This is a genomic window from Solirubrum puertoriconensis, assembly GCF_001483135.1.
In the GTDB taxonomy this organism is placed as follows: Bacteria; Bacteroidota; Bacteroidia; order Cytophagales; family Hymenobacteraceae; genus Solirubrum; species Solirubrum puertoriconensis.
Genome location: NZ_LNAL01000006.1, coordinates 1,029,374 through 1,143,527 on the forward strand (window position 1 = coordinate 1,029,374; position 114,154 = coordinate 1,143,527).

General features: G+C 57.9%; 102 protein-coding genes and 1 tRNA gene (1 of these 103 only partly in view). 45 read left to right on the plus strand and 58 right to left on the minus strand.

The features are described from left to right. From paaZ to ASU33_RS09225, 3 genes are all read left to right on the plus strand, one after another. Window positions 1-782, plus strand: the 3' portion of a protein-coding gene (gene paaZ / locus ASU33_RS09215) for a phenylacetic acid degradation bifunctional protein PaaZ (RefSeq protein WP_059070442.1). 1,270 nt of this gene lie to the left of the window's left edge; 782 of the gene's 2,052 nt are visible here — the last part of the coding sequence; its start codon lies off the left edge, out of view; the stop codon is at window positions 780-782. A gap of 108 nt (window positions 783-890) precedes the next feature. Continuing rightward, a complete protein-coding gene (locus ASU33_RS09220) occupies window positions 891-1,664 on the plus strand; it encodes an enoyl-CoA hydratase/isomerase family protein (protein WP_059070444.1) in 774 nt (257 codons plus the stop codon). A gap of 291 nt (window positions 1,665-1,955) precedes the next feature. Then, the gene (locus ASU33_RS09225; RefSeq protein WP_059070446.1) at window positions 1,956-3,200 is read left to right on the plus strand and encodes a hypothetical protein; all 1,245 of its coding nucleotides are present in this window, start codon (window positions 1,956-1,958) and stop codon (window positions 3,198-3,200) included. Between the two features lie 202 nt (window positions 3,201-3,402). On the opposite strand, the gene ASU33_RS09230 is transcribed toward ASU33_RS09225, so the two are convergent. Together ASU33_RS09230 and ASU33_RS09235 are read right to left on the minus strand one after the other, a co-directional pair. Continuing rightward, a complete protein-coding gene (locus ASU33_RS09230) occupies window positions 3,403-3,654 on the minus strand; it encodes a DUF2442 domain-containing protein (protein ID WP_059070449.1) in 252 nt (83 codons plus the stop codon). 356 nt (window positions 3,655-4,010) lie between these two features. Beyond that, window positions 4,011-4,424, minus strand: coding sequence for a hypothetical protein (locus tag ASU33_RS09235; protein WP_059070450.1), 414 nt, complete (start codon window positions 4,422-4,424; stop codon window positions 4,011-4,013). Window positions 4,425-4,745: 321 nt separating this feature from the next. Between ASU33_RS09235 and ASU33_RS09240 the strand changes: the two genes are divergently transcribed. Then, window positions 4,746-5,474, plus strand: coding sequence for an SDR family NAD(P)-dependent oxidoreductase (locus ASU33_RS09240; protein WP_059070452.1), 729 nt, complete (start codon window positions 4,746-4,748; stop codon window positions 5,472-5,474). A gap of 160 nt (window positions 5,475-5,634) precedes the next feature. On the opposite strand, the gene ASU33_RS09245 is transcribed toward ASU33_RS09240, so the two are convergent. From ASU33_RS09245 to ASU33_RS09255, 3 genes are all read right to left on the minus strand, one after another. Further along, window positions 5,635-6,051: a response regulator gene (locus tag ASU33_RS09245; RefSeq protein WP_059070454.1), complete on the minus strand. Its 417-nt coding sequence runs from the start codon at window positions 6,049-6,051 to the stop codon at window positions 5,635-5,637. A 30-nt stretch (window positions 6,052-6,081) separates the two neighbouring features. Continuing rightward, complete coding sequence (locus ASU33_RS09250; protein ID WP_059070456.1) at window positions 6,082-9,315, minus strand: PAS domain-containing sensor histidine kinase; 3,234 nt, start codon at window positions 9,313-9,315, stop codon at window positions 6,082-6,084. 395 nt (window positions 9,316-9,710) lie between these two features. Then, window positions 9,711-10,250 carry a thioesterase family protein gene (locus tag ASU33_RS09255; protein ID WP_059070459.1) on the minus strand — a complete coding sequence of 180 codons (540 nt, stop codon included), beginning with the start codon at window positions 10,248-10,250 and terminating at the stop codon, window positions 9,711-9,713. Window positions 10,251-10,607: 357 nt separating this feature from the next. On the opposite strand from ASU33_RS09255, the gene ASU33_RS09260 reads away from it, so the two are divergent. The 4 genes from ASU33_RS09260 (at window position 10,608) to ASU33_RS09270 (ending at window position 15,211) form a co-directional block, all read left to right on the plus strand. Beyond that, the gene (locus ASU33_RS09260) at window positions 10,608-11,405 is read left to right on the plus strand and encodes an AraC family transcriptional regulator (RefSeq protein ID WP_286130453.1); all 798 of its coding nucleotides are present in this window, start codon (window positions 10,608-10,610) and stop codon (window positions 11,403-11,405) included. A gap of 175 nt (window positions 11,406-11,580) precedes the next feature. Continuing rightward, a complete protein-coding gene (locus ASU33_RS21795) occupies window positions 11,581-11,706 on the plus strand; it encodes a hypothetical protein (RefSeq protein ID WP_286130454.1) in 126 nt (41 codons plus the stop codon). Window positions 11,707-11,864: 158 nt separating this feature from the next. Beyond that, a complete protein-coding gene (locus ASU33_RS09265; RefSeq protein WP_149867125.1) occupies window positions 11,865-14,534 on the plus strand; it encodes a PAS domain-containing protein in 2,670 nt (889 codons plus the stop codon). Window positions 14,535-14,929: 395 nt separating this feature from the next. Beyond that, window positions 14,930-15,211 carry a hypothetical protein gene (locus ASU33_RS09270; protein ID WP_059070465.1) on the plus strand — a complete coding sequence of 94 codons (282 nt, stop codon included), beginning with the start codon at window positions 14,930-14,932 and terminating at the stop codon, window positions 15,209-15,211. Window positions 15,212-15,268: 57 nt separating this feature from the next. Here the strand turns inward: ASU33_RS09270 and ASU33_RS09275 are convergent, their stop codons facing one another. Further along, window positions 15,269-16,351 (minus strand): hypothetical protein, encoded by a 1,083-nt coding sequence (locus ASU33_RS09275; protein WP_149867126.1) that lies wholly within the window; start codon window positions 16,349-16,351, stop codon window positions 15,269-15,271. A gap of 625 nt (window positions 16,352-16,976) precedes the next feature. On the opposite strand from ASU33_RS09275, the gene ASU33_RS09280 reads away from it, so the two are divergent. From ASU33_RS09280 to ASU33_RS09305, 6 genes are all read left to right on the plus strand, one after another. Further along, window positions 16,977-17,048: transfer RNA gene (locus ASU33_RS09280), tRNA-Glu, on the plus strand. A gap of 144 nt (window positions 17,049-17,192) precedes the next feature. Continuing rightward, window positions 17,193-18,197: a type I glyceraldehyde-3-phosphate dehydrogenase gene (gene gap, locus ASU33_RS09285; RefSeq protein ID WP_059070470.1), complete on the plus strand. Its 1,005-nt coding sequence runs from the start codon at window positions 17,193-17,195 to the stop codon at window positions 18,195-18,197. Window positions 18,198-18,279: 82 nt separating this feature from the next. Continuing rightward, window positions 18,280-19,182 carry a diacylglycerol/lipid kinase family protein gene (locus ASU33_RS09290; RefSeq protein WP_059070473.1) on the plus strand — a complete coding sequence of 301 codons (903 nt, stop codon included), beginning with the start codon at window positions 18,280-18,282 and terminating at the stop codon, window positions 19,180-19,182. Window positions 19,183-19,235: 53 nt separating this feature from the next. Then, a complete protein-coding gene (locus tag ASU33_RS09295) occupies window positions 19,236-19,583 on the plus strand; it encodes a translation initiation factor (protein WP_059070475.1) in 348 nt (115 codons plus the stop codon). Between the two features lie 194 nt (window positions 19,584-19,777). Continuing rightward, entirely contained in the window at window positions 19,778-20,176 is a 399-nt protein-coding gene (locus ASU33_RS09300; RefSeq protein ID WP_059070477.1) for a DUF1622 domain-containing protein, read from the plus strand. A 123-nt stretch (window positions 20,177-20,299) separates the two neighbouring features. After that, window positions 20,300-21,295 carry a hypothetical protein gene (locus ASU33_RS09305; RefSeq protein WP_149867127.1) on the plus strand — a complete coding sequence of 332 codons (996 nt, stop codon included), beginning with the start codon at window positions 20,300-20,302 and terminating at the stop codon, window positions 21,293-21,295. A 15-nt stretch (window positions 21,296-21,310) separates the two neighbouring features. Here ASU33_RS09305 and kdsB read toward each other — a convergent pair whose 3' ends face one another. Next, window positions 21,311-22,051: a 3-deoxy-manno-octulosonate cytidylyltransferase gene (kdsB, locus tag ASU33_RS09310; protein ID WP_059070481.1), complete on the minus strand. Its 741-nt coding sequence runs from the start codon at window positions 22,049-22,051 to the stop codon at window positions 21,311-21,313. 205 nt (window positions 22,052-22,256) lie between these two features. Between kdsB and ASU33_RS09315 the strand changes: the two genes are divergently transcribed. Beyond that, window positions 22,257-23,279, plus strand: a complete 1,023-nt coding sequence (locus tag ASU33_RS09315; RefSeq protein ID WP_149867128.1) for a LysM peptidoglycan-binding domain-containing protein — start codon at window positions 22,257-22,259, stop codon at window positions 23,277-23,279. A gap of 86 nt (window positions 23,280-23,365) precedes the next feature. Further along, window positions 23,366-24,124 (plus strand): TIGR02757 family protein, encoded by a 759-nt coding sequence (locus ASU33_RS09320; protein WP_059070777.1) that lies wholly within the window; start codon window positions 23,366-23,368, stop codon window positions 24,122-24,124. Window positions 24,125-24,146: 22 nt separating this feature from the next. Here the strand turns inward: ASU33_RS09320 and ASU33_RS09325 are convergent, their stop codons facing one another. Next, window positions 24,147-24,950, minus strand: coding sequence for an alpha/beta fold hydrolase (locus ASU33_RS09325; protein WP_059070485.1), 804 nt, complete (start codon window positions 24,948-24,950; stop codon window positions 24,147-24,149). A 442-nt stretch (window positions 24,951-25,392) separates the two neighbouring features. Here ASU33_RS09325 and ASU33_RS09330 point away from each other — a divergent pair, with 442 nt between their 5' ends. Beyond that, window positions 25,393-27,810 (plus strand): endonuclease MutS2, encoded by a 2,418-nt coding sequence (locus ASU33_RS09330; protein WP_059070487.1) that lies wholly within the window; start codon window positions 25,393-25,395, stop codon window positions 27,808-27,810. A 72-nt stretch (window positions 27,811-27,882) separates the two neighbouring features. Here ASU33_RS09330 and ASU33_RS09335 read toward each other — a convergent pair whose 3' ends face one another. From ASU33_RS09335 to ASU33_RS09350, 4 genes are all read right to left on the minus strand, one after another. Beyond that, window positions 27,883-28,860: a hypothetical protein gene (locus ASU33_RS09335; RefSeq protein ID WP_059070489.1), complete on the minus strand. Its 978-nt coding sequence runs from the start codon at window positions 28,858-28,860 to the stop codon at window positions 27,883-27,885. Between the two features lie 166 nt (window positions 28,861-29,026). After that, window positions 29,027-30,052, minus strand: a complete 1,026-nt coding sequence (gene murB, locus ASU33_RS09340) for a UDP-N-acetylmuramate dehydrogenase (RefSeq protein ID WP_059070490.1) — start codon at window positions 30,050-30,052, stop codon at window positions 29,027-29,029. A 117-nt stretch (window positions 30,053-30,169) separates the two neighbouring features. Further along, window positions 30,170-31,579, minus strand: a complete 1,410-nt coding sequence (locus tag ASU33_RS09345) for a sugar MFS transporter (RefSeq protein ID WP_078062999.1) — start codon at window positions 31,577-31,579, stop codon at window positions 30,170-30,172. A gap of 79 nt (window positions 31,580-31,658) precedes the next feature. After that, window positions 31,659-32,678, minus strand: coding sequence for a hypothetical protein (locus ASU33_RS09350; RefSeq protein ID WP_059070495.1), 1,020 nt, complete (start codon window positions 32,676-32,678; stop codon window positions 31,659-31,661). A 162-nt stretch (window positions 32,679-32,840) separates the two neighbouring features. Here ASU33_RS09350 and recQ point away from each other — a divergent pair, with 162 nt between their 5' ends. From recQ to ASU33_RS09380, 6 genes are all read left to right on the plus strand, one after another. After that, the gene (gene recQ / locus ASU33_RS09355) at window positions 32,841-35,087 is read left to right on the plus strand and encodes a DNA helicase RecQ (protein WP_059070496.1); all 2,247 of its coding nucleotides are present in this window, start codon (window positions 32,841-32,843) and stop codon (window positions 35,085-35,087) included. 223 nt (window positions 35,088-35,310) lie between these two features. Continuing rightward, window positions 35,311-36,015, plus strand: coding sequence for a DUF2306 domain-containing protein (locus ASU33_RS09360; protein ID WP_059070778.1), 705 nt, complete (start codon window positions 35,311-35,313; stop codon window positions 36,013-36,015). Next, window positions 36,012-36,869, plus strand: a complete 858-nt coding sequence (locus tag ASU33_RS09365) for a hypothetical protein (RefSeq protein WP_059070498.1) — start codon at window positions 36,012-36,014, stop codon at window positions 36,867-36,869. Before ASU33_RS09360 ends, ASU33_RS09365 begins: the two co-directional genes overlap by 4 nt. Before the next feature lie 285 nt (window positions 36,870-37,154). Further along, complete coding sequence (locus ASU33_RS09370) at window positions 37,155-37,994, plus strand: helix-turn-helix domain-containing protein (RefSeq protein WP_059070500.1); 840 nt, start codon at window positions 37,155-37,157, stop codon at window positions 37,992-37,994. Window positions 37,995-38,281: 287 nt separating this feature from the next. Continuing rightward, window positions 38,282-39,001, plus strand: a complete 720-nt coding sequence (locus tag ASU33_RS09375) for a pirin family protein (protein ID WP_059070502.1) — start codon at window positions 38,282-38,284, stop codon at window positions 38,999-39,001. Window positions 39,002-39,253: 252 nt separating this feature from the next. Continuing rightward, window positions 39,254-40,699 carry an erythromycin esterase family protein gene (locus ASU33_RS09380; RefSeq protein WP_078063000.1) on the plus strand — a complete coding sequence of 482 codons (1,446 nt, stop codon included), beginning with the start codon at window positions 39,254-39,256 and terminating at the stop codon, window positions 40,697-40,699. Between the two features lie 507 nt (window positions 40,700-41,206). Here the strand turns inward: ASU33_RS09380 and ASU33_RS09385 are convergent. From ASU33_RS09385 to ASU33_RS09410, 6 genes are all read right to left on the minus strand, one after another. Next, a complete protein-coding gene (locus ASU33_RS09385; protein WP_059070504.1) occupies window positions 41,207-41,605 on the minus strand; it encodes a DUF4288 domain-containing protein in 399 nt (132 codons plus the stop codon). A gap of 103 nt (window positions 41,606-41,708) precedes the next feature. Continuing rightward, the gene (locus ASU33_RS09390) at window positions 41,709-43,559 is read right to left on the minus strand and encodes a M2 family metallopeptidase (protein WP_059070506.1); all 1,851 of its coding nucleotides are present in this window, start codon (window positions 43,557-43,559) and stop codon (window positions 41,709-41,711) included. Between the two features lie 100 nt (window positions 43,560-43,659). After that, entirely contained in the window at window positions 43,660-44,598 is a 939-nt protein-coding gene (locus ASU33_RS09395; protein ID WP_059070509.1) for a zinc-dependent peptidase, read from the minus strand. Window positions 44,599-44,645: 47 nt separating this feature from the next. Further along, a complete protein-coding gene (locus tag ASU33_RS09400) occupies window positions 44,646-45,005 on the minus strand; it encodes a low molecular weight protein tyrosine phosphatase family protein (protein ID WP_149867129.1) in 360 nt (119 codons plus the stop codon). A 133-nt stretch (window positions 45,006-45,138) separates the two neighbouring features. Continuing rightward, on the minus strand, window positions 45,139-46,551 hold the full coding sequence (locus ASU33_RS09405; protein ID WP_059070511.1) for a DEAD/DEAH box helicase: 1,413 nt from the start codon (window positions 46,549-46,551) through the stop codon (window positions 45,139-45,141). An 85-nt stretch (window positions 46,552-46,636) separates the two neighbouring features. Beyond that, window positions 46,637-47,611, minus strand: a complete 975-nt coding sequence (locus tag ASU33_RS09410) for a YihY/virulence factor BrkB family protein (RefSeq protein ID WP_059070513.1) — start codon at window positions 47,609-47,611, stop codon at window positions 46,637-46,639. A 121-nt stretch (window positions 47,612-47,732) separates the two neighbouring features. On the opposite strand from ASU33_RS09410, the gene ASU33_RS09415 reads away from it, so the two are divergent. Beyond that, on the plus strand, window positions 47,733-48,242 hold the full coding sequence (locus ASU33_RS09415) for a DUF2062 domain-containing protein (RefSeq protein WP_078063001.1): 510 nt from the start codon (window positions 47,733-47,735) through the stop codon (window positions 48,240-48,242). Between the two features lie 102 nt (window positions 48,243-48,344). On the opposite strand, the gene ASU33_RS09420 is transcribed toward ASU33_RS09415, so the two are convergent. From ASU33_RS09420 to ASU33_RS09440, 5 genes are all read right to left on the minus strand, one after another. Then, window positions 48,345-49,340 (minus strand): enhanced serine sensitivity protein SseB C-terminal domain-containing protein, encoded by a 996-nt coding sequence (locus tag ASU33_RS09420; protein WP_059070518.1) that lies wholly within the window; start codon window positions 49,338-49,340, stop codon window positions 48,345-48,347. Window positions 49,341-49,468: 128 nt separating this feature from the next. Then, window positions 49,469-49,900 (minus strand): c-type cytochrome, encoded by a 432-nt coding sequence (locus ASU33_RS09425; RefSeq protein ID WP_059070520.1) that lies wholly within the window; start codon window positions 49,898-49,900, stop codon window positions 49,469-49,471. 95 nt (window positions 49,901-49,995) lie between these two features. Further along, the gene (locus ASU33_RS09430) at window positions 49,996-50,670 is read right to left on the minus strand and encodes an SCO family protein (RefSeq protein ID WP_149867130.1); all 675 of its coding nucleotides are present in this window, start codon (window positions 50,668-50,670) and stop codon (window positions 49,996-49,998) included. Then, window positions 50,670-51,104, minus strand: coding sequence for a hypothetical protein (locus ASU33_RS09435; RefSeq protein ID WP_059070524.1), 435 nt, complete (start codon window positions 51,102-51,104; stop codon window positions 50,670-50,672). The genes ASU33_RS09430 and ASU33_RS09435 overlap by 1 nt, the downstream gene beginning before the upstream one ends. A gap of 84 nt (window positions 51,105-51,188) precedes the next feature. Next, complete coding sequence (locus tag ASU33_RS09440) at window positions 51,189-51,719, minus strand: DUF4112 domain-containing protein (RefSeq protein WP_078063002.1); 531 nt, start codon at window positions 51,717-51,719, stop codon at window positions 51,189-51,191. A gap of 163 nt (window positions 51,720-51,882) precedes the next feature. Here ASU33_RS09440 and ASU33_RS09445 point away from each other — a divergent pair, with 163 nt between their 5' ends. After that, window positions 51,883-52,881 (plus strand): aldo/keto reductase, encoded by a 999-nt coding sequence (locus ASU33_RS09445; protein ID WP_059070782.1) that lies wholly within the window; start codon window positions 51,883-51,885, stop codon window positions 52,879-52,881. Window positions 52,882-52,973: 92 nt separating this feature from the next. Here ASU33_RS09445 and ASU33_RS09450 read toward each other — a convergent pair whose 3' ends face one another. Next, window positions 52,974-54,428 carry a diadenylate cyclase gene (locus tag ASU33_RS09450; RefSeq protein WP_059070526.1) on the minus strand — a complete coding sequence of 485 codons (1,455 nt, stop codon included), beginning with the start codon at window positions 54,426-54,428 and terminating at the stop codon, window positions 52,974-52,976. Between the two features lie 250 nt (window positions 54,429-54,678). Here ASU33_RS09450 and ASU33_RS09455 point away from each other — a divergent pair, with 250 nt between their 5' ends. Next, window positions 54,679-54,930: a bacteriorhodopsin gene (locus ASU33_RS09455; protein ID WP_173664828.1), complete on the plus strand. Its 252-nt coding sequence runs from the start codon at window positions 54,679-54,681 to the stop codon at window positions 54,928-54,930. A gap of 37 nt (window positions 54,931-54,967) precedes the next feature. Here ASU33_RS09455 and ASU33_RS09460 read toward each other — a convergent pair whose 3' ends face one another. Next, window positions 54,968-56,203: a TIGR03862 family flavoprotein gene (locus tag ASU33_RS09460; RefSeq protein WP_078063044.1), complete on the minus strand. Its 1,236-nt coding sequence runs from the start codon at window positions 56,201-56,203 to the stop codon at window positions 54,968-54,970. A gap of 78 nt (window positions 56,204-56,281) precedes the next feature. Here ASU33_RS09460 and ASU33_RS09465 point away from each other — a divergent pair, with 78 nt between their 5' ends. Next, window positions 56,282-57,502 carry a cation:proton antiporter domain-containing protein gene (locus ASU33_RS09465; RefSeq protein WP_059070530.1) on the plus strand — a complete coding sequence of 407 codons (1,221 nt, stop codon included), beginning with the start codon at window positions 56,282-56,284 and terminating at the stop codon, window positions 57,500-57,502. Here the strand turns inward: ASU33_RS09465 and ASU33_RS09470 are convergent. The 10 genes from ASU33_RS09470 to ASU33_RS09515 form a co-directional block, all read right to left on the minus strand. Then, complete coding sequence (locus tag ASU33_RS09470) at window positions 57,486-59,264, minus strand: chloride channel protein (RefSeq protein WP_078063004.1); 1,779 nt, start codon at window positions 59,262-59,264, stop codon at window positions 57,486-57,488. The genes ASU33_RS09465 and ASU33_RS09470 overlap by 17 nt on opposite strands. Before the next feature lie 223 nt (window positions 59,265-59,487). Beyond that, window positions 59,488-60,327, minus strand: a complete 840-nt coding sequence (locus ASU33_RS09475) for a mechanosensitive ion channel family protein (protein WP_059070535.1) — start codon at window positions 60,325-60,327, stop codon at window positions 59,488-59,490. A 193-nt stretch (window positions 60,328-60,520) separates the two neighbouring features. Continuing rightward, on the minus strand, window positions 60,521-60,952 hold the full coding sequence (locus ASU33_RS09480) for a nucleoside deaminase (RefSeq protein ID WP_059070537.1): 432 nt from the start codon (window positions 60,950-60,952) through the stop codon (window positions 60,521-60,523). Window positions 60,953-61,070: 118 nt separating this feature from the next. Further along, window positions 61,071-61,439 (minus strand): SpoIIAA family protein, encoded by a 369-nt coding sequence (locus tag ASU33_RS09485; protein ID WP_059070538.1) that lies wholly within the window; start codon window positions 61,437-61,439, stop codon window positions 61,071-61,073. Between the two features lie 390 nt (window positions 61,440-61,829). Beyond that, the gene (locus tag ASU33_RS09490; protein ID WP_059070541.1) at window positions 61,830-64,886 is read right to left on the minus strand and encodes a PD-(D/E)XK nuclease family protein; all 3,057 of its coding nucleotides are present in this window, start codon (window positions 64,884-64,886) and stop codon (window positions 61,830-61,832) included. Between the two features lie 85 nt (window positions 64,887-64,971). After that, on the minus strand, window positions 64,972-65,484 hold the full coding sequence (locus ASU33_RS09495) for a GNAT family N-acetyltransferase (protein ID WP_059070542.1): 513 nt from the start codon (window positions 65,482-65,484) through the stop codon (window positions 64,972-64,974). A 10-nt stretch (window positions 65,485-65,494) separates the two neighbouring features. Continuing rightward, window positions 65,495-65,815 (minus strand): hypothetical protein, encoded by a 321-nt coding sequence (locus ASU33_RS09500; RefSeq protein ID WP_059070544.1) that lies wholly within the window; start codon window positions 65,813-65,815, stop codon window positions 65,495-65,497. Between the two features lie 17 nt (window positions 65,816-65,832). Beyond that, window positions 65,833-66,351 carry a GNAT family N-acetyltransferase gene (locus tag ASU33_RS09505; protein ID WP_059070546.1) on the minus strand — a complete coding sequence of 173 codons (519 nt, stop codon included), beginning with the start codon at window positions 66,349-66,351 and terminating at the stop codon, window positions 65,833-65,835. Window positions 66,352-66,385: 34 nt separating this feature from the next. Continuing rightward, entirely contained in the window at window positions 66,386-66,799 is a 414-nt protein-coding gene (locus ASU33_RS09510; protein WP_059070548.1) for a c-type cytochrome, read from the minus strand. Window positions 66,800-66,836: 37 nt separating this feature from the next. Further along, window positions 66,837-68,264: a PQQ-dependent sugar dehydrogenase gene (locus ASU33_RS09515; RefSeq protein WP_286130458.1), complete on the minus strand. Its 1,428-nt coding sequence runs from the start codon at window positions 68,262-68,264 to the stop codon at window positions 66,837-66,839. A 182-nt stretch (window positions 68,265-68,446) separates the two neighbouring features. Between ASU33_RS09515 and ASU33_RS09520 the strand changes: the two genes are divergently transcribed. From ASU33_RS09520 to ASU33_RS09530, 3 genes are all read left to right on the plus strand, one after another. Then, window positions 68,447-68,827, plus strand: coding sequence for a transmembrane 220 family protein (locus ASU33_RS09520; RefSeq protein ID WP_160328168.1), 381 nt, complete (start codon window positions 68,447-68,449; stop codon window positions 68,825-68,827). Between the two features lie 86 nt (window positions 68,828-68,913). Beyond that, window positions 68,914-69,942, plus strand: coding sequence for a BamA/TamA family outer membrane protein (locus ASU33_RS09525; protein ID WP_059070554.1), 1,029 nt, complete (start codon window positions 68,914-68,916; stop codon window positions 69,940-69,942). 176 nt (window positions 69,943-70,118) lie between these two features. Further along, the gene (locus ASU33_RS09530) at window positions 70,119-70,646 is read left to right on the plus strand and encodes a vitamin K epoxide reductase family protein (RefSeq protein ID WP_059070557.1); all 528 of its coding nucleotides are present in this window, start codon (window positions 70,119-70,121) and stop codon (window positions 70,644-70,646) included. Window positions 70,647-70,739: 93 nt separating this feature from the next. Here ASU33_RS09530 and ASU33_RS09535 read toward each other — a convergent pair whose 3' ends face one another. The 3 genes from ASU33_RS09535 to ASU33_RS09545 are packed head-to-tail and all read right to left on the minus strand — an operon-like array spanning window position 70,740 to window position 75,423. Then, the gene (locus ASU33_RS09535) at window positions 70,740-74,165 is read right to left on the minus strand and encodes a UvrD-helicase domain-containing protein (RefSeq protein ID WP_059070560.1); all 3,426 of its coding nucleotides are present in this window, start codon (window positions 74,163-74,165) and stop codon (window positions 70,740-70,742) included. A gap of 51 nt (window positions 74,166-74,216) precedes the next feature. Beyond that, entirely contained in the window at window positions 74,217-74,954 is a 738-nt protein-coding gene (locus tag ASU33_RS09540) for a hypothetical protein (protein WP_059070562.1), read from the minus strand. A gap of 40 nt (window positions 74,955-74,994) precedes the next feature. Next, window positions 74,995-75,423: an acyl-CoA thioesterase gene (locus ASU33_RS09545; RefSeq protein WP_059070564.1), complete on the minus strand. Its 429-nt coding sequence runs from the start codon at window positions 75,421-75,423 to the stop codon at window positions 74,995-74,997. An 89-nt stretch (window positions 75,424-75,512) separates the two neighbouring features. Here ASU33_RS09545 and ASU33_RS09550 point away from each other — a divergent pair, with 89 nt between their 5' ends. Further along, entirely contained in the window at window positions 75,513-76,253 is a 741-nt protein-coding gene (locus tag ASU33_RS09550) for a hypothetical protein (protein WP_059070566.1), read from the plus strand. Window positions 76,254-76,332: 79 nt separating this feature from the next. Here ASU33_RS09550 and ASU33_RS09555 read toward each other — a convergent pair whose 3' ends face one another. Beyond that, on the minus strand, window positions 76,333-77,028 hold the full coding sequence (locus ASU33_RS09555) for a DNA alkylation repair protein (RefSeq protein WP_078063008.1): 696 nt from the start codon (window positions 77,026-77,028) through the stop codon (window positions 76,333-76,335). 237 nt (window positions 77,029-77,265) lie between these two features. Between ASU33_RS09555 and ASU33_RS09560 the strand changes: the two genes are divergently transcribed. Both ASU33_RS09560 and ASU33_RS09565 read left to right on the plus strand, forming a co-directional pair. Further along, window positions 77,266-77,457, plus strand: a complete 192-nt coding sequence (locus ASU33_RS09560) for a cold-shock protein (protein WP_059070568.1) — start codon at window positions 77,266-77,268, stop codon at window positions 77,455-77,457. 340 nt (window positions 77,458-77,797) lie between these two features. Then, a complete protein-coding gene (locus tag ASU33_RS09565; RefSeq protein ID WP_059070569.1) occupies window positions 77,798-79,687 on the plus strand; it encodes a DEAD/DEAH box helicase in 1,890 nt (629 codons plus the stop codon). Window positions 79,688-79,809: 122 nt separating this feature from the next. Here ASU33_RS09565 and ASU33_RS09570 read toward each other — a convergent pair whose 3' ends face one another. From ASU33_RS09570 to ASU33_RS09580, 3 genes are all read right to left on the minus strand, one after another. Then, window positions 79,810-80,283 (minus strand): ferritin-like domain-containing protein, encoded by a 474-nt coding sequence (locus ASU33_RS09570; protein ID WP_059070570.1) that lies wholly within the window; start codon window positions 80,281-80,283, stop codon window positions 79,810-79,812. Window positions 80,284-80,436: 153 nt separating this feature from the next. Continuing rightward, on the minus strand, window positions 80,437-81,684 hold the full coding sequence (locus tag ASU33_RS09575) for a BaiN/RdsA family NAD(P)/FAD-dependent oxidoreductase (protein WP_059070571.1): 1,248 nt from the start codon (window positions 81,682-81,684) through the stop codon (window positions 80,437-80,439). Between the two features lie 58 nt (window positions 81,685-81,742). Continuing rightward, on the minus strand, window positions 81,743-82,573 hold the full coding sequence (locus tag ASU33_RS09580) for an SDR family oxidoreductase (protein WP_059070572.1): 831 nt from the start codon (window positions 82,571-82,573) through the stop codon (window positions 81,743-81,745). Between the two features lie 133 nt (window positions 82,574-82,706). Here ASU33_RS09580 and ASU33_RS09585 point away from each other — a divergent pair, with 133 nt between their 5' ends. Then, window positions 82,707-83,579 carry an SDR family oxidoreductase gene (locus tag ASU33_RS09585; RefSeq protein ID WP_059070784.1) on the plus strand — a complete coding sequence of 291 codons (873 nt, stop codon included), beginning with the start codon at window positions 82,707-82,709 and terminating at the stop codon, window positions 83,577-83,579. Between the two features lie 257 nt (window positions 83,580-83,836). On the opposite strand, the gene ASU33_RS09590 is transcribed toward ASU33_RS09585, so the two are convergent. Both ASU33_RS09590 and ASU33_RS09595 read right to left on the minus strand, forming a co-directional pair. Beyond that, window positions 83,837-84,712 carry a LysM peptidoglycan-binding domain-containing protein gene (locus ASU33_RS09590; RefSeq protein WP_059070573.1) on the minus strand — a complete coding sequence of 292 codons (876 nt, stop codon included), beginning with the start codon at window positions 84,710-84,712 and terminating at the stop codon, window positions 83,837-83,839. 58 nt (window positions 84,713-84,770) lie between these two features. Next, window positions 84,771-85,070: a YciI family protein gene (locus ASU33_RS09595; protein WP_059070574.1), complete on the minus strand. Its 300-nt coding sequence runs from the start codon at window positions 85,068-85,070 to the stop codon at window positions 84,771-84,773. A gap of 113 nt (window positions 85,071-85,183) precedes the next feature. Between ASU33_RS09595 and ASU33_RS09600 the strand changes: the two genes are divergently transcribed. After that, window positions 85,184-85,951 (plus strand): glycosyltransferase family 2 protein, encoded by a 768-nt coding sequence (locus tag ASU33_RS09600; RefSeq protein WP_160328169.1) that lies wholly within the window; start codon window positions 85,184-85,186, stop codon window positions 85,949-85,951. Between the two features lie 289 nt (window positions 85,952-86,240). Here the strand turns inward: ASU33_RS09600 and ASU33_RS09605 are convergent, their stop codons facing one another. Continuing rightward, window positions 86,241-87,545, minus strand: coding sequence for a metal-dependent hydrolase family protein (locus ASU33_RS09605; protein ID WP_059070576.1), 1,305 nt, complete (start codon window positions 87,543-87,545; stop codon window positions 86,241-86,243). A gap of 232 nt (window positions 87,546-87,777) precedes the next feature. On the opposite strand from ASU33_RS09605, the gene ASU33_RS09610 reads away from it, so the two are divergent. Next, on the plus strand, window positions 87,778-88,239 hold the full coding sequence (locus ASU33_RS09610; protein ID WP_059070577.1) for a metallophosphoesterase family protein: 462 nt from the start codon (window positions 87,778-87,780) through the stop codon (window positions 88,237-88,239). A 6-nt stretch (window positions 88,240-88,245) separates the two neighbouring features. Then, on the plus strand, window positions 88,246-89,127 hold the full coding sequence (locus ASU33_RS09615) for a T9SS type A sorting domain-containing protein (protein WP_059070578.1): 882 nt from the start codon (window positions 88,246-88,248) through the stop codon (window positions 89,125-89,127). 108 nt (window positions 89,128-89,235) lie between these two features. On the opposite strand, the gene ASU33_RS09620 is transcribed toward ASU33_RS09615, so the two are convergent. Beyond that, window positions 89,236-90,081: a hypothetical protein gene (locus tag ASU33_RS09620; protein WP_059070579.1), complete on the minus strand. Its 846-nt coding sequence runs from the start codon at window positions 90,079-90,081 to the stop codon at window positions 89,236-89,238. A gap of 87 nt (window positions 90,082-90,168) precedes the next feature. Then, on the minus strand, window positions 90,169-92,427 hold the full coding sequence (locus tag ASU33_RS09625) for a S46 family peptidase (protein ID WP_059070785.1): 2,259 nt from the start codon (window positions 92,425-92,427) through the stop codon (window positions 90,169-90,171). Window positions 92,428-92,592: 165 nt separating this feature from the next. Between ASU33_RS09625 and ASU33_RS09630 the strand changes: the two genes are divergently transcribed. Next, complete coding sequence (locus tag ASU33_RS09630; RefSeq protein WP_078063009.1) at window positions 92,593-93,435, plus strand: DUF4184 family protein; 843 nt, start codon at window positions 92,593-92,595, stop codon at window positions 93,433-93,435. Here the strand turns inward: ASU33_RS09630 and ASU33_RS21975 are convergent. Then, window positions 93,386-93,898 carry a YkvA family protein gene (locus tag ASU33_RS21975; protein WP_059070581.1) on the minus strand — a complete coding sequence of 171 codons (513 nt, stop codon included), beginning with the start codon at window positions 93,896-93,898 and terminating at the stop codon, window positions 93,386-93,388. The two genes, ASU33_RS09630 and ASU33_RS21975, sit on opposite strands and share 50 nt — an antisense overlap. 120 nt (window positions 93,899-94,018) lie before the next feature. Between ASU33_RS21975 and ASU33_RS09640 the strand changes: the two genes are divergently transcribed. Further along, the gene (locus tag ASU33_RS09640; protein ID WP_059070582.1) at window positions 94,019-94,684 is read left to right on the plus strand and encodes a VOC family protein; all 666 of its coding nucleotides are present in this window, start codon (window positions 94,019-94,021) and stop codon (window positions 94,682-94,684) included. A gap of 78 nt (window positions 94,685-94,762) precedes the next feature. Here ASU33_RS09640 and ASU33_RS09645 read toward each other — a convergent pair whose 3' ends face one another. From ASU33_RS09645 to ASU33_RS09665, 5 genes are all read right to left on the minus strand, one after another. Further along, window positions 94,763-97,798, minus strand: coding sequence for a T9SS-dependent choice-of-anchor J family protein (locus ASU33_RS09645; protein WP_078063010.1), 3,036 nt, complete (start codon window positions 97,796-97,798; stop codon window positions 94,763-94,765). A gap of 185 nt (window positions 97,799-97,983) precedes the next feature. After that, the gene (locus tag ASU33_RS09650; RefSeq protein WP_059070584.1) at window positions 97,984-98,625 is read right to left on the minus strand and encodes an AlbA family DNA-binding domain-containing protein; all 642 of its coding nucleotides are present in this window, start codon (window positions 98,623-98,625) and stop codon (window positions 97,984-97,986) included. A 297-nt stretch (window positions 98,626-98,922) separates the two neighbouring features. Further along, complete coding sequence (locus ASU33_RS09655) at window positions 98,923-99,183, minus strand: hypothetical protein (RefSeq protein ID WP_059070585.1); 261 nt, start codon at window positions 99,181-99,183, stop codon at window positions 98,923-98,925. A 272-nt stretch (window positions 99,184-99,455) separates the two neighbouring features. Further along, window positions 99,456-100,340: an SDR family NAD(P)-dependent oxidoreductase gene (locus ASU33_RS09660; RefSeq protein WP_059070586.1), complete on the minus strand. Its 885-nt coding sequence runs from the start codon at window positions 100,338-100,340 to the stop codon at window positions 99,456-99,458. 107 nt (window positions 100,341-100,447) lie between these two features. Then, complete coding sequence (locus tag ASU33_RS09665; RefSeq protein ID WP_059070587.1) at window positions 100,448-100,864, minus strand: DUF3127 domain-containing protein; 417 nt, start codon at window positions 100,862-100,864, stop codon at window positions 100,448-100,450. A gap of 196 nt (window positions 100,865-101,060) precedes the next feature. Between ASU33_RS09665 and ASU33_RS09670 the strand changes: the two genes are divergently transcribed. Then, window positions 101,061-102,032: an isoaspartyl peptidase/L-asparaginase family protein gene (locus tag ASU33_RS09670; RefSeq protein WP_059070588.1), complete on the plus strand. Its 972-nt coding sequence runs from the start codon at window positions 101,061-101,063 to the stop codon at window positions 102,030-102,032. Between the two features lie 118 nt (window positions 102,033-102,150). Here the strand turns inward: ASU33_RS09670 and ASU33_RS09675 are convergent, their stop codons facing one another. Both ASU33_RS09675 and ASU33_RS09680 read right to left on the minus strand, forming a co-directional pair. Beyond that, window positions 102,151-103,074, minus strand: a complete 924-nt coding sequence (locus ASU33_RS09675; RefSeq protein ID WP_078063012.1) for a cyanophycinase — start codon at window positions 103,072-103,074, stop codon at window positions 102,151-102,153. Window positions 103,075-103,164: 90 nt separating this feature from the next. After that, window positions 103,165-104,967 (minus strand): M1 family metallopeptidase, encoded by a 1,803-nt coding sequence (locus ASU33_RS09680; RefSeq protein WP_059070589.1) that lies wholly within the window; start codon window positions 104,965-104,967, stop codon window positions 103,165-103,167. 344 nt (window positions 104,968-105,311) lie between these two features. On the opposite strand from ASU33_RS09680, the gene ASU33_RS09685 reads away from it, so the two are divergent. The 3 genes from ASU33_RS09685 to ASU33_RS21465 all read left to right on the plus strand — a co-directional run bounded on the left by ASU33_RS09685 (window position 105,312) and on the right by ASU33_RS21465 (window position 108,942). Next, window positions 105,312-107,093 carry a L,D-transpeptidase family protein gene (locus ASU33_RS09685; protein ID WP_059070590.1) on the plus strand — a complete coding sequence of 594 codons (1,782 nt, stop codon included), beginning with the start codon at window positions 105,312-105,314 and terminating at the stop codon, window positions 107,091-107,093. A gap of 391 nt (window positions 107,094-107,484) precedes the next feature. Further along, complete coding sequence (locus ASU33_RS21925) at window positions 107,485-108,081, plus strand: helix-turn-helix domain-containing protein (RefSeq protein WP_078063013.1); 597 nt, start codon at window positions 107,485-107,487, stop codon at window positions 108,079-108,081. Window positions 108,082-108,765: 684 nt separating this feature from the next. Continuing rightward, window positions 108,766-108,942, plus strand: a complete 177-nt coding sequence (locus tag ASU33_RS21465) for a hypothetical protein (protein ID WP_160328170.1) — start codon at window positions 108,766-108,768, stop codon at window positions 108,940-108,942. 96 nt (window positions 108,943-109,038) lie between these two features. Here ASU33_RS21465 and ASU33_RS09690 read toward each other — a convergent pair whose 3' ends face one another. Both ASU33_RS09690 and ASU33_RS09695 read right to left on the minus strand, forming a co-directional pair. After that, window positions 109,039-109,515: a hypothetical protein gene (locus tag ASU33_RS09690; RefSeq protein ID WP_059070591.1), complete on the minus strand. Its 477-nt coding sequence runs from the start codon at window positions 109,513-109,515 to the stop codon at window positions 109,039-109,041. A gap of 244 nt (window positions 109,516-109,759) precedes the next feature. After that, on the minus strand, window positions 109,760-111,166 hold the full coding sequence (locus ASU33_RS09695) for a DEAD/DEAH box helicase (RefSeq protein ID WP_059070592.1): 1,407 nt from the start codon (window positions 111,164-111,166) through the stop codon (window positions 109,760-109,762). 99 nt (window positions 111,167-111,265) lie between these two features. Here ASU33_RS09695 and ASU33_RS09700 point away from each other — a divergent pair, with 99 nt between their 5' ends. Continuing rightward, window positions 111,266-111,787, plus strand: coding sequence for an NUDIX domain-containing protein (locus tag ASU33_RS09700; RefSeq protein WP_059070593.1), 522 nt, complete (start codon window positions 111,266-111,268; stop codon window positions 111,785-111,787). A gap of 88 nt (window positions 111,788-111,875) precedes the next feature. Here ASU33_RS09700 and ASU33_RS09705 read toward each other — a convergent pair whose 3' ends face one another. Continuing rightward, window positions 111,876-112,436 (minus strand): hypothetical protein, encoded by a 561-nt coding sequence (locus ASU33_RS09705; protein WP_059070594.1) that lies wholly within the window; start codon window positions 112,434-112,436, stop codon window positions 111,876-111,878. Between the two features lie 193 nt (window positions 112,437-112,629). Between ASU33_RS09705 and ASU33_RS09710 the strand changes: the two genes are divergently transcribed. Then, complete coding sequence (locus ASU33_RS09710; protein WP_059070595.1) at window positions 112,630-114,099, plus strand: 3' terminal RNA ribose 2'-O-methyltransferase Hen1; 1,470 nt, start codon at window positions 112,630-112,632, stop codon at window positions 114,097-114,099. Window positions 114,100-114,154 lie beyond the last annotated feature (55 nt).

Sequence of the window (114,154 nt, forward strand, 5' to 3'; positions counted from 1 at the left end):
GCAAAGGCTCGCTGGTGTGCTCGGTAGCCACCAACGACCCGCACGTGGCCCAGGAGTTTGTGCTTGGGGCGGCTACGCACCACGGCCGCATTTTGGTGCTGAACAACGAGGTAGCCAAGGAAAGCACCGGCCACGGCTCGCCCATGCCGCTGCTGATTCATGGCGGCCCGGGCCGCGCCGGCGGCGGGCAGGAGATGGGCGGCACGCGCGGGGTAGAGCACTTTATGCAGCGGGTAGCCGTGCAAGGCTCGCCCACCATGCTGACGGCCATTACCGACGTGTACCAGCAGGGCGCCAAGCAGTTTGAGCGCGACAAGCACCCCTTCCAGCACTACTTCGAAGAGTTGGAAATCGGGCAGACCTACACCACGCACCGCCACACCGTAACCGAGGCCGATATCACGAATTTCGCGCAGGTATCCGGCGACAATTTCTACGCCCACGTAGACGCTACCTCGCTCGAGGGTACGCTGTTCACCGGCCGCGTGGCCCACGGCTACTACATCCTGAGCAAGGCCGCCGGCATGTTCGTGGACCCGCGCAAAGGACCCGTGCTGCTCAACTACGGCCTGGACGAATGCCGCTTCACCAAGCCCGTATACCCCGGCATGACCATTGGCGTGCAGCTGACGGTGAAGGAGAAGATTGGCCAGGAAAAACGCTCGGAGGACGACGTAGCGAAGGGCATTGTGCGCTGGCTTGTGCAAGTGTCCGACGAAACCGGCGAGACCGTAGCCGTGGCTACCATCCTAACGATGGTTAAGAAGAAAAATCAAGAATAGTTTAGCCCGCAGAGGAGGCAGAGGTTTGGCGCAGAACGGCGCTGAGCTCTGCCTCCTCTAAGCTTCCCTCAGCGCCCACTGCGGGCCAGAAACACCAGAACAAACCGCATGAACGATACCCTCACCGCCGGCAAAGTCGAAACCAGCACCGACGCGCTCGGCGTAGCCACCATTTCTTTTTTCCACCCCTCGCACAACTCCTTGCCCGGCGCCCTGCTCACCGAGTTGGCCCAAACCATTACCCTGGTAGGAGCGGATCCGCGCACCAAGGTTATCATCCTGCGCAGCGAAGGCGAGAAAACCTTTTGCGCCGGTGCATCCTTCGACGAGCTGATTGCCATTGAAGACGAGGCACAGGGGCTGGAGTTCTTTTCCGGTTTTGCCAAGGTCATCAACGCCTGCCGCCGCTGCCCGAAAATTATCATCGGCCGGGTGCAGGGCAAGGCCATTGGTGGCGGGGTGGGCGTAGCCGCCTCCACCGACTACTGCTTTGCCACCACCCAAGCGGCGGTAAAGCTCAGCGAGCTGGTTGTGGGCATTGGGCCGTTCGTGGTAGGGCCGGCCGTGGAGCGCAAAATCGGAGCTGCGGCTTACGCCCAGCTTGCCCTGGACGCAGGCGAGTTCCGCTCGGCTGCCTGGGCCCGCGACCGGGGCCTGTACGCCGACGTGCTGGAAACCGCCGAGCAACTCGATCTGGCCGTGGCCGCCTTTGCCGCCAAGCTAGCCGCTTACAACCCCGAGGCCCTTACGGAGCTCAAGCAGGTATTTTGGCAGGGCACCGAGCACTGGGACCAGCTGCTGGTTGAGCGCGCCGGTATCAGCGGCCGGCTGGTGCTGTCCGACTTCACCCGCGAAGCCATTAAGCGGTTTAAGAGCAAATAGTGGCATGATTGCCGCTTTCCCTAAATAGAGATTGATAAGGCAAAAGGCGCCTAATCCGACCGGGTATGCATTACTCAACGGGCAGCAGCCAACCGCAGCGGTTGGTTGCTGCCCGTTGTTGTAAGCAGCCACAACCGGAATGGTTGAATGCACTGACGGCAGGGCGAAAGCAAACTGCTGCTTCAGCCTAAAAATTACTTTCAGCAACCTAGAGAAGCGAAACAAAGTTTGTTAGCTTTGATTCGCAAAGTACTTTAGTTAGCTGCGCAGTAGCGCGTACTTCCCGGCCGTATGAAAAACGCCATTCTTGCCAACCTTGACAACCCCGGGCAGCTGGAACGCTTGTACCGGGAAGACAAACCGGGCTTTAAGAGGGCCTTTCAGGCGGCTTACCCCGAGCAGCCGGACAACCCTCTGCTCGGCTTCTGGCACGCTCGCCTCACCTACGCCAGCGAGGAGGTTTCCGGGGGCAGCCGGCAGGAGTTGGTGTTTGTAATCATCGCCTCGCTGCTGGCGGGGCTCATTGCCAAGCTGCCCGCCATCTTCGCGCTAAACGAAGAGTTCTTTTACCCACGCAACGTGGGCTTCATTGTTTTCCCTCTGCTCTCGGCCTACTTCGCCTGGAAAAACCGGCTAAGCCCTGGCAAGTCGGCGTTTGTGGTGGGAGCCAGCCTGGCCGGCCTGGTCTACATCAACCTGCTGCCGGATGTGAAAACCAGCGATACACTGCTGCTATCCTGCGTGCACCTGTTGCTGTTCCTTTGGTCGGTATTGGGCTTTACTTACGCCGGCGGCATCAGCCGAAGCCCCGAGCCGCGGCTGCGCTTTCTGAAGTACAACGGCGACCTAGTCGTAATTACCACGCTGATTCTGATTGCAGGCGTGCTGATGACCGGGATAACCATTGGCTTGTTTTCGCTGATCGGCATTAACATCGAGCAGTTCTACGTGCAGTACGTGGTGGTTTTCGGACTGGCGGCCGCACCCATCGTCGGTACCTATCTAACGCAAGCCAATCCCCAACTGGTGGGGCGGGTGTCGCCGGTTATTGCCCGCATTTTCTCCCCGCTGGTGCTGGTAATGCTGGTGATTTACCTGGTAGCCATGGTGTACTCCGGTAAGGACCCCTACAACGACCGGGAGTTTCTGCTGATCTTCAACGCGCTGCTGATTGGCGTGATGGCCATCATCTTCTTTTCGGTTTCGGAAAGCTCCCGGTCCTCCAAAACCCGTCCCGAGGTGTGGGTGCTGGCCTTGCTTTCGGCCGTCACCATCGTTGTCAACGGCGTGGCACTTTCTGCCATTTTGTTCCGTATCTCCACTTGGGGCATCACTCCGAACCGGGCCGCAGTGCTGGGCGGCAACGTGTTGATTCTTATTAATCTGCTGCTCGTGACAACCCAGCTTTTTCGGGCCGCCTCCCAAAAGCGCAGCTTAGGCGGGGTAGGTGAGGTTATTGCCCGCTACCTGCCGGTATACTTTGTCTGGACGGTAATCGTCACCTTTCTTTTCCCTCTCTTCTTCAACCTCAAATAGCGCCTAGCTGCACACTAATGCAGTTTGCACCCGTTACTCGGCTGTGTTTGATTTAGTGTAGTAGTTGTTGGATGCAGTGAGGATGGACTTGCTAAGCCAATCGCCCCGCTAGGCAATAAGCCAGGCGGGGCGATTGTTCTTAATGTGGATAGTTGTGCGCGCTTCAGTGGTGAAACTGAGCCCCTAGGTCGCTCACCAGCGCCTAGCCCACGGCGGCTTCGGTCAGCACGTGTTGCTTTATTTCCCAGCCATCCACGGTAAGCGCAACGCCTAGGTCGGGCCAACTGATTACGCTGTCACGTTTTTCCAGCGTCCAGTTGGCGCGCTGTTGCGGGGTAGCGTGGTAAAGAAAGGCGGCGCAGGCTTGGGTAAACAGGCAGCTGCGAAAGGTACCATCCGACAAGTGCAGGTAGATGGCCGTGGCGGTGAACTCGACGCGGTTGATGTTGGGCATGCTGCAAAAATAGCGGCGCTTACCTGTCCGCCGCGCTTATTATTTCCTCCGGTTTTTCTTTGGCCACAATCCTCAACCTCATTGGTTGAGCAAGTAAGGGCAGAAATAGCAGAGTGGCTTGATCTGCTATTCCGTTGGAGTTAAGCAAGGGAACGTAGCCCAAACCGAGGGGCACTACCGGTGGTACTCCACTGGCGCCAACGCGGGGATGCGCAGGCGGCTGCAACCGCGACTACGACATGTCTGTGACCTGTGAAATGTGTCGCGTGCAGGCCAACCTAGGGGCCGCAACGACATCCTGCACGCGACTACTACTTGCTCGAGGCGGCCCGCTAGCCCGGGCGGTACCTAGGCGGTTAGCTGACTTGCGCGCAACTCGTTTCCAGCAGCCAGCCTAGGGCCTTGGCTTCGTCTTCGAAAGACTTGTTGATTAACGCAATGGTACTGGCCATGGCGAGCAGATTTGCGGAAGCCAGCCGCGCCAGGCTCGACAACGGCATTAGGGTAGCCCGGTACAGCGGCGGGCGGTTTTCGGCCAAATGACGCCAGTACTCAGCAATCCAAGTGCATTCGCGGGGCGTAAACTCGCGCATCTGCCGTTGGTCAACCAGAATTTTGTGGTAACCGGAATGCTCAAAGAGGTTGCGCAAGTGCCGCACCAAGGCTTTTAGTTCTTCCAGCTCGCGGAGGCCGGGCTTGTATTCGAGACGTAGGAAGCCTTCGGAGTAGGAGTATATGCGTCCGACGGGGTTTTCGAAGTACAAGCGCATTCAGGTGTGGCGGTAGGCTATGGGCAAAGTGCTCCTCTTACGCACTTAAAGGAACGAGGATGCATTGTCTCGGCAAAACGGCGTCCGCCTAGCCTCCGGATTGGCAATCAATAGCAGCGAAGCTCGCTTGAAATATTGGGGCTGCAGCCAGCAACAATTTCTGTGCATCGGGGCCTGCTTAAACCAACAACCGTTGGCCGGATTCGCTGTTTTCGCTGCGCTTACCGATGGTTCGCAGCGTTTGAGGTGGCACCGACATCTACCAAGCAAACCCATCTGCGTACAGGCCTGTTACGCACCTACGTAAATGTGCGCCCTAGCATGCGATTCAAAAACAAGGTTTGCCTGGTAACGGGCGGCAGCTCCGGTATCGGAAAAGCAACGGCCCTGCAGCTAGCCGCCGAGGGCGGCCGGGTGGCCATATTGAGTCGGACAGAAAAGGACGGCAACGCCGTGGTGGCCGAAATTACCAACGCGGGTGGCGAGGCCGTGTTCATCGAAACCGACCTAGGCCAACCCAAGGACATTGAGGCCGCGGTAGACGAGGTGCTTCGCCGGTGGAAGCGCGTGGATGTGCTGGTGAACGACGCGGCCATGATGACCTACAAACCGCTGGCAGAACTCTCGCTTGAAGAGTGGAACCAGCTGATGCAGGTGAACTTGCAGGCCGTATTTCTTCTGTGCCAGCGCTGCATTCCGCACATGCAAGGCGGGGCCATCGTGAACGTGAGTTCGGTGCACGCCTTCGAAACGACGCCCAACCTGATTCCTTACGCAACCAGCAAAGGGGCTTTGGAGGCCTTTACACGCGGAGTAAGCCGGGAGTACGACCGCCAACAAGTGCGCATCAACAACGTGGCCCCGGGAGCAGTGGATACGCCCATGCTGTGGGACAACCCCAACGTAAAAAACGGGCAGGAAAAAGTGGAAGGGGCCGTGGGCCAGCCCGCCGAAATTGCCGCCGTTATTTGCTTTCTGGCCTCGCCCGAGGCGTCGTTCGTGCACGGCACCACCGTGGTGGCCGATGGCGGCCGCCTGAACATCCTTTAACCTCGCCTTGAGCAAGCGGAGCGGCCAGGGCTTTTGCTCCCCACTTTGAGTAGGTACTTGGACACCTAGGACCCTGGCCTGCTACAAAGCAGTAATTGGTGCTGGGGGTACTTGGTTGCGGGTACCCGCATGCGTTTGGGCATCAGCCAAGCAGCACAGTTCAGGATGCATACGAATAGCCGAAATGAGTTTGTATCACGCCAGCCAACTTTTCACGAGTCAGGGGCTTGGTGAGATACCCCGCAATCGGAAGGTTTTGCAGGCGGGCTAGGTCATCGGGGTTGTGCGAGGTGCTGAGCACAATGATAACGGGAGCAGGATGGATGGGCGGCCTTTGCAGGTAAGCATGCAGAAACTGTACGCCATCCATAACGGGCATCTTCAAATCCAGCAGAATCAAGGCTGGGCATTCGGAAGCGCGGGATTGGTCGCAAACGGTTTGCAGCAAGTCCAGGGCATCCTGCCCATTGAGGGCAACCTGCGTATCGGTGATGCCCATCTGTTGGAAGAGCCGCTGGTTGAGAAAATTGGTGATGCCGTCGTCGTCAACGAGCAGGGTACGGGGAAAGTCCGGCATGAAGCAAACGGAAAAGGAGTAGGAACCAACCTAAGCGGTGGGTCCGGGCATGTTCGGCAGCGATACGGTAAACGTTGTACCAGCCCCGAGTTGGCTGCGTACGTTAATTTGACCGCCCGCGTTTTCAACAATGCGCTTCACCATGAACAGCCCCACGCCCGTGCCCTCTACGTGGTCGTGGAAACGTTGGAACATGGTGAACAGCTTGGACTGAAAGGCCGGATCGATACCTAGGCCGTTGTCTGTTACCTCGAGCACGGTAAATTCATCCTGTACGCGGGCCCGCACCCGAATGTCTGGTTCGCGCTCCGGGGCCCGGTACTTAAGCGCGTTGCTGAGCAGGTTGAACACCACCGAGCGTAGGTTCTTTTCTGAAATCAGCACGGCCGGCACTCCGGCTACATCGATCTGCAAGCGGGCCCGGCTTTCCTGCAGCAGCGGGCCTAAGTCAAGGCGTACTTCCTCCACCACTGGCGCCAGCTGAACCGCGGTAGCGGCTTGCGAATGCTCTTTCTGCAGTTTCGAAACGTCCGTTAGGTTTTCAATGGTGCGTTTAAAGCGCTCCACCGATTCCATCATGCGCGTCAGGGTTACTTCTACGTATTCGTTCCGGAGCGCTTCAACGGGCAGCTCGTCGCGCAGCAAGTACAGCAGCCCTTCGATATTGGTGATGGGCGCTTTGAGGTCGTGGGAGGCCGTGTAAATGAAGTTGTCGAGGTCGATGTTCGTGCGCCGGAGCTGTTCGTTGGTGGCCTGCAGGTGCTGCTCGGCTTGTTTGCGAACGGTAATGTCGGCCGTAATTGTCACCAGGCCATCGCCCAAGCGCACCGCCGATTGCTCAAACCACCCGTTGAACTGCTCGTGCCGGTACTCCAATTCGTAGCGCTGCGGCTCACCGGTTTCCATCACCTGCACAAACCGCTCGAAAACACCGGATTCTTTCACCCCCGGGTGGTACTCGCACAACCGGCGCCCCACCATGTCGCCTCCCAAGGAGCTGGTAGCCACGGCATTCAAGAGGCGCCAGCGGAAATCAATAATGCGGCCGTTGGCATCGCGTACCGCATCCAAAACCTGAATCATGTCGGCCGAACTATCGAGGGTGGCGCGCACCAGCTCCCCAGCCCGCGCCAGTTCTTGTTCCTGGTGCCGTCGCTCGTCGATGTCGGTGTTGGTGCCAAACCAGCGCAAAATGCGTCCGCTGGCATCGCGCAGGGGTTGGGCCCGAATCAGAAACCAGCGGTACGTGCCCTCGGCGTCGCGCAAGCGGGCTTCTAGGTGATAAGCCGTGCCATTCTGCTGAGACTCTTTCCAGAGCTGCTGCAGCAGGGGCAAGTCGCTGGGGTGATAATAAAGAGTCCAGCCAGTACCGCGGCTTTGCTCCCAGGAGCTGCCGGTGTAACGATACCATTGTGCGTTAAAGAACTCCAATTCACCGGCGGGGCTGGCCGTCCATACCAGCTGATCAATGGCGTCGGTGAGCGTGCGTAGCTCCTGTTCGTTACGCTCTACGCGGCGGCGCGCAGCTACTTGCTCACTAACATCCACGGCCACGGCCGCTACCCCGTTTACCAAGCCCTGCAGGTCGCGGAGCGGTTGGTACACAAAGTTGAGGTACACGGTTTTCATTTCCCCATCGCGGGGCAATACGGCCGTTACCTCCTGGGCAACAAATGCTTCGCCGGTTGCTGCCACCCGATCGAGCAGCTCCTTAAATCCTTGGTCGCGCACTTCGGGCAGCGCTTCCAGCAAGGGCTTGCCCAGTACTTCCTCCTGGGTATGTCCCCAAATCTGGGCCGCCGGCGGGTTCACCACTTCAATGCGGTGCTCCGGGCCTTGCATCACAACAATGGCAACGGGTGCCTGCTCGAAGAGCTCGGCCAATTGGGCTTGCTGAGCCTCGCGCTGTCGTTTGGCCAGTACTTGCTCGGTTACGTCGTAGGCAAAAATGGATATGCCAACGGTAACGCCGTTTTCCTGGTAAGCCTGGTAGGTAAAGGTGAAGTATACATCCTTGGCGGGCCCGCCATCGAGCTGCTCCACGGTAAGCAGCACCTCATTGCCAAAGAAGGTTTCTCCGGTTTGGTACACGTTGTTCATCCAGGCTACAAAGCCCTGCGCGGCGGTTTCGGGCAGTGCTTCGGCCAGCGGCAGCCCCACCAATTGCCGGCCCGGAAACAGCTGTTGGTACGCAGCGTTTACATACTCGAAGCGGTGCTCCGGACCCCGCAGCAGCGCAATTGAAGCCGGCGTTTGCTCGAAAATCTGGAAGAATGTTTCTCGCTGTTGTACCTGGCGCTGAGCAGCGGCAAGCAGGTCGGCTTGCAGGGCCAGCGCGGCCTGGGTACGCTCCTGCACCTTGCCTTCCAGCTCTTGGTTCAGCTCCTGAACCTGCTGACGCGCCAGCACCTGGCTGGTAACGTCGGTGGCTACTACCAGAATGCCTACCGTTTCGCCGCCCTGGTTGTACTGAGGTTGGTAAACGAAGTTGAAGTACACCGTTTCCAGGCTACCGTGGCGCAGCAGCTGAATGGGCAGTTCGGTGCCCACATACGGTTGACCGGTGCGCAGCACGCCTTCCAGCAGCTCCTCTAGGCCTTGACCCCGCACTTCGGGCAGCGCATCGAACAGGGGCAAGCCGACTACCTGCGCCTGCGGACGGGCCCAGATTTCGCACACCGATGGATTGGCCAAGGCAATGCGGTACTCCGGGCCGTCGAGCAAGGCAATGGCTACGGGCGCTTGGTTGAAAATTCCTTGTAGCTGCTGACGCTGCGCCTCAATCTCGGCCCGTGCCGCCTGCTCCCGAGCCTGGCTTTCGCGCAGGGCAATTTCAACCGGGGAGCGGGGCTGATCGGCCGTGTCGGTAAAGCTCACCAGCAGGCCTTCGCCCGCGCGCCGGGCCGTTAGGCGGTAGTAGTTGTCGTAGCCGTCGGCTTGGTAATTGATGTTGTAGCTCCGCGGCTCGCCCGTGAGGTAGGCATCTACGTGGAAATCGAAAGTGCCGTGCTCTTTGCTGTGGGGCCATTGCTCCATGTGCGTCAGCGTAGGCCGGGCCGGCATGCGCATCATCCGCTGGGCAGTTGGATTCAGGTAAACAAAAGTGAAATCCACAATCGTACCTGAGCCCGCCGGATCATATATGGGCAAGTAAAAAATCAGCCCGGTCATCGATACGTTGAGCACCTCACACAACAGCTCGTCGTAGGGCAGCCAGGTAGGCAAATCAGCGGGCTGGGTAGCCTGGACAGCAGAAAACGACATTGAGGCGGGGTGGAGCAAAAAGAAAGGTGGCAGAGCAAGCTACAACGTAGAGTCAATGGTACGCATTTCTGTGGTCGGGGGCCACGCTCTGCCTCCGGCCAGGCCACCTGCCAAAAAGCACCTAGGGCATAAAGGCAACAGGCCAACGGCAATGCTCATCGATTCAGTCAGCATTTGCCTGCCTGTACCGGATCAAAATGTGCTGTTAGTGCAGCCCGCTTAGCTAATACCTGATGTGCAGGATCATTTCCTAATCGAATCGTTACATAAGCCCCATTTGGGTTGCGCCTGTGCCTAAGCAGGGCACTTCGCTCAACTGCTAAACGAGCATTTTCACGCACGTGGTTGCGGATGCCGCGTTACGGTTGGGCAGACCTTCCAGAACCGCCTAGGTATTATCTCTGCGGCTCCGTTGCTTGGCGGAGCTCCCGCATGCTCGCGCTCCAGTCGGCAATCCAAGCTGGCAGCTCGGGTGAATGCTGCGGTTCGCCGGCGGTTTTCAGGACCTCGTGCGGATCAACCGTGCCGCCCGTTCGGCGCAGAAACCGCAATGCCACCACCGAAGTGGCCACGGCCTGCTCGCCCCGCAGAAAGCGTTGTTGTAAGTAAAACAGCCGGTCGTCCCAGCCCAATACGGTAGTTTCGATGCGAAACCGCTGGAACAGATTCAGCGACTTGCCAAACTGTATGGTCTCGGCTGCTACTACTGCAAATGGCATGTCTCGCTTAAGCCGTGCCCACAGGCCCGAGCGTAAAAGCAAATCCATGCGCCCCACATCGCCCATTGACAAGTACACCCCGTTATTGACGTGGCGCAGCACATCCAAATCGGTTAGCCCCACCCGCATGCTGGTGTAGCAGGGGCCAAGCACGGGGCAAGCAGGCCGAAAGCGGGCCGTGAAAAACACCCAAAGCAGGCGGAGGTACTGGTTCAAAATGAAATTGTCGTTACGGATGAACTACCGGGCGGCCATAAGCAGCCAACTTCGAGCTTCTTTCAACGGCCCGAAGCTACGGCTGATGCGCTTAATGCCGGGTTTGGCGAGGCACTTCCGTGAACGTACTAACCATGGTTCCCAAACCCTGACGGACGCTAATTATGAGGAGCGAACAAAAACCTGCTGAGCAATCGAATAAGGATTAAGCATCCACCGGCTTATTTTGGATCTTAAGGCACCGCCATTAATTAGGAGCTTAAGCTGAGCCAACGCGCAACGTGCATTGCTTATAGACTGACGGACGTGAAACTTGAGTTTGAAGCCATAGCGCCTCCGGTAGGTAGCTCCTTTACCTTGCTCCACCACACGGATGTGGAAAGCACCCGCGTGCTCTGGCATTACCACCCCGAATATGAGCTAGTTTACTTACCCCACGGCCGCGGCCGCCGCCATATTGGTCAGCACGTTTCCCGTTATCAAGGCGGGGAGCTGGTGTTTATCGGACCCAACCTGCCCCACCTGAGCTTCAGCTATGGCCGGCAAGATGATTTTGAGCAAATTGTTGTGCAGCTGCGCGCCGATTTTCTGGGCGAAGCCTTCCTGCAACGACCGGAGCTGGCGGCCATTCAGCAGCTGTTTTTGCGCGCCCACCAAGGCCTAGGCTTTGGCCCCACTACTCGCCGGGTGGCGGGCGAGAAATTGCAACTACTACCAGAGGCGTTGCCGTTTGAGCGCCTGCTGCTGTTACTGGAGGTGCTGCAGCAACTAGCTTTGGCTGAAGATGCATTTACGCTGCACGCCGGCAGCCCAGGACAGGGCTTGCGTGGGCAGGAGCACGAACGCCTGAGTCGGGTTTACCAATTTGTGCAGGAACATTACCAGGCAGAGGTGGCTGTGGAGGAGGTTGCCGGCTTGGTGCACTTGTCGGTGCCGGCCTTTTGCCGGTTTTTTAAGCGGGCTACCGGCCAAACGCTAACGGAGTTTGTGCAGGAATACCGCGTCAGCCAAGCCTGTTTGTTACTGCTCGAAGACAAGCCCATCACGGAGGTAAGCTACGCCAGTGGGTTCCACAACCTCTCGCACTTCAACAAAACCTTCCGCAAGCTCACGGGGCAAAGCCCATCTGAGTATCGCCGGCAGCAGCCTGGGTAAGGTTAAGTAAGCTAGCCCTAGGTCAATACAGCATCGGCAATGGCTAATAGGGTAGTAGTGCACGGAGGGCGCTGGCTGTAATTTTGCAACAGATAATCCAGAAATGCTGGATGATAGTTTTCGAAACGGACGCCTTCGTGGAGGGCGGCCTGGTATTCATTTAACCATACCTTACATGATGTACATTCCTTATGTATGGCAGCTTGGCGGCGACGACACGCAACGCTGGCTGCGCCACATTCGAGTCATGGTGCTGCGCCGCCTACCGGTGCTGCACATTCCAAGGAAAGCCTGGTCCTAACTGACCAGGCTTTTTTGTTGCTACAGCCCGTCCTGGGTGCGTTAACGGCACTAGGTAGGTTATCAAATATTAACAAAGAGTTATTGTGTTTATTCGCGAAATTGCCTGCTGCTTGCCCGCGACGAGGAATAACCCTCGTATCTTCTTCCTGATTCGTTGTGCTTGGTTCTTTCGTCGATTTTCAACTAGCATTCGAAGCCCAACCCGGTCGCGCCTTATTGCTGGCCGCCGACGCGCCTCATTATACCATCCTGGCCGTTAGCGACGAACTACTGCGCATTACCGGGCGCACCCGCGTAGAAGTAGTAAACCGCAGCCTCTTCGACTTTTACCCGGAAACCATTTGGGCCGCTGCACACGGAGCCGTGGCCTTGCGTGCTTCTCTGGATGAAGGCTTGCGAAGCAAGCAAAGCAACCGGATGCCGGTGGTTCGCTACGAGGTACAAAACGCGGCGGGCGAGTTGGAGCCACGCTGCTGGGCGGCATGCACCAAGCCTCTGCTGAATGCGGCTGGGCAAGTGCAGTACCTGTTGCACACCGGTGAGGATATAACGGCGCAGGTACTAGCGGAGGAGCAGCAAAAACGCGTAGCTGCCGAGCCCCACTATCGAACTTTGTTGGAAGAATCGCCGGTGGCAACGGCCTTATACCTAGGTCCGGAGCTGCGGATTCAGTACGCCAACGCTTTAATGCTCAGCTACTGGGGTAAAGACGCTGCCATTATCGGGTTGCCCTTCCGCCAGGCCTTACCGGAGTTGCAACACCTGCCGCTGCCCATTCTGCTCGAGCAAGTGTACGCCAGCGGAGAAGCGCATGCCGGCGTGCGCGAACGGGTGATACGAAATGTGGATGGCCAACCGCGGGCGAGCTACTTTAGCTATACTTACAAACCCTTGCGCGACGCGGCCGGGCGGGTGTACGGGGTGCACCACACCGCCGTCGACGTTAGCGCCGAAGCGCAGGCCCTGCTGCAGATCGAAGAAAGTGAGCAGCGCTTCCGCACAATGGTAGAGCAGGCCCCGGTAGCAATTACGCTAACCGAGGGTCCGGATTTGGTGATTCAGAGCGTCAACGGCCCGATGTTGCGCATGATGAACAAAACCGCGGAGGCGGAGGTGCTCGGCCTGCCCATTGCCGAGGTGTTGCCCCGGGTGGCTGCGCACGGTATTCTGCAGGTTGCCCGGCAAGTGCTGGAAACTGGGCAACCCTTCCGTGGCGATGCCGTGCCGGCGCAAACTATTGGAAGCTCCGGCGCGCTGGAGTGGCGTTACTACAACGTATCCTACACTCCTCTGCGGCAGGGTGGTCGGGTAACCGGGCTGATTCACGTGGCTATTGATGTGACCGAGCAGGTATTGGCCCGCCAGAAAGTGGAGGCGGAAAGAGAGCGGGCGCGGTTGGCTATTGAGGTAGGAGGGTTGGGGGTGTTCGAGACCAACCTGCTCTCCGGGGCCATGCTCACCGACGCACGCTGCAACGAGATATTCGGCTTTGCCACTCCCCAGACTTGGGCCTGCTACGTGGAAGCCATTCTCCCCGACGACCGGCCTATTCGGGACAAAGCCCTGCAGCAAGGCCTTGCGAGCGGTTCCTTTGCCTACGAGGTGCGCATTTGCCGGCCCGATGGCCAAGTGCGTTGGGTGCGTGCGCGAGGCCGGGTGTACCACGATGCACAAGAACGCCCCGCATCGGTACTGGGAGTCATTCAGGATAACACGGAGCAGCGCACCATAACCGAGGCACTGCGGGAAGGCGAGCAGCGCTTCCGCATTATGGCCGACGCCGCACCTAACATGGTGTGGGCCGTGTATCCCGATTCCACCATCCGTTACCTCAACCAAGCGTTCCTGGAATTTGTCGGCGTAAACTTCGACGAGTACCTGCGTACGGGTTGGGGCCCATACATGCACCCCGACGAGCTGACCGGAGCCCAACTCACGCTGGAGCAAGCCATTGCCGAGCGCCGCATGTACGTGCTGGAGCATCGGATGCGCCGCCGCGATGGGCAGTACCGCTGGCTGTTGGCGCAGGGGGCACCAAGTTACTACCCCAACGGAGAACTGTACGGATACGTGGGCTCGGCCATCGACATCACGGAGCTCAAGCATACCAATGAGCAATTGCGGCGCACGAACCAGGATCTGGATAATTTCGTGTACGCTGCCTCGCACGACTTAAAGCAACCGGTAAGCAACCTTACCCGCTTATTGGAAGAACTCCGTTTCGCTGTACGGTTTGACGATCCGGCCGAAGAAAAGCTGCTGCTGCCGTTAATCCAGAACACGCTGCACCACCTTACCGTCACCATCGACGACCTAGCCGCGCTGGGGCAAGCCCAACGTCCGCTGGCTGTCGAAGCCGAGGAAGTGCGCCTTGCCGATTTGGCCTCCGAAGTCCTGTCTACTTTGTCGCCGCAAGTGCAAGCTGCCCAGGCATTGGTATACCTTGACTTCAGCAGCTGCCCAACCATTTCGTTTGCCCGCGCCAATCTGCGCACCGTGCTGCTTAACCTGGTAGGCAACGCCCTAAAGTACGCCGACCCTCAAAGGCCGGCTCGGGTACACTTAACCGCTTGGGCAGAGCGCGGCCAAGTGGTGTTGGAAGTGCAGGACAACGGCCTGGGTTTTGATGCAGATAAGTACGGCCCCACGCTATTCCGGCTGTTTCAGCGCTTTCACCAGCATATTCCTGGTACTGGGGTGGGTCTGTACCTAGTGAACCGCATCGTACAAGCCAATGGTGGCCGCATCGAAGTGAGCAGCCGGGTGGGGGAAGGCGCCACGTTCCGCATCTGGCTAGGGGCAGCGCAGCCGAGTGGTTTAGGCTGATGTTTAGGTTGAAAGCACTTACCCGTGGATGCTCAGCGCTGTGAGGCTACTACCGAGAAACGTAAGTGCCCACAAAGGCGAAACACTCATCCACCGCAGGCAAATTTTCTAGGTGATTATTATAAACGCATTGGCTTAGCTTCGGCCATTTTAAGCCCGGATGGCATCAGGCGTGCTGCAGGCTGACCAGACGAAACTGCCCGCTCTTGGCAGAAAAACGCCTGTAATAGCCAGAGAGCAGGTGTCGGCAGAGGCAAGCACAGTTTGTAAGTGAGGGGCGCTGCTACCTTCTAACCGAAACGAGATGTCATCTGATTAAGGGCAGTAGCGGCAACAAGCCGGCACGCTGTTTGGGGTTAGGTATGGGTCTTGTTCGCACACCTCTTCCTTTCGCCATGATTGTCTCCGCCACAAATTCCATCAACCGGCTGCACCAACTGCAGGCTGAGCTTCAGACCACTCCCGAGTTAACTCTCAACGAACTGCAGCCCGTACTACGGGAAATGTCTTCGTTGCTGCAGCAACTGCCCGGTGCCAGAGCGCAGGTGGGCTTGGCTGTACTCTACGACCTACAAGCCGAGTACGCCGCTGCCTACAGCCGCACGCCCGGTGAGCAAGGGCGGCGCTGGCTAAACCGCGGCATGCAGGCGGTGCTGACGCAGGTACTTAAAAAGTAGAGTGCTAAGCGTGAGAAGAACTGACGCGTGGTGAGTGTATCTGACTCGATTGGCCAGCTACTGACCTAGTAGCCCGGCTGCTACACGTCGGGAGCGTGGCGCTCGGTTAGCCCCGGCCAGCCAGTTCATCATGTCGGCCCAGGCTACGTTGCCGTACCAGCGGGGCGGATCCTGCGGGGAGCGGCCAGTAAGCAGAAAACGCTCATCCAAACCGGGGTAAGGGCGCAACGTTAGGTTGCGTTGTCCGCGTCGGGCAAACTCCAGCGGCAACTGATCGAGCAGCCACGCACTGGGCTCGGCCGTGCCATAGGCAATGAGCATGGGCACGCGCACCTTGGGTAGCTCATCTACAGCTGGGTACCGAACCAGCGAAACGGTATTGCGCCATGCTGCACCCGATACGGCAGCAGGGTCGCGCAGTTCCATCAGGCTTTGGTAAGCGGCGTATACCGAATCGATGCGTCGTTGCGCGTCGGTAGGAGTAAGCCGGTGCTGCAGCTGGGCAGTGCGCAAATCGTGAACAAGCTGCGGCAACGGGCCCGATGGAATGGCTCCGTAGAAAGCCAAGTGGGTTACGTGGCGGTCAGCGGTAGCAAGGCGGGTAGCTACATGGCAGCCCTGTCCGCCGCCAACTACTGCCATCAGCCGGTCGTCAACCCACGACTGACGGCGCAGAAAGCGCAATACCTGCCGGGCTGCTTGCACGTGGTAGCCTCGGGTATCGTTCTCCAGATACGTTGTTGGGGGCGTATCGGAGCCTGTTTCCAAATATTCCTGTTCTTGGCTAAGGCGCCGGCGCTCTGCAACCAGCGGCACACCGGGCCGGGCCAAAATAACAAAGTGGTACCGACCTTGATAGGCCTTTAGGTCGAAAGGCCAGCCCACGAAGGCAGCGCCTGAGTTGCCAGTTGTTATCAGTGGCCTTGCTCCGCCGCCCTGGCATAGCAGCACCACGGGCTTGCGCGGCTTTTGCGCCAGGTCCACGCCGCTTACCAGAAAAGTCAGCGTAGAGTCCTGAAAGGGTATGCGAAAAAGGGTAAAGCCCAGCTCCCGCGCCAAGGCAGTGTCGTGTTGTTGTCCCCGTGATGTAAAAGCCCCCAGCACCAAGCCCCCCAGCAACAGTAAGCGTACGAAAAGCATAATAGATAGCGTCCCTGCCAAGATATTCTAAATGCCTAAGCACAACAATAGGCAGGGGTGCTTCGGTCGAATTATTTGCAATTATTTAACAAAGAAGGAGTCGGCTGTGATAGTCAAATGGCTGATCTGATGAAGAATTTTTAAAGTTCACATGCTAGGCTCTTGTCACTACCTATTCAATTCGAAAGCTCTGCATAACTTCTATATACCATTCATTGTTATAAACGCAGCCATAAAATCAGTATTTCACACCAGTAAAAATCCGTATCAGCCCTGCCCAACCCGACTTTTGGCCGCCGTTACTTTGTGAGAGTGGGCTGCCTGTCAAATGCGGCAACTGGTACGACTTCAGGTGTGGTGTCGTGCCATGACAGGCGGCCCGCTTTTTTTGCCCTAATAGTTCGTTGCTGAAATGGGGATCTGCACCCTAGGTTGTGCACTTTGACCCCAGCCGGAAGAGGAAGAAACAATCCGTAAAGGCTGTGCAAGGGCAAAAATTTTGCTTTGATTATCAGTTTAATCAGCCTGCTGACGAGTTTTTTTTGAGTCGAGGTATTGCCTTAAAAACTCGGTCAGCTATCTTTGCATCATCAAACGACAACGGCGCTGCGCAAGCAGTCAATTCGCTCCGTTCGTCTAGGGGTTAGGACTGCAGATTTTCATTCTGCCAACAGGGGTTCGATTCCCCTACGGAGTACACCGCTTGTCGTTTGAAGCTTACAAAACCCGCTCGGAACTGCTCCGAGCGGGTTTTTTGCTTTTCCCCCGCAGGCGCGTACCTTCGCCGCGCATTCTCACTCTGGCCCGGAGCGCGGGCCACTAACCCGTTTTTCTTCCCCTTATGGCTAAAATTAAAGTTGCCATCAACGGCTTCGGCCGCATCGGCCGCCTGACGTTCAAGTCGCTGCTGGGCCGCCCGGACGTGGAGGTAGTCGCCATCAACGACCTGACGGATAACAAGACGCTGGCTCACCTGCTGAAGTTTGACTCGGTACACGGCCGCTTCGATGGAACCGTTGAGTACGACGAAACTAGCCTGACCGTAAATGGCCAGCGCATCGCGGCTCTGGCTGAGCGCGACCCGAAGCAACTGCCCTGGGGCGAAATGGGCGTTGATGTAGTGCTGGAATCGACTGGCCGCTTCACCGATGAAGCTGGCGCTGGCCAACACATCACCGCTGGCTGCAAAACGGTTGTTATCTCGGCTCCGGCTACCGGCAACATCCCGACGGTAGTACTGGGCGTGAACGAAGACATCCTGACCGGCTCGGAAACCATCCTGTCGAACGCTTCGTGCACCACCAACTGCTTGGCCCCGATGGCCAAGGTGCTCGACGACGCTTTCGGCCTGGAGAAAGGCTACATCACCACGGTGCACGCCTACACTTCCGACCAGAACCTGCAAGACGCACCGCACAAAGATCTGCGCCGCGCCCGCGCCGCTGCTTACAGCATCATCCCAACCAGCACCGGCGCTGCTAAAGCCGTAGGTCTGGTACTGCCCCACCTGAAGGGCAAGCTGGATGGTGTGGCCATGCGCGTACCCGTGCCGGATGGCTCGTCGACCGACTTCGTAGCTATTTTGAAGCGCGAGGTTACCAAAGAAGAAATCAACGCGGCCATGAAGGCTGCTGCCGAAGGCCCCATGAAAGGCATTCTGGAATACAGCACCGATCCGCTGGTAAGCATCGACATCGTGGGCAACACGCACTCGTGCATCTTCGACTCGGAGCTGACTTCGGCCAACGGTACGCTGGTGAAAGTTGTTGGCTGGTACGACAACGAGGCTGGCTACAGCACCCGCGCTGCCGACCTGATCGAGAAGCTGGGCAACTTCAACAAGTAATTTGCCATTGCTAGCGCCCAACGCCCGCTCCGCCGCCCGGCGGAGCGGGCGTTGTTGCGTGTAGCTCGTACCTTGCCCTGCCATGACGCCCAACTACTCGCGCCTGTGCTTCATTTTTAACCCCATTTCGGGCACCAACCGGCGCTTCGATTTGCGAGGCCTGCTGCACCGGCAGCTTGGTAGTATTTCTGGGCTTCACTACGAGGTGCGGCCTACCGAGTACGCCGGCCATGCCGAAGAATTGGCCCGCTCGGCAGCTACAGAGGGCTTTGGTGTGGTAGTGGCTGTGGGCGGCGATGGCACCGTGAACGAAGTTGGCCGGGGCCTACTAGGTACCGGGGCTGCCATGGGCGTGCTGCCCAGGGGCTCGGGCAACGGGCTGGCTCGCCACCTAGGCATACCGCTTACGCCTGCCGCCGCTGTTGATTTGCTGCGCAAGCCGCGGGTGCTGCCCATTGATGTGGGGCGCCTGAATGGCAAACCGTTTTTTTGCACAGCTGGCCTGGGGTTTGATGCGCACGTGAGCCGCTGCTTTGCTGAGGCGGGCACGCGTGGGCTGGCAACCTACGTGCGGGTAGCGCTGCGCGAATACGGGCGTTACCAAGCAACACCAATCGACATCGAAGTAAACAACCAACACATCAGCACCGACTGCTACGTGCTGGCCTTTGCCAACGCAGCGCAGTACGGCAACAATGCCTACATCGCCCCGCTGGCTAACATCCGCGACGGGCTGCTCGATTTGTGCCTGATTGATCAGATGCCGCTTAGTCGGGCCATGCGCGTGGCCTACGGGCTGGCCGCTGGCGACCTACCCACCTCCGGTGCGGCCACTTACCACACGGCGCAAACCGTGCGCGTGAGCAGCAAGCAGCCACTGGGCTTTCACCTCGATGGTGATTTCGCAGGCGAGGCTACCAACATAGCTGTGGTGATCGAACCGTTGGCTTTGCCGGTGGTTGTCGGCACTTCGTTTAAGCAATAACAACGAAGGGATTCAGCTGTAGCTGCTTGTTTAACCTGGAATTAACTACTGATATGGCCAAAAACCACCGCAACCGCGATGGGGTGGTGTACTCCACCAACCCCGATTTTGAATACCAAAACCAAGAAGACTCGGCCGATCAGCAAACCTTGCCGCCGCAGCAACAGCAGTTACGAGTACAACTCGACCGCAAACAACGCGGTGGTAAGCAGGTGACGCTGATTACGGGCTTTGTAGGACGCGACGAGGATTTGCAAACCCTAGGTAAGCTCTTGAAAACTAAGTGCGGCGTGGGTGGCAACGCGAAGGATGGCGAAATCTTGATTCAGGGCGACTTCCGCGACAAAGTATTGGCCGAGCTGATTAACCAAGGCTACAAGGCCAAAAAGGTGGGTGGCTAACTCCTAGGTGCCACCCAACGCAGCAGGCCAGCCGTATACGGGGCACCTCAGACATCCCGTATGAACCTAAGCATTACCCTATTTAACTGGTTATCTGCCCATCCTCCGCAAAGGCTAACCAAGTTGCCGCGCTTTCAGCGCCCCGAACTGAGTGCACTGGCCCTAGGTTCTGTCAACCGTAAGCAACCGTGGATATGAGCAAGGGGTTCGAGCTCGTTGAAGGCCACGTGCGCATATTGGCGCAGTGGCTCAAGCTTGGGGTAGAGGCGGTAGGGGCGGCTGTAATCGGCATCGGGGTGGCGGTAGCATTGGTGCGCTTGGTGCCGATGTTGTTCCGGCAGCAACCGGCCAACTTCACGGCTGTACGCTTGTTGCTGGCCCGCTACTTGGCGTTGGCCCTGGAGTTTCAGCTAGGTGCCGATATTTTGTCGACGGCTATTGCGCCTACTTGGGAGCAAATTGGGCAGCTGGGTGCCATAGCTGTTATTCGTACGCTCCTGAACTACTTTCTTTCGAAAGAGATGCGCGAAGAACAAGCCTCGGTGGCCGAAGAAGCCGTCGACCGCAAAAGCCAAGCAGGGTTGAAGCCTTAATTGTGGATATAGGAAAGCACTTAATAGGCAGAAAACAGGCCCATACGACGTGCATCTAGCTTAGGTATAAGCTAATTTGCATACTTAAATCAGGCTTATTCAGCACCTCTACTTTTCTTTTTCATGTTTAGGGTTAACCGCACTGCCCGGGTAGTGCTGCGGCTTTGTGTAGCCATATTAGGAGTATTGCCCTGGCTTGCTGGCTGCGGCGGGCCCGATGTCAAAGTGCCCCAGTACATTGTTACTAATGCAACGGCTAAGCACAAGCGCATACCTGGCACGCACGTGTATTTGGCGTTGCCGCAGGGTTATCAGCCTCAATTGCAACAGCACATGCTCTGGAAATCGGAGCGGGAGTTTGTGCAAGTTGTAGAGCTGCCCGATAGCAGCTTTGCCGACTACGTTGCCAACATCAAGCAGGAGTTAAGCAAAGCCGAGGGGCTGTCGTTGCAGGATCTGCAGCAAACAACCTTCAACGGCCTGCCCGCCATATTTCTGAAGCAACCGTACCGTGGAGGCCTAGGGCTCGAATCGGTACTGCTGGCCTACGGCGATTCGTCGCACGTGACATTGGTGCTTGGGGTTTACTCTAGGCTGGATGGCAAAGCCCGGGAGCGGGTGCAGCAGGCCTTGCTGACGGCCTATGCCAACCCGCAGGTCCCGGTAAGCCCTTTCGAGGACCTAGGGTTTAAAGTAAACCAACTAGATACCAACTACCAGTTGTTGGCGCGCGATGGTATTTGGGCCGTTTACTCGCCCAAGGGCCAGCCGCTGGCCGACAGCTATGCGCCACTGTTTCGGGTGGCGCTGTTGCCGCCCATGCCTAACCAAACGGCGGTGCAGGATGCCGGCTTAGCCCTGATTCGTGTGTACCGGCAGGAAGCCGATGTACAGAACGTGCAGGAAGCCAACACCGAAATGAACGGCTTCTTCGCCTACGAAAACGTGCTTACCTACGGCTACGGCGGCCGCGAGGGCAAAGCCTTGGTGCTGTTGATCAGCACCCCACAAGGCCTGTTAGCATTCGACGGCCGGGCGTATGCCGACCCCTACGATCGGCTAAAGGAGTTTGTGCGCATCGCCAAGGCCATTCGCATTACTGCTCAGCCCTCAGTATAATTTTGTGCTCAGCACTTAGGCTTGCAGGTAGGCCAGTGCGCGTTGCACGTCTTCGGAAGTGTCAATGCCAATGGTTTCCAGCTCGGTTTCTGCCGTGTGGATGCTATAGCCGTGCGTAAGCCACCGCAGTTGCTCCAGCGACTCGGCCAGTTCTAAGGGGGCGGGCTGAAGCTGGGTTAGTTGCTGCAGCACGGCCGGGCGGTAAGCGTACAGGCCAATGTGCCGCAGGTAACGGTGATGCTGCAGCCAATCCTGCTGCGGATACTGGCGCAAATAAGGCACAGGGTGGCGGCTGAAATACAACGCTTGCCCATGCGCACCTAGTACCACCTTGGGCAAGTGCGGGCTCAGCAGTTCCTCCTGCGTTAGCACGGGTTTAACCAGGGTAGCAATTTGAGTGTTGGCATCGGCAAAGAGTTCGAGCAACGCATTTATTTGCGCAGGATGCACAAAGGGCTCATCACCTTGGATGTTGACCACGCAATCGGCAGGGGTTCCTAGGTGCTCGTAAGCCTCCCACACCCGATCGGTGCCGCTGGGGTGGTGGGGGTGGGTGAGCACGGCCTCGCCGCCAAATGTCAACACGTGCTCCAGAATGCGTTCGTCGTCGGTTGCCACCACCACGCGGCTTAGGTTGGCCTGGCTAGCCTGCTCCACCACCCGCCGAATCATCGATTTGCCGCCTAGGTCCACAAGCGGTTTGCCTGGCAAACGGGTAGAGGCGTAACGAGCCGGAATAATGCCAATGTTGTGCATGAGTAAGCCGAGAGGTGATGAATTGAAACCCTGATTGCCCCGGCGGCAGTAGCCGAGCTTGCCGAGAGCGGTAAAATTGGCACGATCATAGACAAAATCCCGCTCAGCAGGCATAATTCCGTATCTTTCGCCGGCGTAGTCACTCGCGGGCAGCGCCTTACCCCGTCGACTTAGGCTGTGCTTGGCGCAGTACGACACCCTCCTTATGAGCCGAATTTCGCATACTCTCTCCGCCTTCTTTTTATTCTGCCTACCCGTTGCCGCGCTAGCCAACCCCGTACTACCACCCGACTCGGTAGGCGTAGTTACGCGCCAGAATAAGACTTACGTACGCCACCGGGTAGCCGCCGGCGAAACTCTCTACGGGTTGTCGCGCCGTTACCATGTAAGTGTGGAAAACATTATGGAAGCCAACCCGAGCATAAAGGGGGCGCTGGTTTCGGGGCAGGAGGTGCTGGTGCCCCGCGTTCGGGCCGTGCTTCCGGCGGCAACGCCAAAGGCTACGGCCGCGGCTAATGCCGAGGCTCCTACGGCTGCCGCCCGCAGCTTACCCACCGACGCCAAGGGCAACCGCGTGTACAAAGTGCAGCCTGGCCAAACGCTGTTTGCTATTTCGCGCAAGTTTGGCGTGGCACCGGCTACGCTGCAGCGCTACAACAAGCTGCCCGCTAGCGGCGGCGTAAACGTGGGTCAATCCCTGATTATCGTTCCGGCGGGCGGGGCCGCAGCCCCGGCTGCTGAGCCAGTAGTAGCTGCCAAGCCCGTGCCCACGCCGCCCACTGCTCGCCCCGAGCGCGACGACGAAGCAGAGAAGGAGCGTGCAAAAGAGCGCGAACGGGAAGCAGAACGCGAAGCCGCCAAAGCCAAGGAGGCCGAAGCCACCCGCGAGAAGGACGTAGCCCCGCCTAGCCCCACCGCAACACCCGCCGACGAACCTACCCGCGCCAGCGAAGTGGTGCGCAAGGTTACCGAAAGCGGCTTGGCTGCAGTGATTGAAGGCGGCAACTCCGAGAAGTACCTGGCTTTGCACAAAACCGCCCCGGTAGGCACTATCATGATGGTGCGCAACATCATGAACGGCCAGGTGGTGTACGTGCGCGTAATTGGCAAGCTGCCCGACACCGGCGACAACTCCACGGTGCTCATTCGCCTCTCGAAGAAGGCCGTGGCCAAACTGAATACGCCCGACCAGCGCTTCCGCGTCGAAACCTCGTATTTGCCCGATTAACGCCGGCGGCTTACCAGCTTTGCCCAAATTCGTATGATGTGTAAGCCCGGCTTTTGTCGGGCTTACTGCTTTTCAACCGCCGCCCCGTGACGCACGCTCAACTTTATGCACTTCTCAACGACCGATACGACCGGTACGATCAGCCGTCGTTCATCGCGCCCGATCCGATAAGCCTGCCGCACCGCTTCAGTCAGCTGCAAGATATTGAAATCAGCGGACTGTTTGCGGCACTTTTGGCTTGGGGCAAACGCAGCATCATCCTCAAAAAAGGCCACGAGCTGCTGGAGCGCATGGATAATGCGCCTTACGATTTCATTCGGAACCACCAGGATGATGACTTGCGCGGACTGGAGCGGTTTTGCCACCGCACCTTCTGCGACACCGACCTGCTGTACTTTGTGCACTGGCTAGGCTGGTATTATCAGCGCAATGAGTCGTTGGAGGATGCTTTTTTGCACGGAAGCTCGCAGCGCGAGCGGCTCATCAACTTCCACAACTTGTTTTTTAGCCTGCCCGATGCCCCGGACCGTACGCGAAAGCACGTGGCTACGCCGGCGCGCAACTCGGCCTGCAAGCGGGTGAATATGTACTTGCGCTGGATGGTACGCCGCGACGACCGGGGAGTCGATTTTGGCTTGTGGCAGCGCCTTTCGCCCGCCGATTTGGTGTGCCCCTGCGATGTGCACGTAGAGCGCGTAGCCCGGCGCCTCGGGTTGCTACAACGCAAGCAGCTCGATTGGCAGGCCGCCTCGGAGCTTACCGACAACCTGCGCCAGTTCGACCCCACCGACCCCGTGAAGTACGACTTTGCCCTTTTTGGCCTAGGTATCGAGGAGAAGTACTAACTGTGGCACCTAGGCGCACGAATTAGTTCTGAGCCGATTTTAGAAACCGCTCAATTGCTGATATGGTGGCAACCGGGGCGCTCAGGTGCGGGTAATGACCGGCCGTATTCAGCACCGATAATTGACTTAACAGCAAGTGCTGGTGCAGGTATTCGCCTACGGCCACCGGTACCACAAAGTCGTTGGCCGATTGCACAATCAAGGAAGGAACTTGCAGCTTAGGCAATTCTGCGCGCGTGTCGCTCAGGAAGGTAACGCGCCCAAACTGACGGGCTACATCCGGCTTGAGGCATAAAAAACTGCTGATTAACTCTTCGGTTAGTTCGGGCCGATCGAGGTTGCCCATTACCTGCGGGGCCATCGAGCTGGTCCAGGCCCGGTAATCACTATCCAGAAAAGAGAGAAGGTCTTCGACTTCGTCGCGCTCAAAGCCTCCTATGTAATCGGCATCGTTGATGTACCTAGGCGAGGCCCCAATCAGCACCAGCTTCGAAAAAAGTTCGGGGTTCTGAATGGCTGCCAGCATGGCAATCATGCCGCCAACGGAGTGCCCAACGCCTACTACTTCGGTTAAATGCAAGGCATGCAATACCTCTGCCAAGTCGGATGCGTACCCTTGCAGATTGGCGTAACGGTCGGGGTTATAGGCCGAAAGATCGGATTGACCAGCACCAACGTGGTCGAAAAGAACCAGCCGATAGTCACTGGAAAATGCCGGCGCCACAAAGCGCCATGCTTGCGTGTCGCACCCAAAGCCGTGGGCAAACACCATGGCGCGGCTGCCGCTGCCAAACGTCACTACATTGTTGCGCTTAAGGATATCCATAGTGTAACGAGTATAGTTGAGTAATGAGCACTTAAAGTACAAGAATCTGGCAATATTTCAAGGTTGTGCTTGTGTTCGCTCAACACAAACCAAGCCAGTAACCGACACTGATTGTGGTAGAGGTTATTGGTTGCTGACAGCCAACTTGTTATTCTAGGTGGTAGTGAGCTTCGCAACTTCAGCTTTGGATGCAGCCGCGAGTACTTATTGGTGAAGCAGGCAGGGCTTCGCCGGAGTCGCTCAGGATGAAATTACCTCAGCCCTAGGTCCTGAACCTGTGGGAGCAGGACAACAGGAGTGCTAATACCCGATTACACTTTCCTTTTACTATCGTATAGCTTTGTCTGAATCTTTCGGGCCGCTGGCCTGTTAAGGAAGGCTGTCGGTGCCGAGCGCCATGGCCTTTACATCTGACTACGGACTACTCAGTACCCAATACCATTTGATTTACCCGCAAACATTCGAGCAGAAGATTGGCTTTCAGCAAGTGCGCGAGCTACTTGCCGAGCTGTGCCTCAGCGCCCTAGGTCGGAACTACGTGCAGAAAATGCAGTTTCAGCCAAGAGCCGACGAGCTGAAGAAGCTGTTGCTGCAAACCGACGAGTTTCGGCAGCTGCTGCACAGCGGCGCCGACTTCCCTAGCCAATTTTACCACGATGTAACCCCGCACCTGCTGCGGGCGCAGCTGCCCGGCGCGTTTCTAGAGGTTTCGGCTTTTTACGAGCTGAAAATGTCGCTGCGTACCATTCGGCAGGCGCTGACATTCTTTACGCAGGCTCCGGAGGGAGCGTACCCCACGCTGCGCTTGCTCGGTATTGGCGTACAAGCCGACCGCAACCTGCTCGCCGCCATGGATAAAGTGGTGGACGACGAAGGCCACGTGCGCGACGATGCCTCGCCCTTGCTGCGCCAGCTGCGGCAGGAGCTCATCAACCGCCAAGGCATTTTGCGCCGCCAAATTGCCGACGTGCTGCGCAAGGCCCGCTCCGAAGGCTGGACGCCCGAAGGCGCCGAACCCACCATTCGGGGTGGCCGCTTGGTGCTGCCCATAGTGGCCGAGCACAAGCGCCGCATCAAGGGCCTGATCCACGACGAATCGGCCACGGGCCAGACTGTGTACATCGAGCCCGAGTCGGTGTTCGAGCTGAACAACGATATCAAGGACCTAGAGAATGCCTGGCACCGCGAACTGGTGCGCATTCTCACGGCCCTTACCGATCAGCTGCGCCCGCACATTCCGGACCTGCGCCGCGCGTACCATTTCCTAGGTCTGCTCGACTTCATTCGGGCCAAGGCCCGCTTTGCGCAGCAGCTCGAAGCCACGCTACCCAAGCTCAGCTCGCGCCCCTTGCTGAACTGGAAAGCCGCGCGGCATCCGTTGCTGTACCTCAATTTTAAGGAGCAGGGCCGCGAGGTGGTGCCCTTAGATCTGGAGCTCAACCCCGAGCAGCGCATCCTGGTAATTTCAGGCCCGAACGCCGGCGGTAAGTCGGTGGCCATGAAAACGGTAGGCTTGGTGCAGTACATGCTGCAGTGCGGCCTGCTAATTCCGGTAGAAGACGGCTCCGAAGCCGGCGTATTCGACGACATTTTCCTGGACATCGGCGATGAGCAAAGCCTAGAAAACGACTTGAGCACGTACTCCTCGCACCTCACGCACATGAAGCAGTTCTTGTTGCTGGCCAACAAGCGCAGCCTGGTGCTCATCGACGAGTTTGGTACCGGCACCGAGCCCGTGCTGGGCGGCGCCATTGCCGAAGCGGTGCTGAGCGAGCTGAACCGCGTGCGTGCGTTTGGCGTCATCACCACGCACTACACCAACCTGAAGAACCTGGCCGAGCGCACGCCGGGCCTCGTGAACGGTGCCATGCGCTACGACCCCAAGCACCTGCAGCCGCTCTACCGTTTGGAAATTGGCAAGCCGGGCTCGTCGTTCGCCTTGGAAATTGCCCGCAAAATTGGCTTGCCCAAGAACATTGTAGAGCGGGCTTCGCAGCTGGTGGGCAAAGAGAAAGTGCGCTACGACCGCCTGCTCGAAGAGCTCGAAGCCGAAAAAGCCCAGCTTGAAAAGCGCAGCGCGGAGGCCGAGAAAAACGAGCGCCGCATGAAAAAGGCCGCGCAGGAGTATCAGGACCTGAAGAACCACCTCGAGGAAACCAAGCAGGAGGTAATTCGCGAAGCCAAGCAAAAGGCCAAGCTGTTGCTGAAGGATACCAACGCGCAAATCGAAGCTACCATCAGCGAAATCCGGACGGCGCAAGCCGAAAAAGAGCAAACCAAGGCGGCTCGCCAGAAGCTCGATGCCTTTGTGCAGACGGAGCTGAAGGTGGAAGCACCCAAGCCCCGCGCCCACCGCGAAGCAGCCGACCCCAACGGCCTCAAGCCCGGCGACAAGGTAGCCCTGATAGGGCAGGAGGGCCACGGCGAGTTGGTGAGCGTGAAGGGAAAAACCGCTGAGGTGCTGTTTGGAGGACTGAAAACCTTGGTGAAGGTGAATCAGCTGGAAAAACTGACGCGCTCCGAAATTCGGGAACGGGAGAAAGAAGCTGCGCGCAAAGCACCAGCCACCGAAGCCCGAGCTACGGGCGGAATGGACGTTACGGGCCGCATGGCTGGCTTTAGCACCACCCTCGACCTACGTGGCGAGCGGGCTGAAGACGCGCTACAGCGCATCATGAACTACGTTGACGATGCCGTGATGCTGGGCGTGCCCGAGCTTAAGTTTATCCACGGACGGGGCAACGGCGTGCTGCGCCAAGTGGTGCGCGACTACCTGCGCTCGGTACGAGCCGTTGCCAGCGTGGCCGATGAGCACGCCGACCGCGGCGGCGACGGGGTAACCGTGGCGGTACTGAAATAGCGTACCCCGCAACAAGCAAAAGAGGCTGCTCCGGTACCGGAGCAGCCTCTTTTGCTTGTGCTTACCTAGGGTTTACTTCTTGGCCTTAGGAGCTACCCGGTTTTTGGAGTCGGTAATCATCGGAACAGCTTCCGATACCGACGTGCCTTTGGCGTTGGTAGAGGAAACGCGCACGTAGTACACCGTAGCGGGCTCCAGGTTGCTGAGCGTGATAACGTGGTCGGTGGTGATGTCGGCGTTGGTAATTACGCTGCCTAGGTTGGAACTAGTGCCGTACTCCACTTTGGTGCTGCCAGGATTGATGGTGTTGAAGTGCACCGTAAAGCCTGTTTTGCCAATCTCCGTCGGAACGGGCGTGCCAACAATGCTGGGCATGCCGCCGTCAACCTCCATGTCCGATTTCAGACGGGGCAGCAGCTGGTAGCCTGTGGGCGTGCCGCTGGGCGAGTGCTGCCCGATGATGCCGATCAGATCAAATTTGCCAGAGGGCAACGCTTTTCCTACAATGCCATCGGGGCCAACCGATGCGCTGTTGATGCGCACAATGGCACCTGCCTGGCCGTTGATGAGGTAGTTCATGTTGCCAGCTATTTCGCTGGTGAGCGGGTTGCCGCCGGTAGTGGTAAGCGTGTTCACGCCCACGATCTTTACCAAACGCCCCTCGTTGGCTTCGTTGTATACCGAAGTCAGCGACGCTGCCGGCACCTCAATAGTGCGCAGCCGGCGCTTCGAAGCCAACTTTGTTACAGCCGTAACGGGGTCTACCTCGAGCAAGCCGTTGTAGTTTTTGAGGGTGCCCGAGAGCTGTACACTGTCGCCAGCAACAAGCGTAGCAAACTCCGGAATCTTATTGGTAAAGGCCGCAATGCCCGCGTCTTTATCCTGGATATAGCGTAACGAGCCCAACTCTGCGCCGTTGACTACGACGCCGCGAATGGTAACCGAAGCCCCTGGGCCAGCCGCACGGGCTGCCGAAATGGAGACTACCGATTGAGCAGCGGCGAAAGTGCTGCTCCCAAGCAGCAATGCCAAAAGCGTAAACGTTTTCATGTGCGGTTGCAATAGGACTATTGAGAGTTTGGCAAAATGAGGGTTAAATATCCACACTTTCTCTTACAGTTGCATCTATATGCCCCTCAGAACATTCAAATTACGTGTTGCTGAAGCGGTATTTGGCCTTCGCCTAAGCTTCACCCGAACCCCAAGACTATTCGATCTAGAGAATGTTCACTTCGGGGTGCAGCTCGATGCCGAACTTTTCGCGCACCGATGCAATGATTTGCTGGGCTAGGGCATGCACCTCGGATCCGTTGGCGCCGCCTAGGTTCACGAGTACCAAGGCTTGTTTATCATGCACGCCATAGGTGCCGGCGCGGTGCCCTTTCCAGCCGCACTGCTCAATCAGCCAGCCCGCAGGTACCTTTACGCCGCCGGGCACGGGGTAACCGGGCATATTGGGGTTGTCGGCCTTCAGGCTCTCGTACTTCTGTTGCGAAACCTCGGGGTTTTTGAAGAAGGAACCGGCGTTGCCGATTTCCTTGGGGTCGGGCAGTTTGCTGCGACGGATGCTGATGACGGCCTGGCTAACCTGCTGCGGCGTAGGCTCGTCGGTTACGCCCATGTCTTCGAGCGTCGAGCGAATGGCGCCGTACGACACGTTGGGCTGGTAGCGGCGGTGCAGGCGCAGCGCCACGCTCGTTACGACGTACTGGTTTTTGAGCGGGCCTTTAAACACCGATTCGCGGTAGCCAAAACCGCATTCTTCGCGGGTAAAGCGGCGTAGTTGGCCGGTAGCAATTTCCATGGCTTCGAGGTGGTCGAAGGCATCTTTCAGCTCCACACCGTAGGCACCAATGTTTTGCAGCGGGGCCGCGCCCACGGTACCGGGTATCAACGATAGATTCTCGATGCCGGCCAAGCCTTCGCCCAGGGCAAACTCCACCAAGCCGTGCCACGATTCGCCAGCACCGGCGTGCACCAAGGCCGTTTCGCCATCGGCCTCAATCGTGCTTTCGAGCCCCCGAATTTCGTTTTTTAACACAACGCCGTCGAAGTCGCGGGTAAACAGCAGGTTGGAGCCACCGCCCAGCACCAGTTTATCGGCCTGCTGCACTTCGGGTAGTTGCAACAGTTCGCGGAGTTCCTCTACGTTGCCAAACGCCGCAAAGTAGCGGGCCTTCACATCGATACCGAAAGTGTTGTAGGGAAGAAGCGAAACGTGGTGCTGTAACTGAGCCGACATACGGAGTAAGAGTAATGCGGCGCAAAGGTAGTGTACACCGCTTGGCAACTGGCGAAAACAGCAGCGCCCGCAACCAAATTGGTGCGGGCGCTGCCCCAAGAACGTGCTGCTAGGTGCTTAGCGTACGCGGTAGCCGCTGAGCGAGTAGTACAGCAGGTATGCGTAGCACAACGCCGGCAGCAGGAAAGCCACGCGCAAGCCGCCGCCGTAGGTAGCAAGCAGGCCCATCAACAGAGGCACGATAGCACCGCCTACAATGGCCATAATCAGGTACGACGAGCCCTGCTTAGTGAACGGACCTAGGCCTTTGATGGCCAGAGGGAAAATAACCGGCCACATAATTGAGTTCATCAACCCGCACAGCACGATCAGCCACAGGGCCGTTTCGCCCTGGGTGGCAATGGAGGCCAGCACGAAGGCTACCGCAGCGGCGCACACAGCAACCAAAGCCTTCCGGTCGTTGATGCGGGTGAGCAGCGGAATGCCAACTACCCGGCCAACCAACGAGCCAAACCAGTACGATGCCACCATTACGGCCCCTACAGCTTTGGTGAAACCGGCTGTGGTGTCGATGGGTGCAGGCGGCTGCCCCAGTAGTACGGCAATGAAGTTGGTGGCCACATTGAGGCCGCGTACCAAGCTTTGGGTAAAGGCACTTAGCTGCGTAATGCCTTGCGCCTCGCCGTAACGGATGAGGAAGGAGCCAAGACCCACCTCAACGCCTACGTACAAGAAAATAGCAACGACACCTAGGACGAGGTGCCGGAAATCAAGGGCCGAACGCCGGCCACTTGCCGCTGCCAAATCATTCGTGCCGCTTTCTTCATCAGCTTGCATGCCTTCGATCTCGGGCAGCTTAAGCATGAAGAACACGCCGGCTAGTACCGCTAGAAAGATAGCCAGGCCCACGTACGGAGCCTTTACCAGTGTAGCTTCTTCCGCTAGGCGTTGCGCCTCGGGCAGCGAGGCCAAGCGGGCTTTCAGTGCTACCGAGCCACCAAACAGCAGCATGCCACCCAACAGCGGCGAAAGTGTACCCCCAAAGTTGTTGGCCACGCCTACGATGCTTACGCGGCTGGCGGCGCGACTAGCCGGGCCCAGTACCGAAACGTAGGGGTTAGCCGCTACTTGCAGCAGCGTTACGCCGGCGCCCAGTACGCTCAGGCCAAGCAAAAACACGCCAAAAGTGCGCGTATTGGCAGCTGGCACAAACAGGAGCGCACCAGCGGCCATCACCAGCAAGCCAACTACAATGCCACGTTTGTAGCCCAGGCGCTCAAGCACTCGGCCCGCTGGCAACGACATAAGAAAATAAGCCCCAAAAAACGCGAACTGTACCAGCGACGACTGTAAATCAGTTAGCTGGCATACGTCCTTGAGGTAGGGCATCAGCACGTCGTTGAAGTTCGTGACGGCCCCAAACAGGAAGAACAGCGAAGTCATGGCCGCCATGGGCAGCGCGTAGCTACGCGCGGTGGCTGGGCCAGTAGTGGTAGTTGAAGTAGCCTGCGAAACGGGTGTCGCCATGGATGATTGGGAGCTGACGGGAAAAGGAGGCTTTAAAGATAGGAAAAGGAGCACGCGGCGCCGCGCCCCTCGAGCTGGGTTACAGCGGATACTTTTGGCGTAGCTGCTTGTAGCCGGGGTACTCCGTCAGGTCGGTTATTGATTCGAACATGCTGATGAGCGTGCGAACCAACTCGGGGTCCGTGCTGCGCATGGCCCTGGGCTCCGTAACGCTCTCGAGGTTGTACTGACCTAGGAACGTGACCATTGCACGGTATGGGTTGGCGGCTTTGCTATCGACGCACAAAAACAGCTGCAGCGGCAAAGAAAGCAGGGTAAGGCAAGGCGGCACCTTGGCCTGCTTCTGTTCCTCGTGTTCCGCGAACAACTCAAACGATTCCCTAATCTGCCGCAGGGTGGTGAGGTGCAGGTTTACATGCTCCAGCCAAATGGCTTCAGTAAGCGGTTCGTTGCTTCTGAACTGCATCCACAGCCCCAAAATGTAGTGATAGTAAAGCATGTTGGAGGAAGGAGGCGGGTAGTGTGTTTGCGTCTCATCGACAGCCAACGTAGCCAGATAGAACTCGCGCGTATCGTGCGAGCGAAGCAGTAATTGCTCGTGAATTTGCCCGGTGATGCCACGCATCTCGCCTTGGTTGAGCGGAGGCACGTGGTACTTGGCGTAAAAGGTGCCAATGGAAGCGGTAGGCACCATTACACCCAGGAACTCGGCTCCGGCGGCCTCGGCCAAGAAGTCGCGGATTTCCTTTTGAATATTGGCGAAGCCCTTGTACAACTCGCGCGTCGAGTCAGAAATGGTGGTTACGGCCGTGCGTATTTGCTCTTCTACTTGGTTGCTAGTGGCCACTAGGCGGCGCGTTTCGTCGGCCATTTGATGCATTTGCACCAAGGTTTCGTCGGTTTTGCGTGAGGCCGCATCGGCCGCCAGCCAGCTCTGAAAAGCCACAAACAAACCCAAGAACGAAGCTACGCTGCCAATGATGGAGTACTGCACACCGAGGCTATGCGCGTACAAAACACCCGCCAAGGCAAGCGCCGCAAAAATGACGAGGTAGAACAGCCTACTCTTATTAGGGTCGAAGAAGAAGGGTTTCTGCATAGCTCCGATAAGATAGAGCAGAAGAGGCAAAGTGACACTTGGTTGGGCTCGCGCGAGCTGCCTAGGTACTGAGTATTGATTGCCACCGGATGCCGCACCATTTTAGCATTTTGGTAGTTTCATTAGCCTAGAACTCCCGCCAAACAGCCGTATTTTTACCGAATGTTATTTGCTACCGAACCCCTCGCACCTTCGCTCGAATCGGCCCGCCGCGTACTCAAGCAGTACTATGGCTACGACACGTTCCGGCCCATGCAGCAGGACATCATCCAGAGCATCTTGGGTGGGCGCGATACGGTGGTGCTGATGCCGACGGGCGGTGGCAAATCGGTTTGCTTTCAGGTGCCGGCTATGGTGCTCGAGGGCGTATGCGTGGTCGTATCACCGCTGATTGCGCTGATGAAAGACCAGGTTGAAGCCCTAAAAGCAAACGGCATTCCGGCTGCGTGCATCAACAGCAGCATTGGGCAGGCCGAGCAAAACAGCATTGGCCGCGCTTGCCAGGCCAGCGCCCTCAAGCTGTTGTACGTATCGCCCGAAAAGCTGCTGTCGGAGGGCTTTCTGAGCTTTTTGAAGCGGATTCGGGTAAGCATGTTTGCCATCGACGAAGCGCACTGCATCTCGTCGTGGGGCCACGATTTCCGGCCCGAATACACGCAGCTGCGGGTGTTGCGCGAGCAGTTTGCGGAGGTGCCGATCATTGCCCTCACCGCCACGGCCGACCGCCTTACGCAGCGCGACATTCAGCAACAGCTGCGCCTCAACGACCCGCAGGTGTTCCTGTCGTCGTTCGATCGGCCCAACCTCTCGCTCAACGTACGACCGGGGCAAGACCGCGTCAACAACATCATCAGCTACGTTAAACAGCGCCCCACCGAGCCGGGCATTGTGTATTGCCTTTCGCGCAAGCAGTGCGAAACCCTGGCCGGTAAGCTCAAAGAGAAAGGCTTCAGGGCAGGCTTTTACCACGCCGGCATGACGGACCGCGCCCGCTCCGAGGTGCAGGAGCAGTTCTTGCGCGACGATCTGCAGGTAATCTGTGCCACGGTGGCCTTCGGCATGGGCATCGATAAGAGCAACGTGCGCTGGGTTATTCACTACAACCTGCCCAAGAACATCGAAGGGTACTACCAGGAAATTGGCCGCGGCGGCCGCGACGGAGCCGCCGCCGAAGCCGTGTTGTTCTACAGCTACGCCGATGTGGCCCAGCTGCGCGACATGATTACCAAGGATGCCGACCCGCGTTTGGCGCAGCTGAACACCACCAAGCTCGAGCGCATGCAGCAGTTTGCGGAGGCTGCCTCGTGCCGCCGGCGCATTTTGCTGGCGTACTTCGGCGAGGTGCTCGATAAAGATTGCGGCAACTGCGACATCTGCCGCAATCCGCCCGTAACCTTCGATGGTACTGAGTTGGCTCAGAAAGCGTTATCTGCCGTGGCACGCACGCGCGAGCAGGCACCGCTCACGCTCATTGCCGACGTGCTCCTGGGGCGGCGTAACCAAGCCGTTATCAGCCGCGGCTACGACCAGATTAAAACCTTTGGTGCGGGCGCCAACCTCTCGTTTCTGGACTGGCAAAGCTACCTGCACCAGCTCCTCAACGACGGCCTGCTGTACATTGCCTACGAGCAAGGCTACGCCTTGAAGCTTACTGACCTAGGGTGGCAAGTGTTGAAAGGGGAGCGGAAGCAGCAGCTGAAGCAGTTCCAGGTACCGGCCAAGGCCGAAAAGGCACCGAAGGGCCGTGCCGCCAAAGCCGCAGCTGGGCCGCGACTCGTGTCGGTTACCGACGACCTGTTCGACCGCCTGCGCCAGCTGCGAAAGCGCATTGCCGATCAGCAAGGTGTGCCGCCTTACGTGGTGTTTTCGGATACTACGCTGCAGGAAATGGCTATTGAACGGCCGCGCACGCGCACGGCCATGCTGGCTATTTCGGGTGTGGGCATGAAGAAGTTCGAAACATACGGCGAGCAGTTTATTCAGCTGATCAACGAACAAGCCGGTGCCCCATCGCCCGACGACGTGCCCGACCTAGGCGAAGACGAAGTGCCTGCTTCGCCGAAAAAGCGACCCGCTGCGGGCAGCACTTTCCTCGATTCGTGGAAGCTGCACCGCCAAGGCCTTTCGGTTGAGCAGGTTGCCGAGCAGCGCGGCTTGTCGCCCAGTACCGTAAAGTCGCACCTCGAAACCCTGTACGAGAAAGGCTACCAGTTGCGTACCGAAGAATTCCTGACCATGGATGACTTCGCCCAGATTAAGATGGCGGCGCAGGAGCTCGGCCCCGAACTGCGCCTGCGCGACTTGTTCGACCACCTACGCGAACGGTACGACTACTTCCAGCTGCGCATTGCCCTGATTTACGACAAGCGCATGCGCGGCGAACTGCCTGCCCAACCCGTTGAGGCTTAGTTCGCCACCTTCCGCAGGTGTGCACCTTAGCAATAACTAAGGTCTGCAGGTTGTCAGCTGCACCACCTGTTGCCTAGGCTTAAAGCAAGCTGGGTAGCAGGTGGTGCAGCTTTTTATCACACACATTGTTTAGCCAAAATAGCCTGCCTTAAATATCTTCTCTCAGTGCATATTTGAGCTTAGCAAATTGCTACTTTGTAGAGTCAAGCAATTGCTGTTCTTCATGCCTAGGTTTTCGCCCGTTCTCCGTACCCTGCAGGTGCTCATTGGCCTTGCGGTGTTGCTGTTTGCGGGGCGCATGTTGGTGCTTATTGTGCCGTACTTAAGCTTTGAGCCAGGTATCGAATTTCTTACCACCAAAACGGCCGCAACCAACAGCAACCTGCTGTTTAGGGTGGGGTTTTACGTGCACATCACCAGCAGTTTGGTGGCTTTGCTGGTAGGGCTGCCGCAGTTCTTTCCGCAGCTGATGCGGCACCGGCGGGTGTTGCATCGGCAGTTAGGCAAGGTGTACGTAGCCACTATTCTGGCCTTGGCAGCACCCTCGGGACTCGTTTTGGCCTTGTATGCCAACGGTGGGCTGGTAGCCAAAGTAGGCTTTACCATGCAGTGCCTGGTGTGGTGGCTGGCCACTTGGCAGGCCTACCAATTGGCGCGCGGCAGGCAATGGCAAGCCCATACCGAGTGGATGGTGCGCGGCTTTGCCATCACTTTAGCGGCTATGAGCCTGCGCCTCGAAAGCTATTTTATGTACTATTTCTTGGGCACCAAGCCTATGGAAACTTACCTCACCGTAACGTGGCTCTCCTGGACGGGTAATTTGCTGTTGGCCGAAGTGCTGTTGCAAGTCGGCTTGGCCAAACGCCTGTTGCGCGATTTTGCTGCTCCCAAACCTTCTCTCAAAGCTCAGCCTGCTGTACCCGCATGAAAAAATCTGTGTACCTCCTTGCCGTGGCCGCTTTATGCCTGGGTGCATGCCAGCGCCAGCCCGAAGCCAGCCGCCCCGTTGCAGCTGCCAAGCGTACGCAGCCCGCGCAAGCTCCGGTGGCTGTAGCAACCAGCAACAAAAAAGCAGCCCCCGCGAAAGCGGCCGAACTGCCTGCAAGCCAGCTAACGCCCGAGATGAAAGACTTTCTGCGGGAACACGACTTAACCAAAGTGTGGTGCGTGGCCACTGCCGAGGGCCCCGTGGCGTACCCAAACAACGGCTTCTTCGGTGCCGAGCGCTACCGCATTGAGATGGTGTTTCTGGAAATGCACCGCGACGAGCAACGGCCCGAAGTAATGTACGTGCGCGGCAAAAGCCGCTACAAGAAAATTATCACGCCGTTTGAGGGCACGCTTACCGTCAGCGAAATTCATAACCTTAAGGCCGACCCCGAAATCCTCATTCGCGAGGGCAACCCCGCCTACTCGGTGGTGGGGCGCTTTGAGCTGCGCGAAGACCCAACCACCAAAGGCGCCGGCGTGTACCGCGGCCACTTCGGACTCGATTTTCAGCTCGATACCGACGAAAGCTTGCTGCTCGTGGATTCGGGCGAGCAACTGGCGGCGCGGGCGGCAGGGACGCTGTTCGAGGGCGAGTGGATCAGCAACAAAACCGGCAGCCGCAAACCCATTTTGTGGGGGCAGGATTTTACGGCTATCGGCAATGAAATTCTGGAAGAGTTTAGCGTGGGTATGCGCGAGGTACAGATCAACCCTAGATACGCCAAGCTCGGCTGGGACAGCTACTGGGAAAACGACGAGTGGTGGGTTGATGCCAAAGTGGCTCGCCTTTAGTGCCTGATGCCTATACCCAAATTGTGTTCGGTTACTGATTAACAGCGACTACGTAGGCCTTATTGGTAACTCGATACGCATTAGCTAATTCGGAAGTAGCTTGATTGCCAATGTCATGAGCGTCAGATCAACAGCCTTGCTCGCGTGGCGCGACTACCGATGATTATTCCTGAATTTTTAGAAAAACTTTCTGCTAATTGAATTAGTAAATAACATTGGCTGTTGCTACCTTCACGAGCCGGTAAGCCACTGAGGGCGAATTCCGTTAGCCGGCCACCCCGCCCCATGATCAATACGAACCTCAAATTCTGGCGCCGCGAATTGGGCCTCACCCAAGCGCAGCTTGCTGATAAACTGAGCATCAAACGCTCCCTCATCGGAGCTTACGAAGAAGGCCGCGCCGAGCCCAAGCTCACCACTTTGGTGAAGATGGCTCGTCTGTTTGGTATTTCGCTTGATGCGCTGGTAACCACCGATTTCTCGAAGAAACGCCAAGCTGCTGCCGTAATGCGCCAGCTGCAAAACGTGCCTGCCCTAGGTGCTACCGGTACCGATGGCGCCGATGTAACGAGTGTGGCCGAAAAAGCCAAAGGCGACAACCTGCGCGTGCTGGCCTTTACCGTTGACCAGAACCAGAACGAAAATATTGAGCTGGTTCCGCTGAAGGCCTCGGCCGGTTACCTGAATGGCTACGCCGATCAGGAGTTTATCGAGGAGTTGCCTAAGTTCCGCTTGCCCATGCTGGGCCAGAACGGCACGTTCCGCGCGTTCGAAATTTCGGGCGACTCGATGTTGCCCATTGCCTCAGGTACCGTGATTGTGGGCCGCTACGTGGCCGACTGGAACGAGGTGAAAGACGGTACGCCTTGCATCGTAGTGAGCAAGAAAGAGGGCATCGTATTCAAGCGCGTTTACAACCGCCTGAAAGAAGCCGCTTCGCTCACGCTTCATTCTGACAACCCCGTGTACTCGCCCTACGAGATTGACGTGGAGGACGTGCTCGAAATCTGGGAAGCCAAAAGCTACATCAGCAGCACCTTCCCGATTGCCGACCTTTCGCTTAACCGTTTGGCCAGCATCGTGCTCGACTTGCAGAAGCAGGTAACCACCATGAAGAAAGCGTAAGTGAGGCCTTAGCCGACACCGTACAGCGCCACAACCTTAGCGGGTTGTGGCGCTTTTGTTTTGGGCCTAGGTCGGTTATGCACGCTGTAAGCCAAGGGTTGGCAAGCACATGCAAACACCACTGGTCGAGGTACAAATACCTAGTGACACAGGCCGCAAAGCAGAAAATTGGTGAAATACCACGCGCCGCCTGCTAAGCGGGCTCTAACTTAACGCCGCCGAGCCGCGTATGCGGGGCAGCTTATATTGTATCCTTACCGCACAGGAACCCAAGCCCGACCACGACCATGCTCACTTACATTCCGGCTACCGAACGCTACCACGCCCAGCCCGTTGCCTGGCTCAGCAGCTTCCACTTGTTCAGCTTTGCCGAGTACTACGACGCCAAGAACATGCACTTTGGGCCGCTGCGCGTGTTCAACGACGATACGGTAGCCCCGAACGCGGGCTTTCCGCAGCACCCACACCACGAAATGGAGATTGTGAGCATCGTGCTCGACGGCGAAATCATGCACGAGGATACGATGGGCAACAAAACCACCATTAAAGCCGGCGAGGTGCAGCGCATGACGGCCGGCACTGGCTTGGCGCACTCCGAGTACAACCGTACCGATAAGCCGTTGCACTTCTACCAGCTGTGGTTTATCCCAAACATGAAGGGCCTGTCGCCGAGCTACGAGCAAAAGGATATTGACTTCTTGGACAGCAAAAACGAGCTGATTCCATTGGTTTCGGGCCAAAAAGTGCTGGAAGACGTGGTGTATATCAACTCGAACAGCACTATTTACTGGAGCAACCTGCGCGCCGAGAAGGAAATTGAGTTCAAGACTTTCCCTATCCGCAACACGTTTATTTACCTGAAGGAGGGCAGCATCTTCGTGAACGGCACCGAAATGGGCCCCGGCGACCAGGTGCGCTCTACCGACGAGCACGTCATTCATATCCGGGCCGAGCGCGACGCGCAGTTCATCCTCATCGACCTGCCCGCGGCCGAAGCCAACTACTAGGCGGGTACACCACCTAGGGACTGATAAGAGTGTACAAAAGCCGGCCCTAGGTCGGCTTTTGTATTGTAGGTAACCGGTGCCTCGGTACACCTACTTTGCCAGAACTACTTAGCCCTAAGCTGAGGTTAACGCTTGATTTATTACGGGTTTATCGGGCCTTAATTACGTGTGGCGCAGCGCAACAGTAGGTAGAGCGGCCGAGTACCAACTAGCAGGTGCCCACCCTAGGGCATTTGCTTACGCTCCGAGCTGATGCTGACAATAAACTACGTGGCTAAATGGTTGACGGTGTTGCTTTTTGGGGTACACGCACTGGCTTGTAATACCCGCGAATCAACTGTATTGGAGCACCGCGCCAGCCAAGCTTTGGGCTCGGGCTTGCCAGTTCGCCTAACCAGCCAAACACCGCAAAAGCCAGTGCGGGTGCAGATACCGCACTACCCGCTCCGCCACGAAAAAGACCTCGACCGGCTGCTGCAAGAAATTGACGATGCGCGCGTGGTGCTGTTGGGGGAGGCTTCGCACGGCACCCACGAGTATTACACCTGGCGCGCGGCCTTGAGCAAGCGCCTGATTCAGGAGAAAGGCTTCGACTTTATTGCCGTGGAAGGGGAGTGGGCCGATTCCTACCGCGTCAACAACTTCGTGAAAGGACCTAGGCGCGACAGCATGGCGGCGGTGCAGGTGCTGCGGCACTTCAACCGGTGGCCCACCTGGATGTGGGGCAACTACGAAGTGGCCTCGCTGGTAACCTGGCTTAACCAGCAAAACCAACAACGCCCCGCCCCCAACCGCACCGGCTTTTACGGCCTCGATGTGTATTGCTTGTGGGAAGCACTGGCCGACATGCAACCGCACTTGCAACGCACTAATCCCGAGCTGTTGCTGGCAGCCCGTACAGCCCATAAATGCTTTCAGCCCTTCAGCCGCGATGCGCAGGAGTACGCTATGGCCGTAGCCCGCGCCGACAAAACTTGCTACTCCGAAATCAACCGCCTCTGGAGAGGCATGGAGCGGCTAACCGGCGGGGCCGTGCCGAAAGATGAAAACCTGTTTGTGGCCCAGCAACACGCCTTGGTTGCTTACAACGGCGAGCGGTACTACCAAGCCATGACGCGCAGCAGCTCTGAGTCGTGGAACATTCGAGACCGACACATGATGGAAACCCTGCGCCGCTTGCTCGAGCTACACGGCCCCAGTAGCAAAGCCATTGTGTGGGAGCACAACACGCACGTAGGCGATGCACGCTACACAGACATGGCCAGCAGCGCCGAGGTAAACGTGGGCCAACTGGCCCGCCAACAGCTCGGCCGCGAAAACGTGTTCATCGTGGGGTTTGGCTCGTACCAGGGCTCCGTAATTGCCGCCGATGCCTGGGGCTCACCCATAAAGCACTTGCTGGTACCCGAAGCCAAAGAGGGCAGCTGGGAACAGCTACTGCACGCCGCCGGCCCTACGGATAAGCTGCTGCTTTCGAAAGACCTGCGCGATATCAGCTTTTTCAAAAAGCGCCTAGGTCACCGAGCCATCGGGGTGGTGTACAACCCTCGCTTGGAGCGGTTCGGCAACTACGTGCCGTCGGTAATTCCGCAGCGCTACGATGCCTTTATCTACCTGGACAAAACCACTGCACTGCACCCAATCGAAACGCCTGTAAAAGGCAACGAACCGCCTGATTTGTATCCCTCAGGCACTTAGGCTCAGATGATGCGTAAGGTGTAGAGCCAAAACGAAGCCCACGCAACTCCTAACGAATTCAGAATTAATAAGCCCAGGCTGTGACGGTACCTACTTCTGAAGACAAGAAATGAGCTTACCAATAATAAATTAATTGGTACAGAGATAGGTAACGCGAGTAGTCCATACCCCATAGGACCACCTCCTGATTGTAACACAACGAAGGTGAGCTTAACAAACCATAGGGCATTTTCAAGCAAAATAATCGCCGCTACAAGTGGGTTTGCATATTTCATAAGAAATTCTTCAAGGCACTGCAGAGCGGCTCACCTTAAACTGCGGAAATACACTTATTCGAAAGCAAAATAGCGCCGCCCGATCTAAGGGGATGGGGCGACGCTACTCACATTAAGTTCAAATGTTCCAGATCTACATTGCGTATTTCTGCTTTTATTATGCTGCTTGAGGCAGGTAGTCAGTATTCGTAAGTAGTTGCGTTACATGCAGACTGCTGCCTATTTCTACTACCTAGCAACGTTTCCTACTGCCTTCTTTCGCAAGCCAATATTCTTTAGCTTTTACTAAACTTTTTGCCTTTCTAGCGCTAATGGAGCCGTAGTCCGTCCAAAGTATTTCGGTGCCATCCTCAATGTCCTCGTAAACCGGTAAAAGGTCGCCATTACCAATGAAGAAGTTGGTTAACTCAACCCCTTCTTCGTTTCTGAATGTATAGTTGTATTTCTCACCAAGGCTTGCAGCTTTATCGTATGCTTCGGCCAAAGTGCCGGCTTTAATCAGGATGTAATTTCCCCAGACAGTACAAGAGCTTTTTTCTTTAAAGTCGTCCGCTCTGCTCGGTTCCGTCCGTTCGATTATTTCGGCGATGAACCAGTTTCCATTATTGGTAATTTTTTCTACTAGTTCCATAGCTGTACTCTGGCAACCTAATGGCTGATGTGGTAAAGTGATTTATCTATTGGCTGCCCATCCGCTGTCGAGAAGCAGATTGGGCAGCCAATAGGTCGGGAAATTACATCGTGTATTTCCGGCCTTTGTTCTGCTGCTTCAGGTAGGTCATCAGCGGCTCGAAATAGGCTACCATGGCGCGGGCGGATAGGTCTTCGCCGGTTTTCTCGCGCAGGAGCTGGCGCCAATCGGCGGAGGCGCCGGGGTACATGATGTCGTGCAGGAACTTGCCTACCTCCTTGTTACCGTAGTAGTTGGTGGCGTGCGGGTCCTGCTTCAGGATGTTGCGCGAAATGTGGTCGTGCAGTTGAAACAGGATGACGTAGGAAAGGGCGTAGTCGTAGTACTGCGCCGGGTCGTCGTTGATGTGGGTTTTGGTAGCGGGGTCGAGGAAGTTCTCGCCGCGCGTGCTGGGCGGCACAATGCCTTGGTATTGCTTGGCCAGTTCCCACCAGCGGGCGTTCAATTGGTCTTGCGACAGGTTATCGGCATAGAAGCTGTTTTCCCACTCGCTCATCACGCCCGAAGCAAACGGAATGAATACTACGTAGTTGAGGGCCTCCTTTAGCAGCGTCTGCGTTTCGTTGGTCTGCGTTTTGGCATCAACCAGACCTAGACCAGCCAGGAAGGGCTTCTGCGTAGCAGCCAGGCCCATCAGGGAGCCCATGGCCTCGTGGTAGCCGCGGTTGGCACCGCCGCGCAGCAACACCGGCACATCGGGGTTGGTGTAGGTGAGGTAGTAATAAATGTGACCTAGTTCGTGGTGCGTGGTTTCGTACCACTCGGTGTTGGGCTCCACGCTCATCAGGCTGCGCACGTCCTGGTTTAGGTCCATGTGCCAGGCCGAGGCGTGGTTGTTCTTCTTGTAGTTGGCACCGGCGGGCAGTGGATACAGGCTGCTCTTCTCGTAGAAGCTCTTGGGCAAGGCCGGAAAACCCAGGCTTTGGTAAAAGCGCTCTGCCTGTTGCACCTGCCACTCGGCGCCTTTCTTCTGCAGGGTCGCGTCGAGGTTCAGGCCTTTCACATCAACCATGGCGCTCCAATCCTGGCCCCAGCGGTTGGGCAGCCAGTGCGCGGGCAGGTAATCGGGCACCTGTTTCTGGCCGTATTTTTTGGCCAGCTCGTAGCGGGCGTAGGTGTGCAGCTCGCGGTAGAGGGGGCGCAGCTCCTGGTTTACTTTGCGCACCAGCTCCATCATCTCCTCCCGCGTCATGCCGTAATCGGATGCCTGGTAGGTGAAGTAGTCGGGGTAACCTAGGGCTTTTACTACTTGGTTGCGCAGGGTGCGCAGGTTCAGCAGGCCTTCCTTCAGGGTGGGGCCAACGGCTTTCGATGCCTCCCAAGCCGCAAGCCGGCGCTGCGGGTTTTTCTCGTCGCGCAGCACACGGTCGAGGTCGTTGGTAGTTACCGATTTGCCGTTGTACTTGTAGTCGTAGCCGTAGAGTTTTTCGGTTTGCTGCGTTTCAGCCTTGATGCGGCGCTTTACAACCTCGGATACGGTTTGCGGCGAGCCAGCTGCGTTGTACAAGGCGGTTTGCAGTTGCTTTACCTGAATGGGCGTCAGCTCCGATTTGTGCTCGAGCAGCTCACGCAGGCGGTTGATGTTTTCGACCGAGCCGGTGAAGGCAGCCAGCGCTTCGTTGGCGCGGGCCGTGGCCGCGGCGTTGGTGGTGTCGCCGGCTACAATGCGCGTGTTGGAACGCCACTCGGCCTCGGCCGATTGGGTGTATAGCTGCTGGTACTTAGCCGAGTAGGCTTGCAAGAACTGATCGGCTTGTTCGCGCCAGTTAACCGGGGCGGGAGCAGGCGTGGCAGGGGCTGCTTCGGTAGCCGAAGTAGTAGCCGGGGCCGACGCTTTTTGCGCGCAGCCCGCCAGCAGCGTGGCCGCAAACAGCGGAAGAAGGTGCTTTTTCATAGGTACAAGTGCGTGGGAGTGCCAGCCAGTGTACTACTGACTGCGGAGTGCGCCCAAAATAATCATCCGGCAGCGAACGTGCCCTGACGATGTGGTCGCGCTACTGCGCTTCGGCAACCTCCTCCAGCTGGCAGCACTGCTTAAACTTCTTGCCCGAGCCGCAGGGGCAAGGGTCGTTACGACCTAGGCGCTTGGGCTGCTTGCGCAGTAGGCGGCGCGGGTCGAAGCGCGAAAAGCGCAGGCCCGGGTCTTGGCGAAAGGTGCGGGTAAGTAGCTGGTATAGTTCGGGGTGGTGACTTTCCAGCTGCTCAGGCTTCTCGAAAAAGTACTCCAGCACTACGGCAAAGAACTCGGCCGGCGAAGTGCCGGCGTAGTCGCCGATGCTCGATTTGCCAGCATGGATCTGCTCCATTTCGGCTTGCATCAGCTGTTTCCACTGCGGCACCAGCTCGCGCGGCAGCATCAGCAAGGGCACCCCGTCGATTTGCCCATCAGCCTCGTCGAGCAGGTGCGCAAACTCATGAATGCCCACGTTTTGCTTGTCCTTGGCGTCGCGGAAACCCTGCTCCAGCGCGGCTTTCGACAGGCGCATGTAATGGTCGGTTTGGAAGTTTTGCACCGAACCCAGGAGCGTGCCTTCAAGCGGAGCTACTTCCTTGTCCTTATCGGACGGCAGCTGCCAGGCATCCGGAAACACCAGCACCTCGCCTAGGTTGTCGTACTCCCAACCGCCCCGAAAACCGAAAATTGGAATGATGGCTGAGGCAGCAACCAACAACCGGGTAGCATCATCGATGCGGGTTTTGATGCCCGTAATGCGCGTTTGCGCCAGAAACAGCTGCACCTGCTTTTCGAAGCGCACCTTTTCGGTATCCGTCAGGGCGATGTAAAAGGCTACTCGCTCAGCTAGGATGTCGCGCCAAGCTTCAGGGAAAGGCTGCGCCAACGCGCGGGCCCGCTCGCGCGTGCCGCTTGTGAGGTAGCGGTAAATCAGGAAGAAAATGCCGGCCAATACGGCTAGGCCAATCAAGTAATTCATCGGGCGCACAAACGGCAGCGCCGCACTTTGGTTGCGCCCAGGTATACCTAGCTATTGGGGGTAGTTGCGGGTAAGTCTAAATCCGGAAAATGCGCCTGTATGCGCTCCTGCAGCAACGCCACCAGCTTGGCATCTTGATACTGATACTTATCGGGTATGCGGAGGCAAACCACGGGCTTGCCCACCAGCGCATCGGCAAACTTCTGGCGCAAACGGTCGGCGTGGCGTTTTTCCATCACCACTACCACATCGGCCCACCCTAGGTGCCCGGCCGTAACGCGCACACGGGCACCTGCCTCGGTACCCGCCGAGCGAGCCTCTACTTGCGGAGAATTCTGAAACAGATGCTCGGCCGTGAGGCTGCGCCAACGGTTTTGGCTGCAGATGAAGAGCAGGTGTTTGAGCAAAGCAGTGCTAATGGTGAAGATTGGAAAGAGCCTTAAGCTGAAGGCAAAAGAGAAGCGCTGCGAGTGGTTGGGGTTCTTAATTCCACAGCAACCATCCGCAGCGCTTCTGTTCAGGTACAGTAGAGCCCTACTACTAGCGCACCTCCGTAACACGCACTTTTTGCCCCTTGATGCGGGCGCCGCTCATGCTTTGCTGCACGGCTTTGCCGGCCTCGCGCGGCACAGTGATGTAGCTATAATGGTCGAACACCTCGATGCGGCCTACATCTTCGCGCTGCAGCCCGGCTACGTTTACCAAGGCGCCAACCAAGTCGTGGGCTGATACCTTTTCCTTGCGGCCAGCCGATACGTGCAGCGTAACGGTAGTAGGGCGAATGGTCTTCTCGGCGGGCGGCAGCGAGGGCGCATGCAGCGGCTGCCAGCTCACGGCTTTCGGCATCTGCCAGCGCAGCACCTGTTGCTGCTCGGCCGGGGTGGCCAACACGTGGGCGGTACCCGTTGCACCTGCACGGGCGGTACGGCCGGCCCGGTGCTGGAAAGTGTCGGCTTTGTCGGGTACTTCAAACTGAACAACCGTGTCGAGGTCTTGCACATCGATGCCGCGGGCCGCTACATCGGTGGCTACCAAGGCCAGGGCCGAGCCGTTGCGCAACTTTAGCAGGGCTTTGTCGCGCTCGGGCTGCGGCATTTTGCCGTGTAGCGCTTCGGCGGCCACGCCGCGGCTGCTCAGAAAGCGCGCCAGCTCTTCGCAGCGCTGGCGCGTGTTGCAGAAAATGAGCGCACGGCCGGTTTCGGGCTTTTGCAGCAAATGAAACAGCGCGGCCGGTTTTTTCTCGGCTGGCCCAAATTGCCCCAGCAAGGTAAGCGACTCGGGCAGCGACTCGCCTTCGGAGCCAGCCTGCACGTGGCGCGGGCGGGTGAGGTTGCGGCGTACCAGCTCCAGCACTTTATCGGGCATGGTAGCCGAGAACAACAGCGTTTGGCGCCGGCGCGGCAGGCGCTGCACGATGTTGGCCAACGCCTCCTGAAATTTCAAATCGAGCAGCTTGTCGGTTTCGTCGATAACGAGCAGCTGCAGCTTGTTGGGAATGAAAGTGCGGCGGTCGAGGTGGTCGAACAGGCGGCCGGGCGTGGCTACCAGTACGTGCGGCGCCTGGCGCAGGCTTTTGGTTTCTTCCTGAAAGCCGTGGCCGCCGTAGAACGCCGCCACGCGTAAGCCCGGCAGGTATTTGCCCAGGCGCTTGAGCTCGTCGCGGCCTTGCAGGGCCAGCTCGCGCGCGGGCACCAGCACGATGACTTGCACCGCATCGAGTTGCAAATCGAGCTTTTGTAGCAAGGGTAGGCCGTAGGCAGCCGTTTTGCCCGAGCCGGTAGGCGCCTGGCCGGCAATGTCTTGCCCTTCGAGCACCAGCGGTATCACTAGCTGCTGAATGGCAGTGGGTTGGGTGTAGCCAAGCTCTTGCAAGGCTTGCCGCAACGGCTCGGCCAAACCTAGGGTAGCAAAGTCGGGAGCGGCGGGGGCAGGCGTATTCGGAGCGTCGGACATCGGCTAAAATTCAAAAGCGGGCCACGAAGGTACAAAACGTTACTGCGGCGGGCAGGTTGAGCTGCACTTAGTGCCTTGCGCAGGTTTACTCGGTAGCAGGGCTTGGCAGTGGAGCAGGCGCTGGTTCGGGGTCAGGCACATTCACCAAGCGGTAACTCACGCCCGAGGGCTTGGGTCGCAGTGGGTGGCCGGTATACTGGGCGTACACCTTGGTAAAGCTGGCGCCGAAGTAAAAAATCATGGCCGAGTAAAACACGAACAGCAGCAACAGCACCACCGACGAGGCCGGCCCGTAGATGGGCCCTAGGTTGCGCGGGCGAAGCAACAAGTGCAGCACCTGCTCGCCGATTTCGAACAGCACGCCCGTGAGCAAAGCGCCTCGCCATAGGGCAGGCCAGGGTACATGTGCATGGCTGAGGTTGCGAAACACCAAGCCAAACCACGCCGCAAGTATCAGCAACGAAACGAGGCTGTTTAGGCCTTGCACCAGTATCAGCAGCAGGTTTTGCCCGAGGCCGGCTACCATTTCGCCAAACAAGTGCAGGCCCGAATCGGCCATTACGGCCACTACCGACAGCAGGGCAGTTGCGGCCAAGGCGCCGCCCGAACGGCTTCGCTCGCGCAAAACTCGCCCGAACCGGCCTTTTTGCGGGCGCGGTCGCACCTGCCACAAATCGTTGAGCGAGTTCTGGATGACCACAAACAACGTGGTTGCCACGAACATCAGAAACACGAAACCCAGAGCCGTGACAATCAGGTTGCGCTCGATGTTGACTACGTTCGTCACGATTTGCGCGAGCAACTCGGCGCCGGTGGTGCCCACCAAGTCGGCAATTTTGGCCAGCAACAGCGTGCGTATCTGCGAGGCCGGATACAAAGCTCCGAGTACGCTAATAAATAATATCAGAATGGGCGGCAGCGCAAACGTGGTGAAAAAAGCCGTTGCTGCCGCTAGCCGCAGCGGATCGTGGGCCGACAACTCGCGGCCCGCGCGGCGCAGCAGAACGAGTACATCGGGCCAACGTTGGTGAAGCCGACCGGTAGGGCGTATTTTTGTCATAAATAGGAAGCCGCGCTGCAACCCTGGCCGGCCACGGCGCGAAAGTTGTTAGAACGCGGCGGCAGGGTTGGCTGTTACCTACCAGCTCATCCTAGGTATTCGCGCTGCTTTACTGCTCGGCATGTCATCAGTTGTTACGCCCACTCGTTCCGGTTTCTTTCGTCGTCGTGTAATTGAGCCGTTGCTGAGCCAATTGCGCCAAGGACTTTCGCCCACGCAGCTAGCCCTTACCATTGCCCTAGGTACCGCCTTTGGCTTGGTGCCTCTGCTGGGGATTACCAGCGTGCTTGGCACTGCTGTGGCCGTGTGGCTGCGTCTTAATGTTGGCGCTATGCTGCTGATTAGCCACTTGCTGAGCCCAGTGCAACTGCTGTTGTTGCTGCCTCTGTTGCGGCAGGGCGCCAGCTTGCTCGGCGGGCCCAGCGGTTCGCAAATAACCTTGGCCCGGGTACAATACCTACTTAGTCACGACTGGGCAGCTGCCCTGCAACTGTTCTGGCGCGCCGAGCTGGGGGCCCTGATTCTGTGGCTGCTTGGCTCGATACCGGTGACGCTGGCGCTTTACGCAGGCTTGCTGCCGATTCTGCGGCGCGTAGCACGCCGCCAGGCAGCTGCACAGGTGGCAGAGTAAGCCTAGTTCTGTACTTCAACAAAAAGCCCCGCAGCCGTTTTGGCGCGGGGCTTTTTGTTGAAGTAAGCTCGGTAGCAAGCTCAGAGGCCTGAGCCCCTAGGGCTACACTAGGGTGCGTTGGTACACCGGCTCTTGCTGGTTAAAGTACTGCGTGAGCGGTTCGTTGGGGTCGGGGCTCAGGCGGGCAACATCCATGGTATCCTGGCCGGGCAGGTGGGCTTGCAAAATCGGGCCTAGCTCCTGCAAAAACTCCATGTCTTCGCCATCAACCTTGAAGGCCAGCAGCATTCGGGTTGGAGCTTCTTCGCCTTCGATCAGTACGTCGGAAAGGTAAACCGCTTCGATGTGGGGGTGCTGGGCGCAGAAATCTTCCAGGGCAGCTTTCAGCTCGGCGGGGTGTTCGGCCATGGGCACCAGCTGGGCCTGCGGGCCTTGCTGCTCTTCGGCGGGCGGCGAGAAGATGCGGCCGCTCAACAGGTCTTCGATTTCGGGCAGAACCAGCAGCTTGCCGTAGGGCGAAAAGGGGTTGAGCACACACTCGGCACCGTGTGTCATGTGCAAGAAACCTTCGCCGCGTACGCGCAGGAACGCTACCTGCTCGGGTTGGGCACCGCCTTCGTAAATGCGCTCTTCTGAGGAGAACATGGGAATGCGGCCGTCGTGCAGCACCTGCAGCTGTACTTCGGTACCTTCTTCAACCGTCATTTCGCCGGGTTGGCCACCCTCCGGAATAGCCGTGAGCACCAATACTTCGGCGTTCAGCAGCTCGTGGTAAAAGGCTAGGCGGTACTGCGGATCCTGCGAGGCCATCAGCAACGCACTCTCCAGGTTGTTTTTGGGGTCGAACGGCGGCATGGGCGGCAGTTCGGGCATCGGCGGAATCTCCGGCATCGACGACATGGCCGGAGCGGCCGGCTGCATTTCGGCTGCCGATTTGGCTGCGAAAGCGGGGCGCTGGTAGCGCGGCCCGCCCGCCGTTTTGGAAGCCTCCGGTTCGGGAGTGGAGGTAGCAGGAGAGGTAGTAGCAGGTTGCGACGGGGCCGGCGTTTCGGCGGCTTCGTCGGCAGGCTTTTTCTTTAGAAAGTCAAACAGACCCATATTTCGGTATGCGGATGAAGATGCAAACTAATGAGGATTGGCCGAAGAACCAGCTGCCGAGCCACTAATCGGCCGAAAAGCTTGTAGCCCTTGTCCTAGGTAGCTAAAGCGAATTGTGGTGGCAGGAGCTACTGCCCATCGGAACCCTGGCAGCGGTCGAGCAGCTCGCTTACTTCGCGAATGGTGTATTTCTCGCCCTTGTTGCCCCACGCCGACTGCACGTAGTTCAGCAGGTTGGTAATCTGCGAATCGGTGAGGTCTTCGTGGCCGGGCATCACTTGGTTGTAGTGCACGCCGTTTACGATGATGGGTCCCTGCTGCCCACGCCGTATGAGGCAGGGCAAATCGTCGCGGTATTTGGTCAGGTAATCGGCGCCGGCCACGGGCGGAATCAGGCGGCGCAAGCCCTGGCCCTGGTCGCCGTGGCAGCTGGCGCAGTGGTTGGCGTACAGCTTCTGCCCCTCGTTCTGGCGGTCGGTAAAGCAGCTAGGCAAAGCCAAGGCGGCAGCGGCCAGCAACACCGCCGAGCGCAGCAAAGCAGAAGTGGGGCGAAGTGCCATCGGGTTCGGGTAAGTGAGAAGAAGGCCAATACTTCGCAGCCAACCCTAGGCAACGATTTACCTAGGGCTGGCTGCAAAACCACTAAATGAGGCGGTTACTTAGCGGCCGTGGCTTTGGTGGGAGCTACCTCATCGAGCAGCACCGGCAAGTCCTTCAGCAGGCGGTCGACTTCTTGCGGGTTGATGCCGTCGTAGAGGCCGCGCACGTGGCCTTGTGGGTCGACGAGGGCGAAGGCGCCGTTGTGCACCGCACCGCCGGGCGCGGTTTTATCGCGCTGCACGGCCGCCATGTACTTACGCGCCAGATTGTAGATGGTATCGCGCGGGGCGGTTACAAAGTGCCACTGCTGCGCGTTTTGCACACCTAGGCGCTGGGCGTAGTCGCGCAGCACCGGCAGGGTGTCGTGCTCCGGGTCGATGGTGTGCGACACGAAGCTCACGCGCGGATCGTTCTTGTACTTCTCGTACACGCGCAGCATCTCGCTCGACATTTTGGGGCAGATGCTGGGGCAAGTAGTGAAGAAGAAATCGGCCACGTACACCTTGCCGGCCAGCGTGGCCGGCGTAACGGTTACGCTGTCCTGGTTGAGGAGCGTGAAGCTCGGAATGCGCGGGTAAACCGTGTCGCCGGGGGCTGCTACCTCTGGTTCGCCTAGGTAGGGCAGGCGGGCGGCAGTTTGCTTGTTGGTGGCCGATTGGCAGGCGGGCAGTAGCAGGGCGGCCGTAGCCAAGCCCAGCAGCGAGCGGAAAAACGAGAAACGAGACATCATTAGCGGGAAGAAGTAGCCGGCTTAGCGGCCGAGCCCAACAGGGCTTGGGCCGAGTCGATACTCTGTTGCATTAAAACACCCACGGAGTCGATCTGGTGCTGCTGACGCTGAAAATATACCATTACGCGTTCGTGCCGCACGGTGTCGGCAGGTTTGCGGTACTGGTGCATCCAACTCATCATGGCATTGTCGGCGGCCAAGAGGGAGCGGCGTTGCCGGCCGGCAGCCACGGTATCGGGTACCTTGGTTAGCTGCTGCCGCAGCTGGTACAGCTCGTCCATGCGGGCCATTAGGGCATCGTGGCGGGCCATGAGCTGCTGCTCGGCGTACGCCTGTTTTTCTTCGTCGCTCTGGAGCTGCAAGCAGCTCGAAGCTGCAATGGCCAGCAGCGGCAATGCCCGCAGCCAGCCCGGGATGCTACGTCGGGTGTTCACGGGTGCAAAGGTAGTCTGCAGTCGTGTATGGAATGCGCTGCAAACAAAGCGGGGCTGAGCAGTGCTCAGCCCCGCCAATGGGTGTTACAACGTCCAGTGTTGCTCGCCGTATTGCCACAGCCACAGCAGCACTTTCCAGAGGCCCCAAGCCACCAGCCCGAACATCAGCAGCAAGCCTACAGCCACGGCTACGATGATGCCCGTGCCGCGGCCTTGGTGCCGGCCCTCGGCGTAGTGGCGGCGCAAGAGGCGCACGTTGCGTTCGTTGCTCTTGTAGGCGAAGTCGAACAGGTTGCCGATGATGGGAATGCTGCCGATAATGGTATCGAGCAACACGTTCAGCACCATCAGTACGATAACCTTGCGCGAGGCGCCGTGGCGTACCATCGTCATGATGAGCGTGGCCGAAACGGCAAACGTGCCTAGGTCGCCTACCACGGGGATAAGGCCCAGCAGCGGATCGAGGCCGAAGCGGAAATTGGTGCCGGGCAGCCGAAACTGGCTGTCCATGAGGTGCGCCACGTGGTCGACCCAGCGCAGGCGGGCGTCGGTGTCGGCGGGCGAGCCGGCCCGCACGTTGGAGTAGCGGTGTGGTATGGAAGCAGAAGAAGCCATAGGGTTTGCAGTGAGCCAAGTAGCTCATCTGTTTACTTGTACGCAAACCCTAGGTGCTCGGATAAACTTATACCAAGGCAGGCCGTAGCGGAGTAGCTGCGTACATCCTCCGTTGCGGTCGGCGCGTTACCATCTGTTCAACCAACACCTAAACTTGCTGCTGATGAGTACACTACCAACCCGCGAGCTGGGCCGCCAAGGCCTGCGCGTTTCGGCCCTGGGCTTGGGCTGCATGGGCATGTCGGATTTTTACGCCGGCCGCGACGACGAGGAGAGCATCCGCACCTTGCACCGGGCCGTGGAGCTGGGCGTTACGTTTTTCGATACGGCCGACATGTACGGCCCATTCAAGAACGAAGAGCTGTTGGGCCGCGCCTTGCGCGAGCACCGGCAGCAGCTCATCATCGCTACCAAATTTGGCATTCAGCGCGACCCCAACGACCCGAGCAAGCGGGGTGTAAACGGCCGGCCCGAGTACGTTCGTCAGGCCTGCGAAGGCTCGCTCAAGCGCCTGGACGTCGAGCACATCGATTTGTACTACCAGCACCGCGTCGACCCGAACACGCCCATCGAGGAAACCGTGGGGGCCATGGCCGAGCTGGTGCAGCAAGGCAAGGTGCGCTACCTAGGGCTGAGCGAGGCCTCGGCCGATACCATTCGGCGGGCGCATGCCGTGCACCCCATTACGGCGTTGCAGTCGGAGTACTCGCTCTGGAGCCGCGACCCCGAAGACGGCGTGCTGCAAACCTGCCGCGAGCTGGGCATTGGCTTTGTGCCGTACTCGCCGTTGGGCCGCGGATTCCTGACGGGCCAGATTCAGAAGTTTGAGGACCTGGCCGAAGACGATTACCGCCGCTTCACGCCCCGCTTTCAGGGCGAGAATTTCCAGAAGAACCTCGACTTGGTGGCGCGCATCCGGCAACTAGCCGAGCAGAAAGGCTGCACGCCCGGGCAGCTGGCCCTGGCGTGGGTGCTGGCCCAAGGCAACGACATTGTGCCCATACCCGGCACCAAGCGCGTGAAGTACCTCGAGGAAAATGTAGGAGCGCTTAATGTGCAGCTCACCCCCGACGACCTACGCCAGATAGAGGAAATAGCGCCCAAGGATGTGGCCGCCGGCCAGCGCTACCCCGCCGAGATGATGCAGGCCGTAAACCGCTAACGCTTTCTGCCCCTAGGCTCGCCGCCCGGCATGGGTAGTGGGCCTAGGTGCATTGTGGTTTTGGCGGCCGAGGGGCAGCAAAAGTTGCGGGGCTATTTTTTCGACGAGAGCAGATCAATCCAGCCGTCTTCGCTTACCACCACGGCCAGCGTGGGGTACCGGGAGCTTTCAACGTAGCGCACGGCCGAGTTGTAGCGCGAGCCGCGCGAGGAGTCACCTTTTTCGGTGGCCAGGCCATCCAGAATAGCCCCGATGGCAAAGCAAGTGCCTAGGGGGTCGATGAGCACGGCGCCGTCGATGTTGGTGACCAGGCACAGCACCGAAGGCGTGATAAACCTAGGCGCCACCCGAAAGCTTTGCCGAGTGAGGCGTTTGGCCTCGGCGGCTGCGTTTTCCGAAATCACCAGGATGGTACCCGTGCGCTGGGTAGTGGCTTTCATGGTAAGCTCCCACAAATTCTCGACGGCGCTGCCATCGAGGGTGGGCCACAGGCGCTGAATGGTGGCGGCAAAAAACTGCTCGTTGATGCGGGCCTGCGGGAGCCTCGGCGTGCCCGATATCACGCGCATCATCAGCTGCTTATCGTGGCTGAGCTCCCAGTTGTGGTGGGTGGTAAAGCGCACCATAAACAACGGCTCGTACTGCTCGTCGGGGGATTCGGCCAAATGACCTAGGCCAAATACCTGCGTACCATCGGATATAAGCGAGGTGCGGCCTTCGCTCATTTCAAGCAGCTTGCGCACGGAGCGGTGGTCGCGCAGGGGCACCGGTGCCTCAAGCATCAACACAGGCACTACGGCCGCATGATTGCGGCGGGCAATGAGCATGGTGCCTTTGCCCTCGATGCCCTCGTGGCGCAAGCCGGCAATGCCGTTGCAGGCATCGTAGAGGCCGTGGTTGCCACTCGAGGGGGCGTGCATAAAGCGGCGGCCGGCCGCGCGCAGCAGCTCGTTGTAGTCGCGGTCGAGGATGGGGCGGTCTTCTTCCTGGTCGAGGTCGGTGCCGCGCAGGGCCTTGCTGCAGTCGAGCAGAAACTCGCGCACCACCGCGTGCAGCAGCGACACCGGGCGGGCGTCGGGGGCTTTGGGGTTGGCCGGCAGGGCGTAGTAGCTGGCAAAGGGCTCGGCCGATAGCTGCAGCACGGCCATAATCAGGTAGCCGTTGAGGAGCACGGGCATCGAGCAAAATACCCGGCGGCCGAGGCTGGTGGCTTTGCTATCGAGCTCCAGCTCTAGGGCCCGGCGCAGCAGCAAATACCAGCGTTGTTTTTCGAGGCGGTCCTGCTCTTCGTGGTAGAGGTGGTACACAGGTTCGTAGGTGCCTTCGCGCTCGAGCGAGTTTGCGCGTTCCTTTACGCGGGCAAAATCGGCGGTCGAGTAATCGTGCGAGGCCGCTTCGAGGCGCACCGCATCCGGCGACTCGGCACCGCGCGATACGGCCAAGCCAACCAAAAATACCTCGGGGCGCAGCGTACGATCGAGCAGGTTAAAAATGCCCTCGGCGAACAGCTGCGCCGAGACCCGGAACAAACTTTGGTATTCCCACATCAGGAGTAAACAAGCAGGTAGCGGCGGTGCAGCCGCCAACATGAGGCAACGTACGTGCAAACCGCCAGCGGGTATACGCAAGCATAGGGCGCAGGCCATGGAAACACGCTCCCGCACGGCGCAACAATTTGGCATTGCGGGGGTTGAAGCACTATGCCGGGAACGTGTATGTATTGCGTGCCCAGCAGAATTGGCTTAACTTGGGTAACAGGCACGAGCCTTCATTTTTTGGCCTTGCGTTGGTATGCTGGTGGATCTACTCTTAGGTGGCATTTGTGCGTTGATGTGGCTGCCGCTGGTTACGGGCTATTGCGCCCAAAGCTATGGTCGCTCGTTTTGGTTGTGGTTTGCCCTGGGCTGCTGTTTCCCTATTGTGTCCTTCTTTGTGCTCTTCGGCTTGATTTACCGTGACGAGCGCAACCCAGGCAACCAGTTGCTGGAAGAAGCGCGCCGCATATTGGCCGAAGCTGAAACCCACGAGGTGGAGCCCTTCGGCGAATAACCACACCCACTGCGCACTGTCGGGCTGCAAATGCGGCCTAGGGAGCCGTGTGTTGTAGCCACTGCGCAATACCCTTGGCTGCCCACGCGCCGGTGCTGAAGCAGCCCTGCAGCAAGTAGCCGCCGGTGGGTGCTTCCCAATCAAGCATTTCGCCGGCCACAAATACGCCGGGCCGGCGCAGCAGCATCAGGTGCTCGTCTACTTCCTCAAACGGTACACCCCCAGCCGTGCTGATGGCTTCCTCCAAAGGCCGCAGCGCCACAACAGGCAGCGGCAGGGCTTGTATGAGCGAAGCCAACTGGGCCGTTTCAGCCAGAGTAACCGTAGGCGCTACTTCGCGCAGCAGGGTGGGTAGGGGCGCGCCCAGCTTTAGGGTTTGGCGCAGTACATCAGGCAAGGAGCGGCCGCGGCGGGCTTGCTGCAACCGCTTTAGCACCTCGGCAGGCCCTAGGTCGGGTTTGAGGATGAGCAGCAGTGGGGCTGGTGATTGAATATCCAGGGCCTGCCGGATGGCCGGTGTGAGGGCGTATACCGGTGTGCCTTCGAGGCCATACTCCGTCAGCATTACTTCGCCGCGGGCCTCCTGATTGCCGCAACTCAGCGCCACGTTCTTTAGCGGTGCCCGCCCAACTTTCTCCCGGAAAAACGCCGACCAAGCCACCTCCACGCCGCAGTTACTGGGCCTGAAGGGTACGCTCTGCAAACCTAAAGACTGTTCCAACACAGGCAGCCACTGGCCATCGGAGCCGGTTTTGGACCAGCTGGCACCCCCAAGGGCCAGCAATGTTGCCCGCGGCGCTACCGAAAACTCGGTGCCGGTGCGCTCGTCGCGGAGCAGCAGCCCATCGGGGCCGAAGCCCAGCCAGCGGTGGCGGATGTACAGCTGCACCCCTAGGTGTTCGAGGCGCTGCAGCCAAGCCCGCAGCAGGTGGGCGGGTTTGTGCTCGTCGGTAGGAAACACGCGGCCGCTGCTACCCACGTAGGTGGCAATGCCTAGGTCGGAGGCCCAGCGGCGGAGCGCGTCGGGCCCGAAATGCCCTAGGTACTGCTCGAAAGCCTGCTGCCGGTGGCCGTATCGGGGGCCAAAAGCCGCCACCGCTTCGCCGTTGGTGAGGTTGAACCCGCCGTGGCCTGCCACCAGAAACTTGCGCCCGGCTGTGGCCTGTGCCTCAAACACGGCCACGCCCTGCACCCCGGCTTCGGCCAGGCGTTGGGCGGCCAGCAACCCGGCTGGGCCACCGCCAATGATAGCTACTGAAGGATGCTGTTGCATGGGCATGTAAGGTGCAAACTTAACCATGCTACGGCAGCCAAACCCGCCAAATCCGGGTCGGCTGCGTATGTTGAGCGCATGGGGCCGTATTCCATTCTGATATATCTGAGCATTGCCATCATCCTGTCGTACCTCTTCGACATCATTGCGCGAGCCACCAAAATCCCGTCGGTGCTGATGCTATTGCTCACGGGCATAGCTATTAAGCAGGCCGTCGACTACAGCGGTGCTGCCGTGGTGTTGCCGCAGGTTACGCTCCAACTGCTTGGTATTGTGGGGCTGATCATGATTGTGCTCGAAGAGTCGTTCAACCTGAAAGTAAACCCCGAAAAGGGGCCGCTGATCAGGCGGGCATTTATTGCTGCGGCCGTAATGCTGCTGGTGCAGGCCCTGGCCATTGGCTGGTTGCTGCAACTATACCTAGGCATGCCTTTTCAAACGTGCCTGCTCAATGCCGTGCCGCTGGCCGTTATCAGCAGTGCGGTGGCCATACCCAGCGTAGCGGGGCTAGGAGGCGAAAAGCAGGAGTTCATCGTGTACGAAAGCACGTTCTCCGACATCCTGGGCATCATGTTCTTCAACTTCGTAGCCCAAGACAACTTTGCGCAGGGCATTTCGGTGCTCACGTTCGGCCGCGACCTGATTTCCATCGTGCTGGTGTCGGTGCTGAGTACGGTGATACTGGCCTTTTTGCTTGATCGGATTCGCCTGCACGTCAAGTTCTTCCTCATTCTGGCTTTTCTGATTCTGATTTACTCGCTAGCCAAAAAGCTGCACTTGTCGTCGTTGCTGGTGGTGCTGGTTTTCGGCCTCACGGTAAGCAATGCCGAGCTGTTTTTGCGTGGCCCCGTGCGCCGTTGGCTACGCCTCGAGCGCCTGCAGGAAGAGTTGCACCAGCTGCAAAGCATCACGGCCGAATCGGCTTTTCTGATTCGCACGTTCTTTTTTCTGCTGTTCGGCTTTTCCATCACGCTCAGCAACGTGCTCGATATTCGGCTGCTGCTACAAGGGGCGCTGATTGTGGCCGTACTCACAGTGATTCGCTACTTCTACCTGCGCTACGTGTCGCGCTCGAGCCTAGTGCCAGAGGTTTTCATCGCTCCCAAAGGCCTCATTACCATTCTGCTGTTCTACAGTATTCCGCAGAAGCACCTCATCGGCGAAGTCAGCGAAAACATTCTGTTTGTCGTAATTCTGCTCACGGGCGTGCTCATGCTCATTGGGCTGCAGCTACCCAGCAAAGAACCTGCGCAAATAGGAGAGTACAGATGCAGCTTCCGGGCTACTCGCTTTCTTTAATGAGCTGCTTGCGGTAGCCAGCGAGAATTGCCGATTTCAGCAAGAAACCCACGTAGCGGCCGTTTTTCAGTACGGGCAAGGCCCATACGTTGAGCTGCTCCATGCACCGCAAAATGTCGAGTAATGTGTCGTCGACGTTGACAGTGGCGGGCGGCTCGGTCATCAGGTCGCTTACGCGGGTAGTATTGTAGTGCTGCTCGTCGAACAGGGCATCGCGCACTTGATCGAGCGAGATGATGCCCACCAAGGCGCCGTCGTTATCGACCACCGGGAAGAGGTTGCGGGTGGCATGCCGGAAGATATCGACCAGCTCACCTAGGGTGGCATCGGGCTGCACGGGCTCGAAGTCGGTTTCGACGAGGCGCGGCAAATCGAGCTGCGCGAGCAGGCCCCGGTCGCGGTCTTGGTGCACGTACACGCCGCGCTGCACCAGCTTGCGCGTGTATACCGAGTAAGGCTCGAAATAACGCGTGATGATGTAGGAGCAGCTGGTTACAAACATCAGTGGCACGAAAAGCGCGTACCCACCCGTGATTTCGGCAATCAAGAAGATAGCTGTGAGCGGCGCGTGCACCACGCCGGCCAGCGTGCCGGCCATGCCTAGCACCACAAAGTGTACTTCGGGCACCACAAACAAGCCGCTGAGGTTAATCAGCCGGGCAATAACAAAGCCCAGCAGTGCTCCCGAAAACAACGACGAGCCAAACATGCCGCCGTTGCCGCCGGCACCAATGGTAACGCAGGTGGCAAACACTTTCAGGAGCATGGAGCAGCCGGCTACCAGCAGCAAAATCCACACATTTTCGTCGCGGTACACTGAGAAGATGCTGGCATCGAGCAGGTGGCTCGGCTCGCCGCTCAGCAACGACTGCACAATGTTGTAGCCCTCGCCGTAGAGCGTCGGAAAAATGAACACCAGCACGCCAAGGGCAGTACCACCCAACGCCACTTTGCGGTAGGTGCCGCGCCACCGCTCAAACAGCTTTTCGGCCGCAAAGTAGATGCGGATCATGTACACCGAAAGCAGGGCGGCACCTAGGCCCAGCAGCAAGTAAAAGGGTACCGTATCAACCGACCAGCTGGTAGTAATCAGCACGAAGGGCTGGCCCGAAAACAGCAGCTTTGAGACCAGCGTGGCCGTGGCCGAAGAAATGAGCAGGGGAATGAAAAAAGGCGCCGATAACTCGCTCAGTACTACTTCAACGGCAAACAGCACCCCCGCAATGGGCGAGTTGAAGATGGCCGCCACGCCGGCCGCCGCACCGCACCCTACCAACAGGCGCCGCTCGCGGCGGCTCACGCGCAGCACGCGCGCCAGGTTGGAGCCAATGGCCGAGCCCGTAACCGAAATAGGAGCCTCCAAACCCGCCGAGCCGCCAAACGTTACCGTCAGAAAGGAGCTAACCCACTGCGAATACATGCGCGAGCGGGGCACCACGCTGCCTTGCCGCGCCACCGAGTAGATGATGGGGCCAATGCCGCGCCCAAGTTGCCCTTGCAACACGTAACGCGTGAACAGCACCGTAAGGCCGATGCCAATAATGGGGTACAAAAACAAGGCAAACACCCGTTTTTGCTCAGGTATCCATCCGTAAAGCAGCTCTTGGCCCCAGTGCACACTGTTTTTGAGCAGCACAGCAGCCAAACCCGCCAACGCGCCCACCAAAATGCTCACCACAATTAGGTACAGCCGGTCGCTGACGTGGCGCAGGCGCCAGAGCAGCAAAGGGCTAAGCAAACGGTGAACTACGTTTCTGGGCATGCAGGAGGCGGTACTTGGCAGCGGGGTGGGTGCGCCGCAAACATCCGGCCGTTTTGGCTATTCGCATGATACGCAGAAAGGATTATTTGGCAATGCTCCGGTAGTACAATTGGCTGAATTGGCTATGACCCCTTTGCATAAAGCTGCAAACCCACCCCCGAATAAGGCTGTAGCTAGTGCCTTATACCCGGGGGTGGGTTTGTACCTAGGGCGGCGAATGTACTTACTGCACAGCGGCCGGCTCGGGGTAGTTTTGTTGCAGCAAGGTGTTTCTGATCGACTGCATCAGCTCGCTCTTGAGCTCTTGGGTGCCGCGTCGGTAATCCTCAGAGTACGTCCAGAAATACACGTGAAAAGTAGCCACCATACCCTCGGTTTTTTCGAGGATGATGTACGGCGTGTGCGGCTCTTCATTCTCAACATCTTTATAACCGCGCACAAAGGTTAGCAGCATTTCGCGCACGCGCTCGGGGCCGTGGTCCTGGCCTACATCCACGGCAACCTGAAAATCCTGCCGGATGTGCCCGTCGCGGGTGTAGTTGATCAGAGGCTCGCGCAGCACCATGGCATTGGGCAGATAGATGTGCTTGCCATCGAAGGTTTTGATGAGCGTAGTACGCAGGTTAAGTGCCTCAACGCGCCCCATAAGGGCTTGATTGTCGCGAATCTGAATGGTATCGTGGATGCGAAACGGCCGATTGAAAGCCAATACTACGCCAGCCAAAAAATTCTCCGCAATGTCTTTCAGGGCAAAGCCAACCACAAACGCCGTAAGGCCAGCACCGGCAATCATGCCACCCACTAAGCCCGTCATGCCCAATACTTGCAGCACCACAGTGAGGCCAAGGAGAATCAGCGCCCACCTGGTCAGGCGGGTCAGAAAAGCCGCTAAAAGTGGGTCGTGCGAGCGGGCGTGCAGGCGGCCTCCTACCAGGTTGCTGATGCGGTTGGATAGGAAAATCGCAATTACCAAGAGCACAATGGCCACTGCTACCTTGGGCAGTAGCTCGAGCAGGTGCGCCCAGTAATGGGCAAAGACGCGGTTGATGTCGTCTAGAATCATAAGCAGGAAAGTCGGTGGAAGAAGTGGGCAAGCAAGATTACAAGCCAGCCCAAACTTAGATTACGCACCAATCTGCCCGCAGGATTTTTCACGCCATACTGAAACTGTGGATTACAGGACACAAAAGCAGCGCCCACGCCGACTTACAGTTAGTAAGTCGGCGTGGGCGCTGCTTTTGCCGGCTTGCTCCTAGCTACTCTGCGATATCCTCGTTCCAGAGGGTGGGTTCAGCTTCGATAAACTCCTCCATCATCTGCACACATTCAGGCAGGTCCAGGTCGATTACTTCCACGCCATGGCTTTCCATGAATTCGCGGGCGCCATCGAAAGTGCGCGATTCGCCCACAATCACCTTCGGAATTTTGAACTGCACAATGGTGCCGGCACACATGTAGCAGGGCATCAGCGTGCTGTAGATAACGGTATCGCGGTAAGTGCTTTGGCGGCCGGCGTTAGTGAGGCAGTCCATTTCGCCGTGCTTGATGGCGGAGCCCTCCTGCACGCGCTTGTTGTGCCCGCGGCCTACAATTTGGCCGTTGCGCACCAGTACCGAGCCAATAGGAATACCACCTTCCGAACGACCTAGGCGGGCTTCGTCGATGGCGGCTTGCATGAATTCGTCCATGAAAATGAAATAGGGTTGTGGGCGCAAAGGTAGCGGGAAGCCAAGCTCGTGCGGTCAAATGCCCTAGGTGGGCAAGCAATATCGGGCAGGCAGCAGCCCACTAACCAGACGAGCCACGCTAAACAGCTTGCCCGCGGGCCCAATCCTCGGCTGATTGCTTTTGCTGCGGGGTAAAGTGTTTGATGAGTGCAGGCGAGAGGCTAGTGCCCAGACCAACGGCGGCGTTTACCAGCGCGCTTTCCTGGCTAATCACGGCTACGCGGTTGAAATCTTTGTAGTGCTTAATGTCTTGCCTGATTTCCTCCCAAAGGGCCCGCAGCGAAATGCCATCGAAATGGCGCACCTCCACGCACACGTTTACTTTGTTCCAACGGGCAATTTTCTGCTCCATTACAGGCACCACCTGGTCGTAATCGGCCCGGCTGATAGGGCCATCGATGATGAAGGTGAGCAGATTGTGGTCGGGATGATCAACGGCTCGGAGCACTGGCGCAGACAATTAGGTTTACGGCATTTGTTACGCGTCTCTGGCAGCAGGGTTGATAACAAGCTACGAGGTAAAATAAAGCGACCAGAACACCCAGTCCCAGAAGGGAGGTAACACAAACGGGCTTATGATTAAGCAACCGTATAGTATGGCTGATTGCTCATCGTGTTGCGAAGCGAAAAAGAAGCACATACCGAAATAAAGGACAGCCTGGCTAGCCAAACTTGCGCTACACGTCACCGCGAAAAAAGACGAATATGGACGCTTGCGCTTGGCAGGTGTATTACTTAGCCTTATGCAACCGACTAAGCAGGCCGCTACCAAAACGCCAGCCAACGCCGGGTACAAGTAGAGCAAAGCGTATTGCTGAAGGGCGATTTGCATTCTTGCCTACCGTGCGCAAATGCCTTTGTAGGGGCACCACTGACACACATTCAGGTCGTCGGTTTTGCGGATGGGCTCCTTGGGGTCGAGCATGCGGTCGACGAGGCGGGTAAGCACCTGCTGGCTAGTTTCCTCGAATAACTGGCCTTCGGCCGTAAGAAACCCTAGGTCGGCAGAAAGCGGGGTAGGGTCAGGGCTGCGCAGGGGCACAATGGCGGCATCGGCAGCGGCGTAGCCGCGCTGGGCCAGCATCAGCCGGTAAAGCCAGAGCTGCCGCACCTTGTCGGCGCCGCCACCAGCTTCGGTTACCATGCGCTCCATAGCCTCTTGGGGGGTGCGCTTGCTGCGGCTGCCGCCCATCAGGTTGAGCGAGGCCGCGTGCACCGAGCCGGTTTTGTAGTCGATGATGCGCCGGCGGCCGTCGGGCAGCTCGTCGATGCGGTCGGCAAAACCGATTAAGCGCACGGCCACCCGGTCGCCGGCTTTGGTTTCCACGAACACGGTGCCGTGCAGCTGCTCCTCCAGGCCCACTACTTTCAGCGGACCGTCAGTGTGAATTTGTGCAATCAGCGAATCCAGGTAACGCTGTACCAAGTGCCGGCCCACGCCGCGCAGCACATGGTTGAGGCCTTCGTCGGGGAGTTGCTGGCGCGGTGTGGTGGTTTCGCTGCCGTCGTCGAGGGCTAGGCCGCGTTCTAGCAAATCGGCTACGCGCGGCTTCCACGATTCTACGTCGTCGGCCCCAATGGCGCGGCCGGCCGTCACATAAGGCCGCATCAACTCCTCCAGCACGTAGTGCACAGCGGTGCCGAACACGTCGGCGCCTAAGTCCTCGGCAACGGTTTCCTGCTCCTGAAACTTGGCCACCCGCGAAAAGTAAAACTGCAGCGAGCAGGTGAGAAACTGGTTGAGGCCCGAAGCCGACAGGCCCCGCTCGAGCAAGCCCCGGATGGCCCCCAGCATCTCCCAGTCTTTCTCCAGCACTAGGTCGCCTTCGTACTTCTGGTTGCCTTCGGAGCCGCGGGCTATTTCGCCGCCAACTTCAAAGCCCTCGGGTGTAACCGTGGCCGAAGCGGTCAGGTCGAGCACTTCGAGGTTGGGGTTCTGAATCTTGAGGTCGTTCTCAATCTGCAGCAAAAAACGGCTCCGCTCGCCCGCCTGCACGCCCTCCGAACCCGGCAGAATATGCACCAGATCGACGCGCTTGGCCCGCTGCAACAAGCGCCAGAATTGATGCGAAGTGGCAGCTTCGTGCTCGGCGTAGGTGGGCATGCCGTACTTGGTGAGCACGTCATAGGGGAACAACGAGGTGTTGCGCTTGGGCGCGGGCAGGATGTTCTCGTTGCAACTCAGGATGATGATGTGGTCGAAATCCAGGGCGCGGGTTTCAAGCAAACCCATCACCTGCACCTGCGCAATCGGCTCGCCCGAAAAGGGCAGGCGCGTGCGGCCCATCTGCTCGTACAAAAAGCGGCGGAACGAGCGTACCGAAGGGCGCTGCTCGCGGCAATCGAAAGCCGAATCGAGCTGGCGTACGAGCGTGTAGAACAGGTAAAGGTACTCGGCCTCGATGGCGGTGTGCTCCTGGCGGTACACATCGCGCAGCAAATCAATTACTTCGTAGCAGGCGCGCACCACGTCGTCGCAGTTGCGCCAGGGACGGAACAAGGCCTCCACCAGCGGGTGGTGCCGCCCTAGGTCGCGCAGCTCGTCTTCGGAGAGCAGCACGGCGTTGCGCTTCACAATCTGGCGGCAAATGTCGTCGAGCACGCCGTGGAACTGCTGCAGCTCGGGCTGGTGGTCGAGCCACTGCTCGTAACGGCGCAAAAAGGGGTGCGCCAGCAGCTTGGTTACCGTGAGGTGGTGGTAGCGCCGCACGCCGTAGTCGGGGCCGGTTTCGCCCTCGCGCACGCCCGTGAGGTGCACCTCAAACAGCAAGTCGATGAGGTTGAACAGCGGGGTGCTGCGGAAGCTCAGGCCCATGGTTACGTTGAACTGCGGCACCTGCTCGGGGGGCAAGCCGTGCAGCACGGGCAGCAGCAAGGTTTCGTCGGGCAGTACCACGGCCACCGAGGCGTTGGGCGCGGTGTGCAGTCCTTCGGCCACCAGTTGGCCAGCTACTTTGCCTTGCATGGAGTTGTTGGCCACGCCAATCATGCGAATCTGGCGGGGCAACGTGCGCAGCAAATCCTCGGAGCCGGTTTCGGCAAAGCCAAATGCCGCGGGCCCTAGGTCGAGGTAATCGGCAATGCGGCGGAAGGGCAGGCCCGCCCGGTTCGGCGACTCGCCATCGAGGTAAAACCGGTCGGTATCGAAACGTACTTCGGCCTTGGCTTGCTTGAGCAGCAAACGAATCAGGTACTGCTCGGCACGCGACAACGTGCCCAGACCTAGGAAGATGTGTTGCGGTACCTGCGTGGGGTCGTCCTGCAGGCGCTTCTGCATGTGGTCGACAGCCAGGCGATACGCCAAGCCGGGGTAGGCGAGGGCCTGGTCTTTGAGGCGCCGGCGCAAACGACGGTACACCTTTTCGAGGTCGTCCCAAAAACGAAACCACGCCGCCGTGGCCGAAGCCGGGGTGGGCGTGTCGGTAAGGTCCCAACGCTCCAAGGCTTTGGCTTCGGAGAGGTACTCGAACAAACCGGCCGGGTCGGCCAGGTTCTGGTCGAGGGCCGAGAAGTCGTCGAGCAACAACCGCGACCAGCCCGTGAACAGGTCAAAATCCAGCTTGGGGTCGAGCTCCCGCAGAATGTCGAAGAGCATGAGCTGCAAAGCAATGGGCTCTTCTACCTGCACGCCGGCCAGCTCCACCATGTAGTCTTCCATGGAGGCTACCCTAGGGCTCCAGATGGCCTCGCCCTTGGGGGCCGCCAGTGCCAGCTCGTTTTTCAGGTACACCACCGCGCGGCGAGTAGGCACCACCACCACTAGGTCCGAGAGTTCGTTACCCGAAAATCGGCCAAGCAAATCCTGAGCGGCCTGGCGCAGAAAAGGTTGAAGCGCAGTGGCGTGGGGGGCGGAAGCGGAAAAAGGCAGCGTAGCGGCAGAAGCAGAAGAACTCATTAAGCGTAAAAATAACCCAAAGAATAAGGTTCTGAGCCGGCAGCGGCATTAATAATGTGCCCGCGCCAAGGGCCTGGCCTGCGGCCTAAAGTTGATTTTCAATGGTGTAAAACCTCACGGGCCCGCCGTAGAACTCCGCCATGTGCCGATAGCGCATGCCGCACTTTTCGAGCACGTGCTGCGAGGCCACGTTTTCGGGGTTGGTGACACCTACGATTTGCTGCAGGCCTAGGTCCTCGAAACCATAGCGCAGCAGGGCTTTGGTCATTTCGGTGGCATAGCCCCGGCCCCAGTATTGCCGAAAGAAGCGGTAACCCACCTCGATGTGCCCCGATGCCTCTAAGTGTTTCAATACGTGCACGCCCACAAACGCGCCGGTGCTTTTCTCGATTACGGCCCAGCGCCCCAGGCCTGGAAACTTCTCGTAGTTGGCAATCAACTCCTCTAGGTACTCGCGGGTGCCGTCGTAGGTGCGGGGCGGAATAATGTAGCGCATCACCTCGGGGTCGGAGTCGAGGCGGTACAGGGTATCGAGGTCGGTAAGAGTAAGTTGGCGCAAGGCCAGACGCTCGGTTTCGGGTAGCGCGGAGGGTTGCAACGTGAAACGGCTATAGATTGTAGATGTCGGCCCAGGTTTGGCTTAACCACACCGCAGTACCAATGGGCAGTTCGCCGACGCTGTCCGATTCGATGAGCAGGACGTAGTCAGCCTGCTGATCCGTTTCTGCGTCGTCGGCGGGGCGCTGTAGTTCTTCTACCGATGCGGGTACCGTCAGGGCTTCGTCGTTGCTGAAGCGGATTTCTACCTCTAGATTGGCGTGGATGGGAAAGCGCCGCAGGCTTTGTTGGTGCCGCCGCGACATAGCCAGCATGCCCAGCCCTGGCAAATGCAGACTGTTCTCAATAATCATAAGGAGCTGGCTGGGCATAGGCTGGCGGCAAATGGTTATTGGGCGGTAAGGTTGGGGTTGTCGGCGGAGTAGAAGCGCTGCTCAGCGCCGTAGTAGAAGGCTTTGCCCTGAAAGCGCAAGCCGCACTTTTCGAGCACGTGCTGCGAGGCCACGTTCGCATCCGTTGTGATGCCTACTACTTGGGGTAGGTTCAGTTGCTCAAAGCCATACTGCACCAGGGCTTTGGCCATTTCGGTAGCGTAGCCGCGGCCCCAATAAGCCGGCAACAAGCGGTACCCTACCTCAATCATATGCGTCTGATCGAGCGGCTTGAGCAGGTGCAAGCCAACCACATTGCCCGAGGCTTTTTCTATCGTCAGAAACCGGCCCATGTTTGGCCAACGCTGGTAGTCGGCCTCCATGTTATCCAGGTATTGCCTAACCACCTCGGCGCTTTTGGGCGGGCCGATGGTAGCCATGATCTGGGGCTCGGTATTGAGCAGGTAGTAAATATCGAAATCGTCGGGGGTGATGCGACGCAAACGCAGGTTCTGGGTTTCGGGCAGTGTATGCATGGCGGCAAGTTAGCCCCGCGGCACCATAAGCCGACTACTTGCTCTTGGGCGCACGCACCGGGCCGCTGGTAAGGGCCTTATCGGGGTTGGTGCGGCGCAGGGCCTTCATGTACACCACGAGGTCGTCGAGCTGCTCGGGCGAAATTTCGTGTTTCTTGAAGGATGGCATGCGCCCAACACCTGCGAAAAATGCGCGACTACGAACCCGAAAACGGAGGGCGACGCCCGGCAAAGGCACGTTGTTGACGGCCGGGCCTGCACCCGCCTCGCCGCCGGGGTGGCACTTTTGGCAATTCTGCATGTATACCAAGTGGCCTCGTTGCACCCGGGCATTGCCGGCCACATCGAGCGAGCCACCTAGGGGTTCACTGCGGCGGGCAGTGCTGCAAGCGGCCAACACCAAGCCGAGCATGGCCGGCGCCCACAATTTGTTCAACACTCGTTTCATGGCTTGGGTGCAGGTTAGGTGCGCTTCAGGGTTCGACTTACTGCTTGGTAATCTTCCAGACCACACCGGTTTGCTTGCGCGGGCTGGGGCCTTGTTCCGTCATGGGCATCACGCCAAAATCAACGACGTACAGGGCTTTGCCGCTAGGGTCGAAGCGGGCCGTAACGGGGCGCTCCAAGCCCGCGCTGCTGATTTCGGAAGCCGGCCCGTTGGTGCGCCCTTTGTTTACCACAAAATCTTCCACAGCGCCGGTTGCCGGGTTAACGCGCACCACCTTGTAGCCCACCGGCCCATACACGCGGCCTACCTCGGGAGCCATGTCGCCGAACTGGGCAATAAACGCTTCGCCTACGTGGCCGAAAGCCTCGGCACGCGAAAAATCGAAGCCGTTGGAGGATGAATGCACGCCCAAGATGGCAGCGGGCTTCGGGGGCTTTTGGGGGTGCGAGGCCAGCAGAAATTTTGGGTCGTTTTTAGGTGTTTCGTAGTCGGAGGTGTTCATGGGCTGGCCCGCCGAGTAATCGGGGAAGCCGTACCACGCGCCGGGCTTTATCTCCCACAGCACGTCGCCGCAGCCGTAGCCCGGCCGCGAGCCGCGGGTATCGTAAGCGTTTTCGGTAGTAAACAGGCGCCCGTCGGGCGAGTAGGCCAAGCCAAACGGGTTGCGCAGGCCCCAAGCCACGAGCTCGGGCTGCCCGCCGCGCAACGACACGCGCATAATGGCTCCGGTACACGGCAACTGGCCTTTTACCACTTGCCCTTTGCTGGTAGTGGTGCCAAACGGCACGAAGGCGCCGGTAGTAATCTTGTCATCCTTGGCTTCGGTCAGGGGGTTGTCGGACTGAAAGTTCTCCCCGCTGAGCGTAATGTCTTGGCACGGAATGTCGTGAAACTCGCGGCGGCGCGTCAGCCAGCCGTAATCGGCATTGTCGGGGCCTACTACGCCCGAGTTGGTGGCCGTACCCTGGCCGAAGTAGATGTAGCCATCGGGGCCCACTACGGGCATGTTGGTGTGGTGGTCGCCGTAGCTCGGCAGCTTGTCGATGACGACACTCATCTGGCCTTGCGGCGATACGCGCAGGATGCGGCCGCCTTCGAGCTGACCGCCCTCCGAGATGTAAAAAGCGCCGCCGTGGTAGGTTACGCCCGTCCAGGGGCCGTTTTTGCCCCCCACGTATACCTCGCTGCTGCGCCCGCCGGCCTCAATGCGTAGCAAGCGCGGGGCCGTCCATACCTCGCCGTATGAGTAACCGGCCTCCAGCACGTAGGGTGTGCCGCGCTCGTCGAACGCAATGCCGGTAGGGTAGGTAAGGCCTTGCGCAACTACCTCCACGCGGTAACCGCTCGGTACGGCTACATCCGTAGCTTCTACGCGCCGGGCCAAGGGCTCAAACGTTTGGGCACCGCCATAATGGCCGCGCAGCTTGTAACAACCGCTAAGCGAGCTTGCAAGTAAGAGCGCCAAAGGCCCAAAAACGAGTTTGGCAGGAGTAAAAAGCTTCATAAACAGCGCTTCACAAGGTTAAGGTAACGGAGCAATTACTGGGATATACTCCTTGTACACAGCCGATGTTGTGCCCAACCGGTGCGGGCTGCATCCTTGCTTCGGCGGCGAGCGTACTGCCGCTGTACCAACCTCGCCTTGCTATGCGCCACCGCTACATATTTGGCACCCTGTGCTTGCTGCTTGTGGCCTTTGCTGGCCTGCAGCTGAACGACCCCGACCCGCTGCTCTGGGTTACCCTATACTTGCTACCGGCTGCCACACTTGCCTGGGCTGCTGCGCGCCCGCTGCCGCGCTGGGTGCCGGCAGTGTTGGCCTTGGCCTACCTAGGGCTGAGTGCTTGGTGGTGGCCAACCAGGTTCGATGGCGTAACCGGACCAATGAACCCCGGCACCACCATCGAAGACGCCCGCGAAGCCCTGGGCTTGCTTATCTGTGCCAGCTGCTTAGGCTTGGCGGCGTGGCTGGGGCAACACCGGCGGAGCAGCTATTCATCCATGCTAAAGCCACAGCCAAACGCCTGATGCAGTCATCAGTACGTTATGCTGCGGTTGTAGCCCTGGGGCTAACCGGGTTGTTGCAGGCTGGCTTTGCCCATGCTTCAAGTCGGATGGCGCCAGATTCGGCAAAGGTTCGGCGTGTGGGTGTGTTGCCGGTGCCGGCCATTGGCTACTCGCCCGAAACGCGTGGGTACCTAGGCGCGGTGGCTTTGTTCACCCTGCGCTTGTACCCCCAAGACACCCTTACGCGTACCTCCAACGCCAAACTCGAAATCAATTTTACCCAGAACCGGCAGCGCATTTTTAGCGGTGAGTGGACGGTGCTGTTGCGGCGCGAGCAGTACCTAAGCCAGGGTGCGGTGTCGTACCTGCGCTTTCCGGAGTACTTCTGGGGGGTAGGCAACGATGCGCCCGAATCGGCCAAAGAGTTGGTAGATAGCCGCCGGGTAGAAGTGCGCGCCACCTTGCTCCGAAAGCTGCGGCCTTACGTGTTTGTAGGACCGCGGGCGCAAGTGCAGCACTTGTATGGCGTGCGGCCCGCTGCCGGAGGCTTGCTCGAGCATGGCCAGGCCGTAGGGAGCCGCGGGGGTACCTCCAGTGGGGCGGGCTATGAGGTGGTATACGATGGCCGCGACAACCTGCTAAACCCGCAGCGGCGCGGCTACGCGCGCTTGGCTCAAACGTTCTTTGGCGGTTGGCTTGGCAGCGACTTCCGCTTTACTCGTTACGAGCTCGATTTGCGCCGGTACCTGCCTTTGGGCAAGCGAGTAGTGTTGGCCGGGCAATTGGTGGGCGTGCTCCACTCCGGCGAGCCTCCCTTTCGGATGTTGGCCCTGCTGGGCTCGGAGGCTGATATGCGCGGCTACTACCGGGGCCGTTTTCGCGACCGGCAGTACACCGCCGCGCAGGCCGAGCTGCGGTTTCCGGTATACAAGCGTTTGGGCGCCGTAGCCTTTGCCGGCGGGGGGCAAGTGGCCCGTACCCTAGGTGACTTTGGGTTAAGCGAGCTGAAGCCAACCGTGGGCGGAGGACTGCGCTTCCTGATGGACCGGAAAGAGAACATCAACCTGCGCCTCGATTACGCCATTGGGCAGGATGGCAACAGCGGCTTTTACATTGCCTTCGGTGAAGCATTCTGATGGGCTGACCTAACCCTGTAAGCTTACCGCTTATGAGCTGCCGCCCCATCAAGTCAGCGTTAGTTGACTTCCGCTTCAGTGGCAGCTACAAATGCTTGAGCGCCACTGAACCTAGAGAGGGTTGGTGCGTACCGCATTCAGGCACGCTATTGTTTTCACCTCAATCTTTTAACTCAATGGACCCGCACCAACTAAGCAAGGAACTACGCCTCGAGAAAACCCCCGACCTTACGCGCCGCCGCTGGATTATCGGTTTGTCGTTGTTGGGTGCTGCCCTAGGTCAGATCGTAACGTTGTACCAAACCGGTATCATCAAGCACCTGCCCGATCCGCCCCTCGATGTGTTCGATTCCGATAAAGTTGATGCCTCCAATTACGCCTACAAGCGCCTCGATACGCCCGATGCCGCCGGCATGATCGTAACCTACGGCATCACCACCGCACTGGCCTCGGCCGGTGGCAAAAGCCGCGCCCTCAACAAACCTTGGCTGCCGCTGATGATGGGCACCAAAATCCTGAGCGACGTGCTGACGAACATGAAATTGGCGCAAGAGGAGTGGGCCGAAAACAAGAAGCTGTGCTTCTACTGCCAACTGGCCAACGTGGTGTCAGTGGCATCGTTGGCTTTGGCTGTGCCCGAGATAATTCGGGCCGTAAAGAACCTGCAGCAAGGCACCGGCCCAAACAGCGTGGCACAGGTGTGAGCGGAAGATGAGCTCAAACGCAAAGCGGCGGCGCGGTTTTAAACCGCGCCGCCGCTTTGCGTTTGTACACACATTTTGAGGATCAGCTGAGTATTAGCACGCAAACTCCACGGCCTCTTCCGTTTCGAAGTAGTATATCAGCCCACGCACATCGGTGTAGCCAAGGCGCTTAAACAACTGGCCGTACTGCTTCACGAGGTACTGATGGCGGTCTTCGGGTGGGGGTAGCCGAAAGTCGATAAGCGTAACGCGGCCGGGTGCGGGGCCTATTTCGGGCTGAAATACTACGCGGTCGGGTTTGTAGTCTTCGCGTGGGGCGCCCCCAACCAGTATTTCGCGCTCGGTTTCGGCCGCTACGCCCGCTCGGAAGTACTGCACCAGTTCGGGGCGTTGAACCAAGCGGTGCAGGCGCTGCAAGAGCTCAGGCTGTTCGCGGCGGCTTACCAGGCCTTCGGCCGTGAGCTGGCCGGCCACGCGCTCCACATCTTGCGCCGAGAGCACGCGACGCAACGCAAAGTGCAGCTTGCGGTTCCAGTCGCGCTGCTTTTCTTGCTCCGAAAAGTCGAATACCGTGGTGGCATGGCGGCGCAGGCGCAGGCGCTGCTCCCAATCGGCCGTATCGAGGTTGAGCAGCGGCAGCAAGGCATGCTCTGGGTTGTTCGGCTGTTTGGCAGCAGGGGCAGGGGCCGGAGCACCTTGGCTAAGCACGTAGGTAAGCTGCTCCTCGTTCCACTGACCTAGGTCGAGCAGGTAGCGGTGCAGCAACTGGGCTATATTGGTAGCAGGCCCTAGGTCGGCCTTGGCAGCTTTGGCGCCATCGGGCCGGCGGCTGATGATGTAGAGCCGGTTGCGGGGGCGGGTGAAGGCGACGTACAACAGGTTCAGGGCCTCAACAAACGTTTTTTCGCGCTCCACGGAGTACTGCGCCCCCAGCGTGGTTTGGTACAGTGCTTCGCGCTGCGTTACTACCGCCACGGGCGGCATATCGGCAATGGGGCGGTCGTCAACGTCGGGGAGGCGACCCCACAGGTATTCGCCGCGGCGGGGCTCTAGGCTCCAATCGGCAAACGGTACAATTACCACACCGTAGGCCAAGCCTTTGGCCTTGTGCACGGTGGTTATGGTAATGGCGTCGCGGCCGGCTGGCGCATTGATGCTCAGGTTGCTCTTGCGCTGATCCCAGTAGGCCAAGAAATTGCCTAGGTTGTTGCCAAAGCGCAGCGAGTACTCCAGCGTGAGGTCGAGGAAACGGAACAGGTACTCGCTTTCCTCGCGGCGGTGCAGCAGGCCAAACAAGCCCATGAGCTTTTCGCTGAGCTCGTACAAATCGAGGTTGCCGGTTTGGCGCTCCTGCACATCGTACCCCAGGCGGCGCAGCTCGTCGAAAAAGGGCAACGAGCGTTTCTGGTGCGCTATGTCGGCAATCATGCGGGCGCGGTCGGGGGTGGGCGGCAGGCCGCGCACCACCTTATCCACGAGCAGCAGTGCCTCCACGCGCGACAAGGAGTCGGCGGGTTGGTGCAGCACCCGCAAAATGGCCACGAGTAGGTTTACTACCTCGGCAAATTCCAGCGAAAGCGAATCGGCCGAAATAATGTCGTAACCACGTTCCTTCAGGAACTTTGCCACGCGGCGCGATTGGTCGCGGCGGCGGCACAGCACGGCAATGTCCTTGGGCCGGAAGCCATCAACCAGCGCCTGCTCTATCAGGGCCAGCGCTAGGTACAGCGTGCTTTCTTCGTAGTCAAGTGCATCGGCAGGGGAGTGGCCGGGCAAGGGCTCCTCGGCGTACACTCCGGCCCTAGGGTTGTAAATGCGCGCTGGGGCATCGGGTTGGGTAAACAGCAGCTCCACATGGCTCGGAGGGGCGGCATCGGTAGGTGCGGGCGAGTTCTGGCCGAAATGCTCGTCGTAAATCGACTGCACCAGCGGTAGTTGCGGGTGGCCCTGGCTGACGTGCGCGAAGAAGTCGTTGTTGAACTGGATGATTTGGGGGCCTGAGCGGTAGTTGGTTTGCAGCGAAGCTGGCTCCAGCGCGTGCTCCAGGGTAAAGTAGCGCCCGGCCAGCAAGTCGCGGGTTTCTTCGTCTTGGGCTTTATCAACTAGGGCACCAGTTTGGCCTTGGTACAAGCGCAGAATCTGCTCCATTTCGCCGCCACGCCAGCGGTAAATAGCTTGTTTGGCATCGCCCACGGCCAGCGACAAAAAACCGTTGGCCACGGCGTTTTCTACCAAGGGCAGCAGGTTGTTCCACTGCAGCTCCGAGGTATCCTGAAACTCATCGATCAGCAAATGTTGGTACCGCTCACCTAGGCGCTCATACAAAAACGGCACCGGCTCGCGCAGCACAATACTAGCCAACCGGCGGTTGAACTCGCTAATGAGCACTACGTTGCGCTCCTGGCTTACTTGCTGCACGGCCTTGCTCAGCTCGCTCAGCAACGACACGTGGAAGAGGTGCGGCAACAAGCCCTCGATCAGTAGAAACTGACTTAGGTAGCGCAGCCTGATAAGCGTCAGCTCCTCAAACACTTCCTGCAGCACAGGTTGCACGGCTTCCACCCGGCTTTTGCCCGGTTCCTTTTTGCCCGTGGCGCTGCCCCACACGCCGCTTTCGGCTACTTTCTGCGCAGTAGCGGTGGGCGTATCGCCGTCTTCGAGCCAGCGGCGCCAGTTTTTGAAGTGCGTGTACACGCCTCGCTCGCCACCGGCCAGCAAATCGGGCGTTACGCCGTGCTGCTCCATGGCCTCCAGGGCACGCTCAGCAGTGGTTTTTACCAGGTTCTCGAGTTCGTCGCGGCGTTGGCGCAGGGTTTTGTGCAGCGTCCGGAATTCCTTCAGCTCCATTTTCTGCAGCTGCGCTACGGCCTCGTGCACCGATTCGTTCAGCAAAAACTTGCCGAAGCGCATCAGCTCGTCGGGGAGGGTGTTCCAGCTGCGGCCGTCTTCGGCTTTGCTCAGGGCATAGTCCTGCAGGGTGCGCGTAAGCAGCTCGTGGCCCGAGCCACGGTTTACTTTATCGAGCAGCAGTGCCACCGCTGCGTGCAGCACCGATTCATCGTCCATCTCCACCTCGAACGCGGCGGGCAGGCCCAGCTCGCGCGTAAACGACTGCACTACCCGCTGCACAAACGAGTCGATGGTGCTCACGGCGAAATCGGCGTAGTGGTAGAGCACCAGCTTAAAGGTGCGCTGGGCCCGGCTACGCAGCAGGGTTTGGCGCTGCTCGGGCGTTTCGAGCACGCGCGGCAGCAGGCCATCAGCGGCTAGTTCTTCGGCCAATTCGGCCAGCATGCCGTCGGCTTTGGCATCGGTGCCGGGGTAGGCAAAGCCGCGCAGTGCGCCCACAATGCGCTCCTTCATTTCGGCCGCGGCGGCGTTAGTGAAGGTGATGGCCAGGATAGTTTTGTAGTAGCCCGGGTCTTCCGAACCTAGGGCCAACCGCAGGTATTCTTTGGTAAGCTGATACGTTTTACCAGAACCGGCAGAAGCGGAATAAATGCGGAAGGTGGCGGGCATTGCGGGAATTAAAGGGGCGCTACGGGAGTAGTAGTGGAGGCAAAGGAGCGGTTATTCCTCCTGGGCTTCAGTCGTGGTCGATGAAGTTGCTTTGGGCTGCTCTACCACAATACGCGAAGCCCCGGCGCGCTCCACCATCACTTGCTTGCCTAGCTCCGTGAGGTTGCGGCTTTCGTAAATCTTCATGGCCGTCGATACGTCGATGGCTTGGCGCGTCTGCTCGTCGAGGTCGAAGGTGAGCGTGATAAAATTGAGCTGCACACCTAGGGGCAGCAAGGCTTTGTTCGACAGCAGAAGCAGTTGGCTTTCTAGTTCGGCTTGATCCAGCTCTACAATGTCTTCGCTGAGAAACAAAGCCTTACTAACGTCGCGAATGCGCTTATCAATTACCATGTTTTCGGCCCCCTCGAAAGCCGAGGGGTGTAGCGCCTCCTGGCTATCGGCATGGGCGTTTGCTTTGCCTAGGTACTTAGCCTGACGGATAAACGCCAGCGGATCGACAATGGTGTAATCGTAATCAATCTGCACGGAGGCGCGCACCCGGTCTTTCAGATTGGTGATGAAGCGGCTGTCGCCCTGCATCGGAAAGTTCGGAATGACCACTTTCATGTGGCAGGGGTTCATGGTGCCTTTGGGAACTGCTTCACCAGCGGGCACCCGTTCCCAGTTCATGCCGCAATCGGAAGATATGAGCACTTGCTGGTTGGATTTAGCATAGCTGCATCCCGAAAGAATAGCAGCGGCTGACAGAACGTGGGCAAGGTTGCGTACGCGGCGAGAAGTAAACATAGAGCTACCGAAAGGCCGAAAGTTAAGGCCTAAAACGGGTTCATTCCACTGGTCCTTGCATCCGTTCAACCACGCTCTGCTCGATGCGTTTGGGCCGCTGCGTCTGCGGATCGAGCATTACCCACTTGGTTTCGGCTTCGCAGAGCAGGGCGCCATCGGCTACGCGTTCGATGCGGGTAAAGCGCTGCGAGGTAGCACCTTTCATCTCGCCTACCCAGGTAGTCAACAGAAGTTCATCGCCTAGGAGCGCGGGTTTGTGGTAGCGCACGTGGTGCTCCATTACTACCCAAATGTACTGCTCCCGCTCGCCCACGGGGTAGGCCGTTAGCCAGTGCCAGCCCGCAATATCCTGTATCCACTGCACGTACTGCACGTTGTTCACGTGGTTGAGCGCATCTATGTGCGATTCGACAACCGTGACGGGCCGGGTGAAGCGGAAAGCTGAGGCAGTAGGAGGAGTTGGTTGCATAGCTGAAAGTAACGGAAGAACACTCTACGCAGAAACCTTCGCTTTGGCAGGCCAGTACACCTAGGCACCAACCATTGCACCACACGTTCATGCCTTACGAACAGAACTTCGATTACCGGCCGACGCGCGGCGAGCGTGATCAGCACCGCAACGAAAACCGGAACAACAACGACCACCGCAACCAGGATAACCGCCGCAACGACAACGACCGTTGGGACGGTTACGAGCCGCGCGAACACCGCGGCCCCGATGGCAGCCGCTACGACCACGACAACCAAAACCGCGGCGACCGGCACAACGACTACGACCGCAGCCAACCGCGCGGCGACTACGGCCGCGACCAAGGCAGCTTCAGCTACGGGCGTCAATCGGAATACTACGATGGCCGTTCCGACCGGTCTTCCTTTAGCACCTCGCGCGAGCGGCAGAACCCCAGCGCGTTTCAGGGTGGTCTAGGGCCGGGCTCGAACCGCTACGAAGGCGACTACCGCGGCGGCCGTGGCTACTACTCCGACGAAGACCAGCGCTGGCGCCGCGGGCACGATGCCGACCGCCCCGACAACCGGAACTTCCGTGACCCCTACGACCGCGACGACCGCCCCGCCCGCGAGCGGCCCTCGGGCTACGGTGCCCCCGGCGAACGAGTACGCCAAATCAACGACCAATACGGCCACGATAGTTATGACGGTAGCAGCCAGAGCGGCCGCTACCGCGACGATGAGCGCCGGTACAACGACGACTACCCCGGCCGCGACCGGGCCCGCGACGACCGCGACGGCCGCTACCATTACGATGACGACAACGACCGGCGCAACAACCGCCGGCGCTAAACCCCACAACTCACAAGCGGCGCAGAGGTATACCTCTGCGCCGCTTGTGTTTTAGAAGCCCTAGTTAATGGTAGCCAACTTATATTTTGGAAGCTTTACGGGCCCACACCTTTTCGAGGTAGGGCCGAATAACAAAGGTTTGGCAAGCGGTGTCGCCGTGGTCGATGACAACGGGCCCGAGGCGGTCGGCTGCAGCTTCAACCATGTGCCGTAAAGTTTCGCTGCGGCAACCAATAGCAATGAGCGCATTGTTCATGCCCTCCTTGGCCCGGTTGGCAGCCTTGGGAATGTGGTTCTCTATTTGGCTGATATAAGCTTCGAGACACGCATCGGATAAGGCTGATTGCTGAGCTTGCTTAGCTAGTAGGGCGTAGCCTGTGCGCTGCACGAACTCGGCCGATTGGCTAGTCCATTCACCGGCTTTTTGCTCCGCGAAGGGAGTAGCAGCAACCAAGCCGGCAAGCGTATCCGCCAGTGCATGATTGCGTACATCGGCAACCCAAGCTTCTGCCTCGGCAGGGGAGAACTGCTTCGGATCGGCAATCATGGTAGCCAAGGTACGCGCTTCAAAATTGCCGCTTTGCCAGAGTGCCAAGGCAACTTGGTGAGCTAAGTCTTTGTCTTTGCCGCGTCCCACAAAGGCTTTCTTCAACTGCCCTAGGTGGGCATAGCTCACCCCGAATACATTGGGGCCTAGGCCATGGCGCAGGTAGGTGTTGCGGGTTTGCTCGGTGCCTAAGCTGCGCAATTGGTCCAATGTTTCAGAAACCATCATGAGTGGCTGGGTTAAATGTAAATAGTTGATTAACCGAATGTAAGCTACGGTGGCTGATGCCTAAGCCTGCACCAACGCGTTATAGCCCAAGCATCTTTCGCTTTGTCGGCAAATAAATAAGCATATCTTTACCAGCGTTTAAGAATAATTGCTTCCGTTTCTCTGTGTAGCATCTAGGTGTTTTCACAGGCTGCTGTTGCCGTTCAGCTTAAATAATTTATTCATCACCTCTTTACCATGCAGACAGGAACGGTAAAATTCTTCAACGAGACCAAAGGATTTGGTTTCATCAAAAACGATGCAACCGGCCAGGACATTTTCGTCCACGTAACTGGTCTCATCGACGAAATCCGCGAAAACGACAAAGTGCAGTTCGAAGTGGCCGAAGGCCGCAAAGGGCTGAATGCCGTGCAGGTGCGTCGCGCCTAGTTAGCCGACGTATCCTACAAGGATATAGCGTGATCAAAGCGGCCTGCTCCCTTGGGGCAGGTCGCTTTGTTTTTATGCTCAAAGCAAAAGATAGGCACAGTAATTCAAGAATAAAGCGTTTCGTATTTGCTGATGACTCGCTATTATGCTATAATTTAAGTATCTTTGCACCCGCAATTGTAAATCGGTCCGCGTCCCGGCCGTGGCGGTTAGTGTTGTCTGCCGCTTTCATTTAAGAATAAGAAGTTCGTCTGCTGTCGTCGTCCGTTGTCCTCTCGTGTTGCGTAGGGAAAGGAACGCGCTGGTTTCGATTGCCGTTTCTATCACTCCCTACTAAGACATGGAGAAAGTAAAATTTGAAGAGCTACAGCTCTCGGAAGAGCTGCAGCGTGCTATTACCGAAATGGGCTTTGAGGAAGCCTCGCCCATTCAAACCGCCGCAATTCCTGTACTGCTCGAAGGCAAAGACGTGATTGGCCAGGCCCAAACGGGTACCGGCAAAACGGCTGCGTTCAGCATTCCGGCCATCGAAAGCCTCGATCTGAACTCGCGCGAAGTGCAGGTACTCGTTCTGTGCCCCACGCGCGAACTAGCCGTACAGGTATCGGGCGAAATCCAGAAGCTGGGCAAATTCAAGCGTGGCCTCTCGGTAGTGCCGATCTACGGCGGCTCGTCGTACGACCGTCAGTTTAAGGCGCTGGAGCGTGGCGTACAGATTGTAATTGGTACCCCTGGCCGCGTGATGGACCACCTTGAGCGTGGCACCCTGAAGCTGGACAACTGCAAAATGATCATCCTCGATGAGGCCGACGAAATGCTCGATATGGGCTTCCGCGACGACATCGAGACGGTTTTGAGCCAGATGCCCGAGGAGCGCCAGACGGTGTTCTTCTCGGCCACGATGAGCAAGCCCATCATGGATCTGACGCGCAAGTACCAGCGCGAGCCGCAGATCGTGAAGGTGAACCACCAGGAGATGACTGTTTCGAACATCGAACAGGCATACTACGAGGTGCGTGGCCCGCAAAAGAAGGACGTTCTGTCGCGCGTAATCGACATGTACAGTTTGAAGTCGGTAATTGTGTTTGCTAACACCAAGCGCATGGTCGACGACATCGTGAGCGACCTGCAAGCCCGCGGCTACTTTGCCGATGGCCTGCACGGCGACATGAGCCAGCAAGCCCGCCAGAACACCCTCGACAAGTTTCGCAAGGGTACACTTGAGATTCTGGTAGCTACCGACGTTGCTGCCCGTGGCATCGACGTTGACAACGTGGAGGCTGTAGTAAACTACGACCTGCCCACCGACGAAGAATACTACGTGCACCGCATCGGCCGCACGGGCCGCGCTGGTAAGTCCGGTAAGGCCTTCACCTTCGTGAGCGGACGCGACATCTACAAGCTGCGCGACATCATGCGCTTCACCAAGGCGCAGATTAAGCAGGAGCGTATTCCGTCGTTCGAGGATGTATCGGAGGTGAAAACCACTGTGCTCCTAGGTCAGATCAAAGAGGTTATCGAAAAGGGCAACCTCGAGAAGTACATCGGCCGCGTGCAACGCTTGATTGATCAGGAGGAAGAGGTAACGTCGCTCGACATTGCCGCTGCTCTGCTGAAAATGGTGATGAAGGAAAGCAAGCAGGCCGAGAAAGGCCTGGAGGCCGACCGCCAGAAAGGCACGCCGCGCGAGGGTTATACCCGCCTGTTCGTGACGATGGGTAAGAAGGACCGCTTGCACCCGCGCGACCTCGTCGATCTGATTGTATCGTCGTCGAACATTGCTCCCGGCCGCGTTGGCGACATCGAGCTGTACGACAAGTTCAGCTTTGTGGAAGTACCCACTGAAGATGCCAACGACGTAATCGAGCAGCTGGGCCGTACCTCGCTGTATGGCCGTCCGGTATCGTTTAGCCTGGCTACCCAGCGCGACGGTGCTGCCGAAGGTGGCGAAGAGCGTCGTCCGCGCCGCTCGGGTGGCGTAGGTGGCTTTGGCGGTGGCAACCGCGAAGGCGGCTTCCAGCGCCGTGAAGGTGGTTTCGGCGGTGGCAACCGCGAAGGTGGCTACGGCGGTAACCGTGGTGGTTACGGCGGTGGTCGTCGGGAAGGTGGCTACGGCGGAGGCCAGCGCCGCGAGGGCGGTTTCGGCGGTGGCGGTGGCTACCGCGGCCGCCGCGACAACGAGGGCGGCTACCGTCCGCGTCGCGACCGTAGCGAAGGCTTCGACGATTAATTCAGCCCTAGGCTTATAAACAGAAAGGCCGCCTCAGTTGAGGCGGCCTTTCTGTTTATTGGGCTTCTCTGTTGCTAGGGGCAGATTCGAGCTGCCAAAAAGCCCAATGAAGCTATGCGGCACTACTTAGAGGTTTCGCGCAGGCTGCGAATCTGCTGCTGGGCTTCCTTGATGCCGTTGTATTGCTTTTCAACAATCGACTTGATTTCGTTCGGCAATCCTTCCGACTGAATCGCCTTCTGGAATGCTTTTACGGCATAGTCTTCGCCACGCTCGCATTCGTCCAGGATGGCTTTGCGGTCGTTGCCGGTCACTACCGATTTGATGTTGATCCAAGCACGGTGCGCAGTGCCAACTACCGAGTCAAGCTTGTCTTCCTTGGCTTCGGCGGGGCGCATATTCAGGTTATGCATCGCGTTTTCCAGCTCGGTGAGGTAGCCGTCGCGCTGCACAGCATATTCCTTGAATACCTGTTTAAGGTCCTGATCTTTCACATCGGTAAGCGCCTCGGAGTAGCCACGCTCACCGTCTTTCAGGGTCTCTACCAGTTCGTTCAGAACGCCGCGGAGGGCGCTGTTGTGGTTGTCAGTAGCCATGATGTTTTGGATGTAAGGGTTAGAGCAGATGCAGGAGTATCTCTCTACTGACCGCAAGCGCGTAAGGTTGCGCTACAACCCTAGGTGGCAGCTACTGCTAGCTGCCAAACACCCAGTAAATCATTAAGCTAAGTATCCTTTTCCCAATAGCTGTTACTCTTGAGCAGAGGCGGCGATGGCGCGGCCAGCAAGGTAGCCGGTAGTCCAGGCCGCCTGGAAGTTGAACCCGCCGGTGATGCCATCAATATCAAGCACTTCGCCGGCGAAGTGCAGGCCCGGTACGCGCCGGCTCTCCATGGTTTTCAGGTCGACTTCACCTAGGGGCACGCCGCCGCACGTTACAAACTCTTCCTTGAAAGTGGTCTTGCCGCGCACCTGCAGAGGGGTGCGCAACAGCAACTCAATCAGGCGGTTTTGCAGCTTGCCCGCTAGCTCGCTCCAGCGTACCTCGCTGCCTATGCCGACCTGCTCTACCATGTTGCGCCAGAGGCGTTGCGGCAACCCAAACAGCGGGTTAGCTGCCACGATCTTCTTGCCGTTTTCGGTACGGAAGGTTTGCAGCCACTGGCGCATGCTTTCCTCGGTGTAGGTTGGCACCCAACTAATCAGGGCTGTGCCGGTGTATTGCAGCTCGTGCAAACGGCGCGCCCCCCAAGCCGACAGCTTGAGCACCGATGGGCCACTAACCCCCCAGTGCGTTACAAGTAGTGGCCCTTCGTATTCAAGCTTTTCGCCGGCCAGCACCACGCGGGCATGCGGAACGCTAACGCCCATCAGCTCCTTAAGGGGCGAATTAGGCACGTTGAAGGTAAACAACGAAGGTACCGGCTCGCAGATGCTGTGCCCTAGGTGGCGCAGCCAATCATAGCCCGCCGACTTAGGGTTGCCACCGGTAGCTACCAGCAGCTTCTGCACGCGCAGCTCTTGGTTGCCGCTCAGGTGTAAGCAAAAACCACCGCCCGAAAGCGGCTCAATGCGCTCGGCTGCGGTGCTTGTGAGCACCCGCACGCCAGCGCGTTGGGCCGCCTGCTCGAGGCACCGCGCAACGGTTTCCGACGAATCGGTGGTCGGGAACATACGGCCGTCGGCTTCGGTTTTTAGGCGCACGCCGCGCCGCTCAAACCACTGTACTGTGTCCTGCGCACCGAATTGCTTGAACGGCTCCTTCAAGTGCTTGCCGCCTCGGGGGTAAAACTGTACCAGTTGGGCTGGCGAAAAGCAGTTGTGCGTAACGTTGCAGCGCCCGCCACCCGAAACGCGCACCTTGCTCAGCAGCTTGGTGGTTTTTTCGAGCAGCACTACGTTGAGAGCAGGGTTGGCTTCGGCGCAGGCAATAGCTCCGAAAAAGCCCGCCGCACCGCCGCCCAGTACGGCTACATTGGCAGCAAAAGAGTTTTTCACAAGTGCAAAGGTACAGCTGCTCCTCGGTTGAGGGCGCTGGCCAGTTAAGCCTGCGGCGCTAGCAAAAGTTCAGCGCCGCAATGGGCTCGGGGTGTAGGAACTGGTAGGAGAGAGTTTGCTGCAGCTTGGCCGTGTCAATGAGTTTGCCACTGCGCTCATCACGTGCGTTGAAGCTGGGTGGCTGCAGCCCTAGGTGCGTAGCAGCCGCGGTGTAGAACACCATACGTGAAGGGTGCTCAGGAGCACAAACATTCAGCGTTTGACCCCACGTATTTAGCTCGATGACGGCTTTAATCACGCCCACGGCATCATCGAGGTGCAGCATGTTGACGGGGGCGTTAGGTTGGGGCACATCGGTACGGCCCGCTAGAAAGCGGCCGGGCGCACGGCCGGGGCCCATCAGGCCACCCAGGCGAAGCACAGTGGTTTGACACGCTTGGCCAGCTTGCCGAAACAGGGCCTCGGCCTGTAGCAAGTGGCTTTCGGCGTCAGCGGTTGCCGCAGCATCGGCTTCCCTCATGGTGCGGGACTCGTCGGGGTACACGCCGGTTGAGCTTACGAACACTACGTGCTGCACGGGCGAACTACCTAGGGCGACTACTACCGGAGCCAGGGCCGCCGTGTAAGCTGCGCGGTCGGTGGCAGTGCGCGAAGGCGGCACATTGAGCACTAGCACTTGCGCACCGGCTAGCAGCGGAGCTACCTCGGCAGGCTGGGTGGCAGTGCTGAGCTGCAACAGATGAGGGCGAATGCCAGCTGCTTCAAGCCGAGGTAGTTTTTCGGGAGTGGTGGTGCTACCGGCAACCTGGTAGTCTGCTTGGGCGAGGGCACTACCTAAGGGCAGGCCCAGCCAGCCGCAACCGAGCACGGCAATGGAGGTGGTGTTCATAAGTAGCGGCAAGTAACAACCTAGGTCGTCAGCAGCCTAGCAAGTTTTTTGGGTTAAAAATACGCGGCATGCATACAAAAGCGGGCAATTGCCTTTCTTGCAGCATTGCATTTGCCACCCCAACTTTTTTACCATGCCATCACCCTACGCCCAACCCATGCTGCGCGACGGCGCCCTCGAAGGAAAAACCATCATTGTAACCGGCGGCGGCACTGGCCTGGGCCGGGCCATGACGACGTATTTCCTCCAGCTCGGGGCCAACGTCGTTATCAGCTCGCGCAAACTCGATGTGCTGGAAACCACCGCCAACGAACTGCGCGAGAAAACCCACGGCAAAGTGCTGGCTGTGCAGTGCGATGTGCGCAAGTACGATGAGGTAGAAGCCATGATTGCGCGCACGGTGCAGGAGTTCGGGCGCGTGGATGTGCTGGTAAACAACGCCGCCGGCAACTTCATCAGCCCCACCGAACGCCTCACCCACAAAGCCTTCGACGTAATCGTTGACATTGTGTTGAAGGGTACTTACAACTGCACCCTGGCAATTGGCAAGCATTGGATTGAGCAGCAGCAAACGGGCACCATCCTGAACATCGTAACCACTTATGCCTCGGTAGGCTCGGCCTACGTTGTACCCTCGGCGGCGGCCAAAGCAGGCGTGCTGGCTATTACCCGTTCGCTGGCGGTGGAATGGGCCAAGTACGGCATCCGTTCGGTAGCTATTGCGCCAGGCCCGTTCCCGACGGAAGGTGCCTGGAGCCGCCTGTTCCCCGAGCCGTTGGCTTCCAAGCTCGATCCGGCCGCGTCGGTGCCGCTCAAGCGCGTAGGCGAGCACCAGGAACTGGCCAACTTGGCGGCTTACCTGGTGTCTGATTTTGCGGCTTACGTCAACGGTGAAGTCATTACCATCGACGGGGGCGAGTGGCTCAACGGCGCTGGCGAGTTCAACAAGCTGGAGCTGCTGACCCCGCAGATGTGGGACCAGATCGAGAAGACCATGCGCCGCTAAGCAGCAACGGTTCCCCCAGTTGTCATTGCGAGCAAAGCGAAGCAATCGGTCCTGGGCAGAGTACCGCCGTTCAGCTAGCACTAACCGAAAACCGCACCGCCCGAGCCCCGGAAGCAGGATTCGGGCGGTGCGGTTTTGAACCTACTAGGTTCTCGCTAAGTGCTAGGTGAAAAGTCGTGTTTTGCGCAGGACTGCTTGACGGCGCTTAATCTGCGGAATGTCGTGCCTCCTCGCAATGACAGCTAGGGGAACGGTAGTTAAAACTTGTAGTCCTTATAGTCTTTCGTGAATTCGGCAGCGGCGATGGGCTGGTTGGCCACTACCTGCGAAAACTCGAACGACTCGAACAGGCCTTTGTCATCCCACACGGCCACGGCCAGTGGGAGCATGCTTTTTTGCTCCACGCACAAAATGGTGCGGCGGCCGTAGGCATTGGGTAGCTGAAGCACGCGTCCCGCGGGTAGCGGCGTGGTGTAATCTACTTTGTTGCGCTCCACAATGCGATACTCGCCGCAGCCGTAGCGCTCAGCAATTTTGCCCACGGTTTCGCCGGCCGAGGTTTTGTGGCTTATGTAGCGGAACTGCGGAAAGTCGGAGCGAAGCAGGTAGCACGGGCGCCCCTGAATGGTGGTGTCGCCGGCGTAGCGGAACGAGCGGCGGTAGGCATCGGAGCGTTGCGGAGCGGTGCGAATGAGGTCGGCAATGGTACCGTAACCGGCATCGGTTACCGCGTGGTGCTGCGTGCGGCGCATCAGCGTGCCGTTTGGATCGAGGCTGAGCGTGACGTACGGAAACCGGTTGGGGTACACCCACGCGTCGCCGTCGTTCTGGCCCTGCACCCACAGCACCTCTATGCCGTTATTGTTGCGCACATACACCCGCAGCGGCGAGCTGGCCACTTTCATTTGCGACTGCACTTGCTGGTATTTGCCGCCGTGCCGCTCGCTGGCTTTTACGTTGCAGCGCAACGTTTGCAAGCGGCTGATTGCTGCCGAAAGCCGGGTGAGCAGATTATCGATGGAAGGAGCATCGGCGCTGATGCCAGCCCTAGGTGGTACGGCAGGCGCTGGTGAAGGAGCAACGGGTGCCAGAAGCGAAACCACAACCGGCAACCAGTTTAACGAAAACAACATGTGAGCAACGGTAAGGTGGAAACCGGATACAGCACGGGTGCGCAGTAGCAATTAAGCGTTAGTTGAGGCTGATTTTGGGCAAGCGCGAAGCCGAGCTGTCGAACACAAACAGTTCATCGATTTCAATTTGCTTCAGAAATCGGTAAAGCGGAAACTGTTCTACCACAGCCCGCACGGTTTCGGCGTTGGGCCCCTGCATGGTAACCCACCCACGCGAACGGTCGGCGCTAATGGCGTACGATACCACGATGTTCTCCTCGATGAGGTTGTTGATGAAGGCCCGGTGGCGCGGGATGAGTGCCACAAATTCTTCGTCGAAGAAATCGGGTAAGCGCAACGACACTACGTAAATGCCCATGGATAAATCGGCAACTGAGCCTTGCCGCGTAAACGCCGCTCTGAAATGGAAAGTTGGGCTAAACCGGCCTCGGGTAGCAACTTTTTTCGATGGCAGCCGAACAAGCGGGCACTATGCATTTTGCTGTAATCACTCCTACGCACAACCGCGCCGCCTACCTGCCCGAAGCCGTGCAGAGCGTACGCGCCAGCGTGCTGGCCCCGTTACCTGAGGCCAGCTACGAGCACCTAATTCTCGACAACGCCTGTTCCGACGATACAGCTCGCTTTCTGCGCGAGGCTACCGGCTGGGAGGGCCCAGCCATCCGGAGCTGGCAGCACTCCGGTACCAACGCCATGGCTCCGGGTGCCGCGCGGCACTTGCTTATTGGCCACGCCCAGCCCGAAAGCTGGCTCGTTCCGCTCGACGACGACGACCTAATGCTGCAGCGCACGCTCTACCATTACGGCGCTCAAATTGAGGCTAATGCAGGCAAGCAGTGGTTTGTAACTGACTTTCTGCGGGTAGATGAAGAGCGGCGCTACCTACCCGGCGAGGATTACTACACCTGGCGGTTCGACACCCCCGCCGACATGCTGCGCGCCATTTTCAAGGCCGAGCACTTCATCCAGGGCAACGTGTGTTTCAGCCACGCGCTCTACCGCGAAGTGGGTGGCTACGATGAGCAGCTGCGCATGGCCGAAGACCTTGATTTGTACGTGCGCTTTCTGCTGGCCAACCACTTACCCGTGCTTTGCCCGCACATCAGCCATTTGCACCGCTTCCACAGCTCCAACGTGAGCATTGGGGTAGATGCCGCGCGCCACGGCGCCGACTTGCAGGTGATTTACCGCAAATACGCCAATCAGTTGCAAGCCCTAGGTGTTCCGGAGCCGGAGTAGTACCTAGGGAGCTACCGCTTTCCCAAATTCCTGCCTGGGCAATATGCCCAACGCTTGGGTTGTCAAGTCGAATACCGAGGCCACATCGGCACCCAGTACTAGGTGCTGTGCGTGCCCGGATAATAGGTCATTGAGGTAAAGCAATAAGGTTCAGATGTCGGGGGCAGTAATGAGTGCACCAGAGCCCATACGTGCGTGAGCATACTGGCATGCACCGCAGCGTCTTCGGATGATGGCGTTATGACCTAGTGTATGGTATGCGCTCTGGCGCGAGCCCGCTTTGCTTGTGCTACTGCTGTTGCGCCTGACGGTAAATGGTACCACCTTTCATCACCCATTGCACCTGCCGCAGCGCCTGCACGTCCTGTGTCGGGTCGCCGGCTACGGCTACAAGGTCGGCAAGCAGCGTGGGAGCTACGCGGCCTCGGTCGGGGAGGTGAAACAGCTTGGCGTTGCCGCTGGTAGCACCCCGCAGCACCTCTAGCGGGGTAAAGCCGTGCTCGCGCACCAGCAACTCTAGCTCGCGCACGTTATCGCCGTGGGCAAACACGCCTACGTCGCCGCCAATGGCCAGCGCCACTCCGGCTTTGCGCGCTGCTTGCATGCTCTGGCGTTTGTGGGCAATGCGCTCGGGCTCGGGGGTTTGGCCTTTGCGCCAGCCGCGGTATTGCGAAATGGCGTCGCCGGCGGCCACGGTGGGGCACAGCGCAACGCCGCGCTGGCGCATCAGCTTAAACACTTCGGCCGTACCATCGTCACCGTGCTCTATGGTTTCGACGCCGGCCAATGTTGCCCTGCGCATGCCTTCGGGGGTTGAGGCGTGCGCCACTACCGGCTTACCTAGGGAGCGGGCAGTGACTACCAGCAGGTTAAGCTCGTCTTGCGAAAACGTGGGTACCGAAGGGCTGGTGGCCGAGAGGCGGTAATCGGCGTACACTTTAACGATGTCGGCGCCTTTGCCAATTTGCTCGCGCACGGCCCGCACAATTTCATCGGGGCCGCTTACCTCTTGTGCGCCTTGGGGTACCTCCACATCAACCGAAAGCTTGGGGCCATAACAGCCCGTAGCTACTATGGCTCGGGTGGCAATCAGCAACCTAGGGCCCGGTATCAGGCCCTGCTCAATGGCTTGCTTCAGGCCAACATCGGCGTAGTCGGCGCCTTCGGTGCCTAGGTCGCGGGCGGTGGTAAAGCCCGCTTGCAGCGTACGGGCTGCGTGTGCGGTGGCCCGTGCCACGCGCAATGCCTGCGACTCAAGCAGTACCTGATCGTTCCAGGTAGTTTCGTTGTAAGGGTGCAGCAACATGTGCGAGTGCCCTTCGATAAGTCCTGGTAGCAACGTGAGGCCCGGCAACGCCACGGTGCGCGCCCCGGCCGGCGTTGGCAACTGATTGGCCGGCCCCACAGCCCTGATTCGTTCTCCCTCTACCAACACCGCCCACCCGGGGTGCAACGCTTCGCCATCGAACACTGCCGCCGGTTGCAACACAATAAGCTGCGGAGTAGAAGTGGGCGTTTGGGCCTTGGCGTGCCCGAAGTGCAGCAGCAAAGCCGCTCCGACAACCAGCTTGCCTACGTGCGAACAAAGAATCATTAGAGGTATGAAATGGAATATTCAGCAGCAGATGAGCTGCAAGAGATAATAGCTCAAGTAAGCTAGGGATGTTAATGCTATTCAAATGATCATTAGATAAATTTAAAATATTATAAAAATTATGTAAATTATATGATAAGCACCTTGCTTGGTTGGTATGAGGTATTTCGGTGTATTCGAGCGGCTTTGCAGGAATGTTGGGCTTGCGCTTTTGTTGTTTGGTAGTAGCATAATGTGCTGTGCCCAGCGTTTTGCCTGCATCGGCGACTACGGCTTCGAAGGACAACCCCTGCGCGATGTTTCCAACATGATCAAAAGCTGGAATCCTGAATTCATCATCACCACCGGGGACAACAACTACGAATCAGGCGAAGCCGCCACCATCGACCGCAACATCGGGCAATACTTTCACGACTATATCTTTCCTTATGCGGGAGCCTACGGTACGGCCTCTCCCAAGGCCGAGAACCGATTCTTTCCGAGCATCGGCAACCACGATGTATACACTGAAAACGGCAAACCCTATCGCGACTTTTTTACGCTGCCCGGAAACGAGCGGTATTACGAGTTCACGCGTGGAAACCTGCACTTCTTCGTTCTGAACAGCGACCCAAGCGAACCTGACGGCACCAGCAGTACTTCGGTGCAGGGGCAGTGGCTAAAGCAAAAGATGGCCGAATCGAAGAAACCCTGAAAGATAGTGTACTTCCACCACGCGCCATTTTCGTCGGGCCATTACGGCGACATTGCCTACATGCACTGGCCGTTTAAGGAATGGGGAGCATCGTTGGTGATGGCCGGGCACAACCACCACTACGAGCGGATTATTGTAGATGGCCTGACGTACATTGTGAACGGCTTGGGAGGCAAAAATATCTACGGCATAGGGCCGAAGAAAGCCTATTCGCAGTCTTTGTACGCCGGAGACTACGGAGCAATGCTGCTGGAAGCGTCGGCAAACACCCTGAGCCTAAAGTTTATAACCCGGTCCGGCGTCGAAGTTGATGCTACAACGCTTATCCGGACCGTATTGCCCGTAACGCTGAGCAGCTTTCAGGCCACGCGGCGCGGCAATGAGGCTGTGCTGCAATGGGCCACTGCCAACGAACTGCGCAACCGTGGGTTTGGCATTGAGGTTTCCATGGATGGCAGTGCTTACCGCACCCTCGCCTTTTTGCCGGCCTCGGGAGGCACCACCCAGCAGCCACAACACTACCAATACCGCGATGCTGAGCTCAACAAGAGCGGTATGCGCTACTATCGCTTGCGACAGGAAGATGAAGATGGCAAGCACACATACTATGGCCCGGTACCGGTGCGCTTCGACGCGGTTGCGGTGGCTCTTAGTACTTACCCCAACCCGTTTGAGGAAGAACTAACCCTAGAAATCCAATCTGAAGCCAGTGCTGCCGCTACCATCACGCTCACCGATAACCTAGGGCGCGTGGTGTGGCAAGGCATACGCACGGTACAGCCCGGCTCCAACCGGGTGCAGCTAGTGCCGGGTCTAAGCAAAGGGCTCTATCAAGCTACGGTATTGCTCAATAGCAAAGTGATAAGCCAGCGCGTTGTGAAGCGGTAAGCAAGCCGGACCATAATGAAAACGGCCGACGCTTCTGTATTGAAGCAGCGGCCATTTGGTTGTAATCAGCGGATGGCAGAGCCGGCGTGCAGAGGCGCGACCTAGGTGCTATTGGCGGCTTTTCATCATTCTGTCGAAGGCCTTCTTCTCCATAATCAGCACCTGCTTTTTGGGCAGTTCAAAAATGGAAACGTACTTCTGGCCAATTACAAAGTGAGCATCGACAGGAAACGTATTGCGGTAGAGCAGCAGCGAACAGATGTCGGTTGGGGTGATGTAGGGGTGAGCGGGCAAATGCGTATGCATGCCGGCCTCAACGGTTTTACCCTTTTCCGGCATGCGCATGGCAACGTAGGAGTTGTGCAGGCGCTCTACTTCTTCCAAACGCCCAGCGGGCGAAAACGTCATCAGCAAATCGTTGCCAATGGGTAAAACACCTTCTTCCTGCGGCCCGATTAGTACATAGGCGCGCGGTTTGGGGCCATCGTCGAGCAGTACCACGTTGGGCTGGGTTTTGTCCGGAAACGTGTACTCTTTGCCCTTTTTTGGCTGCATCAACTCTTCAAACACCTGCTTGCGCATCGCAAACAAACGCCGCTCGCGCTCGGTGGTTGGCCGCGCGGCAAGTAACCGGCCAGAGGTTGGCGTAATTTCGGAGTTGCGCGGAAAGCTGAAGGCATGGCTTACCGGCAGCGGTTCGGCGGCTTCGCGGGCTACGAATACGGTGCGAATGGAGTCGCCATCGGTATAGGTAATGTAGCCACCTATGGTTGCCATATCGGTTTGCCGGGTTATCAGCAAATCAGTCGCAACCCAGGAAGCACGCTCCGACTCGTATAGGGCAAGTCCTTCTTTCAGAATGGCTTCTTGTTGTTTGGCAAAGCGGGATTGGGCTTCGGCCGAAAGCTGGGCCAGCACCGTCAGCAAGCCGCCGAGGAGTAAAGTATGCTTCATGCAAATGGTGGATAGAAAAGCGAAAAAAAGACGCCCGCCGGAAGTTAGGTATTCCGGCGGGCGTCGTTGCCATCGTTGCTTTGAGGATCAGGAAGTAGCCTTTTCGCGCTTCACTTTCAGCTTTTGCTTTTTCACCTTTTTGTCGGAGCCAGCGGCAGGGGTAGGAGCTTGCCCAGCGCCGCCCACCAGGTTCATTTCCTTGATCAGGTGCGAGGCGCCGGCGTATTTATCCACCACGAACAGCATGTAGCGCACATCCAACGTGATGTTGCGCACGCGCTCCGGATCGTACATAATGTCAGACATGGTGCCCTCCCAGTTGCGGTCGAAGTTGATGCCGATCAGCTCGCCGCGGCCGTTGATAACGGGCGAGCCGCTGTTGCCGCCGGTGGTGTGGTTGGTAGCGGTAAAGGCTACTGGCACCGTGCCGTTTACGGCGTACGGGCCGTAATCTTTTTGCTGGTACAACTCGGCCAAGCGCTTGGGCACCTCAAAATCGGGGTTGGTGGGGTCGGCTTTTTCCATGATGCCGTCGAGCGTGGTGTAGTACTCGTATTGCACGCCATCGGCGGGCTCGTAGCCGGCTACTTGGCCGTAAGCTACACGCAGGGTAGAGTTGGCATCGGGGTAAAACTTACGCTCGGGCTGCCACTGGCGCAAGCCAGCAATGTAGGTGCGCTGCAGCAGGGTAATCTGGTCTTGGGTTTGGGTGTAGGTAGGCAGCACCTGCTGGCGGTACGTAGCCACAATGGGCGCGGCAAGTTGGTAGGCCGGGTCGTTGAGCAAGGTCGCGGCATTGCCTTTGGCCAACTCATCGAGCACCTTTTGCGCGTCGGCATCCGAGGCAAGCTTGGTTCGGCTGTACAAAGAGGCTGCAAAGCGCTGCCACGCATCCGGCGAAGTGTGCTGGGTGCGCAACTGCTTCACGTAGGCGGGCAGCAAGTCGGCCGGGGTGCCCTCGGCATACAGCGGCAGCAGGGCGGCGGCTACTTTTTGATCGGTAGTGGCCGAATAGTTTCGGAAGAAGTTGCTGGTGCCTTTACGAGCCTTCTCAATAGCTGCTTGTAACTCCGCTTGGGGTGCTTTGGCCTGAATCAGGTCAACTAGGTTTTGCAGGCTGTTGGCATAGGCAATCAGCTCCACACCTAGGGCCGCTTCGGTTGCGTAGTCGCGGGCTACCACGTAGGGGCGGGCTAGCTTATACTGCTGCTCCACCTGGCTTAGTATCTGGCCGTAGGCCGCTTGGCGAGTAGCGTCGCCTTGCTGAACCCACTGCCGAAACTGCTGCTCCTGCTGTTGCTTGCGGCGCACGGCATCGAGCCGCTTAAGGCCGCGCATCTCGCCTTGCCATTTCTTCCAATAATTAGCCAGCGAGGCGTATTTGGCGGCGTACTGAATGCGCACCTTGTCGGAGGCTTTCATGTCCTGATCGAGCAAACGGAGCTTGGTGTCGCGGATCTTCACCCTGGCAGGGTCCGAGACCGAATACACTTCATCAACGCCCCACGAAGTAAGGTATTCATTGGTGCGGCCCGGGAAGCCAAACACCAGCGTGAAGTCGCCGGGTTGCACCCCGCTCAGCGAGATGGGCAGCGAGTGACGAGGCTGGAAAGGCTTGTTTTGCGGCGAGTAGGGGGCCGGCTTGTTGTCAGGGCCAGCGTAGATGCGGAAGATGCTGAAGTCGCCAGTGTGGCGGGGCCACATCCAGTTGTCGGTGTCGCCACCAAACTTGCCGATGCTGCTCGGCGGAGCACCTACTAAGCGCACATCCTCGAATACCTCTGTTACAAACAGGTAGTACTCGCCGCCGCCAAACATGGGGCGTACAAAGGCTTTATAGTGCGTGCCCTCAACCGCTTTTTGTGCCACTTGCGCACTGCGCTGCTGCACGGCTTTTTCGCGCTCGGCCTCCTGCATGTTGGCCGGCATACCCTGCAAAATCTGGCCCGTTACGTCTTCCATGCGCACGATGAAAGTGGCCGACAGACCCGGGTTGGGCAGCTCCTGCTCGCGCGACATGGCCCAGTAGCCATTCGTGAGGTAATCTTTCTCTACCGAGGAGTGCTGCTGAATTTGCCCGTAGCCGCAGTGATGATTCGTCAGCAGCAAGCCTTCGTTGCTGATGATTTCGCCGGTGCAGCCCCCGCCAAATTGCACGATGGCATCTTTCAGCGAGCCACGGTTTACGGAGTAAATATCTTCGGCCGAGAGCTTTAGGCCTTTCTTCTGCATGTCGGCCTCGTTAAGCTGTTTTAGCAGCAGCGGCAGCCACATGCCTTCGTCGGCGCGGGCAACGGCTGGCAACAGCAGCAGCCAAAACGCCGCTAATCGGCGCAATAAGGAAATCGGTACAATACGTTTTGCCACTAAGCAGGAGGCTTTGGTGAGTGATGATGCAAAAGTAGGCCGCCCGCACTAAACCCTTGGCGGCCTACCCGGCCGAGCGACCTTGCATGCCAAACGCCGTATGTTTGCTGAGGGTGCCCCACCACAAGAGCTCAGTAGTACGCAATGCCATTTACATTCAGTCATCCGGCTGCGGTAGTGCCCCTCGTGCGGGTATTTCGGTTGCCGCTTTCGGCCTTGGCGGTGGGTAGCCTCAGCCCCGATCTGATTTACTTCATGGAGCTGAAAGCCACCGGCAACATTGGGCACACCTTACCAGGGCTGTTCAGCTTTTGCCTGCCTGCTGGCATGGTGGTTCTGTGGCTCTGGCACCGATTAGCCAAGCCAGCGGCGGTGGCGCTGCTGCCGCCGTGGGTGCGCGAGCGAACTTTGTTCGTAGCCCATGAGCCCTTTTGCTTTGGGCCTGGCCTACGCATGCTGCAGGTGGCAGTTGCTATTTTGCTAGGTGCCGTTACCCACATCGTGTGGGATGCATTTACCCACGTTGATGGTTGGGTTGCTGAGCGGATACCGTTTTTTCAGCGGGTAGTTCCTTTCCCAGGCTTCGGCACCATGCCCGTGTATAAGCTAGGGCAGCTAGCTAGCACAGCCCTAGGTGCAATTTTGCTGGCGTGGTGGGCATGGCAGTGGGTTGTTCGGCAGCCCGCCTACAGCACCACCGTACCCAAGCTGCAGCATCGGCGCGCGTGGGTAACCGGGTTGGTGGTTATGGCTGCAACGTCGGCCGTGCTTTACGCCCGGTGGCACGCCGCTCCGCTGGTTTCGTACTCGGAGCTGCGCCTGTTTGCACTGCGCATCATCCTTTGCAGCTGCACAGCTTTGTGGGTTGAGCTACTGGTGTTTGCCGGCTGGTACCGGTGGCGGTACCAGCCGCACCTAGGGCGCTTGGTGCCCAATACTACGAATGACCCAACTCCGATACGGCCGCAGCATTCTGTGCCGAAGTAGCAGAGGCTTCCAACGGCAAGCCAACAGCAGGGGCTTCGGCAACCGCGCTGGTGGTTTCCCACTCCCGGAAGCGGTTTAATTCCGTCTGAAATTTGCCAATAAACCAGCTCAGCAGACTTAGGTCATCCAAGAAACCCAGCACCGGAATAAAGTCGGGCACCAGGTCGATGGGCGACAGGGCGTATAGCAATACCGCTAAGCCGGCCATAATGGTGCTGGTTTCTATCTGCCGATACGAGCCATTGATGTAGGCCCGTACCAGGCGTATTAAGGAGCGGCCTGCATCGATCAACTGCTTGAACTTGTTGTCTTTGCTTTCCTGGCTGGCAAGTTTGTCGGCTACTTCATTCAGCACCAGTACTACTTTAAACGGCTTGCCCAGCAGCTTGCCGGCGCGGCTCATGAACAAGCTAAATACCGCGTTTTTCGAAATCTGGAGGCCTTTATCAGCAAGTGAGGACATATTCAGTAAAATGCTTGAGTGTGCCCCGTGTACGCACAGCCTCGCGCAGGCGTTGTTGCCCGAAGGGGTGGCATGTCAGCCGAAAACGCAATATGTTGCCATACCTAGCTCGATGTTGCCATGCAACTACAAACCCTTTGCCTTTTAGCGCCCGACTTGCCGCAACAGAAACACTTTTATGGCGAGGTGCTGGGTTTGCCTACGCAGTTGCTCCCGACGGAGGAACTAGAGGTGCACCTAGGCTTTTCGCGGGTAGTGTTTCGGCAAGCAGTACCTGGCACTAAACCCTACTACCACTTTGCCCTTACGGTACCGCACAACCAGTTACAGGCGGCCTATGGTTGGCTGGCGGCCCGCACCCCCTTGCTGCCTTTCCTGAACGGGGAGCCCATTGCCGATTTTCCTAATTGGCAGGCGCAGGCCTTTTATTTCTACGATCCGGCCGGTAACATCCTCGAGTGCATTGCGCGCTTTGAGCTGCCCAATGCCACCGCCGAGCCCTTTGGGCCAACGCACTTTTTGGGCCTGAGCGAAGCAGGCATCGTTACGGATAACGTGCCCCGCACGGGTGCTACGTTAGCTAAGACCCACGGCATTCCCGATTTCTGCCGTGGACCTAAGCTGCCCAACTTCGCCGCCATGGGCACCGACGAAGGCTTGCTGATTTTGACGCAGGAAGGCCGTGGCTGGCTGCCCACCGGCCAGCCGGCCGAGCAGCATTGGCTGCGCCTCGAAGGCAGTCACGCGGGCAAGTCCTTTACCATTGAAGTAGGCCCAAACACCTAGGTTGATTTTGGAGTAGCACAAACAAAAAGCCCGGCCAAGTTGGCCGGGCTTTTTGTTTAAGCGGGTTGGTGAGTTTGCTTATTGCTTCACAAAGCGCTCCACGTAGGTTTGCTGCTCGCCCACGATGCGCACCGTGTACATGCCAGCGTTGAGGTTACCAACTTTCTGGTTCAACTGCTGATTCAGCTGCTCCAACGAACCTTTGGCGCTGATGGCTACGCGGCCATCCGAAGTGAGTACCTGCAGCTGCAAGTTCTGGCCACGCTCCGGCACCTCCACGCGCACCGATTTGCTTACCGGATTGGGGTACAAGCCCAGTTTAACAGTTGCCAGGCTAGCCTTACCGCTGGTTACCACGTTAGCACCCAGGTTAAAGCGAGTTTGGATGGGGTAGTGGTCAGAGGTGGTGGAGCCATAGTTGGTGATGGTGCCAGCCACGTCGGTACGGATGTTGGCCGAACCCTCAAGGTAGAACGTGTTCATCTCGTTCGACACCACTACGTGGTCAATCACATCGTTAAAGCCTACCGTCGACTTCAGCCCAGCCTGGCTTAGCGGCAGCGTAAGGGCCGAGTACTGAGCGGCATCAGCCGTGAAGGCTTGGTACGACGAAGCCGTTACGTTCGGAATGTTGGCAATGGTAACGTCTAGGTCGTCGTTGAAGTCACCCATAATCAGCACGTTGCTCGTGCCATAGCGGGCGTCCAGCTCAGCCTTCAGCGCTTCGGCACCTGCCTTGCGGCGGTTGTACGAATCGCCGCCGTCATTGCTTTCGTTGGCTTTGGCATGAATGAGCACGAAGGCTACCCGGCGCGTTTGGCCATTTGTGAGCTTCACATCGGCCTCCATCAGGTAAGGCACGCGGCCCGTCGACCAGTTCGTCGACCAGTTATTCGGGTCGGTGCAGCTGGTGCAGGTAGAGAGCGTGGTAAAGGTGGCGTTGCTGAACGAAGTAGAACGGTACACGAACACCAGCTTCTGAGCGCTGCTAAATGCCGAGCCCGATACGCCGGTGGATACACTGTAGCGGTAACCGCCGGGCAGCTGGCGCACCATGGCTCCTAGCTTGGCCGTATCTACGATTTCGGCCAGGCCGTACACATCAGCGTTCAGGTCGGTGAGTACCTTTTTGGCGTTGGTTTCCTGCAGGGCTTCGTCCGTGGGGCCGTTGCCTGTAGCGCCAAACCACTCGATGTTCCAGTTCACTACGTCGAGCGTAGCGTTGGGAACGTACGTGTTGCCGGCTAGGGCTACCGGTACGGCCGTAGCACCCGGCGAGGTGATGCTAAGCGACGCGGTGTAGTTGGTGTTGGCTGCCGTGGGGGCAAACTCTACCGTTACCTCTTTGGGCGAGGCCAATGCTTCGGCAGCCGTGAAGGTGACAGAATTGCTGAAAGTAGTGCCGTCTTTCGAAACCTTAAAGGCAGTGCTCGGTGAGGTAATGGTTACGTCGCCGGTTACGTTGCGCGAGGTCGTTACAAACTTGCGCGTAGCCTTTTCGTTTTCCTTTACATAGTCGAAGTTGAGGCGGTTCGGTACCGCGCGAACAGCTACCGGAGCTGGAGTGCTCGAGTTGGTTACCTGAATGTCGTCGATCGTCCACTGGGCAGCGCCGCTGGCAGCCGAAGAGGTGTACACAAACGCTACGTATACCGGGCTACCCTTGTAGGCGCTCAGGTCTACGTTGGAGGTCTGCGTCCAAGTGTCGGTGTTAGCCGCTGGCAGGTCCACGTCGATGGTCGTCCAGGTTACGCCCGCAGCGGTGGGTGAACCAGTGCCCGAGTAATTCGTCGAAACCCGCAGTTGCACGGCTGGGCCGTTGAAACGGGTACGCGACCAGAACGAGAGCAGCGGCACATTCATCGACGAAATGTTCAGCGACGGCGAAATCAGCCAGTCTTCGTTCGTCTGTGCGGTGCCTGAAAAGCCATTGATTTGCACAGCATTAGGCGAAGTGCCTTTGCCCGAAGCGTCGTTGGCGTCGCGCCCGAACGTAGTGCAGCCCCATACCTGGGCGCCTGTTACGCTCACCTGCGTCCAGCCATCGGCCAGGTTGTTGCCGCAGTCGTTAAAAGAGTACGTTGGGTTAGCAGGGTCGAAACCAGTGCCGCGTAGCGCAACCGTTTTGGAGGCAGCGCCCTGGCTGGCAATAGCAATGCTGCCCGTAGCCAATCCGCTGGCCGTAGGAGCGAAGCGTACGTAAACAGTTTGGTTGGTTGCCAGCTCGGCAGGTGCGTAGCTAATCGAGGAGGCAAACGTGGTGTTGTCTTTCGAAAGCTGGTACGGGCCCGTTGCCGTGAGGGTAGTGTTTTCGGTGAGGTTGGCTCCGCCCAGAGTAAAGGTTTGGTTACCCGTCGAGCCAACGTTTTGCGTACCGAAGCCTAGGTCAGTAACGCTGCTGATAAGGCGAGCATCCGAAGCCGTCTTCCACGACAAATCGAAATCGTCGATGGCCGAAGTCGGGCGGTTGCCCGAACCCGTGCTAGCCGACAAAGCCACGATACGAATCCAAACGGGTTCGTTTTTGTCGTCGAGGGCGTTGCCAAAATCTACGTCAACCGAGGTGCTGCCGAAGGTGCTGTTGCCCGTAACCGCCGAGGTAGGCAGGGCCGTGAAGGAAGTTGGGTTAGCACCCACCGCATAGTCGACGCGCCAGTTGGTAGTGCGCGGAGAAGCGACATCGAGCGACTGCAGCTTAAAGTTGAGTTGCAACTCGTAACGGCCGGTGGTATTGGCTGCCTGAAATACGAAAGCAGCACCTGGGTCGTAACCCGAAGTGCTGGTTTGGCGCACACCTAGGGCGCGGTTGGTAGCTGCTGCTTGGTCGGTAGCGCTGGTGCTTGCCGTGAGGCCCGTGGCCGAAGCGTAGTTTTTGAAACCAACTGGGGTGCCCAGGCTCCACTCAGTTGGGGTTGTAACCAGGGTCTGGGAGGTACCGAGGGCGGTAGCCGAGGCAGCCGACCGTACGGTAAAGCCTGCGGGCAGGCCCGAAGCCAAAGCGTCAAAATTTTGTTTGTAGGGGCTGCTGCCAAGGGTTGCTTGTGCCCAAGCATGCTGCGGTGCGAAGCTGAGCACGCCTAAGCCTAACAAACCAAGAAGTAAAGGTGATTTCATCGACAGAAGTCGTAAGTGGTGGTGAAAAGCAAAAGTACTTGCCTACAAGAAAGTCAATGTTATCAGAATGTTACCAAATTGGACCAGGCGAAATTTCCTGAACACATTCATAGGCCTCCTTCCGGCTGCTTAACCATCAGCTTTGCTCAGCTATCTAGGTATTTCTTCAGTTAACACGCGGGCAGCTAGGCCTTGGTGTAATAGGGCTCCTTCTCCTTATCATGGTAGCGCAAATAGCCGTGTAACACCAGTTTGATAAGCATGCGGTACGCCCGGCGTTTCGATACATTTATCAGCTTACTGTACTGATCAAGCGTCAGGCGCGGATGCTTACGTACAAAATCCAGTGCAGCCTCTTCTAATTTGTTAAGTGGTATTTTTTCGAAGCGGCTTTCGGGCTGTTCATTGGCCAATACTTTTTCAGTGATTTGGCTGGTTTGCACGCTTTCATCGCCCACTCGCACGTACCCACGCCAGTCATCGGCGGCCACTAAAGCTTTGTGGGGTTTTCGTGAGCTTTCACTCACGGTAACGATTAATACGATGCGCGCATCATCCTCTACCTCTTCAATCCGCAATTGCAGCGGCGGCATTATATAATGTTCGGCAGCTTGCCGCAGCAGAAAAATTTCTTCTTCAGCGTCGCGTACGCCCACTATTCGGCCATTATCCTCTACGCCAATTAGCAGCCTGCCCCCCTGGCTATTGGCAAACGATACCAAAGTGCGCGAAATGCGCGTGGGATGGGTAGTTCGTTTTTTAAAATCCAGCGTTTCGCCCTCGCCTTTGGCGATTAATTCGCGCAACCGTTGTGCCGTGAATCCCATATATGTGGATGCGCTTACGTAAATCTAACGTATACGTACAGTTAGTAAAAAAGCTACAAAAATGATAGGAGCCTACCAAAGTAATAGCCAACACTTGGGTAAATGTTAAGTTAGTGCCAGCCTGCGCTGCTGTGTGACAGACGGTTACTTCATTTGGGCTGACTGTATTTAAAAACATCGAAAGAAATCTCCGAACAAGCGGATAATCTACGCTGCTCTATTTCATGGTAGATAGGGCACACGAAAAAGCCCATTGACACCTAGGCCAATGGGCTCATACAGTTCGCAGGAATACTGTTAGGCGTTGTTCGCGGCGTTTTTGGGCGGACGGCCCGGGCCACGACGACGGCCTTCACCCCCTTCAGCACCTTCGCCGGCAGGCTTGCGGCCGGGTTTTTTACGCTGGTTAGGCTCGTAAGCCGGGTCGAGGAGCTCGGCCAACTCGTTTAGGGCTGATTGCACCTTGCCATGAGCGCGACGGATTTCGCGCACCAGATTTTCATTACGACCAGCGTCTTCCAGTACTTTTTGTAGGTGCTGAATGTTAAGTTCGGCCATTGTATATAAAGATTAATGGTTCAATTTCAGAACAAAGAAACGAGAATATAAAAATAAAGTATCACGCATTATTATATTTTTTTTGATTTACCGTCCAAATCATAGGCTTTCGTTCTGAAATGACGGTTTTATTGTCTCTGAGGAGGTATTAATTCTTATTAAGACTGCTGCGAACCTTGTACTTACTAGTAGGTTTCTTACAGCTCTTTGAAACAATTAACCCTACAAACCCCACTGCATACAACGTGCGAGATTATGCAAGGGCATTTTATTTATTCTCCTACTCCTGTCTCTTCAGCCGAAATACGCCAAAGCCTATGGGCTTCGGCACGGCTTGCTGCCTTGCTGGATACCCGGGCAGGATGGCAATTTTTATAATACGCGCCGCTATTTTTTTGGTAATCATCGGCAGTTACTACGCAAACAATAGTATCGGCGGCCCGCTCGTTGGAGCGAGCAAATGGCAGCGCTAGTAGCATCATGGCGCGCATAAACCATGAGCTATGTAACCACAAATTGGAACGCACCAAACCGGGGTGCAGGCAATGGGCTGTAACTGGCGTTAGCTCAAGGCGTTCGGCCAAGGCTTTGGTAAATAAAATATTGGCCAGTTTGGAGTCGCAATAGGCTGTAAATGCGCTGCTCCGATTGGGGTCAATTCGGGCCTCTAGGTTGCTTTCTATTTCGCCTAACCAATGCGCTTCGGAAGCTACCGTAATTACGCGGGCGCCGATGCCGGCTTGCTCGAGCAAGGGCAGTAAACGGTTGGTGATTACAAACGGAGCCAGATGGTTGGTAGCCCAACACAACTCGTGGCCTTCGTCGGTGGCAATGAGCTTGTTGGGAAGCACTCCGGCGTTGTTGATAAGCACATCTAACTTCGTGTGCTTGCTCAGCACTTCATCGCACAACCGATGCACCTCGGTCAGTATGGCAAGGTCGCACAGGAACAGTTCGGGAGCAGGGTTGCCCGGAGGGCCAGCCGCTTGTACTTCGTCAAGGGCCTGCTGGCCCCGCGCTGCGTTGCGGCAAACGATTAACAGGTGCGCCCCTAGGTTGGCTAAGCGCTTAGCTGCCGCTAGGCCAATGCCCGACGAGGCACCCGTGATTAAAATAGTGCGGCCCTGCAGCGGCCGCTCGGCAGATGTAGTACGCATGGTGGAGAAGCCGGGAAGGAGAGAAGGCCTCTGGCAGGGGTGCATACGCAAAAATGCCGCTTCCGGTAATCGGAAGCGGCATTTGTAGTGTAATCCGTAACGAATGCTTAGAAGGGCAGGTCGTTGTCGTCGTCCGAAGCAATGGGAGCGGGGCGCTGGGGTTGCGCGTCGCGGCGAAGGCCGGGGTTATTGTTTGCAGCCGGGGCCGAGTAGCCACCGCCTTGCTGGCCACCAGCGCTGGCACCGCTAGCCGCCTCGATGCGCCAAGCCTCGAGGTTGGTGAAGTACAGCATCTGGCCATTTTTGTTGAAGCCGCGGCCACGCAGGTTGAACTGCACGCGTACCTCGTCACCAATTTTGTATTGGTCGATCAGAGACGTCTTGTCTTGTACCAGCTGAAACTTGATATGCTCGGGATACTGGCCGTCGACGACTTCCAGCACGAACTCGCGCTTGCGGAATTTCTCGCTCACCTGTTGCTCGTCCATAATGTCGTGCAGGCGGCCGGTAGCTTCGTAAGCCATAGTCAATGAAAGGAGGGATGTTGAAAATTTATAAGCCAAATCTACGAAAAATAATTCCGGATGGGTGGTGCTGGGGCCGGCTTGCTGCCTCACTTTTCCACTCCTATATATAATAAGGAGTAGCCACTGCTTACACTCCAGGTAAACCGCCTACTCCAATTGCCGTACTTTGGGCTCAGCAACTTCTCCTTACTGCATGTCGCACATTGCCCTTGCCCTGCACGGTGGCGCCGGCACCATAGCCCGCACCCTGCTGCTCCCCGAAGCTGAGTACGAATACCGACACGCCTTGCAGCAAGCCCTACTTGCGGGTTACGATTTGTTGCGCCAAGGAGCTCCGGCCCTCGATGCGGTAGAGCATACCGTGGTGCAACTTGAAAACAACCCACTGTTCAATGCTGGTCGGGGTGCCGTATTTACACACGAGGGGCACCACGAACTCGATGCCTCGATAATGGACGGGCGCACCAAACAAGCCGGAGCCGTAACGGGCGTTCGGGCAGTGCAAAATCCCATTAGGGCCGCTCGCCTGGTAATGGAGCGCTCCGAGCATGTACTGCTGGCTTGGCCCGGTGCCGAGGAGTTTGCCCAGCAACAAGGCCTGGCGATGCAGCCACCGGAGTATTTTTTCACGGAGCACCGCTATGGCCAGTTGCAGGAGGCACTAGCCAGCGGCCGCATTCGCCTCGACCACAGTCATGATGCTCCGCTCGAAGAGCCTAACAAGTTCGACGAAGATCCGAAACGCAAGATGGGCACGGTGGGCGCCGTCGCCTGCGACCAATACGGCAACTTAGCCGCTGCCACCAGCACAGGCGGCATGACGAACAAGCGTTTCTCGCGCGTCGGCGACTCGCCCATTATCGGCGCGGGCACGTGGGCCGATAATCGCACGTGCGCCATTAGCTGCACTGGCCACGGTGAATTTTTTATTCGGGCCGTGGTAGCGCACGATATAGCCTGCCTCATGGAGTACCGCGGCCTGAGCCTGGCCGAAGCCTGCGGGGTAGTGGTGCACGATAAGCTGGCGCCTGTTGGCGGCGAAGGCGGCTTGGTGGCCGTTGATGCTGCCGGCAACATGGCATTGCCTTTCAACTCCGATGGCATGTACCGCGCAAGCATCAGCAGCTACTCGCCGTTGTTTGTGGGTATCTACCGCGATGAGTAATGTGCCCTGCCTAGGTAGCGTAGCGGCTTCAGGCACCTAGGGGCAAACGCATTCGGTCCCGGCTGTTGGAGAACTGCCGGGACCGAAGCGAATATAATAATAAGGAGTAGCAGAAGAGTTAGGACGCCGAACGTAACTCGGCGGCTGGGCGGTGCGCTGCTATAGCCGCATCGTGGGTTGGCTTGTCGACGAAGAATTTTCGCTCGTGGATGTCGTACACGTTGCCTTTGGCCAGTACGTGCATTGTTATGTTCTCAATCGACAATGCGGTGCCCTTTGCAGCGGCAGCCGTGTTGTTGTGCCGGATATGATGCCCATCGATGATGATAACCAAATTGGAGCCGATGGTTTCGATGAGGTTGCCGTTGCGGATGAGCACACCTGTGTCCTCGCCCAAGCCTATGCCGATGAAAGTGGGGTGCAAACCGACCGCCTCGATCAAACGGCCAAAGCGCCCGCGCTTTACAAAGTGCGAGTCGATGATGACGTTCGGAATTAAGCTAAGGCCAGTTCCCATCTTAACGGCTCCTTTCATCAACGATTCCGGCACCGAGCCGCCCCGGATCATGATGTGCGACATAGCCATGGCCCCGGCACTGGTACCGGCAATCACAAAATCAGGCTCCGCGAAATAACGCTGCGTGAGAATCTCAAGAAACCGGGTGCCGCAGAACATTTCTTTTAGCCGCGACTGGTCGCCGCCCGAAAACATCACGAGGTCGGCGGCCAGCAGGCGCTCCAATATCTCGGGCTGATCGGTGTCCTGCGGGACACGAATGTCCATCACGCCCACATCGAGGCAATTCAGCATACCAAACGACGACACATAGATGCGCCCCACCTCATCCGGAATCATGGAAGCGGTGGTGACAACCTCGATGCGCGGGTCGGTTTTGCCACTCTCCAGCACAATGCGCTTCAGAATGCCGAGCTCAAAGAAGTTGAGATAATACTTCTTCTTCTTTTGCGGGTTGGGGTAGGTGCCTTTGTCCTCGTTACCCCCAACGGCTATCAATTTACCCTGTGGTTTCGGTGCGTTCAACTAGCAGAAATGTGGAGCGGTGAGTGAGTAATCGAAAATGCAGAAGGTACGCTGCTTGAAGCAACTCCCGAGCCAAAAAGTGCCGAAAGGCTACGCCAAAGTTGGCTTGCCCACCAGCGTATCCAGTGTGCTCGTCGATACGGAGTGGTAATTGCCCCGTGCTTGCGTGTAAATGTCGCGGGCACGTTCTTTCCCTTCGGGCGTAGCCAATAGGGCTTTGTAGAGCGGCACCAAAAACTTGCGCCGGCCAACGCGCGTGAGAAATGCACCTAGGGCTGGGTAGGCGCTGGAGTAGTTTGCCCCGATAGCCAGCGGGAACCAGGCCGTCAGGATTTCGGCGTTGCCCGAATTGGTGAAATCAAAGGCCTTATCCAAATCGGCTAATTGCTCGCTGCTGATGTGCTCGGGTAGGCCGTGCAGAAAATGAACCCACTCGTGCGTGCTCCACTCGGTAGTATCGAGCAAAGCGGGCGCGGCACCGTGCCGCCATGCCTGCAAGGCACCCTCTACACTGGCAAAGCGCTCCGACTGCACCGGCGGGGCCACTGGCGGAATTCCGGGAGCGTTGATCCATTTATCAAGCTGCACTTGTTCCTCGGCACCGGGTACCTGGCTGAGCAACTCGCGGCGGAGGTACGCAATGAAATGAGCAGTATCCATCGACTGGAAGGCGTGCTCGGAGAAGTACTTCGTGATGAAAGCGTCGAGCTTTTCGCGGCCTACGATGCTTTCCAGAGTTAGCAGCAGGTAGTTGCCCTTCTCGTAGGCAATTTCGTTGAGTCCCTCGTCAGGGTCGCGGCCTGCCAGCTTCAGGTGCAAGTGGGTATCGGCGCTTTCGGCGCCAAGCTCGTCGATGGTGTGGTGTAGCGCTGTGTGGCCGAGTACCTGAAGCATATCGGCATAAGCGCGCCCGTACAGGCGCTCCATGATGCGCCGCTCGAAGTAAACCGTGAAGCCTTCGTTCAACCAGAAGTCGTTCCAGGTAGCATTCGTCACGAGGTTGCCTGACCAAGAGTGCGCCAGCTCGTGCGCCACCAGGCTGGTCAGGCTTCGGTCGCCGGCTAGGATGGTAGGCGTCACGAAAGTAAGCCGCGGGTTTTCCATGCCGCCAAACGGGAAGGAGGGCGGCAACACCAACAGATCGTACCGCTCCCAACGGTAGGGGCCGTAAAGTTCCTCGGCCGCGCCTACCATTTGCTCTAGGTCGGCAAACTCATGCGTAGCCACGGGCAGGGTGGTAGGTTCGGCGTACACCCCAGTGCGGCCGCTGACGGCCTCGAACCGCAAATAGCCGATGGCCAGGGCCATGAGGTACGAGGGAATGGGCTGCGGCATTTGGAAATGGTACTCGCCCGAAGCCGAAAGTTGCTGCGGGTTTTCGGCACTCATCAGGGCCAGCAATTCCTTGGGGCCGCGCACCGTGGCTTCGTATGTAAAGCGCACCCCCGGCGAATCCTGGCACGGAATCCAGGTACGTGCCAGAATGGCTTGCGACTGGGTAAATAAAAACGGGTGTTGCTTGCCAGCCGTTTGCTCGGGCGCGAGCCACTGCAAAGCAGCTGCCTCAGGAGCGGTACGGTAGAGCACTGTAACCGAGCGGGTGGTTGGCTGCACTTGAATGCGCAATGCCTGGCCAAGTACGGCATCCGCATCGCCCAAGTTAAAGGACGCAAGCGCGGTATCGTCGTCGAGGGATACGGCTTCAATGGCTAAGTCGCGGGTATCGAGCCACAGCTCCGAAACGCCCGGTTGCACCTCGACCTGCCAAGTGGCTTTACCCGTTAAGGTGCGGGAAGCAAAGTCAACGGAGAGGTCGAGAGCGAGGTGCCGAACCACTGCCTCTTGCGGGCGGGCGCAGCTATGCGGGTCGGTGGCCAGAGGCATTTCAGCCATACTATATATAATAAGGAGTGGAAAGGTAGGACGGCATGACAGCCCAGAAGCCTACGAGTAAACGGGTGGCAAAGATAACCGCCTAGGTAGTGGGGCGGTTTTGAATGAAAGGACCTAAGAGGAAGTGTAGTGTCGGCAAAGGCAGCTAAGCCAAAAACGCAATGGCAATTTAGAAATGTGGCGGATGGCATTGTTTTACGGCTATCTTGCACCTTGGAATGCAACGGCCTAAGGCAACCCGCACTAGGCTGTTGGAGTACAACAATGCAGCTCGCACCGGGGCCCTGCCGCGCAGGATGCCACCTCCGGATTGCGGAAGTGCCGCTTTGTTTTCCACCATAGTCATGAAACTTTCGGTTAAAACCGTTTTTATATCCACCTTACGGCTGATGCTGGCTTTCTGCCTGCTGCTGGTTGCTGCTTCGTGCAGCCAAGAGCAGAAGGAAAAAGCGCAGGATGCAGCCGCTGACCTGCTCCCGGGCAATGGCAAAAAGGCCGGCCCGCAGCCGCGCATCGATACCGTGTACGTTGAAAAGTACATGGCCTCGAAGCCGGCTTTCAAAGCTGAAATTGAATGGGGTAAAAAGTTCTACAAAGAGCGCGACGGCCGCCTAGGTTGGTTTCGCGACCACGAAGTACTGCCCCATGCCGAGCGCATGCTATCGGTACTGAACAAGGCCGGCGAAGAAGGCCTTGACCCCAACGACTACAAAGTTGTCGACTTTGACAAGCTCTTTGCTCAGCTGAAGGAGGCGCCGGATACCACGGCGCGTAATGCACTCGAAAAAGAAATAGACATCGCGCTATCAGCAACTTACTTCAACTGGGCCGATGATTTTTATCGCGGCATTGTAAACCCGCGCGAAGTAAAGAATATCGATTGGAAGGTTAAGCGCAACAAAATCAAGTTGCACAAGGCCCTCATGACCATCTTGCAGGAGCGCGAGAGTACCTATCCCTACTACGAATTTGAGCCCCTGCACCCCGAGTACGACCGTCTGCGCGAGGCCCTAGCGCGCTTCCGCTCCATGCAGCGCAACGGCGGTTGGGCAACCGTGCCTGCCGTTAAGCGGCTGCGCCCCGGCGACTCCTCAGCGGTGGTGCCGGCGCTGCGCCGCCGCCTCCTAGGCTTTAACCCCGACGGCACACCCGATCCGCGGCATGCAGGCCAAGTGCAGGCAGTGCCCGTATCGAATAAGCCGGGGCAGGCTGCCTCTGGTTCGGGCGAATCGCGCGTTTACGATGCCGAGCTGGTTGCTGCTGTGAAAGAATTCCAGGAGCAAAACGGCTTAAAGGCCGATGGCAACCTAGGGGCCGAAACGCTTAAGTTGCTAAACGTTCCGCTGCAGCAACGCATTGATCAGATCATTCTGAACATGGAGCGTTGGCGCTGGATTCCCAAGCGCTTCGAGCCGAACTACCTGCTCGTAAACATTCCGGATTACCACATGTGGGTGTACGAGAACGGAAAGCCTGCTCTCGATATGCGCGTAATTGTGGGCAAGCAGCTGAACGCTACTCCCGTGTTTAGCGACAAAATGGAGTACGTGGTATTGGCCCCGTACTGGAACGTTCCTTTCAGCATCATCGACAAAGAGCTGCGGCCCGGTTTGGAGCGAGACCCGGCCGGTTACCTCGAGCGCCTTGATATGGAAGTGGTGAAAGGCTTCGGGGCAAAAGCTACTCCCGTCGATCCAACCAGTATCGACTGGGCCGGCCTTACGGAGAGCACCTGGCGCTACACCCTGCGCAAGCGACCCGGCCCGCGCAACGACCTAGGGGATGTGAAGTTTTTGTTCCCGAACTCGGAGGACATCTACCTGCACGACACGCCCAACGATGAGCTGTTCAGCCAAGCCAAGCGCGGGTTCAGCCACGGCTGTGTACGGGTTGAGCGGCCGCTTGAGCTTGCCGAGTACCTGCTGCGCAATAAGCCGGGTTGGGACATGAGTAAAATTCAGGAGACGATTGCCGGGCAGAAGGAGCAGTACGTCACGCTGCCCGAAAAACTTCCAGTGTACCTGGTGTACTTTACGGCTTGGGTTGATGACGCCGGCAACGTTCATTTCCGCGACGATATCTACGGTCACGACAAGGCCCTAGCGCGCGAGTACTTTAGCTCCTAAATTTCCTAATTGCTAAGCTGCCTCTCTAAGAGGCGAAGCATCTAAGCAGGAAAGGGCCTTACCACTTGTTCTAGAACCGCCATAGCGTTAGCCGCTGTGGCGGTTTTTTCATGCTTGTACTGTGATGCTGCTTTGCTTGCCCCCCAGGTTGGCCATGGCTCTGCTTCCAATAGTCAGGCCAGAGGATGCATAAACAACAGGACTTTAATTGCATTGAGACAGATCAAGACAATTTACAAGTGTATAATTGTAAACGATTAGTAAGCAACGTAAACACATGCTTTTAAATGTTCAGGCGATTTATGGATGTAATTAACAATGTTAATCTTGTTGCCTGTGCATGTGCGCATGTTTCCTATTGCTGTAGATTTGTAACCTATATAAATGATATATGGTCGACCGTATTCGTCAGCTCATTCAGGAGCGCCAACTTACCTCCACTCAGTTTGCAGATGTGATTGGGGTAGCACGTCCGATTGTTAGCCATATTCTCAGCGGCCGTAACAAGCCCAGTTTGGAGGTGGTGCAGAAGATTATTGCCGCCTTTCCTGACATATCAATGCCGTGGTTGCTCACTGGGCAAGGCCTCATGACTGCTGAGAGTCCCGCAAACGCTGCTCAGCCTCCTTCTGCGGCAAGCTCGTCGGCTCGGGTGGCTGCCGCACCCAAGCGGGCTCCGAAGTCGCCTACACAGCCTAATTCCCTTGAGCCTCCTGTTAAGCCCTCAACTGTGCCCGAACCAGCGTTTGAAGACCCTAGGGAGCCAAGCTTAGCAGATGCGCCAGAACGCACAGCTGGACCACCAATTGATACCCAGCGCTCCAAAACCGATGCCGCAGCTAGTTCCAATAAGCTAAACGCTGATGACGCTTTGGTTCAAGCTGTGGCGCAAAGCGCTGCCACACAACCAAAAACGATACGGAGAGTATTAATATTCTATAGCGACGGTACTTTCACGGACTACACTCCTGCAACGGAACCATTATAGTAATGTCTATTCGCTTGTGCACTGCTCCTGTGCAACTGCCGAGTAGCATGGCGAGTAGAAAAGCAAGTGCCTTCCGACGTGTGCAATTGCACCGTGTTATTGCTGTATATGGGGTGCTTCCACGTATTGGTTTGGTTACATTGCATGCAACGGTTTTGCTTAACCATGATTGTATGGTAAATACAGTTGTAAGTATCTGTTTGTCAGGCTTTGTCAAGGTTGTATTTGAAGTGATTTAGTAAGTGTTTGCGAGTGAATAAGAGGGTTTGTGTTGTATTTTTTTTGTTATATAAGTTTAGGCTCATGTGTTTTAGATTAAGAGGTATGCTACTGTGGGTGCTAGACCAGCAGAATGCTAATAATTGTAACACGGTATTTTCGATGAAATGTGCAAGGGCTAGTACCGGTTCCTCCAACTTGCAAGTGCTTGATTGAGGTGGCACGGTATAGCTAATGATTAAATACTTACGACTTGTCAGTGCGCTGCTTGCAACTGCTGCCCATTGGTAACAAGCACTGGTTTATGCTGCTGCCGGGTAGTGTGTGGTCTGAGTATTTCAGGTTACAGTTGTAATTTGTAAACAGTACGAGCAAATTGGTACACCTATCATAAGCAAGCACCTTAACTTATTCTGTTGCGTATCCTGGCTTGATGATATAACCCGGCCCTCTTACCTTTGGGGTATGAAAAAGTCCTGCCTGCTCGCATTATTTGCTTGGGTTGCTGTGCTGGCCACGTCGTGCACGCCTCCCCCTGACGCCGAAAAAGATCCGAACGCCGATGCTGCTTACAAGCGCGAACACCGGCCTGAGGGCTACCGCGAAGCGCAGAGCAGCCAGCCGAACGCTATCGAGCAGTAATCCGCTTATCGCCGAAGTTTATCGGCGGCAAAAAGCAGCAGCCCCGCCTAGGTGAACCTAGGCGGGGCTGCTGCTTTTTGCCGCTAAACGTCAGGCCTAGCGGCTGAGAATGGACTCTGGAGTCACGTGCAAGGAAGGTAACTCAATGCCCGCCACTAGTTGTTCTTCCAGCAACTGGGCCCACGTGCGCAAGTACAGCACTACATCGTCTCGAACGTTATGGCGCAAGGCGTTGCGGCGCTCAAACGGAATCGCACCCCGAATGCTAGGATCGGAGAGGCGCTCCAGGTGCGCCAAGTCAGATCGGGTGAAGCCCGCAGCCAGCATTTCATCAATGGTTTCATCGATTGGCAAGCCGCTGGTTGGGCAGTAGTCGCGTAGCTGCTGGTCCCAGTCGCCGTAGCGTTGCAGCGCACGGGCATGAATTTCGGCTTTGCTCAGGCGGGTTACGGTTTGGGCAAGGTGGCCGCAATTGCAGCTGCCCATGTGGCCCCATTGGTAGGGCGCCTGCGTGGCCAGGCGTTGTGCAGTGGTGCGAAGAGCTTCGATAACTGAAAGCGAGCAAGTAGCCATAGGAGAGGTACCGAAAGGCAGTAGGTTGCGGTGCTTTAATGAAACGCGCACGTCGGAACGTACGTGTGTATAAGCAAACCTAGAGGCAATTTGTTCGGCCGTTGCTCAGCTTTGAGGTGCTGCAAGCGCAGCAAATTCGTCTGCACCTGTGGCTACTGGCGCCCTAGGCGCCAACAAAACAGCCCCCGCGCAGGATTGCAAGGAGGCTGAAATGATAGGCTAAAAATCACTGGGCTTCTAACGGTTAGTCCCGCCGACGTCGGCGCCCAGACCGCCCATTGGGGCGAGGACTGCCCGACGAAGCACTGCCTTGCGAAGCCGCTTTAGGCCGGCTTTCTTGCTTGTGGCGTGGTGCAGTAGCCGGGCGGGCATGACCTACATCGGCAGTGCGCTTTGGCTTGTTGCCTGCACCACCTGCCGCGGGGCCGCGGCCCGGGCGTGGAGGCCGCCCAGCCGAGCCCTTGGGCTTGGTAATGTTCGGACCCTTGAGGGGTACACGAGCCACGTCGTTGCTGGCATACGAGTGGTTGTCAATCACACGAATCTCGCGATTGATCAGGCGCTGAATGTCCTGCAGATAAGCCCGCTCATCCAGGTCGCAGAACGACAAGGCAATGCCCTCGGCACCTGCCCGGCCCGTACGGCCGATGCGGTGCACGTAGGTTTCGGGCTCATTGGGCAGCTCGTAGTTTATTACGTGGCTCAACTCCTCTACATCGATGCCGCGTGCGGCCAAGTCGGTAGCAACTAGCACGCGCGTTTCGCCGCTTTTGAAGTTTTGTAAAGCCCGCTGGCGCGCGTTCTGCGATTTGTTCCCGTGTATGGCTTCGGCTCCAATGCCTCTTGCATTAAGACCCTTGGCTACCCGGTCGGCGCCGTGCTTGGTGCGCGTAAACACCAACACCCGTCGCAGCTCTGGGTCGTTGAGTACCTCCAGCAGCAAGTAAGGCTTGTCGGATTTCTCAATCATGTACACCGCCTGCTCTACCTTTTCAGCGGTGCTCGAAACGGGCGTAACAGCTACTTGCACAGGGTTGCGCAAAATGCTATCGGCCAGTTGCTGAATGGTGGGCGGCATGGTGGCCGAGAAAAACAACGACTGGCGTTGCTTGGGCAGTAGCGGCAGAATGCGACGGATATCATTGATGAAGCCCATATCGAGCATGCGGTCAGCTTCATCAAGCACGAATATTTCCAGGCGCTTCAAATCGATAAAGCCTTGGCTGATCAAATCGAGCAAGCGGCCTGGGGTGGCAATCAGCACATCAACGCCGCGCCTAAGCGCCTCCACTTGGGGATGCTGGCTTACACCGCCAAAAATTACCGCGTGGCGGAGCTTTAGGTTTTGGCCGTAGGTGGCAAAGCTTTCACCTATCTGAATAGCCAGCTCGCGGGTAGGCGTCAGAACCAGAGCCCGAACGGAGCGGGGGCCGCTGGGTTGATTAGTGGGTTTGGAGAGGTGCAAACGCTGCAGCAGGGGCAGCGTAAAGGCCGCGGTTTTGCCGGTGCCCGTTTGGGCTACGCCGAGCAGGTCGCGGGCGTCGAGCACGTGCGGTATGGCTTGTTGCTGGATGGGGGTGGGGCGCTCGTAGCCCGTGGCATGCAAAGCTGTCAGCAGCTCTGGCAGCAGATGGAGGTCGTTAAACGTCAAAATCAGCAGAAAAAGAAATGCGGCTAAGGGATAATTGGCCGAACAAAGGCCTACATATTTGGCGTAAGTGGCGGTTCAAGCCCAAACCAATAGCATCCCATGAAGATTACAAAGGTAGAAACGGTTTACGACGGCTTCTATAAAATGCGCAAGCTGACGCTAGAGCACGAAGGCAAAGAGCTCATCAGAGAACGTTTTGAGCCGGGCAGCGCCGTAGCAGCGCTGGTTTTCGATACCAACAAGCAGCAGTTTGCATTCGTGCGACAATACCGCATTGGGCCCGAAAAAGAAGTGTTGGAAATACCAGCCGGCATGCTCGACAAAGCAGGGGAGGCGGCCGAAGATGCCATGCGCCGGGAGATAGAGGAGGAGCTGGGCTACGCCGTTGATCAGCTGGAGCACATCGTTGATATGTACCCATCGCCCGGCGGCGATGCCGAGCAAATCAAGATCTACTATGCCGAAGTGAGCCGCCACATTGGAGAAGGGGGCGGGGCGGAAGGCGAGAACGAGAACATCACCGCTGTGATGCTGGGTTGGGATGAGGTGCTACAGGAAACCTTGCAAGATGCCAAAACGCTGGTTGCAGTGCAGTGGGCCCAGCTACGACGCCAGAAATAGCGCTTACTCAAAACCAAAAAAACGCATACTCTTCTCAATACTACGCTTGGCTAAGAGTATGCGTTTTTAGTTTGTTCAAATGTTAAAACTACTCTGCAACTACAATGTAGTCAAAGCGTTGCTTGAGTTTATCGTCAGTGATACTAACCTGTAGTGGGCCAGGCTGCTCAGCTTTAACAAATGGTATAGTTCGGGTGCTTAGGTACAAATCGCGGTTCCAGAAACGACCCGTGCCTGGGGTGAGCTGTTGGCTAAGCAATTGTTTGCCGTCCTTGGTAGTAACCGTAACGGTAAGCAGGCTGGGGTCGGCGTTTTTGGCGCCTTTCCGGTGCATGGTTACCACAAGCGAACCACCTGCCGGTAGATTGTTAAAGTGGCGCTGATACGTGCTGTCAGCCCAGTTATTCATCTTCTTAAGCTCGTTTATTACTACGAGCATTTCCGAATATGGACGGTACGCAATGCGAGTATACGTTCCTTCCACTTCCTGGTCTTCCTCGGTGTTTTTGGTAACGTTTTGCACGTATTGGCATTCGTCGTCCTTTTTGGGGCGCAAGTATTTTTTGCGCTCGGCACCGGGGTCGGCTTGGGCGTAGGCAGCCGATGCACCGAGCACCAACAGCGTAAACAGGGTAAAAAACTTCTTCATATCCTACTAGTTGGGCGCAGTTTAGCACCGTTCAGCTGGCAAAATTAGGCAACTTCCGACGCAGCACCGCATGCCTGGGGCTGGAGTTGCGGCTGTTTTGTACAATTTTGCTCATCGGTTATGGGCAGGCTGTGCATTTAAGGATACTGCCGACTTTATAGCTTGCTATACTCCCCTTGTTGCTCTCCTCCGTATGCTCCTGACTATTACAACCACCCGGCAGCCCGCAACCGACCTAGGCTACCTGTTGCATAAAAATCCTGCGCGTATGCAGGCGGTGGAGCTGGCCTACGGCCGAGCCCACATATTTTATCCGGAAGCCACAGCCGAGCGATGCACCGTTGCCTTGCTGCTCGATATCGATCCAGTGAGCTTGGTGCGCAACCGCCGCGGCCCGGCCGGCGAAGGATTTGCCTTGGAGCAGTACGTCAACGACCGGCCGTATGTGGCTTCCTCGTTTCTGAGTGTGGCCATTGCCAAAGCCTTTAATACGGCTCTCAACGGCACGTGCAAAGACCGACCCGAACTTCCGGAGCAGCAGTGGCCATTTGAGGCAACGGTAGCTGTGGTGCCGGCCCCTTCGGCGGAGCTGCTGCGGCGCATGTTCGAGCCCCTGGGTTACTCGGTTCAGCTGCAAGACTACCCACTTGAGCCGAACCTACCCGAATGGGGGCCGAGCCGGTATTACACCTTGCAGTTGCGGCACCCGGCCGTGTGCCTGCGCGATTTGCTAAGCCACCTCTACGTGCTCATACCGGTGCTCGACAACGACAAGCATTATTGGGTAGGGGAGCACGAAGTAGAAAAACTGCTGAGCAAAGGCGGCGATTGGCTGCCCCGCCACCCGGAGCGTGAGTTTATAACGCGACGGTACCTGCTCAACCTGGCCGCTTATACCCGGCCCGCCCTGGAGCGACTTCTGGACGGTGATACCTCGACTAACGTTGAGCTTGACGCCGCGGGCGTAGAGCTACGGTCGTCAGGGGACGGTGCTACCTTAGCCCTAGGTGCTTTGGCAAGCAGCCCTGAACAACCCACTACGGAGAAGCGCAACCTGCACGATATGCGCTTGGAGCATGTAGCTGCCGAAATCGGACGCCTAGGTGCCAAGCGTGTACTCGACTTAGGCTGCGGCGAAGGCAAACTGCTTCGGCTGTTGCTGCAAAACCGCACCATTGAGTACGTGTTGGGCATGGATGTTTCGTACCAGGCACTCACCCGCGCGCAGCAGCGGCTGGGCTTGCCGGATATGGCTCCGCGCCAACGGCAACGCCTCGATTTAATTCAGGGCTCGTTGCTGTACCACGATCCGCGCCTCAGCGGCTTCGATGCGGCCGCTGTAGTGGAGGTTATCGAACACCTCGACGAAGGCCGCCTCAACTCCTTTGAGCAGGTAGTGTTCGGTAAGGCCAAGCCGGGTGTGGTGTTCGTAACCACGCCCAATGTTAGCTACAACCAAAAGTTCGAGAAGCTACACGCTGGTGAGTTCCGCCACGCCGATCACCGCTTCGAATGGACGCGGGCCGAATTTGAGGCATGGGCTGCCGGCGTAGCCGAGCGAAATGGCTATTCGGTGCAGATTGGACCATTAGGCCCGGAGGATCCGGAAGTTGGGGCGCCTTCGCAGCTGGCAACCTTCCACAGGGCCGATCAGCAGCCCTAGGTGCGAACCGCTTGCGCTTTGTCCGCACCTAGGGCTACGGGTTAGTTGAGAAGGG

Excerpts from the sequence above, each read along its gene's own strand:
- ASU33_RS09490 (WP_059070541.1), bottom strand. The coding sequence starts at position 64,886 with ATGAGTTCTTCTGCTTCTGCCGCTACGCTGCCTTTTTCCGCTTCCGCC.
- ASU33_RS09560 (WP_059070568.1), top strand. The coding sequence starts at position 77,266 with ATGCAGACAGGAACGGTAAAATTCTTCAACGAGACCAAAGGATTTGGT.
- ASU33_RS09555 (WP_078063008.1), bottom strand. The coding sequence starts at position 77,028 with ATGATGGTTTCTGAAACATTGGACCAATTGCGCAGCTTAGGCACCGAG.
- ASU33_RS09700 (WP_059070593.1), top strand. The coding sequence starts at position 111,266 with ATGAAGATTACAAAGGTAGAAACGGTTTACGACGGCTTCTATAAAATG.
- ASU33_RS09370 (WP_059070500.1), top strand. The coding sequence starts at position 37,155 with ATGATCAATACGAACCTCAAATTCTGGCGCCGCGAATTGGGCCTCACC.
- ASU33_RS09325 (WP_059070485.1), bottom strand. The coding sequence starts at position 24,950 with ATGGATATCCTTAAGCGCAACAATGTAGTGACGTTTGGCAGCGGCAGC.
- ASU33_RS09295 (WP_059070475.1), top strand. The coding sequence starts at position 19,236 with ATGGCCAAAAACCACCGCAACCGCGATGGGGTGGTGTACTCCACCAAC.
- ASU33_RS09220 (WP_059070444.1), top strand. The coding sequence starts at position 891 with ATGAACGATACCCTCACCGCCGGCAAAGTCGAAACCAGCACCGACGCG.
- ASU33_RS09445 (WP_059070782.1), top strand. The coding sequence starts at position 51,883 with ATGAGTACACTACCAACCCGCGAGCTGGGCCGCCAAGGCCTGCGCGTT.
- ASU33_RS09690 (WP_059070591.1), bottom strand. The coding sequence starts at position 109,515 with ATGGCTACTTGCTCGCTTTCAGTTATCGAAGCTCTTCGCACCACTGCA.
- ASU33_RS09460 (WP_078063044.1), bottom strand. The coding sequence starts at position 56,203 with ATGCAACAGCATCCTTCAGTAGCTATCATTGGCGGTGGCCCAGCCGGG.
- ASU33_RS21465 (WP_160328170.1), top strand. The coding sequence starts at position 108,766 with ATGAAAAAGTCCTGCCTGCTCGCATTATTTGCTTGGGTTGCTGTGCTG.
- ASU33_RS09345 (WP_078062999.1), bottom strand. The coding sequence starts at position 31,579 with ATGGCGACACCCGTTTCGCAGGCTACTTCAACTACCACTACTGGCCCA.
- ASU33_RS09680 (WP_059070589.1), bottom strand. The coding sequence starts at position 104,967 with ATGGCTGAAATGCCTCTGGCCACCGACCCGCATAGCTGCGCCCGCCCG.
- ASU33_RS09550 (WP_059070566.1), top strand. The coding sequence starts at position 75,513 with ATGCCTTACGAACAGAACTTCGATTACCGGCCGACGCGCGGCGAGCGT.
- recQ (WP_059070496.1), top strand. The coding sequence starts at position 32,841 with ATGTTATTTGCTACCGAACCCCTCGCACCTTCGCTCGAATCGGCCCGC.
- gap (WP_059070470.1), top strand. The coding sequence starts at position 17,193 with ATGGCTAAAATTAAAGTTGCCATCAACGGCTTCGGCCGCATCGGCCGC.
- ASU33_RS09565 (WP_059070569.1), top strand. The coding sequence starts at position 77,798 with ATGGAGAAAGTAAAATTTGAAGAGCTACAGCTCTCGGAAGAGCTGCAG.
- ASU33_RS09315 (WP_149867128.1), top strand. The coding sequence starts at position 22,257 with ATGAGCCGAATTTCGCATACTCTCTCCGCCTTCTTTTTATTCTGCCTA.
- ASU33_RS09545 (WP_059070564.1), bottom strand. The coding sequence starts at position 75,423 with ATGCAACCAACTCCTCCTACTGCCTCAGCTTTCCGCTTCACCCGGCCC.
- ASU33_RS09335 (WP_059070489.1), bottom strand. The coding sequence starts at position 28,860 with ATGAAAACGTTTACGCTTTTGGCATTGCTGCTTGGGAGCAGCACTTTC.
- ASU33_RS09645 (WP_078063010.1), bottom strand. The coding sequence starts at position 97,798 with ATGAAATCACCTTTACTTCTTGGTTTGTTAGGCTTAGGCGTGCTCAGC.
- ASU33_RS09235 (WP_059070450.1), bottom strand. The coding sequence starts at position 4,424 with ATGCGCTTGTACTTCGAAAACCCCGTCGGACGCATATACTCCTACTCC.
- ASU33_RS09385 (WP_059070504.1), bottom strand. The coding sequence starts at position 41,605 with ATGGAACTAGTAGAAAAAATTACCAATAATGGAAACTGGTTCATCGCC.
- ASU33_RS09650 (WP_059070584.1), bottom strand. The coding sequence starts at position 98,625 with ATGGGATTCACGGCACAACGGTTGCGCGAATTAATCGCCAAAGGCGAG.
- ASU33_RS09365 (WP_059070498.1), top strand. The coding sequence starts at position 36,012 with ATGAAAAAATCTGTGTACCTCCTTGCCGTGGCCGCTTTATGCCTGGGT.
- ASU33_RS09465 (WP_059070530.1), top strand. The coding sequence starts at position 56,282 with ATGGGGCCGTATTCCATTCTGATATATCTGAGCATTGCCATCATCCTG.
- ASU33_RS09470 (WP_078063004.1), bottom strand. The coding sequence starts at position 59,264 with ATGCCCAGAAACGTAGTTCACCGTTTGCTTAGCCCTTTGCTGCTCTGG.
- kdsB (WP_059070481.1), bottom strand. The coding sequence starts at position 22,051 with ATGCACAACATTGGCATTATTCCGGCTCGTTACGCCTCTACCCGTTTG.
- ASU33_RS09665 (WP_059070587.1), bottom strand. The coding sequence starts at position 100,864 with ATGGCTTACGAAGCTACCGGCCGCCTGCACGACATTATGGACGAGCAA.
- ASU33_RS09300 (WP_059070477.1), top strand. The coding sequence starts at position 19,778 with ATGAGCAAGGGGTTCGAGCTCGTTGAAGGCCACGTGCGCATATTGGCG.
- ASU33_RS09605 (WP_059070576.1), bottom strand. The coding sequence starts at position 87,545 with ATGATTCTTTGTTCGCACGTAGGCAAGCTGGTTGTCGGAGCGGCTTTG.
- ASU33_RS09250 (WP_059070456.1), bottom strand. The coding sequence starts at position 9,315 with ATGTCGTTTTCTGCTGTCCAGGCTACCCAGCCCGCTGATTTGCCTACC.
- ASU33_RS09585 (WP_059070784.1), top strand. The coding sequence starts at position 82,707 with ATGCCATCACCCTACGCCCAACCCATGCTGCGCGACGGCGCCCTCGAA.
- ASU33_RS09475 (WP_059070535.1), bottom strand. The coding sequence starts at position 60,327 with ATGATTCTAGACGACATCAACCGCGTCTTTGCCCATTACTGGGCGCAC.
- ASU33_RS09395 (WP_059070509.1), bottom strand. The coding sequence starts at position 44,598 with ATGAATTACTTGATTGGCCTAGCCGTATTGGCCGGCATTTTCTTCCTG.
- ASU33_RS09425 (WP_059070520.1), bottom strand. The coding sequence starts at position 49,900 with ATGGCACTTCGCCCCACTTCTGCTTTGCTGCGCTCGGCGGTGTTGCTG.
- ASU33_RS09630 (WP_078063009.1), top strand. The coding sequence starts at position 92,593 with ATGCCATTTACATTCAGTCATCCGGCTGCGGTAGTGCCCCTCGTGCGG.
- ASU33_RS09430 (WP_149867130.1), bottom strand. The coding sequence starts at position 50,670 with ATGATGTCTCGTTTCTCGTTTTTCCGCTCGCTGCTGGGCTTGGCTACG.
- murB (WP_059070490.1), bottom strand. The coding sequence starts at position 30,052 with ATGTCGGCTCAGTTACAGCACCACGTTTCGCTTCTTCCCTACAACACT.
- ASU33_RS09595 (WP_059070574.1), bottom strand. The coding sequence starts at position 85,070 with ATGGGCATTTACGTAGTGTCGTTGCGCTTACCCGATTTCTTCGACGAA.
- ASU33_RS09500 (WP_059070544.1), bottom strand. The coding sequence starts at position 65,815 with ATGCCCAGCCAGCTCCTTATGATTATTGAGAACAGTCTGCATTTGCCA.
- ASU33_RS09590 (WP_059070573.1), bottom strand. The coding sequence starts at position 84,712 with ATGTTGTTTTCGTTAAACTGGTTGCCGGTTGTGGTTTCGCTTCTGGCA.
- ASU33_RS09540 (WP_059070562.1), bottom strand. The coding sequence starts at position 74,954 with ATGTTTACTTCTCGCCGCGTACGCAACCTTGCCCACGTTCTGTCAGCC.
- ASU33_RS09505 (WP_059070546.1), bottom strand. The coding sequence starts at position 66,351 with ATGCATACACTGCCCGAAACCCAGAACCTGCGTTTGCGTCGCATCACC.
- ASU33_RS09405 (WP_059070511.1), bottom strand. The coding sequence starts at position 46,551 with ATGTCCGACGCTCCGAATACGCCTGCCCCCGCCGCTCCCGACTTTGCT.
- ASU33_RS09240 (WP_059070452.1), top strand. The coding sequence starts at position 4,746 with ATGCGATTCAAAAACAAGGTTTGCCTGGTAACGGGCGGCAGCTCCGGT.
- ASU33_RS09610 (WP_059070577.1), top strand. The coding sequence starts at position 87,778 with ATGTGCTGTGCCCAGCGTTTTGCCTGCATCGGCGACTACGGCTTCGAA.
- ASU33_RS09415 (WP_078063001.1), top strand. The coding sequence starts at position 47,733 with ATGTCATCAGTTGTTACGCCCACTCGTTCCGGTTTCTTTCGTCGTCGT.
- ASU33_RS09375 (WP_059070502.1), top strand. The coding sequence starts at position 38,282 with ATGCTCACTTACATTCCGGCTACCGAACGCTACCACGCCCAGCCCGTT.
- ASU33_RS09640 (WP_059070582.1), top strand. The coding sequence starts at position 94,019 with ATGCAACTACAAACCCTTTGCCTTTTAGCGCCCGACTTGCCGCAACAG.
- ASU33_RS09390 (WP_059070506.1), bottom strand. The coding sequence starts at position 43,559 with ATGAAAAAGCACCTTCTTCCGCTGTTTGCGGCCACGCTGCTGGCGGGC.
- ASU33_RS09290 (WP_059070473.1), top strand. The coding sequence starts at position 18,280 with ATGACGCCCAACTACTCGCGCCTGTGCTTCATTTTTAACCCCATTTCG.
- ASU33_RS09410 (WP_059070513.1), bottom strand. The coding sequence starts at position 47,611 with ATGACAAAAATACGCCCTACCGGTCGGCTTCACCAACGTTGGCCCGAT.
- ASU33_RS09380 (WP_078063000.1), top strand. The coding sequence starts at position 39,254 with ATGCTGACAATAAACTACGTGGCTAAATGGTTGACGGTGTTGCTTTTT.
- ASU33_RS09510 (WP_059070548.1), bottom strand. The coding sequence starts at position 66,799 with ATGAAACGAGTGTTGAACAAATTGTGGGCGCCGGCCATGCTCGGCTTG.
- ASU33_RS09450 (WP_059070526.1), bottom strand. The coding sequence starts at position 54,428 with ATGTGGGAATACCAAAGTTTGTTCCGGGTCTCGGCGCAGCTGTTCGCC.
- ASU33_RS09660 (WP_059070586.1), bottom strand. The coding sequence starts at position 100,340 with ATGCGTACTACATCTGCCGAGCGGCCGCTGCAGGGCCGCACTATTTTA.
- ASU33_RS21795 (WP_286130454.1), top strand. The coding sequence starts at position 11,581 with ATGATGTACATTCCTTATGTATGGCAGCTTGGCGGCGACGACACGCAA.
- ASU33_RS09580 (WP_059070572.1), bottom strand. The coding sequence starts at position 82,573 with ATGAACACCACCTCCATTGCCGTGCTCGGTTGCGGCTGGCTGGGCCTG.
- ASU33_RS09350 (WP_059070495.1), bottom strand. The coding sequence starts at position 32,678 with ATGCAGAAACCCTTCTTCTTCGACCCTAATAAGAGTAGGCTGTTCTAC.
- ASU33_RS09230 (WP_059070449.1), bottom strand. The coding sequence starts at position 3,654 with ATGCCCAACATCAACCGCGTCGAGTTCACCGCCACGGCCATCTACCTG.
- ASU33_RS09305 (WP_149867127.1), top strand. The coding sequence starts at position 20,300 with ATGTTTAGGGTTAACCGCACTGCCCGGGTAGTGCTGCGGCTTTGTGTA.
- ASU33_RS09360 (WP_059070778.1), top strand. The coding sequence starts at position 35,311 with ATGCCTAGGTTTTCGCCCGTTCTCCGTACCCTGCAGGTGCTCATTGGC.
- ASU33_RS09270 (WP_059070465.1), top strand. The coding sequence starts at position 14,930 with ATGATTGTCTCCGCCACAAATTCCATCAACCGGCTGCACCAACTGCAG.
- ASU33_RS09570 (WP_059070570.1), bottom strand. The coding sequence starts at position 80,283 with ATGGCTACTGACAACCACAACAGCGCCCTCCGCGGCGTTCTGAACGAA.
- ASU33_RS09655 (WP_059070585.1), bottom strand. The coding sequence starts at position 99,183 with ATGGCCGAACTTAACATTCAGCACCTACAAAAAGTACTGGAAGACGCT.
- ASU33_RS09710 (WP_059070595.1), top strand. The coding sequence starts at position 112,630 with ATGCTCCTGACTATTACAACCACCCGGCAGCCCGCAACCGACCTAGGC.
- ASU33_RS09520 (WP_160328168.1), top strand. The coding sequence starts at position 68,447 with ATGCGCCACCGCTACATATTTGGCACCCTGTGCTTGCTGCTTGTGGCC.
- ASU33_RS09525 (WP_059070554.1), top strand. The coding sequence starts at position 68,914 with ATGGCGCCAGATTCGGCAAAGGTTCGGCGTGTGGGTGTGTTGCCGGTG.
- ASU33_RS09670 (WP_059070588.1), top strand. The coding sequence starts at position 101,061 with ATGTCGCACATTGCCCTTGCCCTGCACGGTGGCGCCGGCACCATAGCC.
- ASU33_RS09530 (WP_059070557.1), top strand. The coding sequence starts at position 70,119 with ATGGACCCGCACCAACTAAGCAAGGAACTACGCCTCGAGAAAACCCCC.
- ASU33_RS21925 (WP_078063013.1), top strand. The coding sequence starts at position 107,485 with ATGGTCGACCGTATTCGTCAGCTCATTCAGGAGCGCCAACTTACCTCC.
- ASU33_RS09600 (WP_160328169.1), top strand. The coding sequence starts at position 85,184 with ATGCATTTTGCTGTAATCACTCCTACGCACAACCGCGCCGCCTACCTG.
- ASU33_RS09535 (WP_059070560.1), bottom strand. The coding sequence starts at position 74,165 with ATGCCCGCCACCTTCCGCATTTATTCCGCTTCTGCCGGTTCTGGTAAA.
- ASU33_RS21975 (WP_059070581.1), bottom strand. The coding sequence starts at position 93,898 with ATGTCCTCACTTGCTGATAAAGGCCTCCAGATTTCGAAAAACGCGGTA.
- ASU33_RS09620 (WP_059070579.1), bottom strand. The coding sequence starts at position 90,081 with ATGAAGCATACTTTACTCCTCGGCGGCTTGCTGACGGTGCTGGCCCAG.
- ASU33_RS09685 (WP_059070590.1), top strand. The coding sequence starts at position 105,312 with ATGAAACTTTCGGTTAAAACCGTTTTTATATCCACCTTACGGCTGATG.
- ASU33_RS09225 (WP_059070446.1), top strand. The coding sequence starts at position 1,956 with ATGAAAAACGCCATTCTTGCCAACCTTGACAACCCCGGGCAGCTGGAA.
- ASU33_RS09705 (WP_059070594.1), bottom strand. The coding sequence starts at position 112,436 with ATGAAGAAGTTTTTTACCCTGTTTACGCTGTTGGTGCTCGGTGCATCG.
- ASU33_RS09245 (WP_059070454.1), bottom strand. The coding sequence starts at position 6,051 with ATGCCGGACTTTCCCCGTACCCTGCTCGTTGACGACGACGGCATCACC.
- ASU33_RS09440 (WP_078063002.1), bottom strand. The coding sequence starts at position 51,719 with ATGGCTTCTTCTGCTTCCATACCACACCGCTACTCCAACGTGCGGGCC.
- ASU33_RS09480 (WP_059070537.1), bottom strand. The coding sequence starts at position 60,952 with ATGGACGAATTCATGCAAGCCGCCATCGACGAAGCCCGCCTAGGTCGT.
- ASU33_RS09420 (WP_059070518.1), bottom strand. The coding sequence starts at position 49,340 with ATGGGTCTGTTTGACTTTCTAAAGAAAAAGCCTGCCGACGAAGCCGCC.
- ASU33_RS09275 (WP_149867126.1), bottom strand. The coding sequence starts at position 16,351 with ATGCTTTTCGTACGCTTACTGTTGCTGGGGGGCTTGGTGCTGGGGGCT.